Here is an 82,008-nt window from a genome sequence, read left to right as displayed (position 1 = left end):
GGCGCAGCCGCCGCCGGCCCGGCCGCCGGCCCCCCTCGACGTGCCGGCCGGAATGGAGGCCCTGCCCGAGGGCGGCTTCCGCCTCCGCTTCGCCGATGGCACGGCGGCCCTGCCGGCCGAGGCCGCCGGCAGCCTTGCCGGGCTCGGCAGCCAGCTTGCCGCCGGCCCCGCCGGGCGGGTCGTCGTGACCGGCCAGGCCTCCGGCCCGGTGGCCGATATCTCCATCGCCCGCCGGCTCAGCTTGGCGCGCGGGCTGGCGGTGAAGCAGGCGCTGGCCGCCGGCGGCCTGGCGCCGACCCGCATCGACCTGCGCCCCATGGGCCGCACCGCCGATGCCGCGGATGCGGTGGACGTCCTGCCCCCGGCGCCGGAATCCCCCCGGTGAGGCCTGCGTGATGAGGAGGATGGCATGACCCCGCCGCTCGGCTTCCTGTGGCGCATGGTGGGCTTCCTGGCGGTGGTGGTCGCGGTGGCGGTGCTGCTGCTGCCCGAGCTGGCGGTCGCCTTCGGCTCCAATCCGCTGCTGAACGGGCTCATCCTCGGCGTGCTGCTGGTCGGCGTGGCCTGGAACCTGCGGCAGGTGCTGACCCTGCGGCCGGAGGTCGCTTGGCTCGAGCATTTCCGCGCCCCGCGGCTCGGCGCCCCGGCCCAGGCGGCGCCACAGCTGCTCGGGCCGATGGCGAGCATGTTCTCCTCCCGCCGCTCCGACCGGCTCTCGCTCTCGGCCCCGGCGATGCGCAGCGTGCTGGACAGCATCGCCTCGCGGCTCGACGAATCGCGCGAGCTGTCGCGCTACATGACCGGGCTGCTCATCTTCCTCGGCCTGCTCGGCACCTTCTGGGGGCTGCTGCTGACCATCGGCTCGGTCTCCGAGGTGATCGGCGGCATGTCGGTCGGCTCGGGCGACCTGAACCAGCTGTTCAACCAGCTGAAGACCGGCCTCGCCCAGCCGCTGAAGGGCATGGGGACCGCCTTCAGCTCCTCCATGCTGGGCCTCGCCGGGGCGCTGGTGCTGGGCTTCCTCGACCTGACCGCGGGCCAGGCGCAGAACCGCTTCTACAACGAGCTGGAGGAATGGCTGGCCGGGCTGACCCGGCTCTCCTCCGGCGTGCTGGGCGACAGCCCCGGCGAGGGCGGCAACGTCCCGGCCTATGTCCAGGCGCTGCTGGAGCAGACGGCGGAGAACCTCGAGGGGCTGCAGCGCATCCTGGCGCGCGGCGAGGAGGGCCGGGCCCATACCGGCCAGGCCATGCTGACCCTGACCGAACGGCTGAGCACCCTGACCGACCAGATGCGGGCCAGCCAGACCCTGATGCTGCGGGTCGCCGAGCAGCAGGCCCAGCTCGGCCCGGTGCTGGCGCGGCTGGCCGAGGCCCAGGCGGCGCCGGCGATCGACGACGCGGTCCGCAGCCACCTGCGCAACGCCGAGATCTATCTCGGCCGGCTGGTGGACGAGGTGGCCCAGGGCCGGGTCCAGAGCACCAACGAGATCCGCAGCGAGATCAAGCTGGTGGCGCGCACCATCGCCGCCCTGGCCGAGGATGCGCCGCGTTGACGCGGGCCGGCTGACCCATGGCGCTGTCCAACAACCGCCGGCGTCAGCGCGGCGGCGGCGGGCTGGACGCCTGGCCCGGCTACGTCGATGCGCTCTCGACGCTGCTGATGGTCATCATCTTCGTGCTGATGGTCTTCGTGCTGGCGCAGGGCTTCCTGAGTGTCGCGCTTTCCTCGCGCGACCGGGCGCTCGACCGGCTGAACCAGCAGGTGGCGGAGCTGGCCGAGCTGCTAGCGCTGGAACGCGGCCAGGCCGGGGAACTGCGCAGCGCCCTCGCCCGCACCGCCGAGGAGCTGCGGGCCGCCGCCACCGCCCGCGATTCGCTCTTTGCCCAGCTGCGGGAGGTGCGGGACGAGCGCGACCGGCTGACCGGCGAGCGCGATGCCACCCGCGGCGAGCGGGACCGCCTGACCGCCCGGCTGACCGACCTGGAGCTGACCGGCCGCAGCGGCCCGGAGCGGATCGCCGCGCTGGAGACCCAGCTCGCCGAGGCGCTGCGGCGGGCGGAGGCGGCCGGCGGCGATGCGGCGCAGACCGTGCGCCGGCTGACCGAGACCGGCCGCGGCCTCACCACCGAACGCGCGGCCCGGGAGCAGGCGGAAGCCCGCGCCGCCGAGCTCGACCGCCAGCTGGGCGAGTCCCGCGGCGCGGTGGAGACCGCCCGGCGCGAGCTGGCTGGGCTGAGCCGACAGCTGCAGGAGGCCCAGGCGGCGCTGGCCGAAACCCAGCGGCAGCTCACCGCCATGCGGGCCGAGATGGCGGCGCTCGACCAGCAGGTGAAGGTGGACCGCGCCACCATCGAGGCGAGGCTGTCCGATGTCACCCGGCTGTCGGAGCAGGTCCGCGCCCTCACCGCGCTGCGCGACCAGCTCGAGCGCCAGGCGCAGGAGGCCGCCCGCCGGGCCGGCGAGGAGTCCCAGCGCCGCCAGGCGGTGGAGCAGACCGCGGCGGAGCAGGCCCGGCTGGCCGAGAGCGCCCGCGCCCAGGTGGTGCTGCTCGGCCGCCAGCTGGAGGAGCTGCGGGCGCAGCTGGCGCGGATCGCCTCGGCGCTGGATGCGGCCGAGAGCACCGGCCGCGACAAGGATGCGCAGATCAGCGCGCTCGGCAGCCGGCTGAACGCGGCGCTGGCGGCGCGGGTCGAGGAGCTGCAGCGCTACCGCAGCGACTTCTTCGGCCGGCTGCGGGACGTGCTGGGCGACCGCGCCGACGTGCGGATCGTCGGCGACCGCTTCGTCTTCCAGTCCGAGGTGCTGTTCCCCCCGGCCAGCGCCGAGCTCTCCGAGCGCGGCCAGCAGCAGATCCGGGAGATCGCCCGGGTGCTGCAGGAGATCGGCGCCCGCATCCCGGCGGATGTGAACTGGCTGCTGCGGGTGGATGGCCATGCCGACCGCACCCCGATCCGCAGCGCCCGCTTCGCCACCAACTGGGAGCTCTCGGCGGCCCGGGCCATCGCGGTGGCGCAGCGGCTGATGGCCGCGGGCCTGCCGCCCGACCGGGTGGCGGCGACCGCCTTCGGCGACAACCAGCCGATCGATGCCGGGGACACGCCGGAAGCCCTGGCCCGCAACCGGCGGATCGAGCTGCGGCTGACCGACCGCTAGGACCGGCGAAGAACTGCCGGCGCCGCTTGGCCGGAGGGTCGCCCCGGGCCAGCGCGGCAGGAAACGGGGCCGGCCCTCAGCCCTGGGTTCTTACCCTTGGACCATCACCGCGACCGGGTCGAGCTTGTAGCCGCCGCCCTCGGTCAGCAGCAGCCGGGTGTTCGAGGGATCGGGCTCGATCTTCTGCCGCAGCCGGTAGATGTGGGTCTCGAGGGTGTGGGTGGTGACGGCGCTGTTGTAGCCCCAGACCTCGTTCAGCAGGATCTGCCGCGGCACCGGCTTGCCGCCGGCGCGATAGAGGAACTTCAGGATCGCGCTTTCCTTGTCGGTCAGCCGGACCTTGCGGTTGCGCTGTGGCTCCAGCAGCAGCTTGGCGCTGGGGCGGAACATGTAGGGGCCGATGGTGAAGACCGCGTCCTCGGAGTTGTCGAAGACCCGGAGCTGGGCGCGGACCCGGGCGAGCAGCTCGGGCAGCCGGAAGGGCTTGGCGATGTAGTCGTTCGCCCCGGCATCGAGGCCGCGGACCACGTCCGCCTCGGCATCGGCGCCGGTCAGCATGATGATCGGCATGCGCCGGCCGTCGCGCCGCAGGCGGGCGCAGAAGTCGCGGCCGTCGGCATCGGGCAGGCCGATGTCGAGCAGGATGGCGTCGTAGCGGGCGTCGGCCGCGTTGAGCTTGGCCTCGGCCTCCTGCGCGCTCTCGGCCTCGTCGGCGATGAAGTCGCCGTCCAGGGACAGTTGCTCCGCCAGTGTGGAACGCAGCGCGGCATCGTCTTCGACGATCAGGATCGGGCGGGGCGTCGCCATTGGACCTCCGGGACTGGTTGCTGCGGGAATGGCGGGCGATGGACGCGTCATCCACTCGAACAGCAACGATTGAAACCATTGCGTGAGAAAACGCACCCCACGGACTCGTTGGTGCGGATACAACTTATTGCGACCCTAGGACAACCATCCCGGTTCCACCGACCCCCCGGCCTCACGCCGAAGCGGAGGCTCGGGCCGATCGGGGGGCCTTGGGTGGCGATCGCCGGGACAGGCGACGCATCGGCGGACGAAAGACTCCTCCCGGGGCCTGGCGACCGGACTACGGCCGGGGTTGCACGACCTGCATGACCACCGCGGCACGGCAGTGACCCGTTCTGGCTATACAACCCAGAGGTTAGCAACAGGTTTCGCTTGAAATCATCACGCGAGCACTCTGCGGCCCGCCTGACCCGCCCGGCCTGCCCGAGCGAGGTGACATGTCAGAGGAGCTTGCCCTCGAAGGGCGGTTGGAGGTCCGGCGCCTCGAACTCCACAACCCACAAGTCCGGATCGCGTTTCACTTGGCGGGCGATATAAGCGTCAGCGGCGGCCTCGTCGACCGGGGTGGCGCCGGAGCCGCGCAGCCAGGCCGCCTGGCCCTCGGCATCGCGCACCTGGCTGAGCACGAGCAGCCCCTCGCGGCCGCGCAGCACGCAGAGGATGCCGCCCGAATCGGGGTCGCCCTTGCGGATCACGGCGCCGCTGCGCCCGGCTATATCCGCCAGTCGCAGCGCCATCGAGACCCAGATGCTGGCCTTCACGCGAGGTTCCATGCGCCGCATAGGGACCAAGATGTCCCGATCCGGCAAGCCCCCGCTTGCCGAGCGGCGAGGCCTCGGCCACATCTGGGCCGGACGGGATGCGCCCAGGCGCGGAGATGGGTTCTATGGATCTGCGGAAGATGACCGAGGGCCAGCGCGCCTACGAGGCCAAGCGGGCGGCGAAGGCGGGAATGAGCCTTGAGAAGTGGATGACCCTGAAGGCCAGGGAGGCCGAGGCGGAGAAGGCCGTGGCGGCGAAGGCCGCCGAGGCCGCCGCCCCGCCGAAGAAGCCCGGCTTCTTCGGCCGGCTGCTGGAGCGGGCGCAGAAGCCGCTGTAGCCCGGCGCGCCGGCCGCCTCAGACCATCCGCAGCAGGGTGCCGTCGCGGCGGACGGCCTGGTGGAAGATCACCGCGCCGATGTGCAGCACCAGCAGCACGACGATCGCCCAGCCGCCGATGGTGTGGGCGGTGCCGACGATGCCGGCCAGGCCCTCGTTGGTCTCCATGAATTTGGGCAGGTCGATGAAGCCGAGGTAGGCGGTCGCCCCCTGTTGCGGGAAGCCCCAGGCATTGGTGGCGATGAAGCCGCCGATCGGCTGCAGGATGAGCAGCGCGTAGAGGCTGTGGTGGACCGCGGCGGCGGCCGTCCGCAACGGCCGCGGGATGCTCTCCGGCAGCGGCGGCGGCGGGTTCCCCAGCCGCCAGGCGAGCCGCGCGAGGGCGACGAAGAACAGGGTCAGCCCGGCCGATTCATGGACCATGTAGAAGGTCATCTTCGCATCCTCCTTGATATGCTCGATGACCAGGCCGAAGGGGACGGCGACGGCGAGGAGCGCCACGGTGATCCAGTGGAACCATTTGGCCACGCTGCTGTAGGAGCCCATTGCATCTGCCTCGCTGAATTGCCCCGGCATCCTGGCACAGGCCGGGCGGCCCATGGATGAGCTGATTGCGGCCCACGCCGACTGGAGCATCGACCCGCGCAAGCGCTGGATCACGGTCGCGCGCCGGGATGCGGCCGGGTGGCGGGCGGCGGCGCCGCGGCCGGTGGGCACGCTGGGCGGGCTGCTCGCCGGGCTGCTGGCGCCGGGGCTGCCGGTGGCGCTCGGCCTCGACCTGCCGCTCGGGCTGCCGCGGGCCTATGCGGCGGGGCGGGCGGAGGCGGGATTTCCCGAATTCCTCCGCGGCCTCGCCGCCACCCCGGAGTTCTTCGCGGTCAGCGCCGGGCTGGAGACGGTGGGCCCGGCGCGGCCCTTCTACCCCGCCCGCGGGGTGCGGGGCATGACCCGGGCGGCGCATGCGGCGGCGCTGGGCTTCGAGGGGCCTGCGGGGCTGTCGCGCTGGTGCGACCGCGCCACGGCCGAACGCCCGGCCGGGGCGCCGCTGTTCTGGACGCTGGGCGCCAACCAATCCGGCAAGGCGGCGATCAACGCCTGGCGGGACTGGCTGCTGCCGGCGCTGGGTGCGGGCATGCCGATCCGGATCTGGCCTTTCGAGGGTGGGCTGCGCGAGTTGCTCGCACCCGGCACGGCGGTGCTGGCCGAGGTCTATCCGGCCGAGGCGCTGCGGCATTGCGGGCTGGCGCTGGCCGGCAGCAAGCGGCTCCGGGCCGCGCGCCGTGGCGTCGCGCCGGGGCTGCTGGCGGCCATGGCGGCACGGCGGGTGGTGCCGGAGGCCGCCCTCGCCGCCGCCGTCGCCGATGGCTTCGGCGCCGATGCGCCCGGGGAGGACCGCTTCGACTCGGTGATCGGCCTGCTCGGGCTGATCGGGGTGCTGGAGGGCATGCGGCCGGATTACGTGCCGGAGGATCCCTGGATCCGGCGCTGGGAGGGCTGGGTGCTGGGCCAGACCGCCCTGCCCCGCCCCGCCGCTACCCCATGAAGTCGATCGTCGTGTTCATCGCCTGCGCGGCCGGCACCCGCAGCAGGCCGGGGGATGGCGCCAGCAGGGTGACGCCATTGGCCGAGAGGGCCGCGGCCGTCGCCGCCGGGCTGGCGACCCGCAGCCCGAGCACCGCCATATGGTCGCCGCGGCCGGCCGGATCGGGCGCCGCGGCGCCGAGCTCGGCGGCGACGGCGGCATGCGGGGCGGCCTCGACCACCGCCGCCCCGGCGCGGAGGATGGCGCGGCCATCGGCGCCCTCGGTCACCGCCGCGGCGCCGAACATGCGGCGGAAGAGCGCCGCCTGGCGTTCCGGGTCGCGGACGCTCAGCAGGATGCGGGCGACGCCGGTGGCGCCATTGGCATGGACCTGCCATTCGGGGCGCCAGACGTGCTCCGGCGTCAGGTGCTCGCACCAGTAGACCCGGCCGTCGAAGGCGGCCGCGCGGTCGAGCCGGACCACCTTGAATTTCGCATCGGCCCGGCTGCCGTCGGGCAGGTCGGCGGGGCGGAAGAAGCTCAGCGCCGGCTGGACGGGAACGCCGCGGGACTGCTGCTCGGCGCTCAGCGCCTCGGAGTCCTGGCCGAGGAAGACCAGGCCGTTCAGCCCGGCCGGGAAGGGCGCCAGATCCGGCCGCAGCGCGCCGCCGGGGACATCGGTGCCGAGCAGCTCAAGGTAATCCCGGCCGAGGACGGCGAGGTGGTTGGCGGAGCCGAGGCTGTGCTTGCCCATCGGCGTGAGTTGGAAGCCGAGCCGGCGGAAGGCCGCGGCGCCCTCGGCGATGCGGTCGCGGACGTCGATGACGATGTGGTCGATCAGGCACTCCATGGTCAGGCATCCTTCCGGTAGAGGCCGGCGGCCTCGGCGGCCTGGGCGGCGAGCGCCACGACCAGCGCCAGGGTCGGCGCCGGGACGCCGCACTCGCGGGCGAGGCGCAGCGGGACCTGGAACAGCGCATCCACCTCCATCGGCCGCCCCGCCTCGAGGTCCTGCAGGATCGAGGGCTTGTGCGGGATGTCGACCGAGACGTTGATCCTGTCCTCCGCCGCGCCGCCGACCGGGCGGCCCATGGCGGCGGCGATGGCGAGCCCCTCCCGCACCACCTGCACCGCGGCCTCGCGGATGGTGGCGTCGCGGAAGGTGTCGCGCATGTTGCGGCGCGTCAGGGTGCAGATCGGGCCGTTGGAGAGGTTGTTCAGCAGCTTGCCCCAGACATCGGTGCGGATGTCCTCGGAGACCGAGCAGGCGATGCCGCCGAGCTTGAAGGCCTTGGCGAGCGCGAGGGCGCGGTCGGAACGGCGGCCGTCGGGCTCGCCCAGGATCAGCTTGCTGGTCCGGCTGGTGACCTCGACCACGCCGGGCTCGGGCACCGAGCAGGCGGAGTAGATGACGCCGCCGATGGCCCGCGCCGGGCCGATGGCGTTCCAGACCACGTCGCCGGGGTCGACCTCCGGCACCCGGGCGCCCTCCTGCGGCCCGCCATGGCTGGCGAAGTACCACCAGGGGATGCCGTTGGTGACGAAGACGACCGGCGTCTCCGCCCCGAGCAGCGGGCCGATGGCGCGGGCGACGGCGGGCAGCGCCGGGGTCTTGGTGCAGACCACCACGGCATCCTGCGGGCCGAGCTCGGCCGGGTGCTCGGCGGCCTGGGGCCGGCAATGGATGTCGCCCTCGGCGGTGCGGACCGTCAGGCCGCGCGCCAGGATGGCGGCGAGCTGGGCGCCGCGGGCGATGACCGAGACCTCGGCGCCGCCCTTGGCGAGACGCCCGGCGAGATGGCCGCCGATGGCGCCGGGGCCGTAGATGCAGATCTTCATGCCGCGGTCTCCGCGTAGGGGGTGTAGAGGCCGGCGGCGATGGCGCTGCGGGTGGCCAACGCGACCATCAGCGACAGGGTCGGCGTGGCGACGCCGGCATCCCGGGCGAGGCGCAGCGGGGCCTGGAACATGGCCTCGATCTCCATCGAGCGGCCGGCCTCGAGGTCTTGCAGGATGGAGGGCTTGTGCCGCAGCCTGGCGGAGCGGGCGACGCGGGCAGCGGGCGCATCGCCGGGGATGGTGATGCCCTCGGCGGCGGCGATGGCGATGATCTCGCCGGCCATGCGCACCGCGGCCTCGCGCACCGCCTCGCTGGTGTAGAGGTCCTGCATGCAGGCGCGGGCGAGGAGGCAGAGCGGGCCGGTCATCAGATTGCCGAGCAGCTTCTGCCAGACCGCCTGGCGGATATCCGGCACCACCGGCGCTGGCAGGCCGCCGGCGGCGATGGTGGCGGCCAGTGCCTCGGCGCGCGGGGTGATGCGGCCGTCGACCTCGCCGAGGATGACGCGGGCATCGCCGGTCTCGACCATGACGACGCCGGGCTCGGTGACGGTGGTCGCGGAATAGACCACGCCGCCGATGGTGCGGCGGATGCCGATGGCCCGGCGCAATGCACCGCCGGGGTCGAGCGCCTCGAGGTGCTGGCCGTCGCGTGCGGTGGCATCGTTGTACCACCAGGGGATGCCGTTCATGACGAAGGCGACCGGCGTATCCGGCCCGAGCAACGGGGCGATGCCGGCGGCGACGGAGGGCAGCGCCGGCGCCTTGGTGGTGACGATGACGGCATCCTGCGGGCCGAGCTCGGCCGGGTCGGCGCTGGCCCGGGGGCGGGAGTGGAGCACGCCGTCGCGGGCATGCACGGTCAGGCCATTGGCCTGGATGGCGGCGAGGTGCGGGCCACGGGCGACCAGTGAGACCTCGGCGCCGCCCTCGGCGAGGCGGGCGGCTATATGCCCGCCGATGGCGCCGGCGCCGTAGACGCAGACCTTCATGGCGTGGCGGCCTTCAGGTGGGAGAGCATGGCGGCGCCGGCCCCGACCAGCCGGGCGGTGATGCGGGCGCCGTGCTCGGCATTGCCGGGGCGGCTGTCGGCGCAGGCGACGCCGCCGGGGGCGACCTCCTCGACCTCCATGGGCACCGAGAGGCCGACGCCGGCGACGCGGACCGTGCCGAAATCGGCGACGGGAAGGCCGAGGACGGGGCCGACCGGCTGCCTGGCGCGGGCGCGTTCGGGACGGCAGAGATCGGGGCGGAGATGCAGCGCGACCGACCAGACCGGGTCGCCGCCATGGCCGAAGCTTTCGGGCGCGCCGCCGAGTTCGGCATGCAGCGCGCCGGCGGCACGCCACAGGTGCATGGCCGGGATCAGCACGTCGTGTCTGCGGCGCAGCATGCGGGCGGCGGCATCGACCGGGCCGATCGAGCCCGCATGGCCGTTGACGATGAGGATGCGGCGGCAGCCGGTGCGCAGCAGGTTGCCGCAGACTTCCTCGATGACGGCTTGCAACAGGGCGGGCGTCAGCACCACGCCGCCGGGGGTGAAGCCGAAGTAGTCCTCGCCGCCGAAGGGGATCGCCGGCAGCACCAGCGCATCCACCCCCTGCCCGGCCGCGGCGGCGGCGATGCGGTCGGCGATGGCCTCGGCCAGCAGGAAGTCGCCCATCGGCGCCTGCGGTCCGTGGGTCTCGAGGCTGCCCATCGGCAGGATCGCGCAGGCGCCGGCGGCGAGCCGCGCCGCGACCTCCGGCGCCGTCAGCTCGGCGATGCGATGTGTCAGGGGCGGCCGACTCAGACCTTCGCGGCCGGCGCCGCTGCGGTCATCGGACGCCGTCACGCCAGCATGTCCAGCGCGATCCGGCTGAGCGCCTGCACGCCGAGGCCGATGCAGCGCTCGTCCGGCTGGTAATGGTCGTTGTGCAGGTGGTCGCGCCGGCCGGGCGCGCCGCTGCCGATGCGGAGCTGGAAGGCCGGCACCCGCTCGGCGAATTCGGCGAAATCCTCGGCGCCCATGCTGGGACGGCCGGCGTCCACCACCTCGCCCATCTGGGCGCGCACGGCGGCGATGGCGGGGTCCAGCACGCTGTCGGCATTCACCAGCGGCGGCACGCCGCGGCGGTAGTCGAGCGTGCACTGCACGCGATGCATCGCCTCCAGCCCGGCGACCAGGCGCTTCAGCGCGGCCTCCGCCGTATCGCGCGCGCTGTGGTGCAGGGTGCGGACGGTGCCGCGCAGCTCGACGGTCTCGGGGATGATGTTCGGCGCGCTGCCGCCATGCACCATGCCGATGGTGACGACGGCCGGCATCAGCGGGTCGATCTCCCGGCTCACCACCGTCTGCGCCTGGCCGATGAAGGCGCCGGCGGCGACGATGGGGTCGATCGCATCCTCCGGGTGGGCGGCATGGCCGGACTTGCCGCGGATGGTGAGGTCGAAGCGGTCGGCGGCGGCGAGGGTGCTGCCGCGGCAATAGCCGAAGCGGCCGACCGGCATGTCCGGCTGGTTGTGGAAGCCGAGCGCCATGTCGACGCCTTCCAGCACGCCGTCGGCGACCATGGCGGCGGCGCCGCCCAGCGATTCCTCCGCCGGCTGGAACACCAGCAGGATGCGGCCGGCGAGCTGCGGCGCCAGGTCGCGCAGGACCTCGGCCGCGCCGAGCAGCGTGGTCGTGTGGATGTCGTGGCCGCAGGCGTGCATCTTGCCGCTGACGGTGCTGGCGAAGTCGAGGCCGGTCGCCTCATGGATCGGCAGCGCGTCCATGTCGGCGCGGATCGCCAGCGTCGGGCCGGGGCGTCCGCCCTCGATCACCCCGACGACGCCGGTGCGGCCGATGCCGGTGCGGTGGGCGATGCCCATACGGGCCAGCTCGGCGGCGACGATGCCGGCGGTGCGGACTTCCTCGAAGGCGAGTTCGGGATGCGCGTGGATGTCGCGGCGGATCTCGATCAGCCGCGGCTCCAGCGCCGCGGTGGCCGTCCGGATCTGGGTTTCCGGGTCGTTGTGGCGGCGGTCGGCGGCGCTGATCGGCATCGCGGGTCCAGTCTCGATAGGGGATGCGGGCGGGAGGCCGGAGGATCGCGGCAAAGCCGCACCAGTGGCAAGCGTCCCGCCCGGCGCCGGCGCGGGTTCTTGCGGCAGCGCAGCAAGTCCCCGCCCGGCTTGCCCCCCGTCCATGGCGCGTGCGATACGCAAGCACGCCTGAGGAAGCGGCCCCGAACCAAGGGGGTCCGAACAGGAGGGGAGGATGATGTCCGGTCTGCTGCCGCGCCGAGCCTGGCTCGCCGGTGGCGCTGCCATGGCGGCGCTGCCCGCGGTCGCACGGGCACAAGCCGCCTGGCCGGCGCAGCCGATCCGCCTCGTGGTGCCCTTCGCGCCCGGCGGCACCACCGACCTCGTCGCCCGCCTGCTGACCCAGGGCCTCACGGCCCGGCTCGGCCAGCCCGTCATCATCGAGAACCGCCCCGGCGCCGGCGCCACCGTCGGCAGCGCCCAGGTCGCCGCCGCGGCGCCCGACGGGCTGACGCTGCTGATGTCGAACGTCGCCAGCCAGGGCGTCGCCCCCTCGCTGTACCGCAACCTGCGCTATGATGCGGTGCGGGACTTCACGCACATCGCCCTGGTGGTCGAGAACCCGGTGGTCTTCGTTGCCAATCCGCGCTTCGTCCCGCGCAGCCTGACCGAGGTCGTCCGCTTCGCGCAGGAGGCGCCGCGCGGCCTCGACATCGCCTCCTCCGGCTCCGGTTCGACCAATCATCTCCTCATCGTGCAATTCGGCCAGGCGACCGGTGCACGGGTCAATCATGTCCCCTATCGCGGCGCCGGGCCGGCGATGACCGACGTCATCGCCGAGGTGGTGCCGATGATGTCGGACAGCCTCCCCTCGGCCGCCGGCCATCTGCGCTCCGGCTCGGTGCGCGGCGTGGCGATGGCCTCGGCGGCGCGGCATCCGGCCTTCCCCGAGATCGCCACCTTCCGCGAGCAGGGGATCGATGCGGTCAGCAACTCCTGGTTCGGCATCTCGGCCCCGGCGGGGCTGCCCGCCCCGATCGTGGAACGGCTGAGCCGCGAGATCGGGCTGGTGCTGGCGGATCCCGCGGTGCGGGCCCGCTTCGCCGAGATCGGCGCGACGGTGGGCGCGCTGTCGCCTGCCGGCTATGCCGATTTCGTCGCGGCGGAGGTCGAGAAGTGGAGGCCGGTGGTGCTGGCCTCCGGCGCCCAGGTGGATTGATCCCCAAAGCTTGCACCCTTCGCGGGTTGCGGATCCGGGGAAGTCGACGTAACCCCGCCTGCGGCGCAGGTAGGGCACCGCGTGGTTACAGTATGTTCGGGGCGCCCCGGCTTGACCGGGAGCGCTCCGTAGGGTTGTCGTTGCGAGAGGCCGGAGTGCGAACTCCGGTGAGCTGGGAGCCGGGAAAGGTCGCCGCATGAAAATCAACGCCAAGGATGTTGCCTCGGGCGCATTGCTCATCCTGATCGCCGCAACGGGGTTGTGGCTCAACCAGGACCACAATCTCGGCTCCGCCCGGCGGATGGGCCCGGGTTACATGCCCATGCTGGTCTTCTACGTCCAGCTTGCCCTCGGGATGATCGTGCTGGCCATGGCGTTCTTCAACGGGCCCGACCCGCTGGAGAAGTGGACCAAGGCGGATGCGACGATGCTGCCCGTCTCGATCATCGCCGGCACCCTCGCCTGGTACTTCGCGCCGGTGTTCGGCTCCTTCTTCGAGAACACCTACAACGCCCTCGGCCTCGGCATGCTCGTCGGGTTCCTGGTGGTCTGCTACTCGATGGGCTGGCGCCTGCTCGGCTTCATCTGCGCGGCCATGTGCATCTTCTCCCTGCTGCTGGAGAAGGGCGGGCTGATGCTGGCGCTGGCCGCGACCATCGGCATCTCCGCCCTGGCCGAGCCCGAGCATCGCGCCCGGCCGCTCGGCGTCCTCGGCCTGACGATCTTCCTGCTGGCAATGTGCTGGTGGATCTTCATCAAGCAGCTCGACATCCGCGTGGCCGTCTGGCCGCTGCAGTACTGACCAGACGCCGGGATAGGGAACCGCAACGGCCATGGATATCATAGGCAACCTGGCGCACGGCTTCGCCGTCGCCCTCAGCTTCCAGAACCTGCTCTTCGCGCTGATCGGCGCCCTGATCGGCACCGCCATCGGCGTGCTGCCGGGCATCGGCCCGGTCGCCACGATTTCGCTGCTGCTGCCGATCACCTTCGGCCAGCCGGCGACCACCGCCATCATCATGCTGGCGGGCATCTACTACGGCGCGCAGTACGGCGGCTCGACCACGGCCATCCTGCTGAACCTGCCGGGCGAGATCAGCTCGGTCGTCACCACGCTCGAGGGCTACAAGATGGCCCGCAACGGCCGGGCGGGCGCGGCGCTGGCGACCTCGGCGCTGGCCTCGTTCTTCGCCGGCACGGTCGCCACGATCGTGGTCGCCGGCTCGGGCCCGCTGCTCACCTCGGTGGCGCTGTCCTTCGGGCCGGCGGATTACTTCTCGCTCATGCTGCTCGGCCTCATCATCTCGGCCGTGCTGGCGCAGGGCTCGGTGATCAAGTCGATCGGCATGGTGGTGCTCGGCGTGGCGCTCGGCCTGGTCGGGACCGACGTGCAGACCGGCCAGCAGCGCTTCACCTTCGGCGTGCCTGAGCTGTCCGACGGCATCAGCTTCGTCGCCCTGGCGATGGGCATGTTCGGCATCGCCGAGATCATCCTCAACTTGGAGCGCCCGGAAGCCCGCAGTGTCCTGAAGACCAAGGTCGGCAGCCTCTGGCTGACCAAGGAAGAGTGGAAGCGGGCGACGCCCTCCGTGCTGCGCGGCACGCTGGTCGGCACCGTGCTCGGCATCCTGCCGGGCGGCGGCGCGGCGCTCTCCTCCTTCGGCTCCTACATGATGGAGCGGAAGGTCTCGAAGAACCGCCACCTGTTCGGCACCGGCGCGATCGAGGGCGTGGCGGGTCCGGAAGCGGCCAACAACGCCGCGGCGCAGACCAGCTTCATCCCGCTGCTGACGCTCGGCATCCCGGCCAACGCCGTGATGGCGCTGATGGTCGGCGCGCTGATCATCCAGGGCATCCAGCCCGGCCCCCGCATGGTGGAAGCGCAGCCCGACCTGTTCTGGGGCCTGATCGCCTCCATGTGGATCGGCAATGTCATGCTGCTCGTCATCAACCTGCCGATGATCGGCATGTGGGTGAAGCTGCTGCAGGTGCCCTACAAGTTCCTCTACCCGGCGATCCTGGTCTTCTGCTCGATCGGCGCCTACAGCGTGAACAACAACGTCTTCGACGTGTACTCGACCGTGCTCTTCGCCGTGTTCGGCTACATGTGCAACAAGCTCAAGCTCGAGCCGGCGCCGCTGCTCATCGGCTTCGTGCTCGGCCCGATGATGGAGGAGCACCTCCGCCGCGCCATGCTGCTCTCGCGGGGCGACGTCATGGTGTTCCTCGAGCGGCCGATCAGCGCCAGCATGCTGGCGATCGGGGCGCTCGCCATGGCGGCGATGCTGCTGCCGAACCTGCGCAAGGGCAAGGAAGCCGCGCTCACCGGCTGAGCGCCTCCCCTGCCCCAGACCAAGCCGCCCCGGGCAACCGGGGCGGCTTTTCTTTTGCCCGGGCGCGCTCCAGGCTGCGGCCGGCAGCAGGAGATTCCGCGGATGGACATGCAATTGGCCGGCAAGGTCGCGCTCGTCACCGGGGCCTCGGCCGGGCTGGGACGGACCATCGCCGCCATGCTGGCGGCCGAGGGGTGCCGGCTCGCCCTGCTCGCCCGCCGCCGCCCGCTGCTGGAGAGCCTGGCGGCCGAGCTGCCGGCGGGCGCCGAGCCCCTGCTCGTCGTCGAGGACATCACGGATGCGACGGCGGCGCCGCGCATCCGCGACGCGGTGCTCGGCCGCTTCGGCCGCTGCGACATCCTGGTGAACAACGCCGGCGGCAGCCGGCCGCAACCGGCCGGCACGCTGGGCGAGGATGCGGTCTGGGAGGAGGCGATGAACCTCAACTTCCACGCCGCCCGCCGCATCACCCATGCGCTGGTGCCGGCGATGCAGGCGGAGGGCTTCGGCCGCATCATCAACCTGACCGGCCAGGACGAGCCGCACAACGTGAACCCGGCCAATGCGCCCAATGGCGCCACCCATATCTGGGCCAAGGCGCTGTCCCGGCAGGTCGGCCGCCACGGCATCACGGTGAATTCCATCCCGCCCGGGCGCATCCACTCGGAGCAGATCGACCTCCGGGTGATGCCGACCGAGGTGAGCCGCCGCGCCTGGGCGGAGACGGAGGTCCCGGCCGGCTATATCGGCCAGCCCGAGGACCTGGCGGTGCTGGCGGTGTTCCTCGCCTCGCCGCGGGCGCGCTACATCACCGGCCAGGTCATCCATGTCGACGGCGGCACCCGCCGCTTCAGCCATTGAGGAAGAATGCCATGTTCATCGCCATGAACCGCTTCCGCGTCACCCCCGGCGCCGAGGCGGAATTCGAGCAGCTCTGGATGTCCCGCGATTCGAAGCTGCACACGGTGCCCGGCTTCGTCGAGTTCCAGCTGCTGCGCGGCCCGGCCAAGGAGGACCATACGCTCTATGCCTCCCATACCACCTGGGCGGACCGGGCGGCCTTCGAGGGCTGGACCCGGTCCGAGGCCTTTCGCCAGGCGCACCGGAACACCGGCGGCACCCGGCCGCTCTACCTCGGCCATCCCGAGTTCGAGGGCTTCGAGCCGATCCAGACCCTGACACCCCCGGCCGCCTGATAGCCGCCGGCGATTGCGCCGGCGCAAGGCGCCCGCCTCCCCGCCGCGGCTATGCCTTCCCCCGGGAGGGCATCGCCATGGGCGTGCTGGTCAGGGTGGTATTGGCGGCGGCGGGCGTGCTGGCGGCGCTGCTGGTCGGCCGCGACGCCGAGAACTTCCTGGTGGTCGAGGGGCTGCTCGGCCTCGCCCTCATTGCCGCGGTGGTGGTGACGGCGGCGCTGCTGGCGCGGCGCCGCGGCCCTCAGTGATCGAGGTCGCGGAGCCGCCGCAGCTCCGGGAAGAGCCGCAGCCACAGCAGGGCCACCAGCATGGTCCCGAGCCCGCCCAGCACGGCGGCCGGCACCGCCCCGACCAGCGCCGCGACCGCGCCGGCGCGGAAGTCGCCCAGCTGGTTCGAGGCGCCGACGAACAGCGAGTTCACCGCCGAGACCCGCCCGCGCATCTCGTCCGGCGTGTTCAGCTGCACCAGCGAGGAACGCACCACCACGCTGACCACATCGGCCCCGCCCGCCACCGCCAGCGCGGCGACGGATAGCCAGAGCTGGCCCGAGAGCGCGAAGACCGTGCTCGCCAGGCCGAAGACCAGCAGCGCGCCGAACATCCGCGGCCCGACCGGCGGCCGCAGCGGCCGGTTGGCCAGCAGCACCGACATCGCCAGCGCCCCCAGCGCCGGCGCCGCCCGCAGCAGCCCGAGCCCGGCCGGCCCGGTCCCCAGCACGTCGCGGGCGAAGACCGGCAGCAGCGCCACCGCGCCGCCGAGCAGCACCGCGAAGAGGTCGAGCGAGATGGCGCCGAGCACCAGCCGGTGGCGGCGGACGAAGCCGAAGCCCATCAGCAGCGCCGCCAGGCCGCGGGCATCGCCCGGCCGCACCGGCCGCGGCGCCCGGATGGCGGCGGCGGCGGCGGCGGCCAGCAGCAGCAGGGCCGCCGCCGTCCCATAGGCCGCCCCGGGGCCGAGCAGGGTGAGCAGCCCGCCCAGCGCCGGGCCGAGGATCTGGGCGGTCTGGTTGGCCGAGGCGGACCAGGCGGCGGCGCGGGGGAAGCTCGCCCGCGGCACCAGCCCGGGCAGCAGCGAGGCCATGGTCGGCGCCTCCACCGCCCGGGCGCAGCCGACCAGGCCGATCAGGACGAAGATCGCCTCCCGCCCCAGCCAGCCCTGCAGGCTGCCGAGCAGCAGCAGCCCGGCCAGCAGCGCGACCAGCCCCTGGCAGCCGGCGACGATGGCCCGGCGGTCGCCGCGGTCCGCCCAGTGCCCGGCCGGCAGGGTCAGCACCAGCACCGGGATGAACTGCACCAGCCCGACCAGCCCGAGGTCGAGCGCGCTGCCGGTCAGCGCATAGAGCTGCCAAGCGACCGCGACCGCCAGCATCTGGAAGCAGAGCGTCGAGAGCACGCGCGAGGCCCAGAACAGCAGGAAGGGCCGGTGCCGCAGGATGCTGGGCGCGGCCGCCGCGCCCTCGTCGTCAGCCACTTGCGCCCGCCCTGCCCGCCATGCCGCCAGCATAGCCCATCCCGGTCCCCGGCGGGCGCTGGCCATCCGGCTGTCTCGCCGCGGACCCGTCCGGCCGGGTAGAAGCAGCCATGGCCCTGGTCGAAATCCTCCTCGCGCTGATCGCCGCCTGCATCGGCTTCGCCCTGCTCGCGCGGAAGCTGCGGCTGCCCTATGCGGTCATCCTGGTGCTCGGCGGCATGGTGATCGCCGTCATCCCCGGGGTGCCGGCGGTGCCGCTGGACCCGGAGCTGGCGCTGGCCTTCTTCCTGCCGCCGCTGCTGCAGGTCAGCGCCTACCGCACGGACTGGCGGGCCTTCCGCCACAACCTGCGGCCGATCCTGCTGCTGGCGGTGGGCGCCGTGGCCTTCACCGCCTTCTGCATCGCCCTCGCCGCCACCTGGCTGGTGCCCGGGCTGCCCTTCGCCGCGGCGCTGGCGCTCGGCGCCATCGTCGCCCCGCCGGATGCGGTGGCGGCCGGGGCGGTGCTGCAGCGGCTGCGCCTGCCGAAGCGGATCGTGACCGTGCTGGAGGGCGAGAGCCTGGTCAACGACGCCTCCGCGCTGGTGCTCTACAAGCTCGCGGTCGCGGCGGCGCTGGCGAGCGGCGGGCTGGGGGCGGCGAGCGGGGCGGCGACCTTCGTGCTGCTGGCGGTCGGCGGCATCGCGGTCGGCTGGGCCGTGGGCCTGGCCACGCTCTGGGTGCTGGCGCGGCTTGACGACGTGATCCTGGAGACGACGACCGGCTTCCTCGCCGCCTATGCCGCCTATCTCGCGGGGGAAGCGGTGCATGTCTCGGGGGTGATGGCGGTGGTCACCGCCGGGCTGCTGTTCGGCCGGGCGCAGCACACCGTGTTCAGCTACGGCAACCGGCTCAATGCCAGCGCGGTGTGGAAATTCGTCGAGTTCATCCTGAACAGCCTGGTCTTCGTGCTGATCGGGCTGCAGCTCAACTCCATCCTCCGCCGCATCGGCGGGCACGGGGCGCTGGAGCTGCTCGGCATCGCGGTCGGGCTGGCGGCGGTGCTGATCCTGTCGCGCTTCCTCTGGGTCTTCCCGGCCTCGCTGCTGCCCCGGGCGCTGCCGGGCAGCCGCAGCCGGGACCCGGCGCCGCCCTGGAGCCACCTCGCCGTCATCTCCTGGGCGGGGATGCGCGGCGTGGTGAGCCTGGCGGCGGCGCTGGCCCTGCCGGAGGACTTCCCCGAGCGCGACCTGATTGTCTTCCTCGCCTTCACCGCCATCCTGGCGACGCTGGTGCTGCAGGGCACCACCCTCGAATGGGTGATCCGCCGGCTCGGCGCGGAGCTGCCGCCGCATCCGAACGGGATCGACCCCGAGGAGGCGGAGGGCCGCCGGCTGATCGCCATCGCCTCGCTCGCCGAGATCGAGCGGCGGGCGGAGGACCCGCTGGAGGGCGCCATCGCCGCCGACCTGCTGCATGAATTCCGCGACCGCGCCGGGCACCTGCACCGCACCGCCCGCAACGAGGGGGCGGCGACCGCCGAGCGGGCCTCGCGCCGGCGCATCCGGCTGGCGGCGCTGGACGCCGCCCGCGCCGCGCTGATCGCCCATTACCGCGCCGGCAGCCTGCAGGAGGACGGGCTGGTCAAGCTCGAGCAGGAGCTGGACCTGGAGGAGATCCGCGTCCGCCAGGTGCTGGGCGACGAGCGGACCGCGGGGCAGAAGCGGGCGGATGCGGCCCGGCGCAAGGCCGCCGAGGCGGTCTGAGCCCGGCCGCGGCGCTCAGGCCAGGGCGGTGGGCGGTGCCGCCGGACGGGGCGCGGCGGCGCGGCCCGCCCGCAGCTCGTCGCGGATCTCGGTCAGCAGCACCTCGCTCGGCGGGGTCGCCGCCTGGGCCGCGCCGAGCTTGTCCACCCGCAGCTTCGACAGCACCCGCACCACCCAGAAGATGGCGAAGGAGACGATCAGGAACTTGATGATGGTGTTGAGGAATTTGCCGACCGCCAGCACCGCGGCGCCCGATTGCCGCGTCGCCTCCAGCGAGGCCTGGCGCTCGCCGCTCAGCACGACGAAGATGTTGGAGAAGTCCACGCCGCCGATGGCCAGGCCGATGACGGGGTTGATCAGATCCTCGACCAGGGAGGTCACGATGGTGGTGAAGGCGGCGCCGATCACGATACCGACCGCCAGGTCGACCACGCTGCCGCGCATGATGAAGGCTTTGAATTCGCGGAGCCAGGCGGGTTCGCGGAGCGTGATCGGTGGCTGCATGGTCGGGATGCCTTTCACTGCGACGCGCGCAGCCGATGAGTTGCCGTGCGTAGGCTATCGCACCCCGGCGCGGAAAGAGAATGTCGGATGACCCGGCCGCCCGCCTTCGCGCAGCAGATCACCTTCCTCTACGCCGAGGATCCCGCCGCCTGCCGGCGGTTCTACGGCGAGGTGCTGGGCCTTCCGCTGGTGCAGGACCAGGGCTTCGCCGCGATCTTTGCGGTCGGCGCCGGGCATCGCGGCTTCCTCGGCGTGGTGCAGGCGCGCGGGCCGCGCGAGGTCACCGATCCGCGGCGCGAGGGCGGCGTGGTGGTGACGCTGGTGACGCCGGAGGTCGCCGCCTGGCACGACCACCTCGCCGCCGCCGGCGTGCCGATCGAGGCGCCGCCGCGGCATGCCGCCGCCGCCGGCATCACCCATTTCTTCTTCCGCGACCCCGCCGGCTACCTGCTGGAGATCCAGCGCTTCGACCGCCCGGACTGGCCGGAGCCCGGTTGAATTCGGCCCGCTTCCCTCACCGCCGGCGCAACCGGTTCGAGCCGGTGGTGTTTCGGTCCGGCTGGCAGGATGCCGCGTGGCGCTGCCGGGGCGACAGCACGGAGCGGAGGAGATGGCGATGAACTGGAACATGCTTGGCGTCGCGGGACTGACCCTGGCCCTGGCGGCCTGCGGGGGGACGAGCCAGGACCGCGGCCCGGACATCGCCGCCGCGCGGGCGGCCGCCGACACCACACCGGCCGCCGCCACCGGCCCGCGCGACATGACCCTCGGCACCCCGCCGGCAGCCGGCCCGGAGGTGCGCCCCCCGGCCCGCCCCCTGGCCAGCGCCGGCCCGCGCACCCGGCGCGACCGGCGGATGCCGACGCGGCGCAGCACGACCGAGGCCGACCGCGCCTACATGGGCGGCGGCATGCCGGCCACCGACCGCGCCTCTGGCGCTTCTTCGGGCATGTCCCCGGGCGCGGCCGGCACCCCGGCGCCCGCCATGATGGGCACCGGCTCGGGCAGCATGACCGGCACCAGCGCGGTCCCGCCGGCCTCCGTCGCGCCCACGGCCGGCAGCCCCGGGGCCATGGCCCCGGCCCCGCAGGTCACGCCGATCCGCTGAGCCCGGGACGCGGCGGTGGGCAGGCCCCGCCGCCGCGTCCAGGCAGCGGCGCTACCGCGCCAGCAGCCACTCCGGCAGTCCGGTGACCAGCGTCACCGGGAAGACCGTGCAGAGCACCACGGTCAGCACCAGCATCAGGAAGAAGGGCAGGCTGGCCATGGCCACCTCGGTCTGCTCCTTCCCCGTCATCGTCTGCATGACGAAGAGGTTGAAGCCGACCGGCGGGGTGATCTCGGCGATCTCGACCAGCAGCACGATGAAGATGCCGAACCACACCAGGTCGAAGCCGGCAGCCTGGACCATCGGAATGACGATGGAGGTGGTGAGCACGATCATCGAGACGCCGTCGAGCGCGGTGCCGAGCAGCACGTAGACGACCGTCAGGATGGCGATCAGCCCGTAGGGGCCGAGGTTGAGATGCGCCGCCCCCTCGGCCAGCGCCGCCGGGATGCCGGTCAGCGCCATGGCCTTGGTCAGGAAGGCGGCGCCCGCCAGGATGAACATGATCATGCAGGACAGCCGCGTGGCGCCCTTCAGGCTGTCGACGAAGGCCTGCCAGGAGAGCGAGCCGGTGACGCCCGCGAGGATGAGCGAGCCGAGCACGCCGAAGGCGGCCGCTTCCGTCGCGGTCGCCCAGCCGACGAACATGGTGCCGATGGTGCCGACGATGAGCAGCGCGCAGGGCATCAGCTGGGCGCTGGCGCGCAGCTTCTGGCCAAGGCTCATCGGCGGCTCGCGCGGCGGCTGCTTGTCCGGGTTGAGCAGCGCCCAGACCACGATATAGGCGCTGAACAGCCCCATCACGAGCAGGCCGGGGATGCAGCCGGCGAGGAAGACCCGGATGATGCTGACCTCGGCCGCGACGGCATAGACCACCATGATGATCGACGGCGGGATGAGGATGCCGAGGGTGCCCGAGGTGGCGAGCGAGCCGATGGCCACGTTCTCGTCGTAGCCGCGCCGCTTCAGCTCGGGCAGCGCGATCTTCGAGACGGTGGCGCAGGTGGCGGCGGAAGACCCCGAGACGCTGCCGAAGATGCCGCAGGCCAGGATGTTCACGTGCAGCAGCCCGCCGGGGATGCGCCGCACCCAGGGGGCGAGGCCGTTGAACAATTCCTCGGACAGCTTGGTGCGGAACAGGATCTCGCCCATCCAGACGAACATCGGCAGCGCCGCCAGGGTCCAGGACCCGGTCGATTCCCAGAAGGCCGAGGCGAGGAACAGCCCCGGGCTCGGGTGGACGAAGTACATCGCGACGTAGCCGACGCCGGCCAGCGCCATCGAGATCCAGAGGCCCGCCCCGAGCAGCAGGCAGAGCAGCACCAGCAGGAGCAGCGCGAAGGTCAACAAATCCATGGGGCGCTATACCTCCGCCGAGAAGTCGCCGGCGGCGGCACGCTCTTCCGCCGCCACCACGTAGCTCGGCTTGGCGCCGCGCAGCACGGTGATGAATTCGTCGATGACGGCGATCAGCAGCAGCCCGGACCCGGCCGGCACCGCGAGCTTCGGGATCCAGAGCGGGATCGGCACGGTGCCCTGGGCGACCTCCTCGATCTCCCAGCTGAAAAGCATGTCCTGCGCGGTCCAGAAGGTGACGTAGGCCATCAGCGCCGCGGCGAGCGCGAGCACGCCCAGCTCGGCCAGGCGGCGCGGGCCGGGGCTGAGCTTGTCGAGCAGCATGCCGACGCGGATCAACTCGCCGCGCCTGAAGGTGGCGGCCAGCGCGAAGAAGGTGGTGGAGACGCAGAGATAGGCGCTGAGGTCGTCGGCGGCGGGCAGCTGCTGCTGCAGCTCGCGCATCACCACCTGCGCCATCATGATGCCGAAGATGCCGAGCAGCGACAGCGCGGCCAGTCCGGCGCCGGCGCTGTAGAGCATATCGAGCAGGCGGCGCATGCGGCTCAGCCGGCCCATGCGCAAGCGGCCGCCTGCGCGCCGCGGCGGGTGAACGCCATGATCGAAGTCCCCTGATGCTGGCTGGGCCGGCCGCGTGCGGCCGGCCCGGCGTCGATGTCCCTGGTGCGAACCATGCGCCGCGACAAACCGAGGGCGCAAGGGGCCGGCCGGCGGCGGCAACCGCCGCCGCGCCCGATCTGCCCGCGATCCGGGCAGCGCCGGCGCCGGCTGCCGCCGGCCGGGTCAGGCCAGGCCGATCAGCGCCGGCCCGGCGGCAACCTCAGGCCTTCAGCGCCTCGACCAGCTTCCTGCCGTCCTCGCCGGTGCGGGCGACCCATTCGTCGGTCATGGTGGCGCCGACCGCCAGCAGCTCGGCCCGGACGCTGTCCGGGATGGTGCCGATGGTCAGGCCCTTCTCGGCCAGCCGCGCCTGGCTGCTCGCCTGGGCCTCGGCCGCATAGGTCCAGCCGCGGTCGTCGGCCCGCCTGGCCGCCGCCCGCACCGCCGCCTGCTGGTCGGCCGGCAGGGCCTCGAGCGCCCGGCGGGAGATCAGCACCGCGTTCTTGGTCATCGAGAAGGCGGCCGGGGTGAAGATCTTGGCATAGTCCCAGGCGGAGGTATCGACGCCGGTCTGGGCGCTGGTCACCATGGCGGTGGCGATGCCGGTGGCGAAGGCCTGGGCGAGCTCGGCCTGCTGCACCAGCACCGGGTTGGCGCCGACCAGCGCGGCGAAGCGGTTGGTCAGCGGGCTGAAGGTGCGGAACCGGCTGCCCTTCAGCACCTCCAGGCTGGCCAGCGGCACCTGGGTGTAGAAGCCGGCCGCGGGCCAAGTGGCGGTATAGAGCAGCGAGAGTCCCTGGCGGCCGAAGCGGGCCTCGATGTAGGGCTTCTGCAGCTCCGCCAGCTTCCGGGCGCCGGCGAGGTCGGGCACCAGGAAGGGCACCGCGTCGGCATCGAAGAAGGGGTCCTCGTTGGAATAGGCGGTCAGCAGGATCTCGCCGACCTGCACCTGCCCGGTCTGCACGCCGCGCTTGATCTGCGGCATCGGCAGGAGCGAGGCGTTGCTGTGCAGCTGCACCGCCAGCTTGCCGCCCGTGGCCTGCTCGATGTCGGCGCAGAATTCGCGGATGTTGCGGGTGTGGAAATTCCCGTCCGGATAGGCGGTGGCCATCTGCCACTTGGTCTGGGCCCGGGCGCCGGCGCCGGGCAGCAGGGCGGGGGCGGCGAGCAGGACGGGGGCCGCCAGCAGCGCGCGGCGGTGAAGGATCGGCATCGAAGGACTCCCGAAATATTGCCTGGGTGCAGAGATGCGCGGAATGCCCCCGCCCGGCAAGGCGGGCGCTCCCGCCCGGCGGCCTGCCAAGCAACTTCCGGGCTAGCGGCTCAGAGCGGCCAGTCCCGCGCCGGGTCGATGCCCGCGGCGGTCAGGAATTTCCGCAGCGCGCCCACCTCCTCCTTCGAGAGGCTGTGGCGCTGGGCCGGGAAGCCCTGGGTATGGCCGTTCAGGCTCACCAGAACCTGGCCATGGCCGCCGTGGGTCACCGCGGCGCCGATCTCCTCCAGCGCGGCATGGACCTGCCGCGGGTCGAGGTTGCCGCTGACGGGGTGGCTGAACAGGGCATGCAGGGTCTTGCGGTGGTGGTGGTTCATGCGGGCCTCCGCTCGGGTGGCGCCCAGGCAAGCACCCGCCGCGGCAGCCGTCCTTGCGGCAACGCAAGGACGCGCGCCGGCGGCTCAGCCGGCGGCGGTGACGTAGTGCTTCAGCTCCTCCGCCTCCTGCTCGGCCTCCTCGATCCGGGCCTTCACTAGGTCGCCGATCGAGACCATGCCGATCAGCCCGCCGCCGGCGTCCAGCACCGGCAGGTGCCGCACCCGGCGCTGCGTCATCAGCCCCAGGGCCTCGATCACCTGGGTCTCCGGCAGCACCGTCACCAGGTCGCGGGTCATGACCTGGCTGACCGGCAGCGTCGTGGTGCCGGTGCCGTGCCCGGCCATGCCGCGGATGACGTCGCGCTCGCTGACGATGCCGAGCAGCCGGCCGTCCGGGGCACGGACCAGGGCGGCGCCGATGCGGTGGCGGGCCAGCAGCCGCGCCAGGTCGAGGATGGTGTCGTCCGGCCCCAGCGAGACGACCTGGTTGCCCTTACCCTTGAGGATCGAAGCGATGACCATGCGGAACCCTCCCTGGCCGGGGGCGGTGCGCCGGGAGCGGCCCCCGGGCTGGCCTGCGCGGTCCCGGCCTTGCGCCGAGGCTGCGCCACCGCCCGGCCGGATGGCAAGGAAAACCGGGCCCGGGCCGCGGCTCAGGCCGGCGTCGGCACCGAGACGTCGGGGGGCAGCGGCAGCGGCGAGGCGGTGAGCTGGGTCTTGACCAGCTCGGCGAAGCGGCCGTCCTGGCGCACCAGCGCCTCGAAGGTGCCGCGCTCCAGGATGCGGCCGCCCTCGAAGACCATGATCTCGTCGGCGTCGCGCACGGTCGAGAGCCGGTGGGCGATGATGAAGGTGGTGCGGCCGGCCATCAGCGCCTTCAGCGCGATCTGCACCCGCGCCTCGGTCGCCGCGTCCAGCGCGCTGGTCGCCTCGTCGAGGATGAGCACCGGCGGGTCCTTCAGGAGGGCGCGGGCGATGGCGAGCCGCTGGCGCTGGCCGCCCGAGAGGCTGGCGCCGCGCTCGCCCACCATGGTGTCGTAGCCCTTGGGCTGGCGGATGATGAAGTCGTGCGCCTCGGCCATCCGGCAGGCCCGCTCGATCTCGGCCTGGGTCGCCTCCGGCCGGCCGATCAGCAGGTTGTCCTTGATGGTGCGGTTGAAGAGCATGCTCTCCTGGAAGACCACGCCGATGTTGCGGCGAAGGCTGTCGAGGGTGATGTCGCGCAGGTCGCGGCCGTCGAGCGTCACCCGGCCGGCGGTCGGGTCCCACATCCGCTGCAGCAGCGCCATGGCGGTGGACTTGCCGGCGCCGGTCTGTCCGACCAGCGCCAGGGTCCGCCCCGGCGCGGCCTTGAAGGAGACGTCCGAGAGGATGCGGGCGCCGCCAGGATAAGCGAAGCCGACATCCTCGAAGGCGACGGCGCCCTCGGCCCGGCCGATGGAGACCGCGCCCGGCCGCTCCGGCACGCTGGTGCGGGCGTCCATCACCTCGAAGAATTCGGTGATGCTCGGGCCCTGGAAGACCAGGCGCGAGACGAAGGCGACGGCGCCTTCCAGCTTGCCGATCAGCAGGGTGGCGAAGCCCATGAAGCTGACGATCTCGCCGACCGTCGCCTTGCCATCGAGGTGCAGCACGGTGCCGAGGATGAAGATGGCGATGACCGTCAGGGTGCTGGCGGCGCGGGTCAGCACGCTGACCACCGCCCACCAGTTCAGCACCGGGAACTGGTGGTCGAGCACCTGGCGGACGATGTCGCCGAACATCCGCGCCTCGGAGTTCAGCCGGGTGAAGGACTGCACGACGACGACGTTCGAGAGCGCATCCTGGGCGGTGCCGGCCAGGCGGGACTGGAACATCTCCACCCGCCCTTGGGCGAACTCGGTCTTGCGGATGACGATGGCGGTGATGAAGGCGAAGACCACCACCAGCACGATGAGCAGCAGGCCCATCCGCCAGTTCATCGCCAGCGTCAGCGGCAGCAGCACGATGGCGGCGACGAAGGTGGAGAAATGGTCGCGGAAGAAGGACAGCCAGATGCTGAAGAGGTTGTCGGCGCCGACCAGCATCACCTTCATCAGCCGGCCGGACTGCACGTCGCCGTGGAAGGACAGCGGCAGCGCCAGCACGTGCTCGAAGTAGCGGTGCATGGAGATGAGGCGGTTGCGGTGCGCCATGCGGTCGGCCAGCAGCGAGACCGCGACGGTCGCGCCGATGCCGGAGAGCCCGACCGCGCCCCAGAGCGAGAGCAGCGCCAGCGCCCGGTCCCAGACCTGCTCGCGGCCCATGCCCGCGGCATGCGAGAGCACGTCGACCACCCGGCCGAACAGCACCGGCTCGAGGAAGAGCAGCCCGGCCAGCGCCACGTTGGCGATGCCCAGGCCGACCGCCACCCAGCGGTCCGGCGCCAACATGCGGAGGACCCGCCCATAGAGCCTGATAAACTGCATCCGGCCGCGCCCCTGATCCGACCCGGGGCAAGCCCGGTGGGATTGCCCGATAAACGACACCTGGTCACCCTGGCGACCGCCTGGCCCCGACCACGGGCGAGACGGCTCGGCGGCCACCGCCGCGCCGGGGTTGCCTAAGGCGAGCCCGGCGCTTCGGCAAGGCTTGCCTGCCCCGCTGCCGTTGCGGCAGGAACGCTACTGGATCGGCGGAAGGGGGCGGGAGTTCCCCACCGCCCGGAGGAGACGCCGGAATGAAGTTGTCACGTCGTGGCTTCGGGGGCGCGGCCGCGGGCTGCGCCGCCTTCGCCGCCTGCCCCGCCCGGGCGCAGGCCCCCGCCGATTGGCCGAACCGCTCGCTGCGGCTGCTCATCCCCTTCCCGCCCGGCGGCGCCACCGACCTGCTGGCGCGGGTGCTGGCGGACCGGCTGGGCAGCCGGCTGGGCCAGGCCGTGGTCGCCGAGAATCGGGGCGGCGCTGCCGGGGTGATCGCGGCGGAGCTGGCGACGCGGGCCGAGCCGGACGGCTATTCGCTGTTCTTCGGCTCGATCGGCACGGCGGCGATCAACGCCCATCTGCACGCCAAGCTAAGCTACCGGCCGGAGGACCTGCTGCCGGTCATCCTCTTCGCCGACCTGCCCAACGTGCTGGTGGTGCGCCGCGACAGCCCGATCCGCAGCCTCGCCGGGCTGTTGGACGCAGCCCGCGCCCGGCCGGGGGAGCTGACCTACGCCTCCTCGGGCAGCGGCAGCAGCCTGCACCTCTCGGGCGAGATGCTGAAGGCGGATGCGGGGGTGGATATCCTGCATGTCCCGTTCCGCGGCGGCGCCGATACCGCCAACCAGATCATGGGCGGGCGGATCGACCTCGGGGTCAACAACCTGCCCTCGGCCATTGCCCTGATCCGCGGCGGCCAGCTGCGGGCACTGGCGGTGACCAGCCCGGAGCGGAGCGAGGCCCTGCCGGAGGTGCCGACCATCGCCGAATCGGGGCTGCCGGGCCTGGCCGGCTATGCCGCCACCGCCTGGTTCGGCCTGCAGGTGCCGCGGGGCACGCCCCAGCCCATCATCGACCGGCTGAACCGCGAGGCGAACGCCATCTGCGCCGAGCCGCAGACCATCGAGCGCGTCACCAGCGTCGGGGCCCGGCTGCGCGGCGGCACGCCGGCGGATTTCGCCCGCTTCATCGCGGCCGAGAACACCCGCTGGGCCGAGGTGATCCGCCGGTCCGGCGCGAAGGTCGACTGACCCGCCCTGGCGCAAAGGTGGACTGACCATTCCCGGTGCGGAGTGATAGCCTGCGGCAAAACCGGGAGTACGTACCAATGATCGTCACGCGTCGCGCCACCCTGGTCGCGGGGGCCTCGCTGCTCGCCGCCCCCGCCCTGTCCCCGGCCCGCGCCCAGGGCGGCTGGCCCAACCGGACCATCCGGCTGGTGGTCCCCTTCACCCCCGCCGGGACCACCGACATCGCCGCCCGCATCCTGGCCGAGCGGCTGACCCACCGGCTGGGGCAGAGCGTGATCGTCGAGAACCGTCCCGGCGCCGGCGGCAACATCGGCTCCGACGCCATCGTGAAGGCCGAGCCGGACGGCTACAGCCTGCTGATGTGCACGGTCAGTTCGGGCGCCATCAACTACAGCCTCTACGGCGCCAAGATGCCCTACAAGCCCGAGGAGCTGACCGCCGCCGGGCTGATGCTGCAGGTGCCGAACGCCATCTTCGTCACCAATGCGCTGCCGGTCCGCACGCTGAAGGAGCTGGTGGACTACGCCCGGGCGCGGCCGGGGCAGCTCAACAATGGCTCCTCCGGCATCGGCACCTCGCTGCACCTGACCGGGGAACTGCTGAAGTCGGTGACCGGCATCCAGATGCAGCACGTCCCCTTCCGCGGCGCCGGGCCGATGCTGCAGGAGGTGATCGCCGGGCGGATCGAGGTGGCGGTGGACAACCTGCCCTCGGTCATCGGCCACCTGCGGGACGGAAGGCTGCGGGCGCTGGCGGTGACGACCGCCATGCGCAGCCCGGCGCTGCCCGACGTGCCGACCACCGCCGAGGCGGGCTTCCCCGAGGTGCTGGCGACAGCCTGGTTCGGCGTGCAGGTGCCGCTGCGGACGCCGCAGGCGATCGTCGACCGGCTCGGCGCCGAGATCGACGCGGTGGTCAAGGAACCCGAGACCAAGGCGAAGATCGCCGACCTCGGCGGCATGCCGCCCGGGCTGACGCCGGACGGCGGCACCAGCCCGGCCGCCTTCGAGGCCTACATCAAGGCCGAGATCGCCAAATGGACCGAGGTGGTGCGCAAGTCCGGGGCGAGCGCGGAATGAGGCGCCGCGGCCTGCTGGCGGCCGGGGCGCTGCTGGCCGCCCCCGCGCTCGCCCCGGCCCGGGCGCAGGAGGGCTTCCCCAACCGGCCGATCCGCCTGGTGATTCCCTTCACCCCGGCGGGGACCACCGACCTGACCGGCCGGCTCGGCGCCGAGCAGCTCGGCCGCCGGCTGGGCCAGCCGGTGATCGTCGAGAACCGGGCCGGTGCCGGCGGCAACGTCGGCGCCGAATTCGTCGCCCGGTCGGAGCCCGACGGCTACACCCTGCTGCTGACCACCATCGGCACCGGGGCCATCAATTTCGCGGTCTACGGCGACCGGATGCCCTACCGGCCGCAGGACCTGGCGGCCGTCGGGCTGTTCATGCGGGTGCCGAACGTGCTGATGGTGCCGCCCGAGGTGGCGGTGCGGGACGTCGCCGGGCTGGTGGCGCTGGCGAAGTCCCGGGCCGGCGGGCTGAACTACGGCACCGCCGGCATCGGCTCCTCGCCGCATGTCTGCATGGAGCTCTTCGGGCTGATGACCGGCGCTGCCATGACCCACGTGCCCTACCGCGGCAGCGCGCCGATGCTGACCGAGCTGATGGCCGGGCGGGTGGATGTGGGGATGGACAACATCCCCTCCTCCCTGCCCTTCATCAAGGACGGCAAGCTGCGGGCGCTGGCGACCACCGGGGCGGCGCGCAGCGCGGTGCTGCCGGAGGTGCCGACCCTGGCCGAGGCCGGGCTGGCGGGCTTCGAGGCGACCGCCTGGTTCGGCGTGCTGGCCCCGGCCGGCACCCCGCCGGCCATCGTCGCGCGGCTGGGCGCGGCGGTGGACGCGACGGCGCGCGATGCCGATTTCCGGGCGCGCATGGGGGTGCTCGGCGGCGAGCTGCCGGCGCTGACGGCCGATGGCGGCAGCGCGCCGGCGGCCTTCGAGGCCTTCCTCGCGGCCGAGCGGGCGAAATGGCTGGACGTGGCCCGGCGCAGCGGCGCCCGGGTGGAGTGAGCCACGCCGGCGGCCGCCCCGGCCGATGACGAAGCCGTTGGCCGGGGGCCCGGACGGGGCGGCGCGGGTTGCGTTACGGGGTCCCAGGCGTTAGGGCGCCGGCAACCCCGGGAGATCCGCATGACCCTACCCCGCCGCCTGCTGCTCGGCACCCTGCCGATGCTTGCCGCCCCCGCGATCCTGCGCGCCCAGCCCGCCTATCCGAACCGGCCGGTGCGTCTGGTGGTGCCCTTCTCCGGCGGCGGCGCGACGGATGTGACGGCCCGCGTCATCGCCGAGCGGCTGACCGAGATGCTGGGCCAGCCGGTGGTCGTGGACAACCGCGCCGGGGCCGGCGGCAACATCGGCGCCGACAACGTCGCCAAGGCGGAGGCCGATGGCCACGTGCTGCTGATGGGGACCATCGGCACCGCCAGCATCAACCAGTACCTCTACAGCCGGATGCCCTACGACCCGGAGAAGGACCTCACCTCGGTCGCGCTGGTGAACGAGGTCGCCAACGGCGTGATGGTCAACAAGGACGTCCCGGCCAAGACCCTGGCGGAGCTGTTTGCCCTGGCCAAGTCGAAGCCGGGCGACCTCAACTATGGCACGCCGGGCAACGGCACCTCGGGCCACATGTGCGGCGAGCTGCTGAAGTACAGCGCCAAGATCGACATGCAGCACGTGCCCTACCGCGGCAGCGGCAACGTCATCCCCGAGCTGCTGGCCGGGCGGCTGCAGGTCGCGGTGGACAACCTGCCGGCCTATATCCCGCACATCGCCTCGGGCGCGCTGCGGCTGCTGGCGGTGACCTCAAAGGACCGCTGGTTCACCGCGCCCGAGGTGCCGACCGTGGCCGAGGCCGGGGTGCCGGGCTTCGAGGCGGTGGCCTGGTTCGGCGTGCAGGCCCCGGCCAAGACGCCGCGGCCGGTGGTGGAGAAGGTCTCGGCGGCGATCCTGGCGGCGCTGAAGGAGCCGGCGGTGCTGGCCAGGCTGAAGGACGTCGGCAGCGCGCCGCGGCCGATGGGGCCGGCGGAATTCGATGCCTTCATCGCGGCCGAGAACAAGAAGTGGAGTGAGGTCGTGCGGATTTCGGGGGCACGGCTGGACTGAAGGAAAGGCAAGGTCGGGGAGAGAAGTTATTCTCTCCCCGAACCCCTCTCATCTATTTTTGTGAGTTTGATAAGTAGTGAACTTGACTTTGTTTCTACTGTAATAGTATTTCTTGTAATTTTAGATTCACGACGCATCATATTTTATTTTTTTTCCAATTCTTTCCGAATTTTTGCAGATTGAATTAATAGTTTGATATCGACACGATGCGCTATCGCCACTAATGTGTCGTTACCATATTGGTCCATCCGATTTGAACCGGACAGCCTCATGATTGAAGCTTGGCACTTTGCAGATGCGTGCATCCTTGATCAAGCACGCCGCAGCGAAGGGATATATAAGTCGGTTTCTGTTCAGCATCCTGAAGCTTTAAACTGTTGGACATTGAGCAGTCGACACAGATTTGATTTTTTTCGAGATCAAAACGGTGTTTTCACTGGTGGCTTGTTTAGCCACGCGGAAAAAATCGATATATTTGAATTGCTCAGAAAAGAAACAAAACCGAAGGCGCCGTCCTGAAACTCATGCTTTTTTGCGTTCTGCTCACAAGAAGACGCATTTTCCGCTCAAAAAACATGGGGAAGTTTTACGGGACAAAATCCGGAGCCAATAACCATTTTGACAGGCTCGAATATTTTTCAGGGCGATGCAGATTTTTACACATTCGCTTCGAGTTACGGGACTATTCGGTCTGCGGCTTATCAATATTGGCTTGGAAAGAAAACCCCGAGTCCAAAAATGGAATACCTGATTGAAGGAACTGTATACTTTAAAAACTGGAGAGATTTTAGAGAAATATGAGCGCGCACCAATTAGGCTAATGATTAAAGATGAATTTTCGAACAAACTAGATTAGGGCAATATGGTTATCGAATGAAATATTTGGCCATTGTGCTATTTTAAGAAGCGAAATTCTGATGGAAGCAAACATCTATTGTGACTACTAAATCCTCAAAGCAAATAACGAATAGATCTTAACTCCCGGGTTCCAAGGGCCCTTCGGCCCTTGGCGGGGTAGCTCGAAGGGGCAGCGCCCCTTCGACCTCAAGCCCTCACGCCCCCCGCAACAGCGCCGCCAACGGTGTTTCGACCCCACCGACCACCCTGCCCTGCGGCGCCGCGAAGCTGCCGACCCGCGGCTTGGGCAGTTTCAGCGCCACCATCATCTCGAGCAGCCGCACGCCGCAGGCGATGCCGTCCAGCAGCGGCACCGGGCTGCGCGGCTGCAGCGTCGGCGCCATCCCGGCGAGCGCGGCGCCGCCGAGGACGACGGCATCGGCGCCGTCCGCGATCAGCGCCTCGATCCCGGCGAGGAGCTTCTCCGCCACGCCCTCTGGGTCGCGCACCGCCTCCTGCGGCGTGGCGTCGACACCGACCAGACCGGCGAGGCGCACGGAGAGCCCGTGCTGGGCGATGCGCTCGCGGTAGGTCTCGGTGGCACCGAAGGTGACGAGGCCGAAGCGCCCGCCGGCGAGGCAGGCGGTGAGGCAGGCGGCCTCGGTCATCGCCACCACCGGGCAGGGCAGCAGCTGCCGCGCCGCCTCCAGCGCGGTGTCGTGGCTGACCGCGAGCAGCACCCCGTCCACCTGCCCCGCATGCTCGGCCAGCAGCGCCAGCAGCGCATGGCCGGCGATGATGTTCTCGGCCCGGGTGGCGATGACCGCCGGGCCGAATCGCGGCGTCGCCGGGATGATGGTGGTGCCAAGGCTGGCCGCGGCGCGGGCGGCATCGGCGCAGAGCGCGGTGATGGCCTCGGTGGTATTGGCATTGGCCACCAGGATGCGCACGGCCGGCTAGCCCCCGACCATGGCCGGGCCGGCCGCGATGCCGCCGCGCGGCACCCCGGCGGCGGTCTCCCGGAAGACCTGGCGGAAGCTTTCGGGCAGGTCGCGCGAGCCCGGCGTGGCCAGCCAGAGGCGGAGCAGCTGCCGATCCGCCAGCGCCGGATCCTCCGGGACGCCGGCCTCGGAGGCGGCGCTGACGCGCTTCCAGACCAGGTGCGGGTTGTGGAACAGCAGGTCGCCGGTGTGCAGCGGGATCGAGAGCGCCTGGCCGGGCGCCGCGGCGGCGGCATCGAGGACCGCAAGCGCGGCCTCCTGCGCCGGGTCCAAGGCGGCGGCCACCATCGAGTCCCGGTCGTAGCGGCCGACGAAGGCGCCGCTGGCGGTGCTGAAGACCGGCAGTAGGGCCGGCGCCGCCAGGTCGCCATGCGGCCAGTCCCGGTGCAGCAGGGTCAGGCTGGCGCGGTCGGCCTTCAGCAGCGCGTTGTGCAGCGCCGGGGCCGAGACGAGGGTCACCGTGCCGCCCTCGCGCGGCTGCTGCAGGCACAGCAGGGCGGTGGCATCGGCCGGATCGGCGTGGAAGCGGGCGGGCGCCGTGGCGCTGGCGCCGGGCCCGGCGAGGCGCCCGACCAGCGTGCCGGCGCCATCCTGCGGCAGCGGCGTGCCGAGCAGGCCGCCGAGGGTGAGCAGCGACGAATCCGGGTCGGCCAGCCGGTCGAGGTTGAGGCCGCGCAGCAGGCAGAAGCCGAGGCCATGCTCGAGCCGCTCGGCCACCTGGCGCATCAGCGCGGCGAGCAGCGGCGCCGCCGCGGCGTCGGGGCCGCCGCCGGCCAGCTCGGCGGCGACCTCGGCGCCGACCGGGAGCATCCAGTCGGCCGGAGTCAGGGCGCTGCCGGTCCAGGCCGCGGGACCGGCCTGGGGGACGAGGCGGGGCGGCACGCCATGGGACGGTCCCGGCCGCGGCGAGGCCTCCGGAGGAGTCGGGGGAAGGGTCATGGCGTTGAATCTAAGCAGAAGTGCCGGGGCTGTCATACGGCTGGTTTTGTGGCGGTCGCCCGGCGGCGCCGGGCGACCGCCGGGCCTCAGAAGGCCGGCAGCACCGCGCCCTGGAAGGTGGTGGCGACGAATTCCTTGATCGCCGGGGACTGGTAGGCGGCGACCAGGCGCGCCACCCAGGCCGCCTCGCGGTCCTGCCGGCGCACCGCGATCAGGTTGGCATAGGGGCTGTCGGCGCTCTCCAGCGCGATGGCGTCGCGCGTCGGGTTCAGCCCGGCCGGCAGGGCGAAGTTCGAGTTGATGGTGGCCGCCGCGACCTCGTCCAGGGCCCGCGGCAGCTGCGCGGCGTCCAGCTCGATGACGCGCAGCCGGCGCGGGTTGGCCGCGATGTCGGCGACCGTCGCCCGGAAGTCGGCGCCCGGGCGCAGGGTGAAGGCGCCGGCCCCGGCCAGCAGCACCAGCGCGCGGCCACCGTTGGTCGGGTCGTTCGGGATGGCGATGCGGCTGCCGGCGGGGACGTCGGCGAGGGTCTTGTGCTGGCGTGAATAGACCCCGAGCGGGAAGGTCAGCGTCCGGGCCACGGCCACCAGCGGCAGGTTGCGGTCGCGCACCTGCTGGTCGAGGAAGGGCTGGTGCTGGTAGCTGTTGGCATCGAGGTCGCCGGCCGCCAGCGCCGCATTGGGCTGGATGTAGTCCTGGAACTCGATGATCCGCAGCACCAGCCCGTCACGCGCCGCGAGCGTGCGCACCTGCTCCATCACCTGGGCATGCGGGCCGGCGGTGACGCCGATGCGCAGCGGCCGCTGGGCGGTGCCGATCTCCTGGGCGCGGGCGGTAGCAGGGGCCGCGGCGGCGAGGGCGGCGAGCAGCAGGGGGCGTCGCTCGATCATGGGGGGCATTCCTTCAACGGTGGGACAGGCGGCGGACCAGCCAATCCCCGAGGGATTGCAGGCCCTGGACGAAGACGATCAGGATCAGCACGACGGTCGCCATGACCTCCGGCATGAAGCGCTGGTAGCCGAAGCGGATGCCGAGGTCGCCGAGCCCGCCGCCGCCGATCGCCCCTGCCATGGCGGAGAAGCCGACGAGGGAGACCAGCGCCACGGTGACCGCGGCGATCAGCCCCGGCAGCGCCTCCGGCACCAGCACCTTGGTGACGATCTGCCAGCGGGAGGCGCCCATGGCACGGGCCGCCTCGACCACGCCGGCATCGACCTCGCGCAGGGCATTCTCGAACAGCCGGGCGAGGAAGGCGGTGGCGGCCAGCGCCAGCGGCACGATGGCGGCGCCGGTGCCGATCGAGGTGCCGGCGACCAGCCGGGTGAAGGGCACGATGGCGACCATCAGGATGATGAAGGGCGTCGAGCGCGCGGCGTTCACCAGCAGGCCCAGCGGCCGGTTCAGCCAGGGCAGCGGCCGCAGCCCGCCGCGCCCGGTGACCTGCAGCAGCAGCGCCAGGGGCAGGCCGACGGCGACCGCGATGGCGGCGCTGGCGCCGACCATCACCAGGGTCTCCCAGAAGGCGTCGAGCAGCAGGTCCTGCATCGTCGGGGTCAGCCAGCCCATGCGACGTCCTCCTCGATGACCAGCCCCAGCCCGCGCATCCAGCCGAAGGCGGCGTCGATGGCCGCGGCCGCGCCACAGACCGCCAGCGCCATCACCCCGAAGGGCTCGCCGGCGATCTCGTCCACCCGGCCGGAGACGATGTTGATGTCGAGGCCGAAATCGCGGCTGGCCTCGCTGATGACGGGGCGGGTGCTGTGCGGGCCGAGGAACAATACCTGGGCCAGGCGACGCTGCTGCCCCGGCGGGGCCGGCGGCAGCCGGGCGAGCGTCCCGGGCGGCACGCCATGGCCGATCACCTCGGCGACGAAGCGGCGGGTGGTCGGCTGCGCCGGGCGGGTGAAGACCTCGAAGACCCGGCCCTGCTCGATGATCCGCCCGGCCTCCATCACCGCCACGCGGTCGCAGATCGCCTTCACCACGCCCATCTCATGGGTGATGAGCAGCACGGTGAGGTCGAGCCGGTCGCGCAGGCTGCGGATCAGCGCCAGGATCTCGGCGGTGGTCTCGGGGTCGAGCGCGCTGGTCGCCTCGTCGCAGAGCAGCAGCGAGGGCGCCGAGGCGAGCGCCCGGGCGATGCCGACCCGCTGCTTCTGCCCGCCCGAGAGCTGCGCCGGGAAGGCGTCGCGCTTCGCCTCCAGCCCGACCAGCGGCAGCAGCTCCGCCACCCGGGCGCGGCGCGCGGCGGCCGGCATGCCGGCGACCTCCAACGGGAAGCCGATGTTCTCGGCGACGGTGCGGCGGTGGTGCAGGTTGAAGTGCTGGAAGACCATGCCGATGCCGCGCCGGGCGGCGCGCAGCCCGGCCTCGTCCAGTGCCAGCAGGTCGCGGCCCATGACCGTGACGCTGCCGGCATCCGGCCGTTCCAGCAGGTTGACGGTCCGGATCAGGGTCGACTTGCCGGCGCCGGAGCGGCCGACGATGCCGAAGACCTCCCCGGTGCGGAGTTCGAGCGAGACGTCGTCGAGCGCCGGGGCGCCGCCGGCGGCGAAGCGCTTGCGGAGGCCGGCGAGGCGGATGGCGGGGCCATCGGCCGGGTGATGGGAAGGCGGGTGCATGATGCCGGGGATATGGCGCGGCGCCGCGGCGATGTCTCGTGCTCCCGCTGCGGGGCAGCCATCGCCGGGCCTTGCCGGGCCGGGCCGTTGCGCCGCCGCGGCGGGTTGGCGTGACCGGGCGGGGCTTGCCGGGCGGCCATCGGGGCCGCAGGCTGGCCGCGAAGCTCCGGAGCCGACCGACCATGGACCAGCCCGCCCTCGACCTGCCCTTCGATGCTCAGGCCATGCTGCCCGGCCTGCGCGCCTGGGTGGAATGCGAAAGCCCCACCTTCGATGCCGCCGCCGTCGCGCGCATGATGGACATCGCAGCGCGCGACCTGGCGCTGATGGGCGCGCGGGTCGAGACCATCCCCGGGCGGATGGGCTGCGGCCCCTGCGTGCGGGCGAGCTTCCCGCATGCCGGGACCGGCCCGGGCATCCTCATCATGGGGCACCTCGATACGGTGCATCCGGTCGGGACGCTGGCGCCGCTGCCCTGGCGGGTCGAGGGCAACCGGGTCTACGGCCCCGGGGTCTACGACATGAAGGGCGGCAACTGGATCGCCATCGAGGCGGTGCGGCAGCTGCTCCGCGCCGGGATCGCCACCAGCCGGCCGGTGACCGTGCTGCTGACCAGCGACGAGGAGATCGGCAGCCCCTCGACCCGGGACCTGATCGAGGCCGAGGCGGCGCGCCATGCCTTCGTGCTGGTGCCGGAGCCGGCGCGGCCGGACGGCGGCGTGGTGACCGGGCGCTATGCCATCGCCCGCTTCAACCTGCGCGCCACCGGCAAGCCGAGCCACGCCGGGGCGCGGCTGGCCGACGGCCGCAGCGCGATCCGCGAGATGTGCCGCCAGGTGGTGGCGATCGAGGCGCTGACCACGGAGGCGGTGACCTATTCGGTCGGCGTCATCTCGGGCGGGCAATGGGTGAATTGCGTGGCGACCCACTGCGATGCCGAGAGCCTGTCCATGGCCAAGCGCCAGGAGGACCTCGATGCCGCGGTCGAGACCATGCTGTCGTTGCGGCCCACCGGCAACGACGTGCAGCTCGAGGTGAAGCGCGGCGTGACCCGGCCGGTCTGGGAGCCGGACGCCCGGGGCATGGAGCTCTACGGCGTGGCGCGGACCATCGCCCGGAGCATCGGCTTCGACATCAACCCGCAGAGCGCGGGCGGCGGCTCGGACGGCAATTTCACCGGGGCCATGGGCATCCCGACGCTCGACGGGCTCGGCGTGCAGGGCGCGGGCGGCCATACGCTGGAGGAGCACCTGCTGCTCGACAGCCTGGTGCCGCGGGCGAAGCTGATCGCCGGGCTGCTGCAGGTGCTGTGAGGCGCCTCATCGGCCGCCGTCCAGGCTCAGCACCTGGCCGTTGACGAAGCCGGCGAAGTCGCTCGCCAGATACAGCACGGCATCGGCGACATCCCGGGCCGTGCCCAGCCGGCGCAGCGCGATCCCCTCGATCGTCGCGCGCTGCTTCTCCGGCCCGTAGGCCTCCCACTGCGCGAGGCTGGCGGGGTTGGACAGGATCAGCCCCGGCGCCACGCTGTTGGCCCGGATGCCATGCGGGCCGAGCTCATGCGCCAGCTGCCGGGTCAGGCCGACCAGCCCGTGCTTGGCGGCGGTATAGGCCTGGATGCCGGTCATGCTGGGGGCCAGGCCGGCGCCGCTGCTGGTGGTGACGATGGCGCCGCGCCCCGCCTGCTTCATTCCCGGCGCCACCGCCTGGGCCAGGGCGAAATGCGCATGCAGGTTGATGGCCATGATGGCGTGCCAGTCGGCCTCGGGCACCTGCTCGACCGGCCGCATGACCTGACCGCGGACGCCGCCGGCATTGCTGGCCAGCACCCCGACCGGGCCGCCGGTGGCACGCTCGATCCCGGCGATCCAGGCGGCGGCGGCGCCGGGGGCGGTGAGGTCGAAGGCCTCGGTGACGATGCCGGTCCCGGGGCCGGCGGCGGTTGCGGCCAGCGCCTCGGCATCGAGGTCGCAGGCGAAGACCCGGGCGCCGAGGGCGGCGAAGCGATGGGCGATCTCGCGGCCGAAGCCGTGGCCGGCACCGGTGACCGCGACGGTGGTATCCTGGAAGCGGATGTCCATGGGAGGGGAGTCTTTCTGCTGGACCGGGCGGGCCGGCGCGGCGCTGCGGGTGCGGGTGCGGGTCAGTCGGCCGACGCCTCGGCGATGGCCGCCAGCAGCGGCGCCGGGTCGAGGCCGAACTCGGCATAGCCGGCGCGGATGCGGGCGACATAGGCCGCCGTGGGTGGTCCGGGACGGTCTACCACCTCGTGATAGATCCAGGCAGGGCCGCACGGGGTCTCCGCGAGGCTGCGGCGGTAGATGAGCGGCGCCCCCTCGGCCCGGTCCAGCGCCGCCAGGTGGCGCGGGGTGATCCGCCAGAGGCCGACCGGGCAGCAGCCGGCGGGATCGGCCTCGAGCCGGGCGAAGCGGCGCAGCACCAGCCGCCATCCCGGCAGCAGGAAGGAACCGGCGACGGTGGCGCCGGGGCAGCGGAGCCGCATCTGCGCCCGGGAGAGGTTGCTGCCATAGGCGGCATAGAGATCGCTCATCGGCCGAGGATCGGGATCCGGCCGGGCCGCGGCAAGGGCGCCGGGGCGCGCCCTGGCTTCGTCCCCGGGGCGAAGCGTCCGGCCGGCCGATTTCGCCCGGCGCGGCTTTGCCCTAGGCTCGGCGGCATGAGCGACATGGCCGGCGACAGCGCGAAGGTGGTGGCCTCGCCCGATTGGGCGAAGGCGGAGCGGGCGCTGCGGCGCGACCCGGTGTTCAAGACAGTCATCAAGGCGATCGGCCCCTGCACCCTGCAGCCGGTCGAGCGCGAGCCCTACGAGGCGCTGGTCCGCGCCATCGCCCACCAGCAGGTGCATGGGCGGGCGGCGGAGGCGATCCTCGGCCGGCTGCTGGCGCTGCACCCGGGGCATGCCTTCCCGCCACCGGAGGCGATCCTGGCGATGGCGCCGGAGGCGATGCGGGGCTGCGGCTTCTCGGGCTCCAAGGTCGCGGCCATCCGCGACATCGCGGAGAAGGCGGCGGGCGGGCTGGTGCCGACGCGCGCCGGCTGCGCCCGGCTGGAGGATGCGGCGCTGATCGAGCGGCTGGTGGCGATCCGGGGCGTCGGCCGCTGGACCGTGGAGATGCTGCTGATCTTCACCCTCGGCCGGCCCGACGTGCTGCCGGTGGACGACTTCGGCGTGCGGGAGGGCTGGAAGGTGGCGGCGGGGCTCGAGGCGCAGCCGAAGCCGAAGGCGCTGGCCGAGATCGGCGCCGCCTGGGCGCCCTGGCGCAGCATCGCCGCCTGGTACCTGTGGCGGGCGGCGGATGCGGCCAAGGCGAGCCGCTTCAAGCCGCAGTAGGGCCGGCGGCGGGCGCCGCGCCGCCGGGCGACGGCGGCAACAGCTCCTGCAGCAGCCGGGGGATGTGCTTGCGGAAGGCGAAGAAGCCGCGGGTCGCCAGCGGCCAGCAGGCGCTGTCCCAAGGACGGCGGAGACGCAGCAGCGGCAGGCCGCGGGCGGCCAGCGCGGCCTCGACCGGCCCGAGCGCCTCGGCGGTCCAGCCGACCGGGGACCAGGGGGTGACGACCGCGGCGCAGCCGCTGGCCGCGGCCCAGCCGGCGACCTCGGCCGGGGCCAGCCGGCACGGCGCCAGGGCGAAATGCCGTCCGGCCCGGTCCAGGCCATCGGCCAGCGCCGCCTCGACCCAGGCGGCGACGGCGGGGGCGCAGCCGCCGGGGGAACGGGCGCCGGGGGTGGCGAATCCGGCCAGGGCGACGATCTCGGCACCCTCCCCCTCGAGGCCGAGCGATTCCGCATGGAGGTCGTCGTCGTGCAGCAGCAGGGCGAGACGGCCCCGCGGCCGGGCAGCGGCGGCCGGCAGCGGCTGGGGCGGCGGCAGCGGTCCGGCGGCGGGCGGCGCCGGGTCCTCGTTCAACTCGCCCACCGGGTCGAACCGGCCCGCGGTGAAGCGGGCGATGTTGCCGGCCCGCGCCACGTAGTGCTTCCCCGGCGTCTGCAGCCCGGCGACCCAGCGCCAGGACAGGGTATTGGAGGCGGCATCGCCATCCCGCAGGTGGCGCAGGAAGAAGTCGGCGCCCAGCACCCAGGGCAGGCCCAGGGTGAAGATCCAGATGCTGGCGAACCACATGCGGGCGTGGTTGTGCAGCGTGCCGGTCGCCACCAGCTCGGCGGCCCAGGAATCGAGGCAGGCGATGCCGCTGCGCCCGGCCAGGGCGGCTTCCAGGCCGGGGATGGCCGTCCGGCCGGGCCAGGCGGCGGCGACCGCGGCGCGGTACTCCGCCCAGACGGCGGGATGCAGATCCAGCCAGCCCTTCCAGTAGCTGCGCCAGAGCGTCTCCCGGATGAAGCTTTCCGCCGCCCCGCCGCCCGGCCCGGCGACCGCCGCCGCGGCAACTTCACTTTCCAGCAAAAGGCGATGCCGTAGATAGGGGCTGAGGCCGGAGACGGCCGGCGGCGTCCGCGCGGCGGCATCCGGGCCGGGGTCATGGTTCCGTCCCTCGGCATAGGGCTGCCCCATGCGCGGGGCGAAGGCCGCCAGCCGCTGCAGGCCGGCGGCACGGGTGGGCGGGATAGGGTGGGGCATGGACGGTGATGTGGCGGCCGGGATCGGGCCCGCAAGCCTGGGCGATGCGGCGGTGCCGCGGGAGCCGCCGGCTGCCCGGCCGGGCAGCCGGCGCCGCCTGCTGGGCTGGCTGGGCGGTGCCGGGGCCGGTCTCGGCGGCTACGCCTTCGGCGCCGAGCCCGGCCTGCGGCTGCGCCTGGTACGGCACCGGCTGGCGCCGGCGGCCTGGCCGCGCGGCCTGGCGCTGCGCATCGCCATCATCGCCGACCCGCATGCCGGCGGGCCGCATACCGGCCTGCGGCGCCTGGCCCGCGCCGTCGCCATGGCCAATGCCGCGCGGCCGGATCTCGCGGTGCTGCTCGGCGACTACCTGGCGGACCACCGTTTCGTCACCAGCCGGCCGAGCTTCCAGGAGGTGGCGGGGGTGCTGGCCGGGCTACGGGCGCCGCTCGGCGTGCATGCGGTGCTGGGCAACCACGACTGGTGGGAGGACCGGGCGGCCCAGGCGGGCGAGCGCGCCCTGCCGGAGGCGGCCGAGGCCTTCGCCGCGGCCGGCCTGCCCATCCTGCACAACGCGGCGCGGCCGCTGCTGCACCACGGCCACCCGGTCTGGCTGGCCGGGCTCGGCAGCCAGTGGGCCTACCGGCGGGGCCGGCAGCTGCGGGGCGCGGACGACCTGCCGGGCACGCTGGCCGCGGTGCCGGCGGGGGCGCCGGTCCTCCTGCTGGCGCATGAACCCGATATCTTCCCCGCGGTGCCGGAGCGGGTGGCGGTCACCCTCAGCGGCCATACCCACGGCGGGCAGGTCCGGCTCTTCGGCTACTCGCCCCTGGTGCCGAGCCGCTTCGGCAACCGCTACGCCTATGGCGCGGTGGAGGAAGGCGGGCGTCACCTGGTGGTCTCCGGCGGCATCGGCAATTCCATGCTGCCGGTGCGCCTCGGCATGCCGCCCGAGGTGACGCTGCTGGAGCTGGGCTGAGCCGCCGGGCTATTCGGCGGCGGCCTCCAGCACCGCCTCCCAGGCCGGGTTCAGCAGCGGGCAGCCGGCGCCGAGCCGGGCGCGGGCGGCGTGGTATTCGCGCCGCCAGCGGGCGACGAGTTCCGCGGCGGGCGGTATGTCGGACACCGCGCCGATCCCCTGCCCGGCCCCCCAGATGTCCTTCCAGCGGCGCTTGCTGCGGTCGGTGCCGAAGCTCATGGCGCTGGGATCGGAGGTCGGCAGGTTGTCGGGGTCGAGGCCGGCGCGGGCCAGGCTCGGCTTCATGTAGTTGCCGTGCACGCCGGTGATGAGGTTGGTATAGACGATGTCCTCGGCGCCGCAGTCGAGGATCATCCGCTGCTGCTCCGGCTGGGCGCGGGCTTCCTGGGTTGCGATGAAGGCGCTGCCGGCATAGGCGAAGTCGGCGCCGAGCGCCTCGGCCGCCAGCACGCTGCGGCCATTGGCGATGGCGCCCGAGAGCGCGATGGGCCCGTCGAACCAGGCGCGGGTTTCCTGCACGAAGCCGAAGGGGCTGAGCGCCCCGGCATGGCCGCCGGCGCCGGCGCAGACCAGCACCAGCCCGTCGGCGCCCTTCTCGATCGCCTTGTGGGCGAAGCGCTGGTTGATGACGTCGTGCAGCACGTGGCCGCCGTAGCCGTGCACGGCGGTATTCACCTCCTCCCGCGCGCCGAGGCTGCTGATGATGAGCGGCACCTGCTGCTGCACGCAGACGGCGAGGTCGTGGTCCAGCCGGTCGTTCGACTTGTGGACGATGAGGTTGATGGCGAAGGGCGCGGCGGGCCGCTCCGGATGGCGCGCGTCGTGCGCCGCGAGCCGTTCCTTGATCTCGATCACCCATTCCTCGAACAGCTCGCCGGGGCGGGCGTTGAGCGAGGGCATGGCGCCGACGATGCCGGCGGTGCATTGCGCGACGACGAGGTCGGGCACCGAGATGATGAAGAGCGGCGAGCCGATGAGCGGCAGCGAGAGCCGGCCCTTCAGGGATTCGAGCAGAGACATGCGGCGGTCCTTCAGCGCTTCGGCTTCAGCACATTGGCCATGATGGCCTGGGTCTCGTCGGTGCGGAGGCGGGCGGCGAGCAACCCGCGTTCCTCCTCCATGCGCTCGAGCAGCGCCGGGTGGTGCTGCAGCAGCAGGCGCTTGGTCAGGCGCAGCGCCTCCGGCGGCTTGGCGGCGAGGCGGGCGGCGGTCGCGCGTGCGGTGGCCAGCAGCTCGCCGCGCGGCAGGATGCGGTTGACGAAGCCCATCTCCTGCGCGGCGGCGGTGTCGAAGAAGTCGCCGAGTAGCATCAGCTCGGCCGCCTTCTGCCGGCCGACCATCCAGGGCACCAGCATGGAGGAGCCGAGCTCGGGCACCAGGCCGAGATCGACGAAGGGCAGGCGGAAGCGCGCCTCGGGCGCGGCATAGACGATGTCGGCATGCAGCAGCATGGTGCAGCCGATGCCGATGGCGAGGCCGGGGACGGCGGCGACGATGGGTTTCTCGTAGTTCGCCAGGCCGTAGTAGAAGCGCTTGCTCGGCGGCGGCGCATCCGGGTCCTCGGGCGCGCGGTTCTGGAACTCGCCGATGTCGTTGCCGGCGCAGAAGACGTCGCCTTCCCCGGTCAGCAGCAGGCAGCGGATGGCGGGATCAGCCGCGCTCGCCTCGATGGCGCCGGCGAGCACCGCGTACATGGCGCGGGTGAGGCTGTTCTTCTTCTCGGGCCGGGCGATGGTGATGGTGCAGATGCCATCGGCATTCGAGACCTGGATATGGTCGGGCATGGGGGCTTCCTCCGGCGCGCATAGCAGGCGGCGGCGGCGGCGTCGTCAAGCGCGGCGCTTTCAGGGGTGGTTTCCGGGGCGGTTTCCCCGGGCGGCCGGGCGTGGCAGGCTCGCCGCAAAACCGGGAGCGAGACATGACCAAGCTGCGTATCGGAAGGCGTCCCATGCTGGCGCTGGGCGGAGGGCTGCTCGCGGCCCCTGCCCTCGCCCAGGCGCGGCCGATCTCCCTCGTGGTTCCCTTCCCGCCCGGCGGCTCGACCGATGTCATGGGTCGCCTGCTCGGCGAGGGCATGGCGCGGGTGCTGGGCCTGCCGGTGCAGGTGGAAAACCGGCCGGGCGGGGCGACGGTGGTGGGCGCCGAATACGTCGCCCGCGCCGCGCCGGATGGCATGACCCTGCTGGTCAATTCCGGCACGACGCTGACGCTCAACCCGCTGCTGATGCGCAACCTCTCCTACAAGGTGGATGATTTCGCGCCGATCTCGCTGCTCAGCATCCTGCCCTTCGCCTTCGTGCTGCAGAACCGGATGCCGAAGACCATCCCGGAATTCGTGGCGCTGGCCAAGGCGCAGCCGGGCAAGCTGAACTACGGGACCAACGGGCCCTCGAGCTTCAACAACATCGCCGCGGTCATGGTGGCGGATGCCCTCGGGATCCGCATGCAGGACGTGACCTACCGCGGCGACGCGCAGCAGCTGGGCGACTTCCTGGCGGGGACGCTGGACCTGCTGGTGGTGGGCGGCGCCTCGGCGATCGGCACGCACCGCAACGGCCAGGGGCGGATCATCGGCTGGACCGGCGACCGGCGGATGCCCTTCATGCCGGAGATCCCGACCTTCGCCGAGACGGTGCCGGAGGCGGTGGCGCAAACCTACTTCGGCCTGGTGGCCCCGGCCAGGACGCCGCGGCCGATGCTGGACCGGCTGGCCCAGGCGGCGGGCCAGGCGCTGCAGGAGGCGGGGCTGAAGGACCGGCTGCTCGCCGAGGGGCAATTCGCCATGGGCACCGGGCCGGGGGAATTCGCCAGCTTCCTGGCCGCCGAGGCGGCCCGCTGGGCGCCGGTGCTGCGCCGGATGAACCTGCAGATCGACTGATCCCTGGCATCCCGGCGCGACCGCGGCGGCCCTCGCCGCGTTGCTGCCGGGTGACCTCGAGCGGCGGGCGGGATTGATCCGTGCCGCCGGCATTCCGGCGGAGAGACATGGCCCCTCGCATCCTGACCATCACCCTCAACCCCACGGTGGATGTCGCCGCCGATGCGCCGGCGGTGCAGCCGGTGCGCAAGATCCGCACCACCAACGAGAGCTTCGACCCCGGCGGCGGCGGGGTGAACGTCTCCCGCGTGCTGCAGGCGCTCGGCGGGGAGACGCTGGCCCTGGTGCTGGCGGGTGGCGTGACCGGGCATCTGCTGGCCGAGCTGCTGACCGAGGCCGGCCTGCCGCATCGGGCCATCCCGATCCACGGCCGCACCCGCATGAGCCATACGGTGCACGACCTGGCCGCCGGCCTCGAGTACCGCTTCGTGCCGGAAGGCCCGGCGCTGGAGGCCGGCGAATGGCAGGCGGCGCTGGCGGCGCTGGAAAACGAGGCGGCGGACTGGGTGGTCGGCAGCGGCAGCCTGCCGCCCGGGGCGCCGGCGGAATTCTACGCCCGGGCGGCGCGCATCGCCGCCGGGCGTGGGCAGCGCTTCGTCCTCGATACCTCGGGCGCGCCGCTGCGGGCGGCGCTCGATGCCGGGGGCGCGGGGCCGATCGCGCTGATCAAGCCGAGCCGGGGGGAATTCGCCGCGCTGATCGGCCGGCCGCTCGAGGCGCCCGGGGCGCTCGAGGAAGCGGCGCTGGCACTGGTCCGGCAGGGCGGGGTCGGCCTGGTGGCGGTGACGCTCGGCCATGAGGGGGCGCTGCTGGCGGAGACCGCGGGCGTGCTGCGGCTGCCGGCGCTGGAGGTGCCGGCGCTTGGGGCGGTGGGCGCGGGCGACAGCTTCCTGGCGGCGATGGTGCTGGCGCTGACGCGGGGCGAGGCGCCGCGCGAAGCCTTCGCCTGGGGCATGGCGGCCGGGGCGGCGGCGGTGATGCGACCGGGCACCGCGCATCCGCGGCGGGAGGATGTTGTGGCGCTGCGGCAACGGATCGGGCCGCTGTAGCACGGGGACGGAGGGCGGCGATGCCGCCGCCCTGCCGGCCCGGCATGCCACCCGTGGCTTGCCGTGGATCGGTTTATCTCAACCGTTGCTGCATGGCCTGCCCCTGGTATTCTTAAGATATATTTAGAGCTTCGGCCCGCATTGCCGCAATATTCTGGCATACCCCTGGACCGTCGGCCCACGCTGTCGTTTTTGTACCGACACGGAAGCCAATTTCAACTCTTGTTCGACCAAATGTATCAAGGTATTGCAGCGATGCCGGCTCAAAACCGAGCATGTTACACAGCCCATGAGTGCCACGACGATATCTAGACTTCCTGCCTCGGACTTCCTTCGGGCCTGCCAACCACGCTGCTTCCAACAGCGAGGGTTACAGGACTTGGCTGACCGGGGCTGACTATTCGATGGCTTGCTTCTTGACCGATACTATTCGGTGGCGGGATTCATCCCCGCCACTTGGGTGATGGCGCGACCGACGAGATCGGCCGCCGGACAGGTGCGCAGCGTCAAGCGCCTGAGGGCTACCGCAGCCCACCACGCCGCAACAACCAATACGCGGCCCTACCGGGTCGCGTGTCGTGTCGTGCGCGACCGGCTTCACCACGGGTTCTCACCATGTCCAATAACGCAGTGACCAATACGCTCGACAGCAACTTCGGTTCGCTCAGCAACGCCTGGAATGTGCCGGCCCCGGTCAACGGCGCCGTTACCCTGTCCGGCAACTCCGCCATGATGGAATGGGCCACCGGGCGCGACGCCGGCCACGGCTACGGCACCTACACCGTCACCGCCAAGGTCGACGGCAACCAGCCCGGCCCCGGCATCATCCTCTGGCCCGGCGACAACCAGTGGCCCGGCCAGGAGATCGACATGCTCGAGATCACGCCGGACGGCTCGGGCCGGCAGTACGGCACGGTGCACTGGAACAACAACGGCGCGGATGCCTACCAGACCGCGATCTACGAAGGCGTCAGCAGCGGCCAGTTCCATGACTACCAGATGGTCTGGGCCCCCGGCGAGATCACCTTCAAGGTCGACGGCAAGACCATGGGCAGCTTCAACCAGCACATCCCGACCGACTTCGACCACGGCGGCATGAACAACACCATCGGCGTGATGAACAACAACCCCGCCACCTCCATCACGGTGTCGCACATCGACTTCACCCCGCTCGGCGCCTCCGCCCCGGCCGCGGCGACCGCCTCGGTCGCGGTTGCGACCCCGGTGGCCGACATCGCGCTGAACCTGGCCGCCACCGCCAGCGCCACCACCGCGCCGGTCGATACCAGCCACGGCGAAGTCATCGACTGGAATGCCCTGGCGGCGCAGGTCACCGCCAACTTCGAGGCGACCGGCCACTGGTTCATCTGATCCGGTCCTGAACCGGCGCATCCCGGGCCGCCCGGCCCGGGATGCGCCCACCCGGTCTCAGCCCCGGCGCTTCAGCGCCAGGCGAAGCGGCGGGTTGCCGGTGCAGACCGCGGCGAAGCGGTCGAGCGTCGCCGGCGGCCAGAGCCCGACCCGGCGGATGCCGAGGTCCATGCAGAGGTAGAGCACCTCGTTCTCCGCCGCGAGCCAGCCCTCGGTGGCGTGGTAGAGCCGGTGCAGGCAGATCAGGCGCTTGCCGTCGAAGGCCAGGACCTCGTTGGTTGCGGTCAGCGGCATGCCCTCGCGCACCTCGCGGACGTAATTGACCCAGGTCTCGGCGGCGAAGGTGCCGAAGCCCTCGGCATGCAGCGCCGGGCCGAGGCCGAGGCTGGGCCAGAGCTGGTCCGTCGCCATGTCGAAGACCACCAGATAGAACCCCATGTTCATGTGGCCGTAGTGGTCGACCCATTCGGGCCGCACCACCGTGAGCACCGGTCCCGTCACGCCCGCTTCCGCCATCCGCTCCCCCATGCCGGCCGCAGGCCTGCCGCCCGGCCGCCGCCATCCTCCGTGCCGGGGGCGGCTTGTCCACCCCCCGCCGGCGGCGCCCGGCCGGTTGGTGCAACCCCAGGTTTATCATTGCCTCCCCATCCATATTCATGGATACCGGTCCCGGCCCGTGGGGAGCCTGGACACGATCATGCCTGCCGCGCCGCTGCCCGAGAACGAAGCCGCCCGCCTGGAGACCCTCTACTCCTACGAGGTTCTCGACTCCGCCTGCGAGGCGGCCTTCGACGACATCGCCCGGCTGGCGGCGCGGCTGACCGGACGGCCGATCGCCCTGGTCTCGCTCACCGATGCGAATCGCCAGTGGTTCAAGGCGCGGCACGGGCTGGAGGCCGAGGAGGCGCCGCGCGATCACGCCTTCTGCGCCCATGCGATTCTCCATCCGGACCAGCCGATGGTGATCCCCGATCTCCGGCTCGATGCCCGCTTCGCCGACAACCCGCTGGTGGCGGCGACTCCGCACCTGCGCTCCTATGCCGGGGTGCCGCTGGTCAATCCGGAAGGCTTCGCGCTCGGCACGCTCTGCGTCATCGACCATGCGCCGCGGCCGACCACCCCGGACGAGCTCGAGGTCCTCGGCGGGCTGGCGCGTTCGGTCTCGACCGCGCTCGAGCTCCGCCGGGCGATGCACCGGATGCGCGACATGGCGCTGACCGACGGGTTGACCGGCCTGCCCAACCGCTCCGCCCTGATGGCGGCGCTGGATGCGGTGATACAGCGGCGGCAGGCCTTCACCCTGCTGTTCATCGACCTCGACGGCTTCAAGCGGGTGAACGACCGGCTCGGCCATGCCGCCGGCGACGCGGTGCTGCTGCTGGTGGCGCAGGTGCTGCGGGCGGCGCTGCGCCGGGGCGAGGTGGCGGCGCGGCTGGGGGGCGACGAATTCTGCATCCTGCTGCCGGATACGGCCGGGGCGAAGGCCATGGGCGAGCAGCTGCGGGTGGCCCTGGCCGAACGGATGGGCCAGTCCGGCTTCGCCGTCACCGCCTCGATCGGGGCGATGGGCTTCGCCGTGCCGCCGGCCTCGGCCGAGGCGGCGCTGGCGGCGGCCGATACGCTGATGTACGCGGCCAAGGCGGCCGGCAAGGACCGGCTGCGCTGGGCGGATCACCAGGCCGCCGCCGCGGATCAGCAGGCGGGATAGGCCAGCCAGCCCAGGATGGTACCGTCCGGCGCGGCCAGCCGCCGGGCGTCGACGCAGCGGCGCTCGAGGAAATAGGCGGTGGCCGATGCCGCGGGCGGCGGCGCCCCGGGCCAGGGCAGCCGCATCGCCACCCGACCCGATTCGCCGGCGATGCAGCGCTCGGTCGCCGCGCCGCGGCGTACCCGGATGGCGAGCCGGCCGTTGCTGGCCGGGCCGACATCGTCGACGAAGGCGGTCTTGTCGCCGTCGAGGCAGGCGCGGAGCGCCGGGGCGGCCAGCCCGGCCGCGGCCTCCCAGCCCGGCTCCGCCGCCGCCGGCGCCGCCAGCAGCGCGGCGGCCAGCAGCGGCAGCGCCCCGCGCGGGGGCCTTGCCCTCAGTGGATGTCCTCGGACCTGGCGAGGGCCTCCTTCAGCTTGTGGATGTCGAAGTCGTCGCGCTTGCACATCTCGAGGATGACGGATTCCTTGCGGGTGATCAGGTCGATGGCGGCGGGCAGCATGCGCACCGCCTCGGCCGGGATGACCACGGCGCCGTGGCGGTCGGCATGCACCACGTCGTCGTGCATGCAGGGCATGCCGTGGACGATCACGTCGCGGCCGAAGTCGACCATGTGCACATGCGCATGGCTCGGGTTGATCATGCCGCCGATGATCTGGAAGCCCGGCGCCAGCATGTCGAGGTCGCGGAAGGAGCCGGAGGTGACGCAGCCTTGGCAGCCGAGGCCCTTGTGGACGTTGCTGTTCACCTCGCCCCAGAAGGCGCCGAAGCCGGGGCTGTCGTCGAGGTCCTCGATCACCACGATGGTCGGCAGGTCGGCGTCGGCGACGTATTCGTACCAGCCGACGCGGGCTTCCTTGTCCTGTTCCTTGGTGCGGCCCGAGGGGGCGGCGGCGCGGATCTGGCCGGTGCGGGCCAGGCCGCAGATCGGCGGCAGGGACGGGTCGGCGGCGGTGAAGGGCTGCAGGGTGAAGCCGCGGCCGCGCCGGGCCGGCGCCACGATCTCCATGGCGTTGCAGATGGTCGGCGTGTCCCAGCGGCGGAGCAGGTCGAGGTCGGCGCGGGTGAAGGGGCGTTCGGTCATGCTTGGGGTCCTCCCGGAAGCGCCAGCTTCGGGGAGGCGGGAGGCCGGGTCAAACCCTGTGTGGCCCGGCCGCCGGGGCGGCGGGTGGCCCGGCCGCCGGGGCGGCGGCGGCCGGTGACGCTTCGGCGACAGCGGCGGCGGGCGGTTGCCGGCTATGGGCAGGCCCGCGTAACAGGACCGGCATCGGATGAGGATGGCGGGATGGCGGGCATATCGGGGCGGATCGGCCGGCTGGTGGCGGCGGTGCTGGCGGGGCTGGCCGCGGCGGCCCCCGCCTCGGCGCAGCGCGGCACCGCCGGACCGATTGACCAGCCCAACCTCGATGCGGAGATTGACGGGGCGGAGGAATGGCTGGCCCGGCGGGAGGCCGAGGGCTGGCTGCTGCGCGGCCAGTTCACCGGCGTGCTGCAGGGCAATGCCCGCTTCCGCTCCCCCTACCAGGGCGAGAGCAGCCTGTCGCCCAAGCAGTCCTTCGCCAATACCCAGTCGCTCGACATCGTTCTCGGCCGGCGGCTCTGGAACAATGCCGAGGTGATCGCGGTGCCCTCCCTCACCCGCGGGTTCGGGCTGAGCAATGCCCGCGGCGCCGCCGCATTTCCCAACAACGAGGCCTTCCGGGTCGGCACCACCGACCCCTATGCCTTCATGTCGCGGCTCTTCGTGCGGCAGACCATTGACCTCTCGGCCGATGCCGCGCCCGGGGCCGATCCCGACCCGATGCGCTTCGCCGGGCCGCTGGCGCGCGAGCGGATCACCATCACCCTCGGCAAGGTCTCGACCTGGGATTTCTTCGACGACAACCGCTACGCCCACGACGCCCGCAGCCAATTCCTGAACTGGGCGCTGGTCGGCGCCGGGGCGGTGGATTTCGCCGCCGATGCCCGCGGCTTCACCAACGGCGCGGTGCTGGAATGGGAGAACGGCCGCAACGCCGTCCGCACCGGCGCCTTCATGGTCGCCCGCAACGTCAACGGCCTGTCGCTCGACACCAGCATCGGCCGGGCCTGGCAATGGCTGGCGCAGGTCGAGCAGGCCTGGAGCCTGCGGCAGCGGCCGGGCGTGCTGCGGGTCTTCGGCGGGCTGTCGCGCACCCGGTCGGTCACCTGGAACCGGCTGACCTCGGCGGTGGAGGATGGGCTCGGCGACACCGAGGCGCTGCGCGGCTACCGCACCAAGGGGATGGTCGGCTTCAACCTCGAGCAGGAGGTGACCGACAGCCTCGGCGTCTTCGCCCGCTTCGGCTGGAACGACGGCCGGGCGCAGAATTGGATGTTCACCGAAATGGACTGGTCGGCCTCGGGCGGCCTCGCGGTGAGCGGCCAGGGCTGGGGCCGGGCCGGGGACACGGTGGGGGCGGCCTTCAACGTCGGCGGCCTGTCCGCCAGCCACCGGCGCTTCCTCGAGGCCGGCGGCATCGGCTTCCTCACCGGCGACGGCAAGCTCGCCGCCGCCCCCGAAGTGGCCTTCGAGGCCTATTACGACGTCCGCCTGGCGCCCGGGCTGAACCTGACCACCAACGGCCAGCTGCTGGTCAACCCCGCCTACAACGCCGACCGCGGGCCGGTGCCGTTGCTGGCGCTGCGGCTGCATGCGGCCTTCTGACCCGGCGCGCGGCGCAAACCTGCATGAGCGGGGCCCGCCGGGCTTCGCCCGCGGCGCGCATCCTGCGACACTGGCCGCGGCGCTATCCCGCGCTGGGGCCGGGGCGGATGCCGCGCCGGCCGAACCAGGAGTTGCGGCAGCGCATGGCCGGATGGCAGGACAACCCGGATGAGCCCATCCAGACCATGTACCCCGGCAACCAGGCCCCCGGTCTCGAGGGCCTGCCGCGCTTCGACCTCGCCGGGGTCGAGGCCCAGGTGCCGGCGCTGGTCGACCAGGCGATCCGCGGCCCGCTGGTGCTGACCCGCAACGGCCAGGAAGCCTTCGTGCTGCTGCCGCTCGACGTCTATCGCCGGCTCTGGGCCTCGGCGCCGCGGCCGCCGGTGATCGATGCCGGGCCGCTGCGCGAGGGGCGCCGGCCGCGCCGCCCAGGATCGCCCGACCAGGAATGAGCCTTCCCCGCCCCGGCGGCCACGCCGAGGCTTGACGCGGGCGGCGCCGTGGCGGAACCACCCGCCATGGCACCCCCCCTTCTGATCCTCCAGGACATCCACCTCCACATGGGGACCACCCCGCTGCTGACCGGCGCGACGCTGTCGGTCGGCCAGGGGGAGCGGCTGGCGCTGGTCGGCCGCAACGGCTCCGGCAAGTCCACCCTGCTGCGGATCGCCGCCGGCACGCTGGAGCCGGAGCGCGGCAGCCGCTTCCTGCAGCCCGGCGCGACCCTGCGCAGCCTGCCGCAGGAGCCCGATTTCGGCGATGCCGCCTCCACCTGGGATTACGTCGAGTCCGGCCTCGGCCCGAACGACGACCCCTACCGCGGCCGCTGGCTGCTGAGCGAGCTCGGGCTGAGCGGCGAGGAGGACCCGGCCACCCTTTCCGGCGGCGAGGCGCGGCGCTGCGCCCTGGCCCGGGCGCTGGCGCCCAACCCCGACATCCTGCTGCTGGACGAGCCGACCAACCACCTGGACCTGCCGGCCATCGCCTGGCTGGAGAAGGAACTCGGCAATTTCCGTGGCGCCCTGGTCCTCATCAGCCATGACCGGCGGTTCCTCACGGCGCTGTCGCGGGCGATGGTCTGGCTCGACCGCGGCACCACCCGCCGCATCGACCAGGGCTTTGCCAGCTTCGAGGCCTGGCGCGACCAGGTGCTGGAGGAGGAGGAGAGCGCCCGCCACAAGCTCGACCGGCAGATCGTCCGGGAGGAGCACTGGATGCGCTACGGCGTCACCGCCCGGCGCAAGCGCAACATGCGCCGCGTCGGCGAGCTGGCCGACCTGCGCACGCGCCGGCGCGAGGCGCTGCGCTCGGCCGGCACGGTGCGCATGGTCGCCAGCGAGGGCGAGGGCTCCGGCACGCTGGTGGCGCAGATGGAGGAGGTGACCAAGGCCTACGGCGACGCGCCGCCGGTGGTGCGGGAGTTCTCGACCCGCGTGCTGCGGCGCGACCGGGTCGGCATCATCGGCCCGAACGGCGCCGGCAAGACCACGCTGCTCAACCTGCTGACCGGCGGGCTGCAGCCCGACAGCGGCACCATCCGGCTCGGCACCGGGCTGGCGATGGTGACGCTCGACCAGAGCCGGGAGAGCCTCGACCCCGCGATCTCGCTGGCCGAGGCGCTGACCGGCGACAAGTCGGACCAGGTCCATGTCGGCGGCCAGGCGCGGCACGTGGTCGGCTACATGAAGGATTTCCTGTTTGTCCCGGACCAGGCGCGGACCGCGGTCGGCGTCCTCTCGGGCGGCGAGCGCGGGCGGCTGATGCTGGCGCGGGCCTTCGCCAAGCCCTCCAACCTGCTGGTGCTGGACGAGCCGACCAACGACCTCGACCTCGAGACGCTGGACCTGCTGGAGGAATTGCTCTCGGACTACCAGGGTACCGCGCTGGTGGTCAGCCACGACCGCGACTTCATCGACCGGGTCTGCACCAGCGTCATCGTCGCCGAAGGCGAGGGACGCTGGCAGGAATACGCCGGCGGCTACTCCGACATGGTGGCCCAGCGCGGCCGCGGGGTGGAGGCGAAGGTGGTGGCCGGAGCCGAGCCGCGGGCGGCGGCGGCGCGGCCGAGTTCGCCGGTCGCCGGCCCGGCGCCGGCCAAGCGCAAGCTGAATTTCAAGCAGCAGCACGCACTGCAGAGCCTGCCCGCCCGGATGGAGGCCCTGGCCGGCGAGATCGCCACCATCCGCACCGCGCTGGCGGCGCCCGGACTTTACAGCCGGGACAAGGCGCGGTTCGAGCGCTTCAATGCGGCGCTGGCGGCGAAGGAGGCGGAGCTGGCCAAGGCCGAGGAGGAGTGGCTGGAGCTCGAGATGCTGCGGGAGGCGATGGAGGCGGGCTGATCGCCCGGCACCGCCCCCGCCGCCTCGCTAGCCCAGCGTCCAGCGCCCCCGCTCGACGGTCGAGAAGAACTCCGCCACCGCGCGGTTGAAGGCGGCCGGCTCCTCCAGGTTGATGGCGTGACCGGTGCGCGGCGCCATCCAGAGGCCCGCGTTCGGCAGCACCTTCTTCAGGAAGATGTTGGTCTCGATGCAGGGCCAGTCCTCGTCGCCCACGGCCAGCAGGGTCGGCACGGTCATGGTCCGCAGCTCGGGCTCCCAGTCGAAGATCGAATCCCGCTCGCCCTGGAAGTGCTTCATGGTCAGGCCGGTGCCGGGGCCGGAATGGCTGGCGAGGCGTTCCATGTAGGCGGCCCAGCCGCGCGGGTCCTTTTTCTTCAGCTGGATGCGGGTCGGGGAATGGCCGGTCTCCTCGGCCAGTTCGCCGGGCCAGCCCTGGGCGATCAGCAGGTCGCCGCGCGCCGCGCAGGCGGCACGGAAGGCGGCCTGGTCCGCCTTGGGGGAGCCGCTGCCGGCGCCGGCCGGAACCAGGCAGGTCGCCATCTCCGGGTGGCGGAGGCCGAAGAGGATGCTGGCGAAGCCGCCCATGCTGAGGCCGACGACATGCGCGCGGGCGATGCCGAGGTGGCGCAGCACCGCGACCGCATCGCCGACCGCGTAGTCCTGGCCATAGAGCGTCGGGTCGGTGGGGACGTCGGAGGGCGGATAGCCGCGCGCGGCGTAGGTGATGCAGCGGTATTCGCGGGAGAAGAAGCGGACCTGGTCCTCCCATTCGCGGTGGTCGGCGCCGAATTCGTGGATGAACAGGATGGGGTGGCCGGTGCCGGCCTCCTCGTACCAGATGCGTGCGCCGGTCGCCTGGGCATGGGGCATGGGGGTTTCCTCCGCGTCTTATCGGCCGATCCTGCACCGCTTCGGCGGGCTTGCCACCCCCTCGACATTCCGGGGGCGGCAGGACAGGCTGCGGCGGATGCCGGCATGCCGATGACGGGCGAAGCCCCCGCACCGCACCCCCTGAGGCGCCTGTTCGGGCGGCCCGATTTCGTCCGGCTCTGGGCGGTCGGCGGCATCGCCAATGCGATGCGCTGGGTCGAGATCCTGGTCGCCGGCATCTTCGTCTTCGAGCTCACCGGCTCGGCGCTGGCGGTCTCCCTGCTCGCGGTGGTGCGGGCGCTGCCGATGCTGGCCTTCGGCGCCGTCGCCGGGGCGCTGGCAGAAACCCAGGACCGCCGGCGGCTGCTGATGCTGGGCCAGGCGACCAGCGCCGCCAGCACCTGCGGCATCCTGGCTTTGGCGCTGGGCGGCGCGCTGCAGCCCTGGCACCTCGGCGTCTCGGGCTTCCTCGGCGGGCTGGTCTGGACCGGGGAGATGGCCTCCCGCCGCCGCATGGTGACCGAGGTCGCCGGCGAGGCCGAGGTGGTGCCGGCGCTGGCGATGGACAGCATGACCAGCAACACCACCCGCATGGCCGGGCCGCTGCTCGGCGGGGTGCTGTACCAGACGCTGGGCCTCGCAGCCGCCTATGGCGTGGCCGCCGCCTGCTACGCGCTGAGCTTCGCGCTGCTCGCGGGGGTGCGGCATGCCCAGGCGCGGCGCCGGCTGCGGCCGCGCCAGCTCGTCGCCGAGGTGGCCGATGCGATGCAGCTGGTGCGGCGGATGCCGGTGCTGCAGGCGGTGATCCTGGTGACGCTGGCGATGAACCTCTTCGGCTTCTGCTTCACCGCGGTGCTGCCGGCGCTCGGCGCCCAGGCCTTCGGCGCCTCCCCCTTCCAGATCGGGCTGCTGACCGCGGCCGAGCCGGCCGGCGCGCTGCTGACCGGGCTCGTGCTCTCGACCCGGCGCGGCATCCCGCTCTCGGCGGCGCTGATGGTCGGCGGCTGCGGCTTCTTCATGCTCTGCCTGCTGCTGGTCGGGCTGGCCGGGTCGCTGCCGGTCGCGGTCGCGGTGCTGATGGTCGGCGGCATCGGCACCGCGCTGTTCGCCGCGCTGCAGACCGCCCTGCCGGTCACCCGGGCGCCGGCCGAGGCGCGCTCCCGCGTGCTCGGGCTGGTCACCACCTGCATCGGCCTCGGCCCCGCGGGAGCGCTGGCGATCGGCGCGCTGGCGGATCGCTGGGGGCCCGGGGTCGCCATCCCCTTGATGGCCGGCGCCGGTCTGGCGATGCTGGGCGTCACCGCCCGCGTGGTATGGCGCGGCGAGAGGAGAGCCGGATGAGCGAGAAGGTTGGCCACCACCTGGCGGCGCAGCGCGGGGCGATCCTCGACCGGTTGCTGGCGCTGCTGCGGCTGCCCTCGGTCAGCACCGACCCGGCCTATGCCGGTGGCATGGCGGCGGCGCGGGACTTCCTGTGCGACCGGCTGCGGGCGATCGGGCTCGAGGACGTGCAATTGCTGGACGGCGGCGGCCAGCCGGCGATCTACGCGAGCTGGCTCGGGGCGCCGGGCCGGCCGACCATCATCCTCTATGGCCACTACGACGTGCAGCCGCCGGACCCGCTGGAGCTGTGGGTCTCGCCGCCCTTCGAGCCGGCCATCCGCGACGGCCGGATCTATGCCCGCGGCGCCTCGGACGTGAAGGGCTCGACCCTGATCGCGGTCGAGACGGTGGGCGCCTTCCTCGCGGTGGAGGGCGGATGCCCGGTCAACATCAAGCTCTTCCTGGAAGGTGAGGAGGAGGTCGGCTCCCCCTCCCTGCCTGCCATCATCGAGAAATACCGCGACCTGCTGGCCGCCGATGCCATGCTCTCCGCCGATGGCGGACGGGCCAGCACCAGCTTCCCCAGCGTCAGCGTCGGCTGCCGCGGCATCGCCGCCCTGCAGTTCAGCATCCGCAGCGCGGCCAAGGACGCCCATTCCGGCCGGGTCGGCGGCGCCGTGCGCAACGCCCTGCATGAGATGGCGAAGCTGGTCGCCTCGCTGCACGACGAGGAGGGGCGCATCCGGGTGGATGGCTTCCTCGACGGCGCCATGGACGTGACCCAGGACATCCGCGCCGAGGCCGCCGCCCTGCCCTTCGACGAGGCGGAATGGTACGGCGAGCTCGGCGCCGCCCCCTTCGGCGACCCGGATTACACCGTGCGGGAACGCACCACGGTCCGTCCGACCGTCGAGGTGAACGGGATGTGGGGCGGCTATACCGGCGCCGGCGGCAAGACCGTCCTGCCTTGCGAAGCCCATGCCAAGCTGACCATGCGCCTGGTCCCCGGGCAGGAACCTGCGGCGGCCCAGGCGGCGGTGAAGCGGCACCTCGAGGCGCATTGCCCGGCGGGCGTGGCGCTCGACTTCCAGTACCGCCCCGGCGGCACCCGGGCCTTCACCCTCGGTGCCACCCATCCGCTGCTGCTGGCGGCGGAGCGGGTGACGGAATGGGTGCATGGCCGCCGTCCGGTGCGGACCCGGGCCGGCGGCACCGTGCCGATCACCACGCTGTTCCACGAGAGCCTCGGCATCGACAGCCTGATGTTCGGCCTCGCCTCCCCGGACGAGGATGCCCACGCGCCCAACGAGTTCTTCCGCCTGGCGTCGCTTGACGAGGGGTTGCGGTCCTGGCCGCTGCTGCTCACAGAGCTGGGAGGACTGCGTCCGGAGGACTTCCCGCGCCGGGCCCGGGATTGAACTGCACCGCTTCCGGGACCATCTGACCGATACGGCGCGATGGGGCGTCCAGCAATGAAGGACCCCGGCCATGCCGAATGACATCCCCTCCCAGGCTGGCGTGCGCGCGGCCCGGCTTGATGGCCGCCGCGTGCTCTTTGAGGTCGAGGAGGCGGGCGCCGTGGTCCCCTGCTCCATCTCGCTCGGTGCCCTGCAGGACATCAGCGCCAAGCGGCACTTCAAGACCGCCGAGGTGCTGCAATGCTTCACCAAGGCGCAGGACCGGATCGAGGCCGCGGTGCGGCACAAGCTGCGCACCCGTTTCCATGCCGAGGGCGCGATGCTGAACCTCTGGGCCGACGACTTCGAGGACCTGCCCGCGGACAGCATCCCGCACCAGCCCGCGACGGCCTGAGCCCGTCCATCCACGGGCCGCAGCCCGTGGACGGCGGCTCCGGTCAGCCCCGCTGCGGCATCGCCTGCGGCACGATGGTGGCGATGAGGCTGGTATCCAGCGCCTCATAGGCATGCAGGCCGATGGTGTCGTAGAGCTCGGCCCGGGTCTGCATCCGGTCGACCAGCTTGTGCGTCCCGCCATTCTGCTTGATGGAGACGAAGAGTTCCTCCATCGCCTTGTTGGCGACGCGGGCGGCGGAGACCGGCCAGATCACCATCTGGTAGCCCATCGCCTGGAATTCCTCCGCCGTGTAGAAGGGCGTGCGGCCGAACTCGGTCATGTTCGCCAGCAGCTTCACCTCCGGGTAGCCCTCGGCGCGGATGCGGCGGGAGAACTCCGAGAACATCTCACGGTTGTTGAGCGCCTCGGGGAAGATCGCGTCGGCGCCGCTGTCGAGGTAGAGCTTGGCCCGGGCCAGGGCGCCGTCCATGCCCTCGCTGGCGGCGGCATCGGTGCGGGCGATGATGAAGAGGTGCCGGCGGGCCTTCCGCGCGGCGGCGACCTTGGCCGCCATGTCGTGCGCATCGGCGATCTTCTTGTCGTTCAGGTGGCCGCATTTCTTCGGCAGCAGCTGGTCCTCGAGATGCACGGCGGCGGCGCCGGCATCCTCGAAGGTGCGGACCATGTGCATGACGTTCAGCGCCTCGCCATAGCCGGTGTCGCCATCGACCAGCAGCGGCAGGGCGGTGGCGCGGGCGATCTGGCGGATGTGGAAGGCGACCTCGTCCACCGTGATCATGCCGAGGTCGGGGATGCCCATCGACAGCGTCATGGCGGCGCCGGAGAGATACAGCGCCTCGAAGCCGGCCTTCTTCGCCAGCAGCCCGGCCATGCCGTTGTGGGCGCCGGGCATCTGCAGGATGCCGGGGCGTTCCAGCAGCCGGGCGAAGCGCTGGCCCGCGGGTTCCTCGGGGATGTCGGCGCCGATGACGTAGGGCATGGGGAGTTCCTCAGCGGAAGGCGACGGAGGTCGCCAGGATGAAGCCAGGGCTCGGAAAGACAACCACCCCGGCGCAATAGCCGAAGATGCCGGTCCTGCGCACCCCCCGCGCCCCGGGCGCTTCCGGCGTCCTCCGGATGAACCTTTCGCGGCCGCAGCGCGTTGCCTCGGGACAGGGGATCAGCACCATGGCGGCACCCGCGGTGCGCATCAGGCTGGGGCGGACAGGGTGCCGATGGCAAGCAGCAGGACAGCATCGCCGGACAGGCCGGGGGTTCCGCCTCCGGGGACCAGCCGGGTCCGGGCCTGGGCCGCTTCCCAGGCCGCCGCGCCGCCGGTAAAGCCCATCCCCTATGGCCATCCCCTCCGGCGGCACCCCACGCCCGGCCGATTTGAGCCGGTGGCGTTCTGCCGTAAGGTCCCTTGCAAACTCAGGAGCCAAGCATGGAAATGACCGGTGAGCGGCGCATCCCCGCGCCGCGCCAGCAAGTCTGGGAAGCCCTGAACGACCCGCAGTCGCTGCAGGCCGCGATCCCCGGTTGCGAATCCGTCGAACGGGTCGGCGACGACCAGTTCCAGGCCAAGGTGGCGCTGAAGCTCGGGCCGATGTCCGCGAAATTCGGCGGCAAGGTGAAGCTCGAGAATCTCAACCCGCCAGCGAGCTACACCATCACGGGCGAGGGCAACGGCGGCGCCATGGGCTTCGCCAAGGGCGGCGCCGACGTGGCGCTCGAGGAGCTGGGGCCGAACGAGACCCTGCTGACCTACAGCGTGAAGGCGCAGGTCGGCGGCAAGATGGCCCAGCTCGGCGGCCGGCTGATCGACAGCACCGCCAAGCAGATGGCCGACCAGTTCTTCAACCGCTTCGCCGCGGGGCTCACCCCGGCGCCGGCCGAGGAGCTGGTCGCGGCGGAGGCGCCGGCGGCCGAGGGCGCACCGCGCCGGGTGATCACCAGCCCCGCCGCGGCCGGGACCGCGCCGATGGCCGAGGCGGTCGCCGGGACCGATACCGAATACCTCGCCGATGCCGGCGGCCCGGGCCCGCTCACGATGCACGGCGCCGAGGGTCCCAGCGCCTCCGGCGCGCCGGTGTCGCGGCCGAATCCCCGCCCGGTGGACCAGGCCGGGCTGCAGCCGCTGCGGCTGCTGGCCGCCTTCGAGCCCTTCGGACTGCCCCTGCAGTTCTGGGGCGGCGCCGTCATCATGCTGGTGATCCTGGTGCTGTTGTTCCTGTGGTGACCGCGAGCGACCTGCCCACGACGGTCGAGGCAACCCAGCGGCTGCTGGCGGCGGGCGGCTATGTCGCCGACCGCGCGCTGTCGACCACGGTGCATCTTGCCCTCAAGATGGGCCGGCCGCTCTTCCTCGAGGGCGAGCCCGGCATCGGCAAGACCGAGATCGCCAAGGTGCTGGCGGCCGGCCTGCCGCGCCGGTTGGTGCGGCTGCAATGCTACGACGGCATGGACCTCTCGGCCGCGGCCTATGAGTGGAACCATGCCAAGCAGCTCATGGCGATCCGCCTCGCCGAGGTCTCGGGCGGCGGCGCCGACCGCGAGAGCCTGGAGCGCGGCATCTACGACCGCCGCTTCCTGCAGGAGCGCCCGCTGCTGCAGGCGCTGTCGCCCGAGGGCGGCCCCGCGGTCCTGCTGATCGACGAGCTCGACCGCGCCGACGAGCCGTTCGAGGCCTTCCTGCTGGAGATCCTGGCCGATTTCCAGCTGACGATCCCCGAGCTCGGCACCATCAAGGCGGCGACGCCCCCCGTGGTGATCATCACCTCCAACCGCACGCGGGAGGTGCATGACGCCATCCGCCGCCGCTGCCTCTACCACTGGGTGGACTATCCCGATGCGGTGCGGGAACGCGCCATCCTGACCCTGCGCGCGCCGCAGGTGCCGGAGGCGCTCTCGGCCCAGGTCGTCGCCTTCGTGCAGAAGCTGCGCACCGGCGACTACTTCAAGCTGCCCGGCGTCGCCGAGACCATCGACTGGGCCGCGGCGCTGGCTGCGCTCGACGCGCGGGAGCTGGAGCCGGCCGCGGTCGACGAGACGCTGGGCGTGCTGCTGAAGTACCAGGACGACATCGCCAAGCTGCGCGGCGCCGAGGCCGCCCGGCTGGTGGCGGAGACGAAGGCCGCTTGAGCGACATGCCGGCCGATCTCGGGGAGGCGATGGCCCTCGCCACCGCCGGGGAAGGCGCCGGCGGCGGCGCGCTGGCGAGCAACATCCTCGCCTTCGGCCGGCTGCTGCGCCGTACCGGCGTGCCGGTCGGCCCCGCCGAGACCATGGCGGCGATGCAGGCGCTCGCCTTCGTCGAGATCGGCGACCGCCGCCAGGTGCATGCCGCGCTGCGGGGCGTGATGGTGCACCGGCGCGACCAGTTCGAGATCTTCGACCAGGCCTTCCTGCTGTTCTGGCGCGACCCCGAGGCCGGGCGCAACGCTGCCGCCATGGCCATGCTGGACGGCTTCAAAGAGCGCGAGAAGGCGCCCCCCGCCAGCCGCCGCCTGGCCGAGGCGCTGAACCAGCCGAAGCACCCGCCGACCCCGCCGCAGCCGCCGGAGGAGAAGCCCCCCATCGAGGTGGCGCTGACGGTCAGCGACCGCGAACGCCTGCAGGCGATGGATTTCGAGGCCATGTCGGCCGCCGAGATCGCCGCCGCCAAGCAGGAGATCCGCAAGCTGGTGCTGCCGCTGGATGCGAAGCCGACCAGGCGGTTCCGCCACGACCCCTCCGGGCCCGCCACCGATCTGCGCGCCACCCTGCGCGAGAGCCTGCGCACGGGGGGCGAGGTGCTGAGCCTCGAGCGCCGCCGCCGGGTGGAGCGGCCGCCGCCGCTGGTCGCGCTCTGCGACATCTCCGGCAGCATGTCGCGCTATGCCCAGGTGCTGCTGCACTTCCTGCATGCCGTCACCAACGACCGAGACCGCGTCAGCTCCTTCCTCTTCGGCACCCGGCTGACCAACGTCACCCGCCAGCTCAAGAGCCGCGATGCCGAGGTGGCCTTCGAGATGGTCTCGCACGTCGTGCCGGACTGGTCCGGCGGCACCCGGATCGGCGAGAGCCTGGAGCTCTTCAACAAGGAATGGGCGCGCCGCGTGCTCGGCCAGGGCGCGGTGGTGCTGCTGATCACCGACGGCCTCGACCGCGAGGGCGCCAAGGGGCTTGCCGAGGCGACGGAACGGCTGCGACACTCCTGCCGCCGGCTGGTCTGGCTGAACCCCCTGTTGCGCTGGGAGGGGTTCCAGCCCAGATCCCAGGGGATCCGGGCGATGCTGCCGCATGTCGATGAGTTCCGCCCGGTACACAACCTGCAAAGCCTGCGCGCCCTGGTGGCGACGCTGAGCGGGCCGCAGCCCGCGAGGAGACTGGTGGCATGAGCGATTCCGAGGACATCCTGGCGACCGCCGCGACCTGGCGCGCGGCCGGCGAGACCGTGGCGCTGGCGACCGTGGTCGAGACCTGGGGCAGCTCGCCCCGCCCGGCCGGCTCGCGCCTCGCCGTCAGCCTCTCCGGCAAGCTGGCCGGCAGCGTCTCCGGCGGCTGCATCGAGGGCGCGGTCGCCGATGCGGCGAAGCAGACCATGGCGAGCGGCGCGCCGCAGCTGCTCGACTTCGGCATCTCCGACGAGCGGGCCTGGGAAGTCGGCCTCGCCTGCGGCGGCAAGCTGAAGGTCTTCGTGGAGAAGCTGACATGACGCCGGAAGTGCTGGCCGCCCTCGAGGCGGCCAAGGCGGCCAAGCGCCCGGTCGCGCTGCTGACGCGGCTGACCGACGGGGCGCAGCACCTCTTCCCCGGCGCCGGGCTGCCGGCGCCGCTGGCCGAGGCCGCGGCCAAGGCCCTGCGCGAGGATGCCGCGGCCAATGTCACGGCGGATGGCGCCCCCTGGTTCATCCATCCGCACAACCCGCCGCTGCGCCTCATCGTGGTCGGCGCGGTGCATATCGCCCAGGCGCTGGTGCCGATGGCGCAGGAGGTCGGCTTCGCGGTGACGGTGGTCGACCCACGCCGCGCCTGGGCGACGGCCGAGCGCTTCCCCGGCATCACCCTCATCCACGAATGGTCGGACGACGCCGTCGCCGCGCTGGCGCCCGACAGCCGCACCGCCGTCGTGACCCTGACCCATGACCCGAAGCTGGACGACCCCGGCCTCGACGTCGCGCTGAAGTCGGAGTGCTTCTACATCGGCGCGCTCGGCAGCCGCCGCACCCATGCCAAGCGGGTGGCGCGGCTGGCCGAGATGGGCCACGCCGAGGCCAGCATCGGCCGCATCCATGCCCCGGTCGGGCTGAACATCGAGGCGGTGACCGCGCCCGAGATCGCCCTCTCGATCCTGGCCGAGGTCGTCGCCGCCCGGCGCGGCGCGGCGCTCGCCCGGCGCGCCGCGCCCGCCACTGCCGTCGCCGCATGATCTTCGGCCCCACGCCACTCGAGGAAGCCCGCGGCGCCATCCTCGCCCATACCATCCGCCTCACCGGGAAGGTGCTGAAGAAGGGCACCGTCCTGGACCAGCCGGCGATCGCGGCGCTGCAGGCCGGGGGCCATGGCAGCGTCATCGCCGCCCGGATGGAGCCCGGCGACGTGCCGGAGGACGAGGCGGCGGACCGCCTCGCCAATGCGCTCATGGGGCCGCTGCTGGCGCGTTCGCGTGCCTCGACCGGGCGAGTGAACCTCATCGCCGATGCCGCCGGACTGCTGGTGGTCAACCCCGTCACCATCGACCGGCTGAACGCGCTGGACGAATCCCTGACGGTGGCGACGCTCGCCTCCTACGTGCCGGTCTCGGCCAAGGAGATGGTGGCGACCATCAAGGTCATCCCCTTCTCGGTCCCCGGCCCGGTGCTGCAGGTGGCGGAGCTGCAGGCCCGCCAGGGCAGCGCCGCCGGGCGGCCGGCGCTGGCGCTGCATCCCTTCCGGCCGCTGAAGGTCGGGCTGGTGCTGACCGAGCTGCCGGGAATCAAGGAAAGCGTGATGGAGGGCGCCGTCGAGGCGACCCGCAACCGCGTCGAGGGGCTCTGCGGCACCCTGCTGCCGCACGAGCGGGTGCGGCACGAGACGCCGGCCGTCGCCGATGCGCTGAACCGGCTGAAGCGGGCCGGGGCGCAGGTGCTGCTGGTGGCCGGCGCCTCCGCCGTGGTGGACCGCCGCGACGTCGGGCCGGCGGCGATCGTCCGCGCCGGCGGCACCATCGACCATTTCGGCATGCCGGTGGACCCCGGCAACCTGATCTGCCTCGGCCATATCGACGCCATCCCGGCCCTGGTGCTGCCGGGCTGCGCCAAGTCGCCCAAGCTGAACGGCATCGACTGGGTCCTGCAGCGGCTCTTCGCCGGGCTGGCGGTGACGCCGCGCGACGTGATGGCCATGGGCGTCGGCGGGCTGCTGAAGGAGATCGAGGCGCGGCCGCTGCCGCGCGAGCAGGCGGCCAACCAGCCGGCGCCCGCCCAGGCGCCGCGGCGTGGCCGCCGGATCGCCGCGCTGGTGCTGGCCGCCGGCCGCAGCCGGCGGATGGCCCCGCTCAACAAGCTGCTGGTCCAGGACGACCAGGGCGTGCCGATGGTGGTGCGGGTGGTGGACAATGCCCTTGCCTCCCGCGCCCGCCCGGTGGTGGTGGTGACCGGCTACGAGCACGAGCGGGTGGAGCAGGCGCTGTCGGGCCGCCCGGTGATCCTCTCCCATGCCGAGGACTACGCCGAGGGCCTCTCGGCGAGCCTCAAGGCCGGGCTGGCGGCGCTGCCGAAGGACCTCGATGCGGTGGTCATCTGCCTCGGCGACATGCCGCTGGTGGCGGGGCCGATGATCGACCGGTTGATGGCCGCCTTCGACCCCGAGGAGGGCCGCAGCATCGTCATGCCGACCTTCCGCGGCAAGCAGGGCAACCCGATGCTCTGGGCGATGGAGTACCTGCCGGAGATGATGACCATCACCGGCGACGTCGGCGCCCGTCACCTAGCCGGCAAGCACGCCGAGAAGGTGGCCGAGGTCGAGATGGCCGACGACGCGGTGCTGCGGGACTTCGACACCACTGACGCCCTGCGCAAGGCGCCGGGCTTCGCCGGGGTCAGGTAGCGGCCCGCACCCACTCCGCCCAGGCCAGCGCCGCCCTGTCCTGGCCGAAGCCGGTCACGATCTGCGCCCCGAGCGGCAGGCCCAGCGGCCCCGTCGCGACCGGCACCGTCACGCAGGGCACGTGCAGCAGGGTCCAGAGCGAGTTGAAGGCGGGGTCGCCGGTCGCGCCCAGCCCCTCCGGCGCCTCGCCCGGCGCGCTCGGCGTCAGGATCGCATCGACGCCGGCCACCACATCGGCGAAGGCCGCCCGCGCCGCGGCGAAGGCCAGCCGCCCGGCCTCCTTCGCCGCGCGCGGCAGGTCGCGGCCCCATGCCATCCGCTCCCGCAGCCCGGCCGAAAGAAGCGCCGCGGCATGGTCCAGCTCCCAGGCCAGCGCCTCCGAGGATTCGCCGTTCATGACCGCGCCATGCGCCGCCAGCCCGGCGGTGACGGCAGCCGGCATCTCGAGCGGCACGATCTCGGCCCCCGCCCGCGCCGCGGCGGCGGCGACGCGCTCGATCGCCGCCCGCGTCTCGGGCGCCGCCTGGTCGGCAGTCGGGCCCCAGCAGAGGCCGAGCCGCGGCGCCCGGCCCGGTTTGGCCTCCGGGTCGCCGTAGTCGCCGCCGGTCAGCCCGGCCATCACCAGCGCCGCATCGCCGACGGTCCCGGTGATGACCCCGACGGTGTCGAGCGACTCGGACATCACCTTCATCCCGGCCCGGTGCAGCGTGCCGAAGCTCGGCTTGAAGCCGACCGCGCCGCAATAGGCGGCGGGGCGGATGATGCTGCCCGCCGTCTGGGTGCCGAAGCCGGCGTGAAAGAAGCCCGCCGCGGCGCCTGCCGCCGAGCCGGAGGAGGAGCCGCCCGGGGTATGCCCGGGGTTGTGCGGGTTGCTGGTCGGCCCGGGGTGCCGGGTGGCGAACTCGGTGGTGACGGTCTTGCCGAGGATGACGGCGCCGGCCCGCCGGGCCAGCGCCACGCAGGCGGCATCCGAGCGCGGCCGATGCCCGGCCCAGATCGCCGAGCCGTACTGCGAGGGCATGTCGGCGGTGTCCAGCACGTCCTTCACGCCGAAGGCCAGGCCCTGCAGCGGCCCGGCCCGGCCGGCGGCGGCGGCGGCATCCGCCGCCGCGGCGGCACGCATGGCCTGCGCCGGATCGAGGTGGACGAAGGCCCGCACCACCCCCTCCCGGGCGGCGATGCGCGCGAGCAGCGCCTCGCACAGGGCGGAGGCGGAGAGGCTGCCGGCGCGGAGGCGGCGGGCGGCTTCGGTGGCGGTCAGGGTGCTGGGATCGCTCATGCGGGGAAGCTTACGCCGGCGACCCGCTGGCGCCAGCCCCGCACCGGCCCCACATTGCCCCGATGCCGCACTCGATCCGCGTGGCCCGGGCGCCCGACGGCGCCCTGACCTACGCCATCCCCCTCCCCCCCGAGCAGCTCCCGGCGGTGCTGCCGCGCCAGCTGCTGGCCGCCTGGGAGCTGGCGCGGGACGCCGCGGACCGGCGGGAATGGGGGACGCGGCGGGTGCTGCTGTTCCCCCATCCGGCCGGCGGGCCGGAGGGTGCCGCGACCGAGCTCGCCATCGCCGACCGCGATGCCGGCGCCTGGGCCGAGGCGATCGATGCCGCTATCGGCCTCGATACCCTGGCCGGGCTCAGCCTCTGCCTCCGCCTGCTGGCGCTGGTCGAGGTGCTGGGCCGGGCGCGCTGGCTGGCCGCGCTGTTCAACGTGACGCCGGCCGGCATCGAGTTGCATCCCAGCCTGCTCTCGGCCGCCGCCGCCATGCCGCTGGATGCGGCGGCGCGGTTCGACGAAACCGGATTGCACAGGCTATTGTCGCGGCCGCTGCCCTCGGGTGGCTCCTCCCGTAGCCTGGGCGATGCCCCGGGCGGTACCTTGGGCCGCACCGCATGACGAGAACCCGCATGAACCGCATTGTCGTCCTGGGCCTGCTGGCAACCGGCCTCCTCGGCTGCGCCGGTCCCGAACCGCTGCCGCCCAACGCCGGGACGCCGTCGCCACGGGCGGCGATGCCGGCATCCCGGCCCTCCCCCGGCCAGGTCTTCACCGCCCCGGCGCCGAGCCAGGCGGTGCGCGACCAGGCGGCGCTCGCCGCCGGCTGCCGCGCCGATGCCGACCGCATCGTCACCACCCGCGACCGCGGCCAGCTGATGCGCGAGGACGAGCGCGACGCCCGGGTCGGCACCGATGCCAGCATCTATGCCCGGCGCGGCGAGACCGACCGGCTCGGCCGCATCTACGAGCGCGACCGGATTGCCGAGGATTGCGTGCAGCAGAACACCCAGACCCCGCCGCGCCGCTAGCCGGGTCGCCGGGCCGTGGCATTCCGCGGCCTGGCCGCCTTCGGCGCGCTCGGCCGGGCGCTGTCGCACCGCGACGCCAGGCTGTTCTTCGCCGCTTCCCTCACCTCCTGGACCGGGCTCTGGGTCCACCGCATCGCGGTGACCTGGCTGGCCTGGGAAATGACGAGAAGCGCCTTCTGGGTCGGCATGGTCGCCTTCTGCGACCTCGCCCCCGCGGTCATCTTCAGCCCGATCGCCGGCGCCGTCGCCGACCGGATGGACCGGGTCAAGCTGACCATGGCCTCGCAGGCGGTGATTGCCACCGAGGCGGCGACGGTCGGCCTGCTGATCGCCACCGGGAATCTCACCATCGGCCTGCTGCTGACGCTCGAGATGTGCAGCGGCATCGCCTCCTCCTTCGCCCAGCCGGCGCGGCAATCCCTCATGCCGGGGCTGGTGCCGCGCACCGACCTGCCGGCCGCCGTCGCCTGCAATTCGCTCTGCTTCAACGTCGCCCGCTTCATCGGCCCGGCCATCGCCGGCCCGCTGATCGCCTTCGGCGGCGTCGCCCCGGCGGTCTTCCTCAACAGCGCCGCCTACCTGATCGCCACCTTCACCATGCCCATGCTGCGGGTGGCGGCCGAGGCGCGGCGCGGCCATGCGCCGGAGCGCAGCATCTGGGCCGATGCGGTGGCCGGCTTCCGCTACGCCGGGAGCCATCCGGGGATCGGTCCGCTGCTCGGCTTCGCCGCCGTCGCCTCCATCCTGATGCGCGGGGTGCAGGAGATCCTGCCGCCCTTCGTCGAGCGGCTGTTCTCCCGCGGCCCCGACGGGCTGGCGCTGCTGACCGCCAGCATCGGCATCGGCGCGCTCTTCTCCGGGCTCTGGGTCGCCAGCCGCGGCCGGCTGACCGGGGCGGTGGCGCTGGCGGTCGGCGCGGTGGGCTGCCAGGCGATCTTCACCATCGGCTTCGTCGCCACCTCCTGGTTCCCGCTGGCGCTCGCCTGCGCCATGCTGATGGGCGCGGCGGGGTCGGTGCATGGCATCTCGACCCAGACCCTGGTGCAGAATGCCGCCGATCCCGCCATGCGCGGCCGGGTGCTGAGCCTTTGGGGCATGATCACCCGCGCCTGCCCGGCCAGCGGCGCCCTGGCGCTCGGCACCGCCGGGGAGTTCCTCGGGCTGCGGCTGCCGACCATCCTGGCGATGCTGGCCTCGCTGCTGGTGGTCGCCTGGGGCTTGAAGCGGCTGCCGGTGATGGTGGCGGTGCTGGAAGGGCGGCGCGAGACCGCCGGCTGAGACCATCCACAAGGGAGAGAACCATGTCCGACCTGCCTCCGCTCGAGACCGGCGTGACCGGCATCCGGTCCCGCTTCGTCGAGGACATCAACGGCCTGCGCATGCATGTGCTGGAGGCCGGCACGGCGGGCCGGCCCTGCCTGCTGCTGCTGCACGGCTTCCCCGAGCTGGCCTATTCCTGGCGCAAGGTGATGCCGGCGCTGGCCGCGGCCGGCTACCACGTGGTGGCCCCCGACCAGCGCGGCTACGGCCGCACCACCGGCTGGAGCGCCGACTACGACGGCGACCTCGCGCCCTTCCGCATGCTGAACCTGGCGCGCGACGCGGTCGGGCTGCTGGCGGCGCTCGGGCTGCGCTCGGTCGAGGCGGTGGTGGGGCACGACTTCGGCGCCTCGGTCGCCGCCTGGTGCGCGCTGGTCCGGCCGGACATCTTCCGCCGCGTCGCGCTGATGAGCGCGCCCTTCGCCGGGGTGCCGCCGCTGCCGCTGGGCCCGCAGAAGCCGGTGCCGAAGCCCGATATCCATGCCGCGCTGGCGACGCTGCCGCGGCCGCGCAAGCACTACCAGTGGTACTACTCGACCCGCCCGGCCAATGCCGAGATGCAGCAGGCCCCGCAGGGGCTGCACGCCTTCCTCCGCGCCTACTACCACGTGAAAAGCGCGGACTGGGCGCCGAACGCGCCGCATCGCCTGCCCGGCTGGACCGCCGAGGCGCTGGCCGAGCTGCCCGGCTACTACATCATGGACCTCGGGCTCGACATGGCGGCGCAGGTCGCCCCGGACATGCCGGACGCGGCGGCGATCGCCGCCAATGCCTGGCTGCCGGAGGCGGAGCTGGCGGTCTATGCCGGCGAGTATGCCCGCACCGGCTTCCAGGGCGGGCTGCAATGGTACCGCTGCCGGACCTCGGGGCTGTTCGAGGCGGAGACCCAGCTCTTCGCCGGCCGCAGCATCGACGTGCCCGCGGTCTTCGTCTCCGGCGCCAGCGACTGGGGGGTGTACCAGACCCCCGGCGCGGTGGAGCGGATGCGGGACGAGGCCTGCAGCCGCATGCTCGGCTGCCACCTGATCCCGGGTGCCGGGCATTGGGTGCAGCAGGAGCAGCCTGCCGAGGTGACGCGGCGGCTGCTGGAATTCCTGGCGGCCTCGCCGGGCGCCTGACCGGGTCCGGCGGCCGCGCTCGCTCTCGGGAACGTCATCGACATATCGTATACAGAAACGGGAGCGATGCGGCAGGATCATCCCGCCCAGGTTTCAGCGCCGCGCCGCGCCGCGATCGGACGAGGCACCCGTGGTGATTGCAGGAGACCCCCATGTCGACGGTTCCGAACGAAAGCTGGACCTTTGCGCTCGATGACTACGTCATCCAGCATCAGGGCATCCGTGCCATCGACCTGGATGTCTCCTACGACTACCGGCCGGGCATCGGCCTGGGCGATCCGCGCGAGTATCCGAACTTCGTCCCGGTGGCGAATTTCGTGAACGACTTCCTGGTCAACTACCCCAACGAGACGGATTTCTGGGAGATCCTGAACCGCAAGCTGGTCGGCGCCCTGCTGACCGAGGCGATCCCGACGCCCTACGGCATCGACTACCAGCTGGCCGAGGCGGTGGAGAACGTCACCGTCACCCTCACCGTCCACCCCTATACCCTCGTGCCCTATTCCCGCGCCTCGACGGTCGAGCAGGAGGTCATGGTCGGCACGACCAAGGCGGACCGTCTCGACGGCGGGGTCTATCGCGACGCGATGCGCGGCGAGGCCGGCCGGGACACGCTGCACGGCGGCGGGGACGACGACTACCTCAGCGGCGGCCTCGGCAAGGACCGGCTCTTCGGCGACGGCGGCGACGACGCCCTGGTCGGCGGCGCCGGCGCGGATGCGCTGACCGGCGGCGCCGGTGCCGACCGCTTCGTCTACAACGCCGTCGGCGATTCCTCGCGGGCCGGCGGCGTCGACCGGATCCTCGACTTCAGCCGTGCCGAGGGCGACCTGATCGACCTCCGGCAGATCGACGCCATCCCCGGCACCGGCAATGATGCCTTCAGCCTGGTCACCGCCTTCAGCGGCCAGGCCGGGCAGCTCATGCTGCGCGAGACCGGGGCCGGCATCGCGATGCAGGGCGACGCGGATGGCGACGGCATGGTCGACCTGATGATCATGGTGGTGGGCGTCACCGCGCTCGAGGCGGGCGACTTCGTCCTCTGAGGCGGGGCTGAGGCTTCCTGAAGCGGGGGCGGGCGGCTAGGCTGCCCGGCCTCCCTTCAGGACTCCGAGCAATGTTGAAGACAGCCGTCGTGGGCATGGGCCGCTGGGGTCGCGTGCTGGTCGAGAGCGTGCAGGGCAGAAACGATGCCGGCCTTCGCTTCGTCGCGGGCAGCACCGGCACGCCGGCCAAGGCGGTGGACTGGGCGGCGCAGCAGGGCATCCGCCTGCACCCGAACTACGAGGCCGTGCTGGCGGACCCCGAGGTGCAGGCGGTGGCCCTCGCCACCCCGCACCAGCAGCACGCCGAGCAGGTCATCGCCGCCGCCGCCCTCGGCAAGCATGTCTTCGTCGAGAAGCCCTTCACCCTGTCCAAGGCCAGCGCCGAGGCGGCGGTCGCCGCCTGCGCCAAGGCCGGGGTGGTCCTCGCGCTCGGCCACAACCGCCGCTTCCTGCCGGCGACGGCCGTCATGAAGCAGATGCTGGCCGAGGACGCCCTCGGCACCGTGCTGCATGCCGAGGGCCATATCAGCGGCCCGGCCGCGGCGGCGTGGAAGGCGGGGATGTGGCGTGCCGACCGGGCGGAGAGCCCGCTCGGCGGCATGGGTGGCATGGGCATCCACATGGTCGACATGCTGATCAACCTGATGGGTCCCTTCGCCTCGGTGACCGTGCAGTCCTTCCCCCGCGTCTCCCCGCACGTGGACGACACCACGGCGATGCTGGCCCGCTTCGCCTCGGGCGCGACCTGCAACTTCGCCACCCTCTCGCTGGCGCCCCAGGCCTGGCGCGTCGCGCTCTTCGGCACCCGGGCCTCGCTCGAGATGCGCGGGCAGCAGCAGCTGGTCTTCACCCCGGTGCAGGGCGAGGGCTGGACCCGCGACTTCCCGAAATTCGACATCGAGGCGGCCGAGCTGGAAGCCTTCGCCGCGGCGGTCGCCGGCGGCCCGGCCTATCCGCTGCCACTGGCCGAGGCGATCCACGGCGTCTCGGTCTTCGAGACCATGATCGGCGCCGCCGCCTCCGGCAGCACCTATTCGGTGCCCTGAGCCGGGCCGGCGGCGCCGCCCGCGCCCATGCCCCGGGTTCCCACCCGGGGCGATGGCGGGCTAGAACCCCTCATCCGCAACGGAGGGGTCCCGCCCATGTCCAAGATCACCCGCCAGGGCAGCAATGCCATCCTGTCGTCCGCCGTCGAGTACCACAACTTCGTCTTCCTCGCCGGCATGACCGCCGACGACCTCTCGCTCGACATCACCGGCCAGACCAAGCAGGTGGTCGCCAAGATCACCGCCGCGCTCGAGGCCAATGGCACCGACAACACCCGGCTGCTCAACGCGCAGATCTGGCTGAAGGACATCCGCGACCGCGATGCGATGAACAAGGTCTGGGTCGAGTGGCTGGGCGATGCCGGCCGGCCGGCCCGGGCCTGCGTCGAGGCCAACATGGCCGACCCGCGGCACCTGGTGGAGATCATGGTGAATGCCTGCCGCTGAGGTGGCCTTCATGACCCATGGTTGAATTGATCCGACCCAAGCTAATTTTGGGTTGGAATCAACGGGTTGGAATCGATGCGACAAAGGCGGCCTCCGCAAGGGTGCCCCCTTTTTCATGACCGTGACACTTCCGCCACCACACTGTGGCTGGTTTCTTTTTTGCGACGCATCCTAGGACTATTCTCCCTTCGGAGATGAGTACCGGGCGCGGCAACAAGAAAATCACCGCAGATTTCGCGGTATTACACCGGCAGCGGTTGCCCCCTCCAGTTCCCCAAGATAACCAAACCGTGTCGCTTAGGTTTCACGGCCTCGCGAACGCGGTTGGCGCGTGCAGGGGATTGGTATGCGGATGCATAGGACTGGCTGGATCATCTGTGCAGCGCTCGGTGCGGTCGCGGCGTCGGGGGACGCGCGTGCGGCATGGCCGGAGCAGGCACAGGCCGCCAGTCCCGGACCCGATGCGGCCCAGCAGCCGGTGGCGACGCCGGAGCGCGCCCCGGTGCGGCGTTTTGCGGGCCGCACCGTCCCTCAGGGCCAGCGCATGGCTTCGGTCCCGGCCGCCGCCAGCGGCGGCATCTCCTGCGTACCCTATGCCCGCGCCGTCACCGGCATGCAGGTCACCGGCAACGGCGGCGACTGGTGGGGCAATGCCGCCGGCCGCTACGACCGCGGCCAGCGCCCGGAAGCCGGCGCGGTCATGGCCTTCCGCGCAAATAGCGGCATGACCCGCGGCCATGTCGCCGTGGTCCGCCAGGTGCTGAACCCGCGCGAGGTGCTGATCGACCACGCCAATTGGGGCGGCCCCGGCATCCGCCGCGGCAGCGTCATGCAGAACGTGACGGTCGTGGATGTCTCCGCCCGCAACGACTGGTCGGCGGTGAAGGTCCAGTCCGGCTATTCCAAGGAGGCCTTCGGCCGCACCTACCCGACCTACGGCTTCATCTACAACCGGCCGGACGATGCCGGGACCGCCGGCACCGCCTATGCCAGCCAGCAGCAGCGCCGCGCCGTGCGCTACGAGCAGGTCGCCGACGCGCCGGACTCTGCCTCGCCGCGCGGCTATGCGCTGCAGGGCCTGGCGCCGATGACTGCGGCGCAGGCAGTGAGCTACCAGCCCCGCCCACGCTGACCCGCAAGGGGTCTTGCGCCGCGCCGCCGACATGGCAGTACTGCGGCATGACATGGTCGATCCTCGCGCGTGACGCCGCCACCGGCGAACTCGGCGTCGCCGTCGCCACCCGCTTCTTCGCGGTGGGCGCGGTCTGCCCCCGGATCGAGGGCGAGGTCGGCGCCGTCGCCACCCAGGCCCTGGTCAATCCGATGCTCGGCCTGCGCGGCCTCGAGCGGCTGCGTGCCGGCGAGGCGCCGGAGGCGGCGCTCGCCGCGCTGATCGCCGCCGATGCCGGGCGGGACCACCGCCAGCTGCACCTGCTCTCGGCCGGCGGGGCGATCGCCCAGCATACCGGCGCCGCCTGCGTCGACTGGTGCGGCCATGTGGCCGGGCCGGATGTCTCGGTCGCCGGCAACATGCTGGCCGGGCCGCAGGTGGTCCTGGCCACCCGCGATGCCTGGCTGGCCGCGGCCGGGCAGCCCATGGCCGAGCGCCTGCTGGCCGCGCTCGAGGCCGGCGAGGCCGCCGGCGGCGACAGGCGCGGCCGGCAATCCGCCGCGCTGCAGGTCGCCAGCCGTGACCCCTACCCCGACCTCGACATCCGCGTCGACGACCATCCGGACCCGCTGGCCGAGCTGCGCCGCCTGCACGCCGTCGCGGCCCAGCGCTACGTCGGCTTCCGCCGCTTCCTCGCCGGGCGCGACCATCCCGGCGTCTTCGACCGGGCGGTGATCGAGGCCGCGCTGGCGGGGCCGGACGCCGGATGATGCTCGAGGTCCGCGACCTCGCGGTGACCTTCGCCACCGAGCGCGGGCCGCTGCGGGCGGTGGACCGGGTCTCGTTCTCGGTCGCGGCGGGCAAGACGCTCGCGGTGGTGGGCGAGAGCGGCTGCGGCAAGTCGGTGACGGCCCTGGCCATCATGGGGCTGCTGCCGCCGGCGGCGCGGGTCTCGGGCTCCATCCGCCTGCAGGAGCGGGAGATGGCGACCCTGACGCCTGAGGAATGGCGCGGCCGCCGCGGGCGCGAGCTGGCGATGGTCTTCCAGGAACCGATGACCAGCCTCAACCCCGCCTTCACGGCCGGCGAGCAGGTGGCCGAGGTGCTGCGGCTGCACGAGGGCATGGGCGATGCCGCCGCCTTCAAGGCCGCCATCGCCCTGCTCGACCGCGTGCGCATCCCGGAAGCGGCGCGGCGGGCACGGCAGTATCCGCACCAGCTCTCGGGCGGCATGCGGCAGCGGGTGATGATCGCCATGGCGCTGGCCTGCAAGCCGCGGCTGCTGATCGCGGACGAACCCACCACCGCCCTCGACGTGACGGTGCAGGCCCAGATCCTGGCCCTGCTCGATGAGCTGAAGCGGGAGACCGGGACGGCGATCGTGCTCATCACCCACGATCTCGGCGTGGTCGCAGACCATGCCGACGATGTCGTGGTGATGTACGCCGGGCGGGTTGCCGAACGGGCGAAGGCGGCGACGCTGTTTGCCCGGCCGGAGCATCCCTATACCGTCGGCCTGCTCGGCGCGGCGCCGCGGATCGAGGGCGGAGCCGGGCGGCTCGCCAGCATCGAGGGCACGGTGCCCGACCTGCTGAAGCCGCCCGAGGGCTGCCGCTTCGCCCCGCGCTGCCCCTTCCGCGCCGCCGACTGCGCCCGGCAGCCGCCGCTGGCCGAGGTCGCGCCCGGGCATGCGAGCGCCTGCTGGCGCGCGCCTCTCGACCAGGTGCTGGCGGCATGAGCGAGGCGCTGCTGGAGCTGGGCGCGCTGCGCAAGCACTTCCCGGTGCGGGACATGCTGGGGCGCTCGCGCGGCGCGGTGCGCGCGGTGGACGGCGTCTCACTGACCGTGCCGCGCGGCAGCGTGCTCGCCATCGTCGGCGAGAGCGGCTGCGGCAAGTCGACGCTCGGGCGCCTGGCGCTGCGGCTGATCGAGCCAGATGCGGGCAGCATCCGCTTCGAGGGCGAGGATCTCCGGGCCTTGTCCGCCGCCGGCCTCAGGGCGCGGCGGCGGGAGATGCAGCTCATCTTCCAGGATCCCTTCGCCAGCCTCGATCCGCGCATGACGGTGGAGGCGGCGATCGCCGAGCCGCTGCGGCTGCATCGCATCGTGCCGCGCGGCGGCGAGCGGGCGCGGGTCGCCGAACTGCTGGAACGCGTCGGGCTGCGGCCCGAGAGCGCGCGGCGCTGGCCGCATGAATTCTCCGGCGGGCAAAGGCAACGCATCGCCATCGCGCGCGCCTTGGCCAGCGGGCCGAAGCTGATCATCGGCGACGAGCCGGTGAGCGCGCTCGATGTCTCGGTGCAGGCGCAGGTGGTGAACCTGCTGGGCGACCTGATCCGCGACCTCGGCCTGACCTTCGTGCTCATCAGCCACGACCTCGGCGTGGTGCGGCACATCGCCGACCGGGTAGCGGTCATGTACCTCGGGCAGATCGTCGAGGAGGGGCCGGCGGCCCAGGTATTCGCCGCGCCGCGGCATCCCTATACCCGGGCGCTGCTCGCCTCGGTGCCGGGGACCGGCGTGAAGACACTGCCGATCGAGGGCGACGTGCCGAGCCCGATCACGCCGCCGCCGGGCTGCCGCTTCCATACCCGCTGCCCGCATGCCGAGGCGATCTGCCGCGAGCAGGTGCCGCTGCTGGAGGGCTTCGCCCATCGCGCCGCCTGCCACCTGCAGGACCGCCTGCCGCCCGCCCCTGCCCTGCATGAGGCGGATGCGGGCGGTGACCGGCTGCGGCGGCTGCAAGCCTTCTTCACACCGACCGGGGCCCCCGCATGATCCGCAGGACAGTCTTCGCCGCGCTCGCCGCACTTTCCCTGACGGCGGCAGCCCAGGCCCAGGCGCCGAACCAGACCTTGCGCATCGGCTTGCGCGAGGACCCCGACATCCTCGACCCGACCCTGGCGCGGACCTTCGTCGGGCGGATCGTCTTCGCCTCGCTCTGCGACAAGCTCTTCGACATCAACGAGAAGCTGGAGATCGTCCCGCAGCTCGCCACCGGCTATGCCTGGGAAGACCCCAAGACCCTGCGCATCGCCCTGCGGGAGGGCGTGCGCTTCCACGATGGCGAGCCGATGGATGCCGAGGCGGTGCGCTATTCGCTGAACCGGCATTTGACGATGTCCGGCAGCTTCCGCCGCGGCGAGATCGGCATCGCGGAGGCCGTGGAGGTGGTGGATGCGAAGACCATCCGCATCCGGCTGAAGTCGGCCTCCTCCCCCTTCCTGTCGCAGCTGACCGACCGCGCGGGGATGATCGTCAGCCCCAAAGCGGCGGAGGCCGCGGGGCGCAATTTCGGCTCCGCGCCGGTCTGCGCCGGGCCCTACCGCTTCGTCGAGCGGGTGGCGCAGGACCGCATCGTGGTCGAGCGCTTCGCCGGCTACTGGGATGCGGCGCGCATCCACATCCCGCGCATCGTCTTCCAGCCGATCCCGGACAATACGGTGCGGCTCGCCAACCTGCAGTCGGGCGCGCTGGAGATGGTGCAGACCATCGAGCCGGACGATGTGAAGACGGTGGAGCGCAACCGCCGCCTGAAGGTCGTCAGCTACGCCGAGCTGGGCTACCAGAGCATCAGCTACAACCTCGGCAACGGGCCGCGCGCCAATACGCCCTTCGGCCGCGATGCGCGCATCCGCGCCGCCTTCGAGCTGGCGATCGACCGCCAGGCCATCAACCAGGTGGTCTACGAGGGCTTCTACCTCCCGACGGCGCAGCCGGTGCCGCCCGGCAATCCCTATCACGTGCCGGGCTTCCGGCCGGAGGGGCGCGATGTGGCCCGCGCCCGGGCGCTGCTGCGGGAAGCGGGCGTGACCGGACCAGTGCAGGTCGAGATGACCATTCCGAACAATCCGGATCTGCGCCAGGTCGGCGAGGTGATCCAGGCGATGGTGAAGGAGGCGGGCTTCGAGCTGAAGCTGAATGCGATGGAATTCGCCAGCAGCCTGCAGGCGGCGAACCGCGGGGATTTCGAGACCTATCTGGTGGCCTGGTCGGGGCGGGTGGACCCCGATGGCAATATCTGGACCTTCAGCCACAGCGGCGGCGGGCAGAACGACGGGAAGTACAGCAACCCGGAGGTCGACAGGCTGCTGGACGAGGCGCGGGCGGTGACCGACGTGGCGGCGCGGCGGGAGATCTATGCCAAGGTCTGGGAGATCGCGCTGCAGCGGGACCGGCACCGGATGTACCTCTGGCACCGCAAGAACATCGTGGCCCACAGCGCGCGGCTGACCGGCTTCGTGCCGGTGGCCGATGGGCTGATCCGGCCGCAGGACCTCAGGCTCAACTAGGATGGGGATCTGGCTCCTGCGGCGGCTCGGACAGATCATCCCGACGCTGCTCATCCTCTCGGTGCTGATCTTCGGCCTGCAGCAGCTGATGCCGGGCGACCCCGCGCTGATCCTGGCCGGCGAGGAGCGCGGCGACCCTGTCGTGCTGGCGCAGATCCGGGCCGAGCTCTTCCTCGACCGGCCGCTGCCCGAGCAGTACCTGCGCTGGATCAGCCGGGTGGTGCAGGGCGACTTCGGCTTCTCCTGGCGCATCCGGGAGCCGGTGGCGGCGCTGATCCTGACCAAGCTGCCGGTGACCTTCCAGCTGGCGGTGATGGCCTTCCTGATCGCGGTCGTCATCGGCGTGCCGGCCGGCATCGTCTCCGCGGTGAGGCGCGATACGCCGGTGGACTGGGCGGTGAACGGCATGGCGCTGTTCGGAATTTCCACGCCGAATTTCTGGCTCGGCATCATGATGATCCTGCTGTTCAGCGTGGAGCTCGGCTGGCTGCCGCCCTCGGGCTACGTGCCGCTGACCGAGGACCCCTGGCAAAGCCTGGCGACCACCATCATGCCGGCCTTCGTGCTGGGCTCGGGCATCGCCGGCGTGCTGATGCGGCACACGCGGGCGGCGATGCTCGGCGCGCTGGGGCAGGACTACGTGCGGACGGCGCGCGCCAAGGGCCTGGGAGAGCGGGCGGTGGTGGTCAAGCACGCGCTGCGCAACGCGCTGATCCCGGTGGTGACGCTGGGCACCATCGAGTTCGGCCGGCTGCTGGCCGGCGCCGTCCTGACCGAGCAGATCTTCACCATCCCCGGCTTCGGCAAGCTGATCGTCGATGCGGTCTTCAACCGGGACTACCCGGTGGTGCAGGGCGTGGTCATGGCGACGGCGCTGATCTTCGTCACCCTCTCGCTGGTCGCCGATGTGCTCTACATGGCGGTCAACCCCAGGCTGCGGACCGCCTGAGCGGGGCCTGACGGCCGGGCCCCGCCCTCAGGCGACGCCGGCCGAGAGGAGCTGCTGCACATGCAGCACCCCCACCGGCCGGCGGCCCTCCTGCACCACCAGCACGTTGATCTTGCGGGCGTTCATGTCGGCCAGCGCGGCGCTGGCCACCTGGTCCGGCGTGGTGTGCCGCGGCATCGGCGTCATCACCGCCCCGACGCGCTCGCCCAGGATGCCCGGATGCATGTGCCGCCGCAGGTCGCCGTCGGTGACGATGCCGGCGACATCGCCCGCCGCATCCACCACCACGGCGCAGCCGAGGTTGTGGCCGGTCATGGTGATGATGGCCTTGGCCATGTCGTCGTCGGCCCGGACCAGCGGCAGCGCCTCGCCGCCCGCCATTACCTCGCCGACCGTCAGCAGCTGGGCCCCGAGCTTGCCGCCGGGGTGGAAGCGGTGGAACTCGGCCGGGGTGAAGCCGCGGCGCTCGAGCAGCGCCATGGCCAGGGCGTCGCCAAGCGCCATCTGCACCAGGGTGCTGGTGGTCGGCGCCAGCCCATGCGGGCAGGCCTCGATCACCGGCGGCAGGATCAGCGCTATGTCGGCGGCATGGCCCAGCGCGCTCTCGGCCCGGCCGGTGATGGCGATAAGCGTCACCCCGTGCCGGCGGGCATAGTGGATGGTGTCGCGCAGCTCGGCCGTGCCGCCGGACCAGGAGAGCGCCAGGATGACGTCGGCGTCGGTCAGCATGCCGAGGTCGCCGTGGCTGGCCTCGGCCGGGTGCAGGAACAGCGCCGGGGTGCCGGTGGAGGACAGGGTCGCGGCGATCTTGCGGCCGACATGGCCGCTTTTCCCCATGCCGGTGACGACGACCCGGCCGGTCGCGGCGACGATGGTCTCGACCGCGCGGACCAGCGCATCGCCCAGCGGCCCCGCCAGCGCCGTGGCCAGCGCGGCCATGCCGGCCTGGCCGACAGCGACGGTATTGGCGGCGGTCGCGCGGATGCGGCCGGGGCTGATGCGGTCGGGGTCGGTGCGGAGCGGGCTCATGCGGCGAGGATCGCCCGGGCCCGGTCCAGGTCCGCGGGCGTGTCGACGCCGAGGGGGACCACCGCCACCTCCTGCGCATCCACCCGCATCCCCGCCTCGAGCGCCCGCAGTTGCTCGAGCTTCTCCCGCCGCTCCAGCGCCGAGGGCGGCAGCGCGACGAAGCGGGCCAGCGCCTCCCGCCGCCAGGCATAGAGGCCGATGTGATGGTATAGCGGCCCCTCGCCCCAGGGCGCCGTCGCCCGGGTGAAGTAGAGCGCCCGGTGGCGGCCCTGGCCGAGCGGGCTGCCGACCATCTTCACCACCTGGGAGGCGTCGCGCTCCTCCTCCCGCAGGATCTCGGCGACCAGGGTGCCGAGGGCGACGTCGGGGTGGTCCATCAGCGCCGCGGCGGCGCGGATGGCCGCCGGGTCGATGGTCGGCAGGTCGCCCTGGACGTTGAGGATGAGCTGGTGCCGCCCCTCCGGGTCGAGCCGGCCCAGCGCCTCGTGGATGCGGTCGGAGCCGGAGGGGTGGTCCGCCGCGGTCAGCACCGCGATCCCGCCCGCGGCCCGCACCGCATCGGCAATGGCCGGCGTGTCGGTGGCGACGGCGACCGGGCCGATATCGGCCTCCTGCGCCCGGCGGAGCACGTGGACGATCATCGGCTGGCCGTGGATGTCCGCCAGCGGCTTGTCCGGTAGCCGCGTCGCGGCCATCCGGGCGGGGATGAGGACGATCGGGATCATGCGGCGGCGCGGCGCTTGGTCAGGGCGTCGTAGGCCATCAGCTCCTCGATCAGGCCCTGGAAGTCGCGCAGCGGCACCATGTTGGAGCCGTCCGAGGGGGCCTTGTCCGGGTCGGCATGGGTCTCGATGAAGACCCCGGCGACGCCGACCGCGACCGCGGCCCGGGCGAGGACGGGGACGAATTCCCGCTGCCCGCCGGAGGAGGTGCCCTGCCCGCCCGGCTGCTGCACCGAATGGGTCGCATCGAAGATCACCGGCGCGCCCATCGCCGCCAGCACCGGCAGCGCCCGCATGTCGGAGACCAGCGTGTTGTAGCCGAAGGAGACGCCGCGCTCGGTCGCCAGGACGCGGGAATTGCCGGCGCCGGTCACCTTGGCGATGACGTTCGCCATGTCCCAGGGCGCCAGGAACTGGCCCTTCTTGACGTTCACCACCCGCCCGGTGGCGGCGGCGGCGATGAGCAGGTCGGTCTGGCGGCAGAGGAAGGCCGGGATCTGGAGGACGTCCACCGCCTCGGCCACCGGGGCGCATTGGCCGGGCTCATGGACGTCGGTCAGCACCGCCAGGCCGAGGCTCTCGCGGATCTCGGCGAAGACCGGCAGGGAGTGCGCCAGGCCCATGCCGCGGGCGCCGCCGGCGCTGGTGCGGTTGGCCTTGTCGAAGCTCGCCTTGAAGATCAGCCCGAAGCCGAGCCGCTGCGCGATCTCCCGCAGCGCGCTGGCCATTTCCAGCCCATGCGCCCGGCTCTCGAGCTGGCACGGGCCGGCGATGACCGCGAGCGGCAGGCGGTTGCCGATGCGGACCTGGCCGAGGGTGACGACCGGATCGGGGGCGGTCATGATCTGCAAATCCTGAAGGGGTGCGGCATGCCGCCGGTATCCCCCTTCGGCCCGCCCCGATCAAGCGGCCCGATCGGCGGGCGCGGTCAGCCGCCCTGCTGCACCATCAGCTCGAGGTACTGGCCATAGCCGCTTTTCCGCAGGGGGGCGGCCAGCGCCAGCAGCTGCGCATCGTCGATGAAGCCCTTGCGCCAGGCGATCTCCTCCGGCGAGGCAACCTTCTGGCCGGTGCGCTTCTCGATCGCCCGGACGAACTCGCCGGCCTCCAGCATGCTGTCATGGGTGCCGGTATCGAGCCAGGCATATCCGCGGCCGAGCTTGGCGACCCGGAGCGTGCCCTCCTCG

The 82,008-nt window shown here is 72.5% G+C and carries 86 protein-coding genes and 1 pseudogene; 51 read left to right on the top strand and 36 right to left on the bottom strand.

The window, feature by feature from the left end:
• From QWZ14_RS05635 to QWZ14_RS05625, 3 genes are all read left to right on the top strand, one after another.
• On the top strand, nt 1-385 hold a 385-nt coding region (locus QWZ14_RS05635), incomplete at its 5' end, for an OmpA family protein (RefSeq protein ID WP_290315652.1).
• 24 nt (nt 386-409) lie between these two features.
• The gene (locus QWZ14_RS05630; RefSeq protein WP_290315651.1) at nt 410-1,555 is read left to right on the top strand and encodes a flagellar motor protein MotA; all 1,146 of its coding nucleotides are present in this window, start codon (nt 410-412) and stop codon (nt 1,553-1,555) included.
• Between the two features lie 17 nt (nt 1,556-1,572).
• Nucleotides 1,573-3,156 (top strand): peptidoglycan -binding protein, encoded by a 1,584-nt coding sequence (locus tag QWZ14_RS05625; protein WP_290315650.1) that lies wholly within the window; start codon nt 1,573-1,575, stop codon nt 3,154-3,156.
• 90 nt (nt 3,157-3,246) lie between these two features.
• Here QWZ14_RS05625 and QWZ14_RS05620 read toward each other — a convergent pair whose 3' ends face one another.
• Nucleotides 3,247-3,963, bottom strand: coding sequence for a response regulator transcription factor (locus tag QWZ14_RS05620; RefSeq protein WP_290315649.1), 717 nt, complete (start codon nt 3,961-3,963; stop codon nt 3,247-3,249).
• Nucleotides 3,964-4,403: 440 nt separating this feature from the next.
• Nucleotides 4,404-4,736 (bottom strand): DUF1491 family protein, encoded by a 333-nt coding sequence (locus QWZ14_RS05615; protein WP_290315648.1) that lies wholly within the window; start codon nt 4,734-4,736, stop codon nt 4,404-4,406.
• Between the two features lie 113 nt (nt 4,737-4,849).
• On the opposite strand from QWZ14_RS05615, the gene QWZ14_RS05610 reads away from it, so the two are divergent.
• Entirely contained in the window at nt 4,850-5,062 is a 213-nt protein-coding gene (locus QWZ14_RS05610) for a hypothetical protein (RefSeq protein ID WP_290315647.1), read from the top strand.
• Between the two features lie 18 nt (nt 5,063-5,080).
• Here the strand turns inward: QWZ14_RS05610 and QWZ14_RS05605 are convergent, their stop codons facing one another.
• On the bottom strand, nt 5,081-5,608 hold the full coding sequence (locus tag QWZ14_RS05605; RefSeq protein ID WP_290315646.1) for a cytochrome b: 528 nt from the start codon (nt 5,606-5,608) through the stop codon (nt 5,081-5,083).
• A 52-nt stretch (nt 5,609-5,660) separates the two neighbouring features.
• Here QWZ14_RS05605 and QWZ14_RS05600 point away from each other — a divergent pair, with 52 nt between their 5' ends.
• Nucleotides 5,661-6,605, top strand: a complete 945-nt coding sequence (locus QWZ14_RS05600; protein ID WP_290315645.1) for a hypothetical protein — start codon at nt 5,661-5,663, stop codon at nt 6,603-6,605.
• Here QWZ14_RS05600 and QWZ14_RS05595 read toward each other — a convergent pair.
• From QWZ14_RS05595 to QWZ14_RS05575, 5 genes are read right to left on the bottom strand one after another with little or no spacing between them, the layout of a single operon-like run.
• A complete protein-coding gene (locus QWZ14_RS05595; RefSeq protein WP_290315644.1) occupies nt 6,595-7,434 on the bottom strand; it encodes a VOC family protein in 840 nt (279 codons plus the stop codon). The two genes, QWZ14_RS05600 and QWZ14_RS05595, sit on opposite strands and share 11 nt — an antisense overlap.
• A 2-nt stretch (nt 7,435-7,436) precedes the next feature.
• Complete coding sequence (locus QWZ14_RS05590; protein ID WP_290315643.1) at nt 7,437-8,423, bottom strand: ketopantoate reductase family protein; 987 nt, start codon at nt 8,421-8,423, stop codon at nt 7,437-7,439.
• Nucleotides 8,420-9,415 carry a ketopantoate reductase family protein gene (locus QWZ14_RS05585; RefSeq protein WP_290315642.1) on the bottom strand — a complete coding sequence of 332 codons (996 nt, stop codon included), beginning with the start codon at nt 9,413-9,415 and terminating at the stop codon, nt 8,420-8,422. Before QWZ14_RS05585 ends, QWZ14_RS05590 begins: the two co-directional genes overlap by 4 nt.
• Nucleotides 9,412-10,257 (bottom strand): creatininase family protein, encoded by an 846-nt coding sequence (locus QWZ14_RS05580; RefSeq protein ID WP_290315641.1) that lies wholly within the window; start codon nt 10,255-10,257, stop codon nt 9,412-9,414. The genes QWZ14_RS05585 and QWZ14_RS05580 overlap by 4 nt, the downstream gene beginning before the upstream one ends.
• Nucleotides 10,254-11,450 carry a M20 metallopeptidase family protein gene (locus QWZ14_RS05575; protein WP_290315640.1) on the bottom strand — a complete coding sequence of 399 codons (1,197 nt, stop codon included), beginning with the start codon at nt 11,448-11,450 and terminating at the stop codon, nt 10,254-10,256. The genes QWZ14_RS05580 and QWZ14_RS05575 overlap by 4 nt, the downstream gene beginning before the upstream one ends.
• Nucleotides 11,451-11,664: 214 nt before the next feature.
• Between QWZ14_RS05575 and QWZ14_RS05570 the strand changes: the two genes are divergently transcribed.
• The 6 genes from QWZ14_RS05570 to QWZ14_RS05545 all read left to right on the top strand — a co-directional run bounded on the left by QWZ14_RS05570 (nt 11,665) and on the right by QWZ14_RS05545 (nt 16,425).
• A complete protein-coding gene (locus tag QWZ14_RS05570) occupies nt 11,665-12,648 on the top strand; it encodes a Bug family tripartite tricarboxylate transporter substrate binding protein (protein WP_290315638.1) in 984 nt (327 codons plus the stop codon).
• Nucleotides 12,649-12,844: 196 nt separating this feature from the next.
• The gene (locus QWZ14_RS05565) at nt 12,845-13,450 is read left to right on the top strand and encodes a tripartite tricarboxylate transporter TctB family protein (protein WP_290315636.1); all 606 of its coding nucleotides are present in this window, start codon (nt 12,845-12,847) and stop codon (nt 13,448-13,450) included.
• A 31-nt stretch (nt 13,451-13,481) separates the two neighbouring features.
• A complete protein-coding gene (locus QWZ14_RS05560) occupies nt 13,482-14,981 on the top strand; it encodes a tripartite tricarboxylate transporter permease (protein ID WP_290315634.1) in 1,500 nt (499 codons plus the stop codon).
• Nucleotides 14,982-15,083: 102 nt separating this feature from the next.
• Complete coding sequence (locus QWZ14_RS05555) at nt 15,084-15,842, top strand: SDR family NAD(P)-dependent oxidoreductase (protein WP_290315632.1); 759 nt, start codon at nt 15,084-15,086, stop codon at nt 15,840-15,842.
• 11 nt (nt 15,843-15,853) lie between these two features.
• Complete coding sequence (locus QWZ14_RS05550; RefSeq protein ID WP_290315630.1) at nt 15,854-16,177, top strand: antibiotic biosynthesis monooxygenase family protein; 324 nt, start codon at nt 15,854-15,856, stop codon at nt 16,175-16,177.
• Between the two features lie 77 nt (nt 16,178-16,254).
• Nucleotides 16,255-16,425: a hypothetical protein gene (locus tag QWZ14_RS05545; RefSeq protein WP_290315628.1), complete on the top strand. Its 171-nt coding sequence runs from the start codon at nt 16,255-16,257 to the stop codon at nt 16,423-16,425.
• Here the strand turns inward: QWZ14_RS05545 and QWZ14_RS05540 are convergent.
• The gene (locus QWZ14_RS05540; protein WP_290315626.1) at nt 16,419-17,648 is read right to left on the bottom strand and encodes an MFS transporter; all 1,230 of its coding nucleotides are present in this window, start codon (nt 17,646-17,648) and stop codon (nt 16,419-16,421) included. The genes QWZ14_RS05545 and QWZ14_RS05540 overlap by 7 nt on opposite strands.
• Before the next feature lie 110 nt (nt 17,649-17,758).
• Here QWZ14_RS05540 and QWZ14_RS05535 point away from each other — a divergent pair, with 110 nt between their 5' ends.
• Nucleotides 17,759-19,393, top strand: coding sequence for a Na+/H+ antiporter (locus QWZ14_RS05535; RefSeq protein ID WP_290315625.1), 1,635 nt, complete (start codon nt 17,759-17,761; stop codon nt 19,391-19,393).
• A 15-nt stretch (nt 19,394-19,408) separates the two neighbouring features.
• Here the strand turns inward: QWZ14_RS05535 and mscL are convergent, their stop codons facing one another.
• Nucleotides 19,409-19,897, bottom strand: coding sequence for a large conductance mechanosensitive channel protein MscL (gene mscL, locus QWZ14_RS05530; RefSeq protein WP_290315624.1), 489 nt, complete (start codon nt 19,895-19,897; stop codon nt 19,409-19,411).
• An 87-nt stretch (nt 19,898-19,984) separates the two neighbouring features.
• Between mscL and QWZ14_RS05525 the strand changes: the two genes are divergently transcribed.
• Together QWZ14_RS05525 and QWZ14_RS05520 are read left to right on the top strand one after the other, a co-directional pair.
• Nucleotides 19,985-20,395 (top strand): VOC family protein, encoded by a 411-nt coding sequence (locus tag QWZ14_RS05525; RefSeq protein WP_290315623.1) that lies wholly within the window; start codon nt 19,985-19,987, stop codon nt 20,393-20,395.
• Nucleotides 20,396-20,513: 118 nt separating this feature from the next.
• Nucleotides 20,514-21,005 (top strand): hypothetical protein, encoded by a 492-nt coding sequence (locus QWZ14_RS05520; RefSeq protein WP_290315621.1) that lies wholly within the window; start codon nt 20,514-20,516, stop codon nt 21,003-21,005.
• A 51-nt stretch (nt 21,006-21,056) separates the two neighbouring features.
• Here the strand turns inward: QWZ14_RS05520 and QWZ14_RS05515 are convergent, their stop codons facing one another.
• The 6 genes from QWZ14_RS05515 to QWZ14_RS05490 all read right to left on the bottom strand — a co-directional run bounded on the left by QWZ14_RS05515 (nt 21,057) and on the right by QWZ14_RS05490 (nt 26,998).
• The gene (locus tag QWZ14_RS05515; RefSeq protein ID WP_290315620.1) at nt 21,057-22,361 is read right to left on the bottom strand and encodes a TRAP transporter large permease; all 1,305 of its coding nucleotides are present in this window, start codon (nt 22,359-22,361) and stop codon (nt 21,057-21,059) included.
• Between the two features lie 6 nt (nt 22,362-22,367).
• The gene (locus QWZ14_RS05510) at nt 22,368-22,901 is read right to left on the bottom strand and encodes a TRAP transporter small permease (protein ID WP_290315619.1); all 534 of its coding nucleotides are present in this window, start codon (nt 22,899-22,901) and stop codon (nt 22,368-22,370) included.
• Nucleotides 22,902-23,181: 280 nt separating this feature from the next.
• Entirely contained in the window at nt 23,182-24,174 is a 993-nt protein-coding gene (locus QWZ14_RS05505; RefSeq protein WP_290315618.1) for a TRAP transporter substrate-binding protein, read from the bottom strand.
• Nucleotides 24,175-24,284: 110 nt separating this feature from the next.
• Nucleotides 24,285-24,551 carry a hypothetical protein gene (locus QWZ14_RS05500; protein WP_290315617.1) on the bottom strand — a complete coding sequence of 89 codons (267 nt, stop codon included), beginning with the start codon at nt 24,549-24,551 and terminating at the stop codon, nt 24,285-24,287.
• 84 nt (nt 24,552-24,635) lie between these two features.
• Nucleotides 24,636-25,073 carry a CBS domain-containing protein gene (locus QWZ14_RS05495; protein WP_290315615.1) on the bottom strand — a complete coding sequence of 146 codons (438 nt, stop codon included), beginning with the start codon at nt 25,071-25,073 and terminating at the stop codon, nt 24,636-24,638.
• Nucleotides 25,074-25,204: 131 nt separating this feature from the next.
• On the bottom strand, nt 25,205-26,998 hold the full coding sequence (locus QWZ14_RS05490; protein ID WP_290315613.1) for a glucan ABC transporter ATP-binding protein/ permease: 1,794 nt from the start codon (nt 26,996-26,998) through the stop codon (nt 25,205-25,207).
• Nucleotides 26,999-27,249: 251 nt separating this feature from the next.
• Between QWZ14_RS05490 and QWZ14_RS05485 the strand changes: the two genes are divergently transcribed.
• From QWZ14_RS05485 to QWZ14_RS05465, 5 genes are all read left to right on the top strand, one after another.
• Complete coding sequence (locus tag QWZ14_RS05485) at nt 27,250-28,242, top strand: Bug family tripartite tricarboxylate transporter substrate binding protein (protein WP_290315612.1); 993 nt, start codon at nt 27,250-27,252, stop codon at nt 28,240-28,242.
• A gap of 77 nt (nt 28,243-28,319) precedes the next feature.
• Nucleotides 28,320-29,321, top strand: coding sequence for a Bug family tripartite tricarboxylate transporter substrate binding protein (locus QWZ14_RS05480; RefSeq protein WP_290315611.1), 1,002 nt, complete (start codon nt 28,320-28,322; stop codon nt 29,319-29,321).
• A complete protein-coding gene (locus QWZ14_RS05475; protein WP_290315610.1) occupies nt 29,318-30,310 on the top strand; it encodes a Bug family tripartite tricarboxylate transporter substrate binding protein in 993 nt (330 codons plus the stop codon). The genes QWZ14_RS05480 and QWZ14_RS05475 overlap by 4 nt, the downstream gene beginning before the upstream one ends.
• Nucleotides 30,311-30,430: 120 nt before the next feature.
• The gene (locus tag QWZ14_RS05470; RefSeq protein ID WP_290315609.1) at nt 30,431-31,405 is read left to right on the top strand and encodes a Bug family tripartite tricarboxylate transporter substrate binding protein; all 975 of its coding nucleotides are present in this window, start codon (nt 30,431-30,433) and stop codon (nt 31,403-31,405) included.
• Nucleotides 31,406-31,675: 270 nt separating this feature from the next.
• Nucleotides 31,676-31,924, top strand: coding sequence for a hypothetical protein (locus tag QWZ14_RS05465; protein ID WP_290315607.1), 249 nt, complete (start codon nt 31,676-31,678; stop codon nt 31,922-31,924).
• Nucleotides 31,925-32,457: 533 nt separating this feature from the next.
• Here the strand turns inward: QWZ14_RS05465 and QWZ14_RS05460 are convergent.
• The 5 genes from QWZ14_RS05460 to QWZ14_RS05440 form a co-directional block, all read right to left on the bottom strand.
• A complete protein-coding gene (locus QWZ14_RS05460; RefSeq protein WP_290315605.1) occupies nt 32,458-33,192 on the bottom strand; it encodes an aspartate/glutamate racemase family protein in 735 nt (244 codons plus the stop codon).
• Between the two features lie 6 nt (nt 33,193-33,198).
• Nucleotides 33,199-34,182 (bottom strand): TauD/TfdA family dioxygenase, encoded by a 984-nt coding sequence (locus QWZ14_RS05455; protein ID WP_290315604.1) that lies wholly within the window; start codon nt 34,180-34,182, stop codon nt 33,199-33,201.
• 86 nt (nt 34,183-34,268) lie between these two features.
• On the bottom strand, nt 34,269-35,072 hold the full coding sequence (locus QWZ14_RS05450; RefSeq protein WP_290315603.1) for a MetQ/NlpA family ABC transporter substrate-binding protein: 804 nt from the start codon (nt 35,070-35,072) through the stop codon (nt 34,269-34,271).
• A 13-nt stretch (nt 35,073-35,085) separates the two neighbouring features.
• Nucleotides 35,086-35,727 (bottom strand): methionine ABC transporter permease, encoded by a 642-nt coding sequence (locus tag QWZ14_RS05445; RefSeq protein ID WP_456307218.1) that lies wholly within the window; start codon nt 35,725-35,727, stop codon nt 35,086-35,088.
• An 8-nt stretch (nt 35,728-35,735) separates the two neighbouring features.
• The gene (locus tag QWZ14_RS05440; RefSeq protein WP_290315600.1) at nt 35,736-36,803 is read right to left on the bottom strand and encodes a methionine ABC transporter ATP-binding protein; all 1,068 of its coding nucleotides are present in this window, start codon (nt 36,801-36,803) and stop codon (nt 35,736-35,738) included.
• A 182-nt stretch (nt 36,804-36,985) separates the two neighbouring features.
• Here QWZ14_RS05440 and QWZ14_RS05435 point away from each other — a divergent pair, with 182 nt between their 5' ends.
• Entirely contained in the window at nt 36,986-38,116 is a 1,131-nt protein-coding gene (locus QWZ14_RS05435; RefSeq protein WP_290315599.1) for a M20/M25/M40 family metallo-hydrolase, read from the top strand.
• Between the two features lie 6 nt (nt 38,117-38,122).
• Here QWZ14_RS05435 and QWZ14_RS05430 read toward each other — a convergent pair whose 3' ends face one another.
• Nucleotides 38,123-38,884: an SDR family NAD(P)-dependent oxidoreductase gene (locus tag QWZ14_RS05430; protein WP_290315598.1), complete on the bottom strand. Its 762-nt coding sequence runs from the start codon at nt 38,882-38,884 to the stop codon at nt 38,123-38,125.
• Between the two features lie 62 nt (nt 38,885-38,946).
• Nucleotides 38,947-39,354 carry a gamma-glutamylcyclotransferase family protein gene (locus QWZ14_RS05425; RefSeq protein WP_290315597.1) on the bottom strand — a complete coding sequence of 136 codons (408 nt, stop codon included), beginning with the start codon at nt 39,352-39,354 and terminating at the stop codon, nt 38,947-38,949.
• A 126-nt stretch (nt 39,355-39,480) separates the two neighbouring features.
• On the opposite strand from QWZ14_RS05425, the gene QWZ14_RS05420 reads away from it, so the two are divergent.
• Nucleotides 39,481-40,155: a DNA-3-methyladenine glycosylase family protein gene (locus QWZ14_RS05420; protein WP_290315596.1), complete on the top strand. Its 675-nt coding sequence runs from the start codon at nt 39,481-39,483 to the stop codon at nt 40,153-40,155.
• Here QWZ14_RS05420 and QWZ14_RS05415 read toward each other — a convergent pair.
• Nucleotides 40,142-41,398: an FAD-binding domain-containing protein gene (locus tag QWZ14_RS05415; protein WP_290315595.1), complete on the bottom strand. Its 1,257-nt coding sequence runs from the start codon at nt 41,396-41,398 to the stop codon at nt 40,142-40,144. The two genes, QWZ14_RS05420 and QWZ14_RS05415, sit on opposite strands and share 14 nt — an antisense overlap.
• Here QWZ14_RS05415 and QWZ14_RS05410 point away from each other — a divergent pair.
• Nucleotides 41,397-42,356 carry a metallophosphoesterase gene (locus QWZ14_RS05410; protein WP_290315594.1) on the top strand — a complete coding sequence of 320 codons (960 nt, stop codon included), beginning with the start codon at nt 41,397-41,399 and terminating at the stop codon, nt 42,354-42,356. The genes QWZ14_RS05415 and QWZ14_RS05410 overlap by 2 nt on opposite strands.
• Before the next feature lie 9 nt (nt 42,357-42,365).
• On the opposite strand, the gene QWZ14_RS05405 is transcribed toward QWZ14_RS05410, so the two are convergent.
• Both QWZ14_RS05405 and QWZ14_RS05400 read right to left on the bottom strand, forming a co-directional pair.
• Complete coding sequence (locus tag QWZ14_RS05405) at nt 42,366-43,376, bottom strand: NAD(P)H-dependent flavin oxidoreductase (protein WP_290315593.1); 1,011 nt, start codon at nt 43,374-43,376, stop codon at nt 42,366-42,368.
• Between the two features lie 11 nt (nt 43,377-43,387).
• Nucleotides 43,388-44,140: an enoyl-CoA hydratase-related protein gene (locus QWZ14_RS05400; protein ID WP_290315592.1), complete on the bottom strand. Its 753-nt coding sequence runs from the start codon at nt 44,138-44,140 to the stop codon at nt 43,388-43,390.
• Nucleotides 44,141-44,274: 134 nt separating this feature from the next.
• Here QWZ14_RS05400 and QWZ14_RS05395 point away from each other — a divergent pair, with 134 nt between their 5' ends.
• The 3 genes from QWZ14_RS05395 (at nt 44,275) to QWZ14_RS05385 (ending at nt 47,654) form a co-directional block, all read left to right on the top strand.
• On the top strand, nt 44,275-45,234 hold the full coding sequence (locus QWZ14_RS05395; protein ID WP_290315590.1) for a tripartite tricarboxylate transporter substrate binding protein: 960 nt from the start codon (nt 44,275-44,277) through the stop codon (nt 45,232-45,234).
• A 107-nt stretch (nt 45,235-45,341) separates the two neighbouring features.
• On the top strand, nt 45,342-46,283 hold the full coding sequence (locus QWZ14_RS05390) for a 1-phosphofructokinase family hexose kinase (RefSeq protein WP_290315588.1): 942 nt from the start codon (nt 45,342-45,344) through the stop codon (nt 46,281-46,283).
• A gap of 615 nt (nt 46,284-46,898) precedes the next feature.
• A complete protein-coding gene (locus tag QWZ14_RS05385; RefSeq protein ID WP_290315586.1) occupies nt 46,899-47,654 on the top strand; it encodes a family 16 glycosylhydrolase in 756 nt (251 codons plus the stop codon).
• Nucleotides 47,655-47,711: 57 nt separating this feature from the next.
• Here the strand turns inward: QWZ14_RS05385 and QWZ14_RS05380 are convergent, their stop codons facing one another.
• Nucleotides 47,712-48,155 (bottom strand): acyl-CoA thioesterase, encoded by a 444-nt coding sequence (locus QWZ14_RS05380; protein WP_290315584.1) that lies wholly within the window; start codon nt 48,153-48,155, stop codon nt 47,712-47,714.
• Nucleotides 48,156-48,351: 196 nt separating this feature from the next.
• Between QWZ14_RS05380 and QWZ14_RS05375 the strand changes: the two genes are divergently transcribed.
• Complete coding sequence (locus QWZ14_RS05375) at nt 48,352-49,362, top strand: GGDEF domain-containing protein (RefSeq protein ID WP_290315582.1); 1,011 nt, start codon at nt 48,352-48,354, stop codon at nt 49,360-49,362.
• Here the strand turns inward: QWZ14_RS05375 and QWZ14_RS05370 are convergent.
• Together QWZ14_RS05370 and QWZ14_RS05365 are read right to left on the bottom strand one after the other, a co-directional pair.
• Entirely contained in the window at nt 49,347-49,805 is a 459-nt protein-coding gene (locus tag QWZ14_RS05370; RefSeq protein WP_290315580.1) for a hypothetical protein, read from the bottom strand. The genes QWZ14_RS05375 and QWZ14_RS05370 overlap by 16 nt on opposite strands.
• Nucleotides 49,736-50,443, bottom strand: coding sequence for an RraA family protein (locus tag QWZ14_RS05365; protein ID WP_290315578.1), 708 nt, complete (start codon nt 50,441-50,443; stop codon nt 49,736-49,738). The genes QWZ14_RS05370 and QWZ14_RS05365 overlap by 70 nt, the downstream gene beginning before the upstream one ends.
• Nucleotides 50,444-50,644: 201 nt before the next feature.
• Here QWZ14_RS05365 and QWZ14_RS05360 point away from each other — a divergent pair, with 201 nt between their 5' ends.
• The 3 genes from QWZ14_RS05360 to QWZ14_RS05350 all read left to right on the top strand — a co-directional run bounded on the left by QWZ14_RS05360 (nt 50,645) and on the right by QWZ14_RS05350 (nt 54,384).
• Nucleotides 50,645-52,045 carry a carbohydrate porin gene (locus QWZ14_RS05360; RefSeq protein ID WP_290315576.1) on the top strand — a complete coding sequence of 467 codons (1,401 nt, stop codon included), beginning with the start codon at nt 50,645-50,647 and terminating at the stop codon, nt 52,043-52,045.
• 23 nt (nt 52,046-52,068) lie between these two features.
• Nucleotides 52,069-52,497, top strand: a complete 429-nt coding sequence (locus tag QWZ14_RS05355; protein ID WP_290315573.1) for a type II toxin-antitoxin system Phd/YefM family antitoxin — start codon at nt 52,069-52,071, stop codon at nt 52,495-52,497.
• 66 nt (nt 52,498-52,563) lie between these two features.
• Nucleotides 52,564-54,384: an ABC-F family ATP-binding cassette domain-containing protein gene (locus QWZ14_RS05350; protein ID WP_290315571.1), complete on the top strand. Its 1,821-nt coding sequence runs from the start codon at nt 52,564-52,566 to the stop codon at nt 54,382-54,384.
• Between the two features lie 27 nt (nt 54,385-54,411).
• On the opposite strand, the gene QWZ14_RS05345 is transcribed toward QWZ14_RS05350, so the two are convergent.
• Nucleotides 54,412-55,254, bottom strand: coding sequence for an alpha/beta fold hydrolase (locus QWZ14_RS05345; protein ID WP_290315569.1), 843 nt, complete (start codon nt 55,252-55,254; stop codon nt 54,412-54,414).
• Nucleotides 55,255-55,359: 105 nt separating this feature from the next.
• Here QWZ14_RS05345 and QWZ14_RS05340 point away from each other — a divergent pair, with 105 nt between their 5' ends.
• The 3 genes from QWZ14_RS05340 (at nt 55,360) to QWZ14_RS05330 (ending at nt 58,389) form a co-directional block, all read left to right on the top strand.
• Nucleotides 55,360-56,595 (top strand): MFS transporter, encoded by a 1,236-nt coding sequence (locus QWZ14_RS05340; protein WP_290315567.1) that lies wholly within the window; start codon nt 55,360-55,362, stop codon nt 56,593-56,595.
• Nucleotides 56,592-57,995, top strand: a complete 1,404-nt coding sequence (locus QWZ14_RS05335; RefSeq protein WP_290315565.1) for a dipeptidase — start codon at nt 56,592-56,594, stop codon at nt 57,993-57,995. The genes QWZ14_RS05340 and QWZ14_RS05335 overlap by 4 nt, the downstream gene beginning before the upstream one ends.
• Before the next feature lie 70 nt (nt 57,996-58,065).
• Complete coding sequence (locus tag QWZ14_RS05330) at nt 58,066-58,389, top strand: DUF1488 family protein (protein ID WP_290315562.1); 324 nt, start codon at nt 58,066-58,068, stop codon at nt 58,387-58,389.
• A 43-nt stretch (nt 58,390-58,432) separates the two neighbouring features.
• Here QWZ14_RS05330 and prpB read toward each other — a convergent pair whose 3' ends face one another.
• Nucleotides 58,433-59,371 carry a methylisocitrate lyase gene (gene prpB / locus QWZ14_RS05325; protein WP_290315560.1) on the bottom strand — a complete coding sequence of 313 codons (939 nt, stop codon included), beginning with the start codon at nt 59,369-59,371 and terminating at the stop codon, nt 58,433-58,435.
• Between the two features lie 444 nt (nt 59,372-59,815).
• Here prpB and QWZ14_RS05320 point away from each other — a divergent pair, with 444 nt between their 5' ends.
• From QWZ14_RS05320 to QWZ14_RS05295, 6 genes are read left to right on the top strand one after another with little or no spacing between them, the layout of a single operon-like run.
• Entirely contained in the window at nt 59,816-60,610 is a 795-nt protein-coding gene (locus QWZ14_RS05320; RefSeq protein WP_290315558.1) for a CoxG family protein, read from the top strand.
• The gene (locus QWZ14_RS05315) at nt 60,607-61,512 is read left to right on the top strand and encodes an AAA family ATPase (protein ID WP_290315556.1); all 906 of its coding nucleotides are present in this window, start codon (nt 60,607-60,609) and stop codon (nt 61,510-61,512) included. The genes QWZ14_RS05320 and QWZ14_RS05315 overlap by 4 nt, the downstream gene beginning before the upstream one ends.
• 5 nt (nt 61,513-61,517) lie before the next feature.
• Nucleotides 61,518-62,750: a vWA domain-containing protein gene (locus QWZ14_RS05310; RefSeq protein WP_290315654.1), complete on the top strand. Its 1,233-nt coding sequence runs from the start codon at nt 61,518-61,520 to the stop codon at nt 62,748-62,750.
• A complete protein-coding gene (locus tag QWZ14_RS05305) occupies nt 62,747-63,067 on the top strand; it encodes an XdhC family protein (RefSeq protein ID WP_290315554.1) in 321 nt (106 codons plus the stop codon). The genes QWZ14_RS05310 and QWZ14_RS05305 overlap by 4 nt, the downstream gene beginning before the upstream one ends.
• Complete coding sequence (locus QWZ14_RS05300; RefSeq protein WP_290315552.1) at nt 63,064-63,780, top strand: XdhC family protein; 717 nt, start codon at nt 63,064-63,066, stop codon at nt 63,778-63,780. The genes QWZ14_RS05305 and QWZ14_RS05300 overlap by 4 nt, the downstream gene beginning before the upstream one ends.
• Nucleotides 63,777-65,438: a molybdopterin-binding/glycosyltransferase family 2 protein gene (locus QWZ14_RS05295; RefSeq protein ID WP_290315550.1), complete on the top strand. Its 1,662-nt coding sequence runs from the start codon at nt 63,777-63,779 to the stop codon at nt 65,436-65,438. The genes QWZ14_RS05300 and QWZ14_RS05295 overlap by 4 nt, the downstream gene beginning before the upstream one ends.
• On the opposite strand, the gene QWZ14_RS05290 is transcribed toward QWZ14_RS05295, so the two are convergent.
• Nucleotides 65,431-66,717 carry an amidase gene (locus tag QWZ14_RS05290; RefSeq protein WP_290315548.1) on the bottom strand — a complete coding sequence of 429 codons (1,287 nt, stop codon included), beginning with the start codon at nt 66,715-66,717 and terminating at the stop codon, nt 65,431-65,433. The two genes, QWZ14_RS05295 and QWZ14_RS05290, sit on opposite strands and share 8 nt — an antisense overlap.
• 62 nt (nt 66,718-66,779) lie before the next feature.
• On the opposite strand from QWZ14_RS05290, the gene QWZ14_RS05285 reads away from it, so the two are divergent.
• The 13 genes from QWZ14_RS05285 (at nt 66,780) to QWZ14_RS05225 (ending at nt 79,070) form a co-directional block, all read left to right on the top strand.
• Nucleotides 66,780-67,331, top strand: coding sequence for a hypothetical protein (locus QWZ14_RS05285; protein ID WP_290315547.1), 552 nt, complete (start codon nt 66,780-66,782; stop codon nt 67,329-67,331).
• A gap of 11 nt (nt 67,332-67,342) precedes the next feature.
• A complete protein-coding gene (locus QWZ14_RS05280; protein ID WP_290315544.1) occupies nt 67,343-67,741 on the top strand; it encodes a hypothetical protein in 399 nt (132 codons plus the stop codon).
• A 15-nt stretch (nt 67,742-67,756) separates the two neighbouring features.
• Complete coding sequence (locus QWZ14_RS05275) at nt 67,757-69,019, top strand: MFS transporter (protein WP_290315542.1); 1,263 nt, start codon at nt 67,757-67,759, stop codon at nt 69,017-69,019.
• Between the two features lie 23 nt (nt 69,020-69,042).
• Nucleotides 69,043-70,179: an alpha/beta fold hydrolase gene (locus QWZ14_RS05270; protein ID WP_290315539.1), complete on the top strand. Its 1,137-nt coding sequence runs from the start codon at nt 69,043-69,045 to the stop codon at nt 70,177-70,179.
• A gap of 152 nt (nt 70,180-70,331) precedes the next feature.
• The gene (locus QWZ14_RS05265; RefSeq protein ID WP_290315537.1) at nt 70,332-71,225 is read left to right on the top strand and encodes a M10 family metallopeptidase C-terminal domain-containing protein; all 894 of its coding nucleotides are present in this window, start codon (nt 70,332-70,334) and stop codon (nt 71,223-71,225) included.
• Nucleotides 71,226-71,296: 71 nt separating this feature from the next.
• On the top strand, nt 71,297-72,271 hold the full coding sequence (locus QWZ14_RS05260) for a Gfo/Idh/MocA family protein (RefSeq protein WP_290315535.1): 975 nt from the start codon (nt 71,297-71,299) through the stop codon (nt 72,269-72,271).
• A 96-nt stretch (nt 72,272-72,367) separates the two neighbouring features.
• Nucleotides 72,368-72,718, top strand: coding sequence for a RidA family protein (locus QWZ14_RS05255; protein WP_290315533.1), 351 nt, complete (start codon nt 72,368-72,370; stop codon nt 72,716-72,718).
• Nucleotides 72,719-73,262: 544 nt separating this feature from the next.
• Nucleotides 73,263-73,850: a CHAP domain-containing protein gene (locus tag QWZ14_RS05250; protein ID WP_290315531.1), complete on the top strand. Its 588-nt coding sequence runs from the start codon at nt 73,263-73,265 to the stop codon at nt 73,848-73,850.
• A gap of 47 nt (nt 73,851-73,897) precedes the next feature.
• Nucleotides 73,898-74,599 carry a DUF1028 domain-containing protein gene (locus QWZ14_RS05245; RefSeq protein ID WP_290315528.1) on the top strand — a complete coding sequence of 234 codons (702 nt, stop codon included), beginning with the start codon at nt 73,898-73,900 and terminating at the stop codon, nt 74,597-74,599.
• Complete coding sequence (locus tag QWZ14_RS05240) at nt 74,596-75,567, top strand: ABC transporter ATP-binding protein (RefSeq protein ID WP_377750143.1); 972 nt, start codon at nt 74,596-74,598, stop codon at nt 75,565-75,567. Before QWZ14_RS05245 ends, QWZ14_RS05240 begins: the two co-directional genes overlap by 4 nt.
• On the top strand, nt 75,564-76,607 hold the full coding sequence (locus QWZ14_RS05235) for an ABC transporter ATP-binding protein (RefSeq protein WP_290315525.1): 1,044 nt from the start codon (nt 75,564-75,566) through the stop codon (nt 76,605-76,607). The genes QWZ14_RS05240 and QWZ14_RS05235 overlap by 4 nt, the downstream gene beginning before the upstream one ends.
• Entirely contained in the window at nt 76,604-78,121 is a 1,518-nt protein-coding gene (locus tag QWZ14_RS05230; RefSeq protein WP_290315523.1) for an ABC transporter substrate-binding protein, read from the top strand. The genes QWZ14_RS05235 and QWZ14_RS05230 overlap by 4 nt, the downstream gene beginning before the upstream one ends.
• A 1-nt stretch (nt 78,122) precedes the next feature.
• Nucleotides 78,123-79,070: an ABC transporter permease gene (locus QWZ14_RS05225; protein WP_290315521.1), complete on the top strand. Its 948-nt coding sequence runs from the start codon at nt 78,123-78,125 to the stop codon at nt 79,068-79,070.
• A gap of 27 nt (nt 79,071-79,097) precedes the next feature.
• Here the strand turns inward: QWZ14_RS05225 and QWZ14_RS05220 are convergent, their stop codons facing one another.
• The 4 genes and pseudogenes from QWZ14_RS05220 to QWZ14_RS05205 form a co-directional block, all read right to left on the bottom strand.
• On the bottom strand, nt 79,098-80,099 hold the full coding sequence (locus tag QWZ14_RS05220) for a KpsF/GutQ family sugar-phosphate isomerase (protein ID WP_290315519.1): 1,002 nt from the start codon (nt 80,097-80,099) through the stop codon (nt 79,098-79,100).
• Complete coding sequence (locus tag QWZ14_RS05215) at nt 80,096-80,824, bottom strand: 3-deoxy-manno-octulosonate cytidylyltransferase (protein ID WP_290315517.1); 729 nt, start codon at nt 80,822-80,824, stop codon at nt 80,096-80,098. The genes QWZ14_RS05220 and QWZ14_RS05215 overlap by 4 nt, the downstream gene beginning before the upstream one ends.
• Nucleotides 80,821-81,663, bottom strand: coding sequence for a 3-deoxy-8-phosphooctulonate synthase (gene kdsA, locus QWZ14_RS05210; protein ID WP_290315515.1), 843 nt, complete (start codon nt 81,661-81,663; stop codon nt 80,821-80,823). The genes QWZ14_RS05215 and kdsA overlap by 4 nt, the downstream gene beginning before the upstream one ends.
• An 86-nt stretch (nt 81,664-81,749) precedes the next feature.
• Nucleotides 81,750-82,008: pseudogene (locus QWZ14_RS05205) on the bottom strand (glucose-1-phosphate thymidylyltransferase RfbA); the annotation flags it as partial.

This window comes from Paeniroseomonas aquatica, assembly GCF_030409335.1.
GTDB classification, from domain to species: Bacteria; Pseudomonadota; Alphaproteobacteria; order Acetobacterales; family Acetobacteraceae; genus Belnapia; species Belnapia aquatica.
Note: the sequence above shows the minus strand (reverse complement) of the source record. Positions and strands in the feature narration are given on the sequence as shown.

Coding starts and splice junctions, on each gene's coding strand:
- QWZ14_RS05630 (WP_290315651.1), top strand. CDS start 410: ATGACCCCGCCGCTCGGCTTCCTGTGGCGCATGGTGGGCTTCCTGGCG.
- QWZ14_RS05625 (WP_290315650.1), top strand. CDS start 1,573: ATGGCGCTGTCCAACAACCGCCGGCGTCAGCGCGGCGGCGGCGGGCTG.
- QWZ14_RS05620 (WP_290315649.1), bottom strand. CDS start 3,963: ATGGCGACGCCCCGCCCGATCCTGATCGTCGAAGACGATGCCGCGCTG.
- QWZ14_RS05615 (WP_290315648.1), bottom strand. CDS start 4,736: ATGGAACCTCGCGTGAAGGCCAGCATCTGGGTCTCGATGGCGCTGCGA.
- QWZ14_RS05610 (WP_290315647.1), top strand. CDS start 4,850: ATGGATCTGCGGAAGATGACCGAGGGCCAGCGCGCCTACGAGGCCAAG.
- QWZ14_RS05605 (WP_290315646.1), bottom strand. CDS start 5,608: ATGGGCTCCTACAGCAGCGTGGCCAAATGGTTCCACTGGATCACCGTG.
- QWZ14_RS05600 (WP_290315645.1), top strand. CDS start 5,661: ATGGATGAGCTGATTGCGGCCCACGCCGACTGGAGCATCGACCCGCGC.
- QWZ14_RS05595 (WP_290315644.1), bottom strand. CDS start 7,434: ATGGAGTGCCTGATCGACCACATCGTCATCGACGTCCGCGACCGCATC.
- QWZ14_RS05590 (WP_290315643.1), bottom strand. CDS start 8,423: ATGAAGATCTGCATCTACGGCCCCGGCGCCATCGGCGGCCATCTCGCC.
- QWZ14_RS05585 (WP_290315642.1), bottom strand. CDS start 9,415: ATGAAGGTCTGCGTCTACGGCGCCGGCGCCATCGGCGGGCATATAGCC.
- QWZ14_RS05575 (WP_290315640.1), bottom strand. CDS start 11,450: ATGCCGATCAGCGCCGCCGACCGCCGCCACAACGACCCGGAAACCCAG.
- QWZ14_RS05570 (WP_290315638.1), top strand. CDS start 11,665: ATGATGTCCGGTCTGCTGCCGCGCCGAGCCTGGCTCGCCGGTGGCGCT.
- QWZ14_RS05565 (WP_290315636.1), top strand. CDS start 12,845: ATGAAAATCAACGCCAAGGATGTTGCCTCGGGCGCATTGCTCATCCTG.
- QWZ14_RS05560 (WP_290315634.1), top strand. CDS start 13,482: ATGGATATCATAGGCAACCTGGCGCACGGCTTCGCCGTCGCCCTCAGC.
- QWZ14_RS05555 (WP_290315632.1), top strand. CDS start 15,084: ATGGACATGCAATTGGCCGGCAAGGTCGCGCTCGTCACCGGGGCCTCG.
- QWZ14_RS05550 (WP_290315630.1), top strand. CDS start 15,854: ATGTTCATCGCCATGAACCGCTTCCGCGTCACCCCCGGCGCCGAGGCG.
- QWZ14_RS05545 (WP_290315628.1), top strand. CDS start 16,255: ATGGGCGTGCTGGTCAGGGTGGTATTGGCGGCGGCGGGCGTGCTGGCG.
- QWZ14_RS05535 (WP_290315625.1), top strand. CDS start 17,759: ATGGCCCTGGTCGAAATCCTCCTCGCGCTGATCGCCGCCTGCATCGGC.
- mscL (WP_290315624.1), bottom strand. CDS start 19,897: ATGCAGCCACCGATCACGCTCCGCGAACCCGCCTGGCTCCGCGAATTC.
- QWZ14_RS05525 (WP_290315623.1), top strand. CDS start 19,985: ATGACCCGGCCGCCCGCCTTCGCGCAGCAGATCACCTTCCTCTACGCC.
- QWZ14_RS05520 (WP_290315621.1), top strand. CDS start 20,514: ATGAACTGGAACATGCTTGGCGTCGCGGGACTGACCCTGGCCCTGGCG.
- QWZ14_RS05515 (WP_290315620.1), bottom strand. CDS start 22,361: ATGGATTTGTTGACCTTCGCGCTGCTCCTGCTGGTGCTGCTCTGCCTG.
- QWZ14_RS05510 (WP_290315619.1), bottom strand. CDS start 22,901: ATGCGCCGCCTGCTCGATATGCTCTACAGCGCCGGCGCCGGACTGGCC.
- QWZ14_RS05505 (WP_290315618.1), bottom strand. CDS start 24,174: ATGCCGATCCTTCACCGCCGCGCGCTGCTGGCGGCCCCCGTCCTGCTC.
- QWZ14_RS05500 (WP_290315617.1), bottom strand. CDS start 24,551: ATGAACCACCACCACCGCAAGACCCTGCATGCCCTGTTCAGCCACCCC.
- QWZ14_RS05495 (WP_290315615.1), bottom strand. CDS start 25,073: ATGGTCATCGCTTCGATCCTCAAGGGTAAGGGCAACCAGGTCGTCTCG.
- QWZ14_RS05490 (WP_290315613.1), bottom strand. CDS start 26,998: ATGCAGTTTATCAGGCTCTATGGGCGGGTCCTCCGCATGTTGGCGCCG.
- QWZ14_RS05485 (WP_290315612.1), top strand. CDS start 27,250: ATGAAGTTGTCACGTCGTGGCTTCGGGGGCGCGGCCGCGGGCTGCGCC.
- QWZ14_RS05480 (WP_290315611.1), top strand. CDS start 28,320: ATGATCGTCACGCGTCGCGCCACCCTGGTCGCGGGGGCCTCGCTGCTC.
- QWZ14_RS05475 (WP_290315610.1), top strand. CDS start 29,318: ATGAGGCGCCGCGGCCTGCTGGCGGCCGGGGCGCTGCTGGCCGCCCCC.
- QWZ14_RS05470 (WP_290315609.1), top strand. CDS start 30,431: ATGACCCTACCCCGCCGCCTGCTGCTCGGCACCCTGCCGATGCTTGCC.
- QWZ14_RS05465 (WP_290315607.1), top strand. CDS start 31,676: ATGATTGAAGCTTGGCACTTTGCAGATGCGTGCATCCTTGATCAAGCA.
- QWZ14_RS05455 (WP_290315604.1), bottom strand. CDS start 34,182: ATGACCCTTCCCCCGACTCCTCCGGAGGCCTCGCCGCGGCCGGGACCG.
- QWZ14_RS05450 (WP_290315603.1), bottom strand. CDS start 35,072: ATGATCGAGCGACGCCCCCTGCTGCTCGCCGCCCTCGCCGCCGCGGCC.
- QWZ14_RS05445 (WP_456307218.1), bottom strand. CDS start 35,727: ATGCAGGACCTGCTGCTCGACGCCTTCTGGGAGACCCTGGTGATGGTC.
- QWZ14_RS05440 (WP_290315600.1), bottom strand. CDS start 36,803: ATGCACCCGCCTTCCCATCACCCGGCCGATGGCCCCGCCATCCGCCTC.
- QWZ14_RS05435 (WP_290315599.1), top strand. CDS start 36,986: ATGGACCAGCCCGCCCTCGACCTGCCCTTCGATGCTCAGGCCATGCTG.
- QWZ14_RS05430 (WP_290315598.1), bottom strand. CDS start 38,884: ATGGACATCCGCTTCCAGGATACCACCGTCGCGGTCACCGGTGCCGGC.
- QWZ14_RS05425 (WP_290315597.1), bottom strand. CDS start 39,354: ATGAGCGATCTCTATGCCGCCTATGGCAGCAACCTCTCCCGGGCGCAG.
- QWZ14_RS05420 (WP_290315596.1), top strand. CDS start 39,481: ATGAGCGACATGGCCGGCGACAGCGCGAAGGTGGTGGCCTCGCCCGAT.
- QWZ14_RS05410 (WP_290315594.1), top strand. CDS start 41,397: ATGGACGGTGATGTGGCGGCCGGGATCGGGCCCGCAAGCCTGGGCGAT.
- QWZ14_RS05415 (WP_290315595.1), bottom strand. CDS start 41,398: ATGCCCCACCCTATCCCGCCCACCCGTGCCGCCGGCCTGCAGCGGCTG.
- QWZ14_RS05405 (WP_290315593.1), bottom strand. CDS start 43,376: ATGTCTCTGCTCGAATCCCTGAAGGGCCGGCTCTCGCTGCCGCTCATC.
- QWZ14_RS05400 (WP_290315592.1), bottom strand. CDS start 44,140: ATGCCCGACCATATCCAGGTCTCGAATGCCGATGGCATCTGCACCATC.
- QWZ14_RS05395 (WP_290315590.1), top strand. CDS start 44,275: ATGACCAAGCTGCGTATCGGAAGGCGTCCCATGCTGGCGCTGGGCGGA.
- QWZ14_RS05390 (WP_290315588.1), top strand. CDS start 45,342: ATGGCCCCTCGCATCCTGACCATCACCCTCAACCCCACGGTGGATGTC.
- QWZ14_RS05385 (WP_290315586.1), top strand. CDS start 46,899: ATGTCCAATAACGCAGTGACCAATACGCTCGACAGCAACTTCGGTTCG.
- QWZ14_RS05375 (WP_290315582.1), top strand. CDS start 48,352: ATGCCTGCCGCGCCGCTGCCCGAGAACGAAGCCGCCCGCCTGGAGACC.
- QWZ14_RS05365 (WP_290315578.1), bottom strand. CDS start 50,443: ATGACCGAACGCCCCTTCACCCGCGCCGACCTCGACCTGCTCCGCCGC.
- QWZ14_RS05360 (WP_290315576.1), top strand. CDS start 50,645: ATGGCGGGCATATCGGGGCGGATCGGCCGGCTGGTGGCGGCGGTGCTG.
- QWZ14_RS05355 (WP_290315573.1), top strand. CDS start 52,069: ATGAGCGGGGCCCGCCGGGCTTCGCCCGCGGCGCGCATCCTGCGACAC.
- QWZ14_RS05350 (WP_290315571.1), top strand. CDS start 52,564: ATGGCACCCCCCCTTCTGATCCTCCAGGACATCCACCTCCACATGGGG.
- QWZ14_RS05345 (WP_290315569.1), bottom strand. CDS start 55,254: ATGCCCCATGCCCAGGCGACCGGCGCACGCATCTGGTACGAGGAGGCC.
- QWZ14_RS05340 (WP_290315567.1), top strand. CDS start 55,360: ATGCCGATGACGGGCGAAGCCCCCGCACCGCACCCCCTGAGGCGCCTG.
- QWZ14_RS05335 (WP_290315565.1), top strand. CDS start 56,592: ATGAGCGAGAAGGTTGGCCACCACCTGGCGGCGCAGCGCGGGGCGATC.
- QWZ14_RS05330 (WP_290315562.1), top strand. CDS start 58,066: ATGCCGAATGACATCCCCTCCCAGGCTGGCGTGCGCGCGGCCCGGCTT.
- prpB (WP_290315560.1), bottom strand. CDS start 59,371: ATGCCCTACGTCATCGGCGCCGACATCCCCGAGGAACCCGCGGGCCAG.
- QWZ14_RS05320 (WP_290315558.1), top strand. CDS start 59,816: ATGGAAATGACCGGTGAGCGGCGCATCCCCGCGCCGCGCCAGCAAGTC.
- QWZ14_RS05310 (WP_290315654.1), top strand. CDS start 61,518: ATGCCGGCCGATCTCGGGGAGGCGATGGCCCTCGCCACCGCCGGGGAA.
- QWZ14_RS05305 (WP_290315554.1), top strand. CDS start 62,747: ATGAGCGATTCCGAGGACATCCTGGCGACCGCCGCGACCTGGCGCGCG.
- QWZ14_RS05300 (WP_290315552.1), top strand. CDS start 63,064: ATGACGCCGGAAGTGCTGGCCGCCCTCGAGGCGGCCAAGGCGGCCAAG.
- QWZ14_RS05295 (WP_290315550.1), top strand. CDS start 63,777: ATGATCTTCGGCCCCACGCCACTCGAGGAAGCCCGCGGCGCCATCCTC.
- QWZ14_RS05290 (WP_290315548.1), bottom strand. CDS start 66,717: ATGAGCGATCCCAGCACCCTGACCGCCACCGAAGCCGCCCGCCGCCTC.
- QWZ14_RS05285 (WP_290315547.1), top strand. CDS start 66,780: ATGCCGCACTCGATCCGCGTGGCCCGGGCGCCCGACGGCGCCCTGACC.
- QWZ14_RS05280 (WP_290315544.1), top strand. CDS start 67,343: ATGAACCGCATTGTCGTCCTGGGCCTGCTGGCAACCGGCCTCCTCGGC.
- QWZ14_RS05270 (WP_290315539.1), top strand. CDS start 69,043: ATGTCCGACCTGCCTCCGCTCGAGACCGGCGTGACCGGCATCCGGTCC.
- QWZ14_RS05265 (WP_290315537.1), top strand. CDS start 70,332: ATGTCGACGGTTCCGAACGAAAGCTGGACCTTTGCGCTCGATGACTAC.
- QWZ14_RS05260 (WP_290315535.1), top strand. CDS start 71,297: ATGTTGAAGACAGCCGTCGTGGGCATGGGCCGCTGGGGTCGCGTGCTG.
- QWZ14_RS05255 (WP_290315533.1), top strand. CDS start 72,368: ATGTCCAAGATCACCCGCCAGGGCAGCAATGCCATCCTGTCGTCCGCC.
- QWZ14_RS05250 (WP_290315531.1), top strand. CDS start 73,263: ATGGCTTCGGTCCCGGCCGCCGCCAGCGGCGGCATCTCCTGCGTACCC.
- QWZ14_RS05245 (WP_290315528.1), top strand. CDS start 73,898: ATGACATGGTCGATCCTCGCGCGTGACGCCGCCACCGGCGAACTCGGC.
- QWZ14_RS05240 (WP_377750143.1), top strand. CDS start 74,596: ATGATGCTCGAGGTCCGCGACCTCGCGGTGACCTTCGCCACCGAGCGC.
- QWZ14_RS05235 (WP_290315525.1), top strand. CDS start 75,564: ATGAGCGAGGCGCTGCTGGAGCTGGGCGCGCTGCGCAAGCACTTCCCG.
- QWZ14_RS05230 (WP_290315523.1), top strand. CDS start 76,604: ATGATCCGCAGGACAGTCTTCGCCGCGCTCGCCGCACTTTCCCTGACG.
- QWZ14_RS05225 (WP_290315521.1), top strand. CDS start 78,123: ATGGGGATCTGGCTCCTGCGGCGGCTCGGACAGATCATCCCGACGCTG.
- QWZ14_RS05220 (WP_290315519.1), bottom strand. CDS start 80,099: ATGAGCCCGCTCCGCACCGACCCCGACCGCATCAGCCCCGGCCGCATC.
- QWZ14_RS05215 (WP_290315517.1), bottom strand. CDS start 80,824: ATGATCCCGATCGTCCTCATCCCCGCCCGGATGGCCGCGACGCGGCTA.
- kdsA (WP_290315515.1), bottom strand. CDS start 81,663: ATGACCGCCCCCGATCCGGTCGTCACCCTCGGCCAGGTCCGCATCGGC.